This window comes from Pyxidicoccus caerfyrddinensis (assembly GCF_010894405.1).
In the GTDB taxonomy this organism is placed as follows: Bacteria; Myxococcota; Myxococcia; order Myxococcales; family Myxococcaceae; genus Myxococcus; species Myxococcus caerfyrddinensis.
Genome location: NZ_JAAIYA010000035.1, coordinates 1 through 99,802 on the forward strand (window position 1 = coordinate 1; position 99,802 = coordinate 99,802).

Annotated in this window: 80 protein-coding genes and 1 pseudogene; 33 read left to right on the top strand and 48 right to left on the bottom strand. The window is 70.2% G+C overall.

The genetic code is table 11. From position 1 onward, the window contains the following. Positions 1–304 precede the first annotated feature (304 nt). The 7 genes from avs1c to G4D86_RS46895 form a co-directional block, all read right to left on the bottom strand. Entirely contained in the window at positions 305–580 is a 276-nt protein-coding gene (gene avs1c / locus G4D86_RS46865; RefSeq protein WP_164002025.1) for an AVAST type 1 anti-phage system protein Avs1c, read from the bottom strand. Then, on the bottom strand, positions 570–6,449 hold the full coding sequence (locus tag G4D86_RS46870; protein ID WP_164002027.1) for a serine protease family protein: 5,880 nt from the start codon (positions 6,447–6,449) through the stop codon (positions 570–572). The genes avs1c and G4D86_RS46870 overlap by 11 nt, the downstream gene beginning before the upstream one ends. Further along, positions 6,446–7,627: an AVAST type 1 anti-phage system MBL fold metallo-hydrolase Avs1a gene (gene avs1a / locus G4D86_RS46875; protein ID WP_164002030.1), complete on the bottom strand. Its 1,182-nt coding sequence runs from the start codon at positions 7,625–7,627 to the stop codon at positions 6,446–6,448. The genes G4D86_RS46870 and avs1a overlap by 4 nt, the downstream gene beginning before the upstream one ends. Positions 7,628–7,922: 295 nt before the next feature. Next, positions 7,923–8,948, bottom strand: a complete 1,026-nt coding sequence (locus tag G4D86_RS46880) for a GvpL/GvpF family gas vesicle protein (protein ID WP_164002032.1) — start codon at positions 8,946–8,948, stop codon at positions 7,923–7,925. 8 nt (positions 8,949–8,956) lie between these two features. Continuing rightward, positions 8,957–9,367: a response regulator gene (locus G4D86_RS46885; RefSeq protein WP_164002033.1), complete on the bottom strand. Its 411-nt coding sequence runs from the start codon at positions 9,365–9,367 to the stop codon at positions 8,957–8,959. Beyond that, positions 9,364–11,469: a PAS domain-containing sensor histidine kinase gene (locus G4D86_RS46890; RefSeq protein ID WP_240360870.1), complete on the bottom strand. Its 2,106-nt coding sequence runs from the start codon at positions 11,467–11,469 to the stop codon at positions 9,364–9,366. The genes G4D86_RS46885 and G4D86_RS46890 overlap by 4 nt, the downstream gene beginning before the upstream one ends. Before the next feature lie 4 nt (positions 11,470–11,473). Further along, positions 11,474–11,692 (bottom strand): hypothetical protein, encoded by a 219-nt coding sequence (locus G4D86_RS46895; protein WP_164002035.1) that lies wholly within the window; start codon positions 11,690–11,692, stop codon positions 11,474–11,476. Positions 11,693–12,021: 329 nt separating this feature from the next. Here G4D86_RS46895 and G4D86_RS46900 point away from each other — a divergent pair, with 329 nt between their 5' ends. From G4D86_RS46900 to G4D86_RS46915, 4 genes are all read left to right on the top strand, one after another. Further along, positions 12,022–12,510, top strand: coding sequence for a hemerythrin domain-containing protein (locus tag G4D86_RS46900; protein ID WP_164002037.1), 489 nt, complete (start codon positions 12,022–12,024; stop codon positions 12,508–12,510). A 58-nt stretch (positions 12,511–12,568) separates the two neighbouring features. Then, on the top strand, positions 12,569–13,237 hold the full coding sequence (locus G4D86_RS46905; protein ID WP_164002039.1) for a DNA-3-methyladenine glycosylase family protein: 669 nt from the start codon (positions 12,569–12,571) through the stop codon (positions 13,235–13,237). 106 nt (positions 13,238–13,343) lie between these two features. Further along, positions 13,344–14,495 (top strand): zinc-dependent alcohol dehydrogenase, encoded by a 1,152-nt coding sequence (locus G4D86_RS46910; RefSeq protein ID WP_164002041.1) that lies wholly within the window; start codon positions 13,344–13,346, stop codon positions 14,493–14,495. Positions 14,496–14,524: 29 nt separating this feature from the next. After that, on the top strand, positions 14,525–14,917 hold the full coding sequence (locus tag G4D86_RS46915) for a hypothetical protein (protein WP_164002043.1): 393 nt from the start codon (positions 14,525–14,527) through the stop codon (positions 14,915–14,917). A gap of 64 nt (positions 14,918–14,981) precedes the next feature. Here the strand turns inward: G4D86_RS46915 and G4D86_RS46920 are convergent, their stop codons facing one another. The 4 genes from G4D86_RS46920 to G4D86_RS46935 all read right to left on the bottom strand — a co-directional run bounded on the left by G4D86_RS46920 (position 14,982) and on the right by G4D86_RS46935 (position 18,818). Continuing rightward, a complete protein-coding gene (locus G4D86_RS46920) occupies positions 14,982–15,746 on the bottom strand; it encodes a hypothetical protein (RefSeq protein WP_164002045.1) in 765 nt (254 codons plus the stop codon). A gap of 5 nt (positions 15,747–15,751) precedes the next feature. Next, entirely contained in the window at positions 15,752–16,531 is a 780-nt protein-coding gene (locus G4D86_RS46925; RefSeq protein WP_164002048.1) for a hypothetical protein, read from the bottom strand. Between the two features lie 93 nt (positions 16,532–16,624). Further along, positions 16,625–17,410: a hypothetical protein gene (locus G4D86_RS46930; RefSeq protein ID WP_164002050.1), complete on the bottom strand. Its 786-nt coding sequence runs from the start codon at positions 17,408–17,410 to the stop codon at positions 16,625–16,627. A gap of 160 nt (positions 17,411–17,570) precedes the next feature. Then, the gene (locus G4D86_RS46935) at positions 17,571–18,818 is read right to left on the bottom strand and encodes an MFS transporter (protein ID WP_164002052.1); all 1,248 of its coding nucleotides are present in this window, start codon (positions 18,816–18,818) and stop codon (positions 17,571–17,573) included. 202 nt (positions 18,819–19,020) lie between these two features. Between G4D86_RS46935 and G4D86_RS46940 the strand changes: the two genes are divergently transcribed. Further along, positions 19,021–20,454 carry an APC family permease gene (locus G4D86_RS46940; RefSeq protein WP_164002053.1) on the top strand — a complete coding sequence of 478 codons (1,434 nt, stop codon included), beginning with the start codon at positions 19,021–19,023 and terminating at the stop codon, positions 20,452–20,454. Beyond that, a complete protein-coding gene (locus tag G4D86_RS46945; protein ID WP_164002055.1) occupies positions 20,451–21,050 on the top strand; it encodes an SAM-dependent methyltransferase in 600 nt (199 codons plus the stop codon). The genes G4D86_RS46940 and G4D86_RS46945 overlap by 4 nt, the downstream gene beginning before the upstream one ends. A gap of 17 nt (positions 21,051–21,067) precedes the next feature. On the opposite strand, the gene G4D86_RS46950 is transcribed toward G4D86_RS46945, so the two are convergent. Further along, complete coding sequence (locus tag G4D86_RS46950; protein ID WP_164002057.1) at positions 21,068–22,360, bottom strand: pyridoxal phosphate-dependent aminotransferase; 1,293 nt, start codon at positions 22,358–22,360, stop codon at positions 21,068–21,070. A gap of 131 nt (positions 22,361–22,491) precedes the next feature. Here G4D86_RS46950 and G4D86_RS46955 point away from each other — a divergent pair, with 131 nt between their 5' ends. Genes G4D86_RS46955 through G4D86_RS46965 form a run of 3 tightly spaced genes read left to right on the top strand, consistent with a single transcriptional unit; the run spans position 22,492 to position 23,784 of the window. Next, positions 22,492–22,923 carry a VOC family protein gene (locus tag G4D86_RS46955; RefSeq protein WP_164002058.1) on the top strand — a complete coding sequence of 144 codons (432 nt, stop codon included), beginning with the start codon at positions 22,492–22,494 and terminating at the stop codon, positions 22,921–22,923. 13 nt (positions 22,924–22,936) lie between these two features. After that, positions 22,937–23,290 carry an ArsR/SmtB family transcription factor gene (locus G4D86_RS46960; protein WP_164002060.1) on the top strand — a complete coding sequence of 118 codons (354 nt, stop codon included), beginning with the start codon at positions 22,937–22,939 and terminating at the stop codon, positions 23,288–23,290. Further along, positions 23,287–23,784 (top strand): SRPBCC domain-containing protein, encoded by a 498-nt coding sequence (locus tag G4D86_RS46965; RefSeq protein ID WP_205520378.1) that lies wholly within the window; start codon positions 23,287–23,289, stop codon positions 23,782–23,784. Before G4D86_RS46960 ends, G4D86_RS46965 begins: the two co-directional genes overlap by 4 nt. Positions 23,785–23,795: 11 nt before the next feature. On the opposite strand, the gene G4D86_RS46970 is transcribed toward G4D86_RS46965, so the two are convergent. The 4 genes from G4D86_RS46970 to G4D86_RS46985 form a co-directional block, all read right to left on the bottom strand. Beyond that, complete coding sequence (locus G4D86_RS46970; RefSeq protein WP_164002063.1) at positions 23,796–24,602, bottom strand: hypothetical protein; 807 nt, start codon at positions 24,600–24,602, stop codon at positions 23,796–23,798. A gap of 160 nt (positions 24,603–24,762) precedes the next feature. Continuing rightward, a complete protein-coding gene (gene dps / locus G4D86_RS46975) occupies positions 24,763–25,281 on the bottom strand; it encodes a DNA starvation/stationary phase protection protein Dps (protein WP_275899239.1) in 519 nt (172 codons plus the stop codon). An 87-nt stretch (positions 25,282–25,368) separates the two neighbouring features. After that, the gene (locus G4D86_RS46980; RefSeq protein ID WP_164002067.1) at positions 25,369–25,893 is read right to left on the bottom strand and encodes a carboxymuconolactone decarboxylase family protein; all 525 of its coding nucleotides are present in this window, start codon (positions 25,891–25,893) and stop codon (positions 25,369–25,371) included. A gap of 6 nt (positions 25,894–25,899) precedes the next feature. Beyond that, positions 25,900–26,454, bottom strand: a complete 555-nt coding sequence (locus tag G4D86_RS46985) for a peroxiredoxin (protein ID WP_164002070.1) — start codon at positions 26,452–26,454, stop codon at positions 25,900–25,902. 215 nt (positions 26,455–26,669) lie between these two features. On the opposite strand from G4D86_RS46985, the gene G4D86_RS46990 reads away from it, so the two are divergent. Further along, the gene (locus G4D86_RS46990) at positions 26,670–28,280 is read left to right on the top strand and encodes a sigma 54-interacting transcriptional regulator (protein ID WP_164002071.1); all 1,611 of its coding nucleotides are present in this window, start codon (positions 26,670–26,672) and stop codon (positions 28,278–28,280) included. Between the two features lie 6 nt (positions 28,281–28,286). Here the strand turns inward: G4D86_RS46990 and G4D86_RS46995 are convergent, their stop codons facing one another. Both G4D86_RS46995 and G4D86_RS47000 read right to left on the bottom strand, forming a co-directional pair. After that, positions 28,287–29,600 carry a cation:proton antiporter gene (locus tag G4D86_RS46995; protein WP_164002073.1) on the bottom strand — a complete coding sequence of 438 codons (1,314 nt, stop codon included), beginning with the start codon at positions 29,598–29,600 and terminating at the stop codon, positions 28,287–28,289. A 105-nt stretch (positions 29,601–29,705) separates the two neighbouring features. Further along, positions 29,706–31,058 carry a hypothetical protein gene (locus G4D86_RS47000; RefSeq protein ID WP_164002075.1) on the bottom strand — a complete coding sequence of 451 codons (1,353 nt, stop codon included), beginning with the start codon at positions 31,056–31,058 and terminating at the stop codon, positions 29,706–29,708. Positions 31,059–31,170: 112 nt separating this feature from the next. On the opposite strand from G4D86_RS47000, the gene G4D86_RS47005 reads away from it, so the two are divergent. From G4D86_RS47005 to G4D86_RS47015, 3 genes are all read left to right on the top strand, one after another. Continuing rightward, positions 31,171–32,640 (top strand): ABC transporter permease subunit, encoded by a 1,470-nt coding sequence (locus G4D86_RS47005; RefSeq protein WP_164002077.1) that lies wholly within the window; start codon positions 31,171–31,173, stop codon positions 32,638–32,640. Positions 32,641–32,648: 8 nt separating this feature from the next. Then, entirely contained in the window at positions 32,649–33,383 is a 735-nt protein-coding gene (locus G4D86_RS47010; RefSeq protein WP_164002079.1) for an amino acid ABC transporter ATP-binding protein, read from the top strand. Positions 33,384–33,510: 127 nt separating this feature from the next. Beyond that, on the top strand, positions 33,511–34,086 hold the full coding sequence (locus G4D86_RS47015; RefSeq protein ID WP_164002131.1) for a Uma2 family endonuclease: 576 nt from the start codon (positions 33,511–33,513) through the stop codon (positions 34,084–34,086). 3 nt (positions 34,087–34,089) lie between these two features. On the opposite strand, the gene G4D86_RS47020 is transcribed toward G4D86_RS47015, so the two are convergent. The 3 genes from G4D86_RS47020 to G4D86_RS47030 all read right to left on the bottom strand — a co-directional run bounded on the left by G4D86_RS47020 (position 34,090) and on the right by G4D86_RS47030 (position 37,993). Further along, positions 34,090–34,965: a 5-oxoprolinase subunit C family protein gene (locus G4D86_RS47020; protein WP_164002082.1), complete on the bottom strand. Its 876-nt coding sequence runs from the start codon at positions 34,963–34,965 to the stop codon at positions 34,090–34,092. Further along, positions 34,965–36,251 carry a LamB/YcsF family protein gene (locus tag G4D86_RS47025; protein ID WP_164002084.1) on the bottom strand — a complete coding sequence of 429 codons (1,287 nt, stop codon included), beginning with the start codon at positions 36,249–36,251 and terminating at the stop codon, positions 34,965–34,967. Before G4D86_RS47025 ends, G4D86_RS47020 begins: the two co-directional genes overlap by 1 nt. Before the next feature lie 281 nt (positions 36,252–36,532). Then, positions 36,533–37,993, bottom strand: a complete 1,461-nt coding sequence (locus G4D86_RS47030; RefSeq protein WP_164002086.1) for a c-type cytochrome — start codon at positions 37,991–37,993, stop codon at positions 36,533–36,535. 142 nt (positions 37,994–38,135) lie between these two features. On the opposite strand from G4D86_RS47030, the gene G4D86_RS47035 reads away from it, so the two are divergent. Beyond that, positions 38,136–39,272 (top strand): aminotransferase class V-fold PLP-dependent enzyme, encoded by a 1,137-nt coding sequence (locus tag G4D86_RS47035; protein WP_164002087.1) that lies wholly within the window; start codon positions 38,136–38,138, stop codon positions 39,270–39,272. A gap of 4 nt (positions 39,273–39,276) precedes the next feature. On the opposite strand, the gene cysK is transcribed toward G4D86_RS47035, so the two are convergent. From cysK to G4D86_RS47050, 3 genes are all read right to left on the bottom strand, one after another. Then, positions 39,277–40,200 carry a cysteine synthase A gene (gene cysK, locus G4D86_RS47040; RefSeq protein WP_164002088.1) on the bottom strand — a complete coding sequence of 308 codons (924 nt, stop codon included), beginning with the start codon at positions 40,198–40,200 and terminating at the stop codon, positions 39,277–39,279. An 18-nt stretch (positions 40,201–40,218) separates the two neighbouring features. Beyond that, positions 40,219–41,064, bottom strand: coding sequence for a serine O-acetyltransferase EpsC (gene epsC, locus G4D86_RS47045; protein ID WP_164002089.1), 846 nt, complete (start codon positions 41,062–41,064; stop codon positions 40,219–40,221). 209 nt (positions 41,065–41,273) lie between these two features. Further along, the gene (locus G4D86_RS47050) at positions 41,274–41,630 is read right to left on the bottom strand and encodes a hypothetical protein (protein ID WP_164002090.1); all 357 of its coding nucleotides are present in this window, start codon (positions 41,628–41,630) and stop codon (positions 41,274–41,276) included. A 132-nt stretch (positions 41,631–41,762) separates the two neighbouring features. Between G4D86_RS47050 and G4D86_RS47055 the strand changes: the two genes are divergently transcribed. Beyond that, positions 41,763–43,412: an AMP-binding protein gene (locus tag G4D86_RS47055; protein ID WP_164002091.1), complete on the top strand. Its 1,650-nt coding sequence runs from the start codon at positions 41,763–41,765 to the stop codon at positions 43,410–43,412. Here the strand turns inward: G4D86_RS47055 and G4D86_RS47060 are convergent. The 3 genes from G4D86_RS47060 to G4D86_RS47070 are packed head-to-tail and all read right to left on the bottom strand — an operon-like array spanning position 43,399 to position 45,575. Beyond that, on the bottom strand, positions 43,399–43,857 hold the full coding sequence (locus tag G4D86_RS47060; RefSeq protein ID WP_164002092.1) for a TfoX/Sxy family protein: 459 nt from the start codon (positions 43,855–43,857) through the stop codon (positions 43,399–43,401). The genes G4D86_RS47055 and G4D86_RS47060 overlap by 14 nt on opposite strands. A 21-nt stretch (positions 43,858–43,878) precedes the next feature. Continuing rightward, positions 43,879–44,667, bottom strand: coding sequence for an endonuclease/exonuclease/phosphatase family protein (locus G4D86_RS47065; protein WP_164002093.1), 789 nt, complete (start codon positions 44,665–44,667; stop codon positions 43,879–43,881). Further along, a complete protein-coding gene (locus G4D86_RS47070) occupies positions 44,664–45,575 on the bottom strand; it encodes a LysR family transcriptional regulator (RefSeq protein ID WP_164002094.1) in 912 nt (303 codons plus the stop codon). The genes G4D86_RS47065 and G4D86_RS47070 overlap by 4 nt, the downstream gene beginning before the upstream one ends. Before the next feature lie 70 nt (positions 45,576–45,645). Here G4D86_RS47070 and G4D86_RS47075 point away from each other — a divergent pair, with 70 nt between their 5' ends. Beyond that, the gene (locus G4D86_RS47075; RefSeq protein WP_164002095.1) at positions 45,646–47,016 is read left to right on the top strand and encodes an MFS transporter; all 1,371 of its coding nucleotides are present in this window, start codon (positions 45,646–45,648) and stop codon (positions 47,014–47,016) included. Positions 47,017–47,061: 45 nt separating this feature from the next. On the opposite strand, the gene G4D86_RS47080 is transcribed toward G4D86_RS47075, so the two are convergent. Beyond that, positions 47,062–48,750 (bottom strand): hypothetical protein, encoded by a 1,689-nt coding sequence (locus G4D86_RS47080; protein ID WP_164002096.1) that lies wholly within the window; start codon positions 48,748–48,750, stop codon positions 47,062–47,064. 273 nt (positions 48,751–49,023) lie between these two features. Between G4D86_RS47080 and G4D86_RS47085 the strand changes: the two are divergent. Both G4D86_RS47085 and G4D86_RS47090 read left to right on the top strand, forming a co-directional pair. Further along, positions 49,024–49,734, top strand: a pseudogene (locus G4D86_RS47085) (DUF2339 domain-containing protein); the annotation flags it as partial. A gap of 1 nt (position 49,735) precedes the next feature. Then, positions 49,736–50,407 carry a hypothetical protein gene (locus tag G4D86_RS47090; RefSeq protein WP_164002098.1) on the top strand — a complete coding sequence of 224 codons (672 nt, stop codon included), beginning with the start codon at positions 49,736–49,738 and terminating at the stop codon, positions 50,405–50,407. Here G4D86_RS47090 and G4D86_RS47095 read toward each other — a convergent pair. The 3 genes from G4D86_RS47095 to G4D86_RS47105 all read right to left on the bottom strand — a co-directional run bounded on the left by G4D86_RS47095 (position 50,391) and on the right by G4D86_RS47105 (position 53,182). Then, positions 50,391–51,557: a serine/threonine-protein kinase gene (locus tag G4D86_RS47095; protein WP_164002132.1), complete on the bottom strand. Its 1,167-nt coding sequence runs from the start codon at positions 51,555–51,557 to the stop codon at positions 50,391–50,393. The genes G4D86_RS47090 and G4D86_RS47095 overlap by 17 nt on opposite strands. 18 nt (positions 51,558–51,575) lie before the next feature. Next, positions 51,576–52,727 (bottom strand): oxygen-binding di-iron domain-containing protein, encoded by a 1,152-nt coding sequence (locus G4D86_RS47100; protein ID WP_164002099.1) that lies wholly within the window; start codon positions 52,725–52,727, stop codon positions 51,576–51,578. 152 nt (positions 52,728–52,879) lie between these two features. After that, complete coding sequence (locus G4D86_RS47105) at positions 52,880–53,182, bottom strand: hypothetical protein (protein ID WP_164002100.1); 303 nt, start codon at positions 53,180–53,182, stop codon at positions 52,880–52,882. Between the two features lie 169 nt (positions 53,183–53,351). On the opposite strand from G4D86_RS47105, the gene G4D86_RS47110 reads away from it, so the two are divergent. Together G4D86_RS47110 and G4D86_RS47115 are read left to right on the top strand one after the other, a co-directional pair. Then, a complete protein-coding gene (locus G4D86_RS47110; RefSeq protein WP_164002101.1) occupies positions 53,352–53,822 on the top strand; it encodes a YqaA family protein in 471 nt (156 codons plus the stop codon). 189 nt (positions 53,823–54,011) lie between these two features. Next, positions 54,012–55,694 (top strand): lamin tail domain-containing protein, encoded by a 1,683-nt coding sequence (locus G4D86_RS47115; RefSeq protein WP_164002133.1) that lies wholly within the window; start codon positions 54,012–54,014, stop codon positions 55,692–55,694. A gap of 87 nt (positions 55,695–55,781) precedes the next feature. Here G4D86_RS47115 and G4D86_RS47120 read toward each other — a convergent pair whose 3' ends face one another. Beyond that, on the bottom strand, positions 55,782–56,963 hold the full coding sequence (locus G4D86_RS47120) for an AI-2E family transporter (protein WP_164002134.1): 1,182 nt from the start codon (positions 56,961–56,963) through the stop codon (positions 55,782–55,784). A gap of 120 nt (positions 56,964–57,083) precedes the next feature. On the opposite strand from G4D86_RS47120, the gene G4D86_RS47125 reads away from it, so the two are divergent. Next, positions 57,084–57,500, top strand: coding sequence for a DoxX family protein (locus G4D86_RS47125; RefSeq protein ID WP_164002102.1), 417 nt, complete (start codon positions 57,084–57,086; stop codon positions 57,498–57,500). 12 nt (positions 57,501–57,512) lie between these two features. Here the strand turns inward: G4D86_RS47125 and G4D86_RS47130 are convergent, their stop codons facing one another. From G4D86_RS47130 to G4D86_RS47145, 4 genes are all read right to left on the bottom strand, one after another. After that, positions 57,513–58,769, bottom strand: coding sequence for a threonine/serine exporter family protein (locus G4D86_RS47130; RefSeq protein WP_164002103.1), 1,257 nt, complete (start codon positions 58,767–58,769; stop codon positions 57,513–57,515). Positions 58,770–58,862: 93 nt separating this feature from the next. Then, complete coding sequence (locus G4D86_RS47135; RefSeq protein WP_164002104.1) at positions 58,863–60,137, bottom strand: hypothetical protein; 1,275 nt, start codon at positions 60,135–60,137, stop codon at positions 58,863–58,865. Further along, on the bottom strand, positions 60,083–60,559 hold the full coding sequence (locus G4D86_RS47140) for a phage holin family protein (protein WP_164002105.1): 477 nt from the start codon (positions 60,557–60,559) through the stop codon (positions 60,083–60,085). Before G4D86_RS47140 ends, G4D86_RS47135 begins: the two co-directional genes overlap by 55 nt. Positions 60,560–60,573: 14 nt before the next feature. After that, on the bottom strand, positions 60,574–61,011 hold the full coding sequence (locus tag G4D86_RS47145; protein ID WP_164002106.1) for a hypothetical protein: 438 nt from the start codon (positions 61,009–61,011) through the stop codon (positions 60,574–60,576). Positions 61,012–61,201: 190 nt separating this feature from the next. On the opposite strand from G4D86_RS47145, the gene G4D86_RS47150 reads away from it, so the two are divergent. Further along, complete coding sequence (locus G4D86_RS47150) at positions 61,202–62,011, top strand: pseudouridine synthase (RefSeq protein ID WP_164002107.1); 810 nt, start codon at positions 61,202–61,204, stop codon at positions 62,009–62,011. Here G4D86_RS47150 and G4D86_RS47155 read toward each other — a convergent pair. The 6 genes from G4D86_RS47155 to G4D86_RS47180 form a co-directional block, all read right to left on the bottom strand. Next, on the bottom strand, positions 62,008–62,847 hold the full coding sequence (locus G4D86_RS47155; protein ID WP_164002108.1) for an aminotransferase class IV: 840 nt from the start codon (positions 62,845–62,847) through the stop codon (positions 62,008–62,010). The genes G4D86_RS47150 and G4D86_RS47155 overlap by 4 nt on opposite strands. Beyond that, entirely contained in the window at positions 62,848–63,417 is a 570-nt protein-coding gene (locus G4D86_RS47160) for an anthranilate synthase component II (RefSeq protein ID WP_164002109.1), read from the bottom strand. Next, positions 63,414–64,868, bottom strand: coding sequence for an anthranilate synthase component I family protein (locus G4D86_RS47165; protein ID WP_164002110.1), 1,455 nt, complete (start codon positions 64,866–64,868; stop codon positions 63,414–63,416). Before G4D86_RS47165 ends, G4D86_RS47160 begins: the two co-directional genes overlap by 4 nt. A gap of 115 nt (positions 64,869–64,983) precedes the next feature. After that, positions 64,984–68,541, bottom strand: coding sequence for an ATP-binding protein (locus G4D86_RS47170; protein ID WP_164002111.1), 3,558 nt, complete (start codon positions 68,539–68,541; stop codon positions 64,984–64,986). Positions 68,542–68,558: 17 nt separating this feature from the next. Further along, complete coding sequence (locus tag G4D86_RS47175; protein ID WP_164002112.1) at positions 68,559–69,563, bottom strand: hypothetical protein; 1,005 nt, start codon at positions 69,561–69,563, stop codon at positions 68,559–68,561. After that, the gene (locus G4D86_RS47180; protein ID WP_164002113.1) at positions 69,550–70,770 is read right to left on the bottom strand and encodes a DUF559 domain-containing protein; all 1,221 of its coding nucleotides are present in this window, start codon (positions 70,768–70,770) and stop codon (positions 69,550–69,552) included. The genes G4D86_RS47175 and G4D86_RS47180 overlap by 14 nt, the downstream gene beginning before the upstream one ends. 363 nt (positions 70,771–71,133) lie before the next feature. Here G4D86_RS47180 and G4D86_RS47185 point away from each other — a divergent pair, with 363 nt between their 5' ends. Further along, positions 71,134–71,727: an SRPBCC family protein gene (locus G4D86_RS47185; RefSeq protein ID WP_164002114.1), complete on the top strand. Its 594-nt coding sequence runs from the start codon at positions 71,134–71,136 to the stop codon at positions 71,725–71,727. Between the two features lie 19 nt (positions 71,728–71,746). On the opposite strand, the gene mhpA is transcribed toward G4D86_RS47185, so the two are convergent. Continuing rightward, the gene (gene mhpA / locus G4D86_RS47190; protein ID WP_164002115.1) at positions 71,747–73,330 is read right to left on the bottom strand and encodes a bifunctional 3-(3-hydroxy-phenyl)propionate/3-hydroxycinnamic acid hydroxylase MhpA; all 1,584 of its coding nucleotides are present in this window, start codon (positions 73,328–73,330) and stop codon (positions 71,747–71,749) included. 107 nt (positions 73,331–73,437) lie between these two features. Here mhpA and G4D86_RS52405 point away from each other — a divergent pair, with 107 nt between their 5' ends. Next, entirely contained in the window at positions 73,438–74,388 is a 951-nt protein-coding gene (locus tag G4D86_RS52405; RefSeq protein WP_240360875.1) for an HNH endonuclease, read from the top strand. On the opposite strand, the gene G4D86_RS47200 is transcribed toward G4D86_RS52405, so the two are convergent. Next, entirely contained in the window at positions 74,385–75,317 is a 933-nt protein-coding gene (locus tag G4D86_RS47200) for an NAD-dependent epimerase/dehydratase family protein (RefSeq protein ID WP_164002116.1), read from the bottom strand. The genes G4D86_RS52405 and G4D86_RS47200 overlap by 4 nt on opposite strands. Further along, positions 75,314–76,135, bottom strand: a complete 822-nt coding sequence (locus G4D86_RS47205; protein WP_240360872.1) for a lysophospholipid acyltransferase family protein — start codon at positions 76,133–76,135, stop codon at positions 75,314–75,316. The genes G4D86_RS47200 and G4D86_RS47205 overlap by 4 nt, the downstream gene beginning before the upstream one ends. Positions 76,136–76,246: 111 nt before the next feature. Here G4D86_RS47205 and G4D86_RS47210 point away from each other — a divergent pair, with 111 nt between their 5' ends. Genes G4D86_RS47210 through G4D86_RS47225 form a run of 4 tightly spaced genes read left to right on the top strand, consistent with a single transcriptional unit; the run spans position 76,247 to position 80,919 of the window. Further along, on the top strand, positions 76,247–77,191 hold the full coding sequence (locus G4D86_RS47210) for an ABC transporter ATP-binding protein (RefSeq protein ID WP_164002118.1): 945 nt from the start codon (positions 76,247–76,249) through the stop codon (positions 77,189–77,191). Then, on the top strand, positions 77,188–78,216 hold the full coding sequence (locus G4D86_RS47215; RefSeq protein WP_164002119.1) for an ABC transporter permease: 1,029 nt from the start codon (positions 77,188–77,190) through the stop codon (positions 78,214–78,216). Before G4D86_RS47210 ends, G4D86_RS47215 begins: the two co-directional genes overlap by 4 nt. Before the next feature lie 20 nt (positions 78,217–78,236). After that, positions 78,237–79,727, top strand: a complete 1,491-nt coding sequence (locus G4D86_RS47220) for a class I SAM-dependent methyltransferase (protein ID WP_164002120.1) — start codon at positions 78,237–78,239, stop codon at positions 79,725–79,727. Positions 79,728–79,752: 25 nt separating this feature from the next. Next, positions 79,753–80,919, top strand: coding sequence for a pyridoxal phosphate-dependent aminotransferase (locus tag G4D86_RS47225; RefSeq protein WP_164002121.1), 1,167 nt, complete (start codon positions 79,753–79,755; stop codon positions 80,917–80,919). A 3-nt stretch (positions 80,920–80,922) separates the two neighbouring features. Here G4D86_RS47225 and G4D86_RS47230 read toward each other — a convergent pair whose 3' ends face one another. Both G4D86_RS47230 and G4D86_RS47235 read right to left on the bottom strand, forming a co-directional pair. Beyond that, entirely contained in the window at positions 80,923–81,876 is a 954-nt protein-coding gene (locus tag G4D86_RS47230; protein ID WP_164002122.1) for a fatty acid desaturase family protein, read from the bottom strand. 91 nt (positions 81,877–81,967) lie between these two features. Next, entirely contained in the window at positions 81,968–83,488 is a 1,521-nt protein-coding gene (locus tag G4D86_RS47235; protein ID WP_164002123.1) for a class I SAM-dependent methyltransferase, read from the bottom strand. A gap of 93 nt (positions 83,489–83,581) precedes the next feature. On the opposite strand from G4D86_RS47235, the gene G4D86_RS47240 reads away from it, so the two are divergent. From G4D86_RS47240 to G4D86_RS47260, 5 genes are all read left to right on the top strand, one after another. Next, positions 83,582–87,496, top strand: a complete 3,915-nt coding sequence (locus G4D86_RS47240; protein WP_164002124.1) for an SDR family NAD(P)-dependent oxidoreductase — start codon at positions 83,582–83,584, stop codon at positions 87,494–87,496. Positions 87,497–87,616: 120 nt separating this feature from the next. Next, the gene (locus G4D86_RS47245; RefSeq protein WP_240360873.1) at positions 87,617–89,659 is read left to right on the top strand and encodes an FtsX-like permease family protein; all 2,043 of its coding nucleotides are present in this window, start codon (positions 87,617–87,619) and stop codon (positions 89,657–89,659) included. 3 nt (positions 89,660–89,662) lie between these two features. Then, entirely contained in the window at positions 89,663–90,961 is a 1,299-nt protein-coding gene (locus G4D86_RS47250) for an ABC transporter permease (RefSeq protein WP_164002125.1), read from the top strand. Further along, positions 90,958–91,743 carry an outer membrane lipoprotein-sorting protein gene (locus tag G4D86_RS47255; RefSeq protein ID WP_164002126.1) on the top strand — a complete coding sequence of 262 codons (786 nt, stop codon included), beginning with the start codon at positions 90,958–90,960 and terminating at the stop codon, positions 91,741–91,743. Before G4D86_RS47250 ends, G4D86_RS47255 begins: the two co-directional genes overlap by 4 nt. A 32-nt stretch (positions 91,744–91,775) precedes the next feature. Beyond that, positions 91,776–93,053, top strand: a complete 1,278-nt coding sequence (locus G4D86_RS47260) for a diaminobutyrate--2-oxoglutarate transaminase (protein ID WP_164002127.1) — start codon at positions 91,776–91,778, stop codon at positions 93,051–93,053. A 6-nt stretch (positions 93,054–93,059) separates the two neighbouring features. Here G4D86_RS47260 and G4D86_RS47265 read toward each other — a convergent pair whose 3' ends face one another. Continuing rightward, positions 93,060–99,788 (bottom strand): non-ribosomal peptide synthetase, encoded by a 6,729-nt coding sequence (locus G4D86_RS47265; protein ID WP_240360874.1) that lies wholly within the window; start codon positions 99,786–99,788, stop codon positions 93,060–93,062. Positions 99,789–99,802 lie beyond the last annotated feature (14 nt).

A 99,802-nucleotide genomic window follows, 5' to 3' on the forward strand; every position in this document is an offset into this window, starting at 1 on the left:
CAGGGCTCGCTTCTTCTTCTGGTTCTTGCGCACACAAGGCCGAACGGAGCGGGTTCCTGCCGCTTCCCCGCTCGTCCTGCGCCTGCCTGCCCTCCGGGCCGATCGAGAATCACGCCCCGTCGTTTAGGCCTGGGGACTGGAATGGACTTGAGCTGGTCGGCCCTCGTCTGCCGTCAAGATGTCAAAGTGTAGAGCGCTCTTGATTGCCAGCGCGGCAGCGGCGGCCCGCGCGCGCCTCATGCTGTATCCCAATAGTGGAATGAGCGATCTCGTATTTGAAAATCGTAACGCAATTTGTTTGGAGCTATGGGCTCTCTTCGTCTGGCGAGGAGTCTTTCTGCATGAGTGGCATCGAAAAAGACATTTCTGCATGCATGTTGGCATTTAGGCGAGTCATCTCATCAATGCTTAGGAGGTCAATCCGGCCATTGGGGAGCATGCGCACTCTAAGCAGGCCATCCATGGAAATGTCCTGGTGGAAAAAAATCCTCCCTTGCTTCATTGATTCTGAATAAATGAACAGATTTCGCTCAAAGCTCGCCCTGGAGAATGGGCGCGATCTCATCGTTTCAATCTTCATGGGTGCCTCTCTGGTATCGGTAAGAAGTCTTCCTGGTCGGATCTACTATGAATGACAGTGAACGATTGATGAGCACTGCCCAAAACATGTCGAAGCCTGACATGTGAAGCCGTCCGCCCTTGTTCATCAGGAGCGCACATCCTCGTGCTAGAGCTGGCCCAACTCCCCATGGATCCCACAGGCGCCCGTCACGCCAGCAGACTCGTTCAAACGACTCACGTGAAAAGCCCGTCGCGGTGAGTAGCAATTGGCTCGGCTGAGAGGGTGTAATATCCCCGCCAATCATCGGCATTGCAGTGAATCTCACAACAGCGGGCTCGTTTATCGATGCCAAGATTCGTTTTGAGACCTGCACTTCACGCCAGCCGTGAACGGACATGGGCTCTACAACATTGGTGAAGTCGATATGGCCGTTGAAGAATGTTGACGTGGCGAGAAATGCATATGTCTCGAATTCAAACGATCGGCGTTTGCGCTCGTCGACCTTGAGTTCGAGACTGTGCAGCAATATTTTGTCGCCAACTTGAAAGCAGTTGTCGAGGTCTTCGCCACTCTCTAGGCGGGAGAGCAGTTGGTCTCCAATGGGCTGCCAGCTCACATTGAGATCACTGTCAGGCCAAAGAGGGTTCCACATTGCCTCCGAAATCAAGTGCCGCTTCGTGTTGGTGTCGTGCGCGCTGCCAACTGATCGAAAAACAGCCTCTCGCTCCCATGCGGTCGACCAGAAATCCTGGCGACAGCCGAACCCTTCGTGTCTAATCTGCGATAGTTTCGCCAAATCCTCTGGACTCTCTTCGCCGCATACTTCACTCAGCCAGTCTGACGCGAGCGCGCGAATTGGCTCTGTTCCCACTAACCTTAGGATCCTTTCCGTGTCTCCGTGCCAACTCCAACCACGACCGATATTGCGCGGCGGCTTTTGTTGATGTGTATTATCAGGAGGAGAAACATCTATAGGCGCCGTAGGAGAGGAATGTGCGTCTTTCAAAAGCTTGGAGATCGCGTCTGCCGCGTATCGCACGAGAAAGTTCGGATCGGCCTCCATGGTCGTGAGAGTTTTATCTGATAGTGTACCCCGGAGTCGTGCGGGGTTCGAAAGAGCCAAGCTGTGCAGCAGGCCGACAGCTAACTCACGTCCATGCCCACTTACGGTTCCTGCTATGCGCGATACTAGGTGGGAAGTGTCAAACCCATCTGAACTCTGTGCAAGCCAGTTTATCACATCGGCCACGCGAGACCGGAAATATTGGTTTGGATGGTCGAGTAGCGCGACTAGCAGGCCCTCGATCACACGATCCGGTGGAGGATTTGTTTGCCTCTCCATTTTTGTCAAACGGACTTCTTCGCTGATATCGGTCTGACTCGCCTCCGGCGCCAGCAAATACCGCAGATGTGTGACGACTAACTCTAGCACAGTGCGACGCGTCAGGTCTGGTAGTGCCGGAAGTCCAAGCACCATCAAAGTTTGAGCCATCAGCCAGTCTTCTGCATGTTCCTCTTCCAATATGACGGAACGCAGCGAACGCACAGCCTCCGCAACGTTGCCTGTCTTCTGAAAGAGGAAAGAGAGCGCCTCTCGTCCAGGGGCAGACCCATACCAAATTCCCCAGCCCGCGGACTGGGCCGAAGCCAATCCTTCCACGAGGGCTTTCCTCGCGGACACCATATCCTGCTTTGCAGCGCGTTCCTTTGCATGTGCAACGTTTCTGTGAAGTGCATTGAGGCCCGCTTTGCGTCCAAATGTCCCAGGCAAGTAAAGTTCCGAGGAGTCTTCACCCGAATTGTTGCCGGAGTCGGTTGGTTCTTCGATATTTGAGAGATCCGCAGCACGGTTCTCCGCTCGTAAGGTCTCATCGTCGGGCGTCCATGCCGAGAATAGCCTTAGCGCCTCCGCATCCTTCAGCACCTTGTCCGCTTGCCCGTGCGCGTCATGCTTCCGAAGCGCGTCAGCAAAGAGGGCACGTTTCTTAGGTGTAAAATCGGCGCGCAAGACTCGAAGAAGCCGTTTCCCAATTTCGTGGCTGTGGCTTTTGGAACTCAGCAGTTCACAAGTAGTCGATGCAAATTCATTGAAATAGCGCTCGTCCCCAGGAAGAAAAAGCTCGACGATGGACCAACGCTTGAGCGCCGATGCGCCTACCAGGCCTTTCAGTAACTGGAGGGCCCCTGCTTGCTCATCGATTTCTAGGACTCCAAAACGATTTCCAAAGAAGCTGTCAAAACGATCTGTCGAGCACCGTAGCAATCGTGCTTTCTGTGTGCGTACTGTTGGCAAAACATAGTGTAGGTAGAGCGCTAGTGCTTCATTGGTGAGTCCCGTAGATGCAAGATGCCCGACTAGACGTTGTTTCTCGTAGCGCACGAATCGCTGGAACGTAAGTTCACCGGATGCGTGTTCGAGCAACTCAACCGCACTGCCCCAATTGTCCTTTGTCACTGCTGCGTCGCCCACGGATTCGATGGCATCTAGCAGAAGGCTGAATTGATCTTCCTTGTACCAGTTCGGCCCGAGCGACGATTTTATCGCGCAGTCGAATGCTTCGGCGGCTATTTCTTTGCCGCCGAGTTTGGCAGCGTCTGAGGCGCAGTTCAGCAAGCCCGCGATTCGCTCAAGGCGATTGAATACATGTCTCTTGACGTGATTAAGCGTCTGCCGGTACGCATCGAGGCTTGCCTCGCGCAGAGATGGCGAGCGACCAAACTCACTGGCAACCCTCGCTAGTACAGAACGGAAGCCTTCCGTATAGACGCCGAGTTGGTCTTCTGAGGCGAGAGGTAGGATGGCGACAAAAGCCTCGGCCGACTCGGGCTCGAAAGATGAAATCAACTCGGCTGTTCGACCAAGGATTTCTGGGAGTATTGATTCAGGTAAGTGATAGGAGTCATCCCAGTCGGCGCGCGATGAGAGAGAGAATCTGATGAGCGGCAGAAGGTTATTCGTAATTTCGCTCAAAAGATTGCCTGTGGAGGATGTTCCGTCGAACTTCTGACGGAAGCGCCGTCCACTGGTTAGTCCAAGCCACTCGACAGAATTTATGAACCGTTGCTCCCAAGGATGTCGTGTGTTTCTGGAGATGCGTTTGAGCAAGGTTTCGTCGCCAGAAAATCCCGACGCCGATGCCAAGAAATAGAGCTCGTCCAAGCCAGAAAGATTAGGATCAACGCCGTTGTTTGTCCGGATGGATAGTTCATGGTTCTGAAGCCTCCATTTGTGCGCGAGTTGAGCAACCAAGTCCGGTGCGCGCGCGTGTCTAAGCAATGTCTCAGAGACGACTCGCTCGGCTCCTTCAAGAATGCCATGGGTGCGACAGGTGCGTTCAATCTCCGCGACTGCGTCTGCAGTATTGAAGAATTCGACGCCTAGTCCAGGCTCCGTAGGCTTGCTGGCGCGTGGTTTAAGATCACCATGCTGTAGGCGAAGTTGCTCAGTGCGCCTGAGGATAAACGCCAGCCCAGTTGCATAACGCGCTGGGTTCTTGGTGCGTTGAGTTGACGAGCTCGAGAACCAACCAGTGTCCCATAACAAGAGGCATGCAGGAATCGAGCCCATGTCGGTCTTGAACAATTCAGTACTTGAGTCGTCGCCGCTCTTGCTAATGCTTGTTTCAAGTGTTCTGTATAGGTATTTAAGTTCGCTGAAGGCATTTTCACGGTCAAATGGGGCCGTTAGCGTGCACGCATCTATGTGTGCTTCTAAGGTCTCAAAAGTGGCTGTGCCAGCTTCATATGATGCGAAGCACCAACTGCGAAACACCCTGTAAAGCTCCAATGCAGAAGAGTTCTCTCCATGGATGAGGAGCTCCCGCATAAAGTGGACTGCTTCACTGGCTGAGCACAGAAGTTGCTGATCTCTGATGATGAAGCCTAGTGCAGACGTCGCGCTGCGGAGGTGGAGCGCAACAAGACCGAGTTCTGCGGAAAATGCCGCAAACACTGAGTTGTAGCGAAACCGAATCCGAGATCGAAGAAGGAGCAGCCGAACGACATCAATAAAGGAGCCTTCCTGAAGATTTAGATCGAGTAGGGCTTCAATGTCGGCAAGAAGAAAAGCTGGCGCCACGCAAAACGAAGCAGCTCGGTCAAGCCACTCTTGCGTGCTGAGCGCAGTTGCACTCCTGCGAAGTCCTTGTGACGCGTTTAGGTGATGAAATATGAGATTTGCGCATGCGTAGATCGAGTCTTCCGAGCTTAGGCAGTATTGGGCAAAATGGCCATGTATTGAAGCGTCGAGTGTCTTTGTCTGGCGGAGAATGAAATCGCGAAAGGATGCATGGTAGATACGCAGTCCATCGTCGCCCTGTCTTAGCAAATGCTGCACCGCGGAGAAGGCATTTGCAAAGCCTGGGCGCACATGCTCGGGTAGCATCAATACTAGTTCAGAAGAGGCTACCGCGCCGCGAAGACGTGCAATTGAGGATAAGAGCCAGATTGCCACGTCGTTCGTTCCGATTCGAGGCCAGAGATGCTCGTAGTACTGAGTTACGTTGTATCCTGTAGCCGTCCAAATGTCTGGCGCGGAATTCCCCGAATCGAGAGCTGATTTCACTTCCCCGATGAGATACGACAAGACGAGAGGATTTCCATCCGAGGCTTCAGCTATCCTTACGGTGTGCGAATGAGAAATTCGGTGACCAAGGCGACGACTAATGAGCGCTTCGCAATCGTAAAAAGTGAGCGGTAATACAGGAACTTCAGCGGCAAGGTGGAGGTCGGGGAATAGCGCTCGGAATGAGTTGAGGCTCGATGCCGTAAGGACGACTGCGAGTCCTTCCCGAGGAGTGGACGGCAGTGCTCGAAGGAACGATGTTGCCGTAGTGGCCGCGGTTCCTGGTTCTGAAGCGTCGATTATGAGGATGCCAATTCGATTGCGGTTGCGGCAGTATGCTGCAAGACTTTCGAAGTTGTGCGCGATTGTTTCGATGCATTGCTGCAGGGAATGTTCAGGCCGAACTGCGGCAGAGTTCCCAGAGACAAGTGCTGCTTCCTGGGCAAGCCAATTCGCAAAGGTGATCGCCTGCCGATAGTGTTCCGGAGGAAGAGCTGTGCTGTGATCGCTCGTGCTGACGAAGTAGCGCCCAACAACCAGAGCACGTTTGTCGGATGGCTGGAATCCTGCAGCAATCAGTGTTTTTCCTGAGCCTGGATTTCCAGATAAAAATATATATCCACGTTGATTGGCGTGAACTGCGTCCTCGAGAAACTGGAACGTTCTGCTATTGGGTTGCGTTTCCTTGATTTCATTGAGAAGGGCTCTTGGGACGCGGTCAAGGTTGCGGAGGGACTCGTATTCGACTCCCGCAGCATCGAGATATGGTCTTAGTCGGAGAAGTGAAACTGCGCCAAGTGCTCCGTCCAGCTGGCGAAGCATGATGGCTTGAACGTAATTGCCGTTGACGACAGGCGCGCCAGAAAATCCTTTGTAAGTGCTGAATGCCTTGAAGTCGTCACAGCTAACTTCTACATCCCAAGTAGCGTCGCCATCGACAATGGAGCGAGAGATCGCTCCTTGAATTCGTGCACCATTCTGCGCCCTCGAACCTGGGAATCCGAAGCTCTCCCAATGCAACCCACGCGGAAGGTGGGCCGCCCTGAGGGGCAAAACGTAGTCTGTGGCAACTGGTTGAGACAACTGAAGCAGAATAATGTCTTCAGTGATAGGGGGCTGTATTTCGGCGAGCGTGGCGTGAATAGGCCCGAAGCTGTCGCCGAACCGAAGCGTAATTCCGACTGACGGGTCAATAATATGCGACGTGACGGAGTGTCGTGTGGCTATTGCCAGATCTGTTCTAATGAAAAATGCGGAGGCCTGTTCTGTGCCGCATGTGAGTAGGGCAACACAGTGTTCGAGACGCTCTCCGGTGGGATTCATAGCTTACCTTGAAAAGTCAAAACGACTGGCTCGGTTCCGCTTGCGACATGAACGATTTGTCCATATCGTTTTTTTATTTCTGGATCTTGGATAGCCTTCGATTCGGGCGTCTCATGGTTGAATACAAGAGACGATCCTTTAGGTTGGCTTGCAGCAATCCATAACAATGTCTCCATGTCGGGATGATTGTGCTTTTTCCCGTCGGTTGAGATGAGGAACGTTTTCGACTGGAGTCTTGTGAGGAGAGTTGGAGAGGTACTCCTCTTGCTGCCATGGTGAGATATTTTAACTAGGTCGAAGATTGGCGCTGCGGGGCTCGGATGGAGCAACTGCAATTGATCGGCGATGGTTGAGGGAAATGCATCGCCGAGAAATAGTGCGCGAAGTCCAGCGAATTCGAGCAGGAGCGCGATTGAACTCCCATTTGTGATCGAGCGGTCTTCGCGGAATGACGCAGGATCCGGAGGTGTCCGTAGACTGGACGAAGAGATGCTTGTCGGCTCATCTGCATCGTCATCTATTTCTTTGAGAAGAGCAGCTTCAAAGGCAGATTCAAAGTCTGCAGAGTCTACCGCCTCATGCGACACACCCAGCATCAAGAGTTCGCGACGCCAGTGCCGCGCTAAGGATTGAAGATGGCTTTGAAGCGGTGAGAGAATGGTAGCGTGGATGTCTGGACCGAGGCTTACTCGCAGGATTCCTGATTCAGGCGCGAGGATTGCCGAACCACCGAACAGCCTGTTCCAAGAGTACCCATGTCTCCGAAGTAGAGCAGCCAACGTGCTTCCGTGCCGTGCGCTAATGTTCCCATCTGCGCTTCGGGTTGTCACGCTGAGTTGGGAAATGACTCGATTTGTCTCTTCTACTGTGGGCGGACGGCCGGTCAACGGTAGGTGGCGATAGCTGTTATGCCAGACGTCGTCAATTTGAATGATTTGTGGTGCGTGGGCGGCACCGTTCTCAGCAAGAAGAGCTATCGCTCCTTCAATGTGATCGGAGTCGACGTGTGTGACAATCAGTGTTGATAGATGTTGTCCCGAATTTTTTAGGTCCAACAGGCGTGATCTGATGTGTTGGCGATAGGTTTCTGTTGTTCCTGAGTCGATAAGGATGTTGGTGGTCTGGTCGGCGGAAACGCAACGGACTAAGAAAGCGTCTCCATATGAGGCTGGAAACATCTCAACTTGAAGAAACGGGGCGGTAGGGGGCACGGTAGCGATGTTAGCTTGTGGTCTTGAAGAACTCTATTGGCTGTCCAGTCTAGGTGGAGCAATGGAAAGACTGATGCCAAGTGGAGTCTAGTGCGTGTGTGCCCCTGTGACCGTGACGCGTGGGACGGCGCTTTCAGGAGGCACTCGCAGTGTGTGCATGTGTCCTCGAGCCGCACGACACGATGATGGTCGCGAGAGGCAGTTCGTACTTTTCACCGCAGTAGTGTGGCCAGGGGCAGGCGTAAACCTGCGGCGGCCCGCTTCAGGCCGCCGCGTCGGGCTCCGGCTCCAGCCCCAGGCACAGGTCCACGAAGCAGTAGGGCGCCCAGGGCCCGGTGAAGCGGAACGCGTAGGTGTCCCAGCGCGCCGCCAGCGACTTCACCCGGGACTCGAAGGACTCCACCCAGTCGCGCCCCACCAGGAAGGCGGCGTTGAGGAGCATCCGGTCTCCCACCGGGGCCAGGTTGCGCGACGCGAAGGACAGCGGCCGCAGGCCCTCCAGCAGCGCGGCCATGTCGCGTCCGACGCGGTCCTCGATGGCGGCGCTGATGCGCTGCTCGTGCTCGGCCTCGGGTTCGTCCTCGCGGCGGCCCAGCGTGGCGTCTTCCAGCTCCAGCCGCCGCGCCAGGTGCTCACGGTGGTAGATGACCTTGAGCCCCAGCTCGACCTTGTCCTCCATCGCGGTGAGCGTGTCGGACAGCGCGTCGTGCGCGGTGCGCAGCAGCGCCCGCACCTGCGCCTCCGAGCGCAGCACCGTGCCGAAGGCCACCGGCAGCAGCGTGTGCTCGCGCAGCACGGCCTCGGTGACGCGCTGGTGCATGAGCAGGTGCGCCCGCGTGGGGTCCACCACCAGCGCCGGGGAGATGGACACCAGCGCCGCCAGGTCCCCCTCGCGCACCGCGTGCACGTCGGCCGGCGGCGCGCCCAGGCCGATGAGCCCGAAGTTCAGGTCGCCCACCGCGCGCACCACGCCGTAGAGGTAGCGCGGGCCGTCCTCCAGCTCCACCGGGGCCGTGCGGCTCGGGCCTACGTTCACCTCGGGCCGCGTGGCCGCGCGCGGGCCCACGGGCTCCGGGGTGCCACCCTCCGCCCAGGCTTCCGGAGGAAGCGGCGCGCCCTCCGAGGAGGTCGTCACGATGACCGTCGCGGGCTCCGCCTCGGTCTTCACCCGAGCGGGGCGCTTCGCCGCCCGGGCCTTCTTCGGCGCTGGCGCGGAAGTCTTCGCCCCACCCGAGGCACCGGGTGCCTTGGGGCTGGAGCCTTTTCGCGTCCGTGACGTCCGGGGCATCGCGCGTCTCACCCTGGTCGGGCGCCTCCACGCGTGGCCAGCACCCGGCGGACCTCGTCCACCAGCGCATCCGGCAGGCACGGCTTGGTGACGAAGGAGTCGCAGCCCGCGCCCTTCGCCTCGTCCGACTGGCCCGTCATCGCATGGCCGGTGAGGGCCACCACGGGGATGGTGCGCGTGCGGTCATCGTTCTTCAGCCGCCGCGTCGCCTCCCATCCGTCGATGATGGGCAGCGACAGGTCCATCAGGATGATGTCCGGCCGCAGCTCGAAGGCCTTGTCCAACGCCTCCTGCCCGTTCTTCGCCTCGGCCACGCGGAAGCCTGAGAACTCCAGGTACTCGGCGTACATCTCCCTCGCGTCCTGGTAGTCGTCGACGACCAGCACGAGCGGCTTCGTTGTCGGAGAGGGATTGGTCATGCGCGCCTCGCGCGTCGTGGAAAGTGCAGGGTGAACGTCGAGCCCTGGCCCGGGACGCTCTGGAGGGTGACGCGCCCTCCGAGCATGGTGGCCAGTCGACGGCAGATGGACAGCCCCAGGCCCGTGCCTCCATAGGCCCGCGTTGGCGAACTGTCTACCTGCTGGAAGTCCTCGAAGATCTTTTCCTGGTACGCCGGGTCGATGCCAATCCCCGTGTCCTGCACGGAGATGGCGAGCGTCGACGTCGCCGTGACGTACTCGGCCAGCACCGTCACCGAGCCCTCATGGGTGAACTTCAGCGCGTTGGACAGGAGGTTGAGGACGATCTGCTTCACCTTCTGCCTGTCACTGTGGACCGGAGGCAGGCGCGCGCCCAGCTCCGTGCTCACCGCCAGCTTGCTGCGGGCGATGATGGGGTCCAGCTCCGCCACGACTTCCTGGAGCAGCTCCGGAATCCCGAAGTCCGACAGGTGCAGCGGCATCCGCCCCGCCTCGATGCGGGTGATGTCGAGAATCTCGTTGATGACCTCCAGCAGGTGGCGCCCGTTCGAGTCGATGCGCGTGAGGTTGCGCTTCTGCGGCGGTGACAGCTCTCCCGACACGCCCTGCAGCAGCATGTTGGTGTAGCCGAGGATGGCGTTGAGCGGCGTGCGGAACTCGTGCGACATGTTGGCCAGGAACTGCGACTTGGCCGCGCTCGCCTGCTCCAGCTGAATCGCCTGCCGGCGCAGCTTCTCGTTCTGCTCGGCCAGCTCCGCGGTGGCCACCTGCACCCGCGCCTCCAGCTGGCTGGACACTTCCTTCACCCGCTCCAGCAGGCGCGCCTTCTCCAGCGCCTCGGTGCGGTCATGGAACAGCGTGACGATGCCCGTCAGCTCGCCGTGGTCCCCGAGCACCTTGCTCGCCACCGCCTCCACGGGAATGGTGGCGCCGGTGGCCGGGTCCGCCAGGCTGAGCTGACCGCGCCAGCGCGGGGCCGCGCCGCCATCCACCAGGTTGGCGAGGAACGAGGAGAAGGTCGCGACGTTGGAGCGCACGCGGCGCTGCGCGGCCTTGCCCCCGTCCAGGGGCAGGGCGAAGAGCTTCTCCGCCGGGCCGTTCAGCATCACCGTGCCGCCGGACGGGTCCGACAGGATGATGGGGTCCGCCACCGAGTCCAGCACCCGGTCCAACCGGTGGCGCTCGCTGCGCGCCTCGCGCTCGGTGGCCCGCAGGCGGCGGTAGCTCTCGCCCAGCGCCTGCGTGGCGCGGCCCAGGTCCGTCACGTTGCGCAGCACGCTCACCATGACTTCATGGCCGTCGGGCGCGTGCACGGGCGTGCTGATGAGCTCGAAGAGCAGGTCCATGCCCTCCGCCGGGTCCACCAGCGGCACCTCGCGCCGGCGCGTGCCGGAGGCCCCGCCGCTGGCGCCGCTGGCCAGCGCGGTGGAGAACACCCGCCGGTTGAGCTCCACCGCGCGGCGGCGTCCCTCGCTCGCGTCGGTGCCGGCCACCAGCAGCGCCTCCGCGCGCGCGTTGGCGATGCGCGGCCGCCCATCCAAATCGGTCAGCAGCACCGGGTCCGCCACCGCGTCGATGATGCGGCGGAGCAGCCCGTCACCCGCGTCCAGGCGCCGTCCGGCGGGCAGCAGGCGCGTCAGCGTGGGCCCCATGTGCGCGGCCACCCAGGCCACCTCGGGCGGCAGCGCGGTCCCGCTCGCCGGAATCAGCAGCAGCCCCACCGCGGGGACTCCGGCGCGGCCGAGCGGCACCGCGAAGCAATTCCCCAGCGCCGGCAGGGGCGCGCGCGCGGCCGGGAAGTAGCGCGGGGCCGCGTGGGCGAGCACCTCCGCCAGCGGGTGGCCGCCTCCGTCGGGCTCCCACTCCAGCGCGTCGCACTGCGCCTCGGAGAGTCCCCGCGCCGCGAGGCACATCAGCCGGTCCCCGGTCTCCTCGCGCACCAGGCATGCGGCCACGCCTGCCTGGGTGTGGCGCACGAGCCACTCCACCACGGCCTCCGCGCAGGGCCGGGCCGCGTCGCACGCGAGCAGCGACTCCGCCAGGGCGAGGCGCGCCTCGGCGTCGGGCACGTGGGAGGTGGGCAGCGGAACGGGCGAGGGCAACGCGTCAGGCTCCAGGGGAAGGGACCCGGGGAGCCACTCCCCGGGCGGGGGTGTCGTCGATGCGGACATCCATGAATGTCACCACGATGCGCGTGGCGCTCCAGGATGCTTCGGCCCGGCCCGACGCCGCGCGGGCGTTCGCATCCCAGCGCAGACCCCGGTCCAGCATCCGGTCCAGGACGTCGACGAGGCTGGTGCTTCCGGGCGTTCGTTCCACGGGCATCCGTGTGACTCCTGGGCTCGCGGTGCGAGGTGGGCTCTGCCCCACGTCCCTCTTGTAGCGCGGGGGCGCGCGTCACCCCACAAACGCTTCCCGGCCGACGTGACTTGCCAACATCCGAAGGTAGCCACTGTCCGTTCGTGCACACCTCAAAGGCCCTGAAGCTGGGCATGCAGGCAGGCAGGCATTCGAGGCCGATGCGCGGGGTTATCGCACACGCGGCTCATTCCTACCTTGGGCCGAGGAAACGAACGGCGAGGAGCGCTCCCCAACTCGCAGCCGATACGGGCCCCCATGCAGCCTTCAACAACTTGCACCTGGAGCTGGAGACCATGAACGCACTCGACCTTCTGAAGCAGCAGCACGATGAAGTGAAGAAGCTCTTCAAGAAGTACGAGAAGCTGGCCGACCACGCCGACGAGAAGCGGCAGGAGTTGTTCGAAGCCATCGCCGACCGGCTCGGCGCGCACGCCGCCATCGAGGAGCAGTACTTCTATCCGGCGGCCAAGGCCGAGGACACCGAGGACCTGCTGCGCGAGGCCGTCGAGGAGCACCTCTCCGTCAAGCGCATCATCGCGGACCTGCTGGAGATGGAGCCCTCCGACGAGGAGTTCGACGCGAAGATGCAGGTGCTCCAGGAGCAGATTGAACACCACGTGGAGGAGGAGGAGACCGACCTCTTCAAGAAGGTCCGCAAGCTCCTCTCCAAGGAGCAGCTGGAGGACCTGGGCCTGCAGATGCAACAGGAGTTCGAGGAGCTGATGGAGGGCGAGCCCCGCGAGCAGGTGCCCTCCGAGACGGACCAGGCCGCGCAGATTTAGTCCGCCGCCAGCAGGAAACGGGTTGCACGGGGCGGCTGGCGCGGCAGCATGCTTCTTCATGCCGCGTCCCGCTCCCGCCCCGCGCCTTCCTGATGACTACACGCCCGCGGTCCGCCGCGCCCTGGTGCGGGCGGACCCCGTGCTGGGCTCGCTGATGAAGCGGGTGGGCCCCTTCCGCATGGAGCTCAGCCCGCTGCACAGCCCCTTCGTCGCGCTGGCGCGCTCCATCGTCTACCAGCAGCTCCACGGCCGCGCGGCCGCCTCCATCTTCGCGCGGGTGGGTGAGCGCGTGGGCCAGGGCCGGCGCTTCACGCCCCAGGCGCTGATGGACGTGCCCGACGAGGAGCTGCGCGCTGCAGGGCTGTCCGCCAACAAGCTGGCCGCGATGCGAGACCTGGCCCGCAAGTCGCTGGACGGCACGGTGCCGCCGCTGGCGCGGGTGAAGCGCATGGACGACGCGGCGCTCATCGAGCACTTCACCCAGGTGCGCGGCATCGGCCAGTGGACGGTGGAGATGCTGCTCATCTTCCGGCTCGGCCGGCCGGACGTGCTGCCCGTGGACGACTATGGCGTGCGCAAGGGCTTCATGCTCGCGTACGGCCTGCCGGAGATGCCCCGCCCCAAGGAGCTGCTGGCGCACGGTGAGCGCTGGCGCCCGTGGCGCACGGTGGCGAGCTGGTACCTGTGGCGCGCGACGGAGCTGCCGCCGGAGTCCTTCAAGGGCTGACGCGCAACGCGGCCTGCCAGGCGGCCAGGCGGCGGCTGCGGATGCTCCGCGCCTTGCCGCCTGCGGTGCGCATCCTCACCCGTACAGGACGGAGGAGCACCGCTCGATGCGCGCACTGACCTACCAGGGACCCTACCGGGTCAAAGTGGAGAACAAGCCGGACCCCCGCTTGGAGCACCCGCAGGACGTCATCCTGAAGGTGACTCGCGCGGCCATCTGTGGCTCGGACCTGCACCTGTTGCACGGGCTCGTCCCGGACACGCGGGTGGGCTGCACCTTCGGCCACGAATTCACCGGCGAGGTGGTGGAGACGGGCCGCGAGGTGTCGCAGCTCAAGAAGGGCGACCGGGTGGTGGTGCCCTTCAACATCTCCTGTGGCACCTGCTTCTACTGCCAGCGCGGCCTCACCGGGAACTGCGAGAACAGCAACCCGGCCAGCGACGTGGCCAGCGGCGTGTTCGGCTACTCGCACACGACGGGCGGCTTCGACGGCGGGCAGGCCGAGTACGTGCGCGTGCCCTTCGCGGACGTGGGGCCCATGAAGATTCCGGACGACATGGACGACGAGTCCGTGCTGTTCCTCAGCGACATCTTCCCCACCGGCTACCAGGGCGCGGAGATGGGCGAAATCAAGGGCGGCGAGACGGTGGTGGTGTTCGGCGCCGGCCCGGTGGGCCTGTTCGCCATGAAGTCCGCGTGGCTGATGGGCGCGGGCCGCGTGATTGCGGTGGACCACGTGCCGGAGCGCCTGGCCTTCGCCGCGCACTTCGCGAAGGTGGAGACGGTGAACTTCAAGGAGGTGGACGACATCGTCCTCTACCTCAAGGACATGTTCGAGGGCCGAGGCCCGGACGTCTGCATCGACGCGGTAGGCATGGAGGCGGAGGGCTCGAGGACGCACCGCGTGCTGGGCCTGGGACTGAAGATGGAGGCGGGCGCGCCCACGGTGCTCACCTGGTGCATCAACGCCGTGCGCAAGGGCGGCAACGTCTCCATCGTCGGCGTGTACGGCCCGCCGTGGAACTTCATCCCCATTGGCACCGCGATGAACAAGGGCCTCACGCTGCGGATGAACCAGTGCAACGTGCGCCGCTACATGCCGCACCTGCTGGAGCACATCCGCAGCGGCCGCGTGGATGCGAAGGCCATCATCTCCCACCGCTTCTCGCTGGAGCAGGCGCCGGAGGCCTACCACCTGTTCGCGCAGAAGCGCGACGGGTGCATCAAGTGCGTCCTCGCGCCCCACGGACACGCATGACGACGACAACGAAGAGGAGGAGGCGAGCCATGCCCGAGAGACCCATTCCCGGCGCCGCCGCGGACCTGGAGCCGTCCAGCCGCCCCGGCGTCCCCATGGAGACGGCCGTGCAGCCGCTGGCCGGCGCGCGTGTGCCCATTACCCCGCAGCACTCCGCGGTGCCCGTGTACAAGCACGCGGGGCGCAAGCAGATGCCGCCGGTGTACGGCACCGCGCAGCCTCCCAAGGGCCTGAGCGGCGTGATGCGCAAGGCCGCCTACGGCTACCCCGACCATTGGGCGCGACACTGGATGATGCTGCTGCTCGCTGACCGGGTGGACGTCTGGGAGCACCGCTTGCGGAGGTCCCTTCCATGGGGGCTTCCCGCTGTTGCGGCGCTCGTCGTCGGCGGCGTGACGTGGCGCCGGCTGTCGCGGGCCTGAGCCCTTGAAGAGACTCCGGCCGGAAGGCGTGAGGAAGTGCCTTCCGGCCGGCGATGTCACCCGGCTACTCGCCGTAGGTGAGCACTTCCACGAACCGGACGAAGCGCCGGTCGCTGCTCACCGCCGCCACGACGTAGCCCTGCATGTAGCCGCTGTGGTAGCTGCCGGACCACCCGGCGATGTAGAGCCGGCTGCTGTTCCGGTAGATCTGGTAGATGTACGCCAGCGCGCCCTCCACCTCGTCCACGGTGGCCTGGGTGGAGTAGTACGGGTAGCTGAGCGTCGCGACGAGCTCCTGCGTGGTGATGGGCGTGAAGTAGCTCACCGCCTTGTAGCCGCCGGCGTTGGCGTTGAAGGTCTCCACCAGCGTCACCTGATTGGCCACGCCCTGGCCGTTGGGGATGTAGCCCTCGCGGATGACGGAGGCGTAGGCGAGGCTGCCGGTGGCGCCGTACAGCTCGGCGGGCGTCCCTGCCACGGGGTAGCTGCCCAGCGGCGCGGCGACGGTGGCGGTGTCGTTCAGCTCGTACGTGTCGCTGAGGTACTTCTTCGCCGAAGCGTTGACGCCGGTGAGGAAGGTGGTGCTGCCCAGCTTCGCGCCCAGGTGCGCGCGCTCGGCGGCGTCGACCTGGTTGTCGTCATTGATGAGCAGGTCCACCGCGCCCTGCATCTCCACGCGGGTGACGGTGGTGCCGCCCGGACTGGAGGCGCCACGAGCGGTGGCAATCTTCGCGTCGAACGCGGGAATGGTGGTGGCGCTGCCAGCGAGGGCCGCGGGCGAGGCCAGGAGGACGAGGCCGGAGAGGAGCGACTTGAGAGAGCTGTTCATGTGAGTCACTCCGCCCACGAGGTGAGGTTGACCATCCGCACGAAGCGCCGGTCGCTGCTGACCGCCGCCACGATGCGGCCCGCGGACTCGCCGGGGCCACCGCTGCTGCCCCAGCTGTGCCAGTAGGCGACGTAGAGGCGGCTGCTGTTGCGCGAGATGTCGGTGATGAAGGCCAGCGCGCCGTCCACCTCGTCGGCCGTGGGCGTGCCTCCCTCGACGCCCTGCTTGAGCATGAGGGTCAGCTCGCGCAGGGAGATGGGCTCGAAATAGACCGGGTCGTCATACCCGTCGTTGAAGTACGTGTCGTACGTCGCGGTGAGCGTCACCTGGTTGGCCACGCCCTGGCCGCTGGGGATGGCGCCCTCGCGGATGACGGAGGTGCTCGCCAGCGGGCCGCTCGCGCCGTACAGCTGCGCGGCGGGCGTCGTCACGGCGGTGGAGGCCAGCGGCGCCGGGGTGCTGGCGCCGTCCTCCAGCTCGTAGAAGTCCTGCAGGTACTTCTTCGCGGGGCCGGTGATGCCGGTGAGGAAGGTGCTGCTGGACAGCTTCGTGCCCAGGTACTGGTGCTCGGCGGTGTCCACCGTCGAGTCATCGGAGCGGAAGGCCTCGAGCGCGGAAATCATCTCCGCGCGCAGGACGCTGGTGCCGCCCGGGCTGGTGGACGCGCGGGCCGAGGTGATTCGCGCCTCGAAGGTGGGGACCGACGTGCTGGTGCCGGCCAGGGCCGCTGGAGACACCAGTAGCGTGACGCCCGCGAGGAGCGCCTTGAGGGGGGTGTTGCGCATGGATGAGCCTGCCTTGGGTGAAGGCCCGCCCCATGAAAAGGGGCGGACCAGGAACTGCGCTGGATTCTCGTAAAATGCGAACGGAGGTTGCGTCTACTCGACCCAGGTGATGACCTTCACTACGCGTACGAATCGCCGGTCGGTGCTCACCGCGGCGATGACGTAGCCGCCCACGTCGCCCTGGCAGCCGCGGAAGCAGGCCCAGCTGGCCTGGTAGAGGCGGTGGCTGTTGTGGGAAATCTGCGTGATGAAGGCGGCCGCGCCGTTCACCTCGTCCTGAGAGGGCGTCTCGTAGTCGAAGCCGGCCGACCCCGAGAGCGTCGTGATGAGCTCGGACTCGGTGATGGGGTAGAAGCTGCTGTTGGGGGCGCCGTACCCGAACTCCTGGGTGGACTTGAGCGTCTCGAGCAGCGTGAGCTGGTTGGCCACGCCCTGGCCGTAGGGGATGAAGCCCTCCAGGATGGTGGAGGCGTCCGCCAGCGGGCCGCCCGCGCCGTACAGGTCCTCGGGCGAGTCCTGCAGCCAGTACAGGGACAGCGGCGCCGGGGTGGTGGCCGCGTCGTTCAGCTCGTAGAAGTCGGTGAGGAACTTCTTCGCCGTCTCCTCGACGCCGGTGAGGAAGGCGGCGTTGCCCACCTTCGTGCCCAGGTACGTGCGCTCGGCGGCGTCCACCACGCCGTCATCGAAGTCGATGAAGGTGTGGAGCGCGCCGGACATCTCGTCGCGGGTGACGGTGGTGCCGCCCGGGCTGGAGGCGCCACGGGCGGTGGCAATCTTCGCGTCGAAGGCGGGGATGGTGGTGGTGCTGTTGGCGAGGGCCAGGGGCGCGGCCAGCAGGACGGCACCGCTCAGGAGCGACTTCAAGGACGAGGAGGACATGCGGTGGGCCTCGCGTGGGCCGGGGGGCCCACGGGTTGGAGTGTGCAGCGGCCCCTCAGCTAACACGCACGCCTGACATGCCTCACGCGACATTCCTGTATCGCGCATGTTTCAATACTTATTGTAATCGCAAGGCTTCTGTTGCCGGGTTGCCCGTGGCTCAGGTGGGGACGCTGGCCGTGGGGGCCATGCGCCGCTGGCGCCGCATGGGCAGGAGCAGGGCGAGGAAGGCCACGGACAGGACGATGCCGAGCATGAAGACGCGCGGATAGCCCAGGCCCAGCCCCAGCTTCGGGTCCGCGAGCCACGTCGCGAGCGGGCCGGCGGGAGCCTTGCCCCACACCTCCAGGCTGGCCAGCAGCGTGTAGTGCGTGGCGCCGATGCGGCGGTCCACGCGCGACATCATGAAGGCGAACATCACCGTGGTGAGGGCGCCGCCGAAGAACTCCTCCGCCAGGGTGACGCCGATGACGCCGGCATCGCTGACGCCGGCCGTCGCGAGCAGCCACCGGCCCACCAGCGGCACCACGCGCAGCGTGGCGGTGAGGGCCACCGCGCCGAGCAGCGGCATGCGCGAGGCCAGCACCCCTCCCGCCACGGAGCCGAGGATGGAGGCCACGGTGCCCCACGTGCCCACCCACAGGAGGATGCGCGCGGCGGGAATGCCGGCGTCCACGAGGAAGGGCTTGTAGAGCACGTCCGACATGCTCTCGCCCAGCTTGTACGTGCCGACGAAGAGCAGCAGCCAGCCGGTGCCGGGCAGCAGCAGCGCCTGCTTGAGCCGTCCGAAGACCTCGTCCCAATTCACGCGCGTGGCGGCGCCCTCGCGCGGCGCGGGCTCGCGCGCGAAGAGCATCACGACGAAGGCGGCCAGGCACAGCGCCGCCATGGCGAGCAGCAGGCCCGGCCAGCCGATGCGGTTGCCCGTCCAGGCGATGACGCCGCCTCCGGCGAACATCATCCCGAACTTGTAGCCCACCACCTGCGCGGTGTTGCCCAGCCCCAGCTCGTCCGGCCGCAGCGTGTCCACCGCGAAGCCGTCCACCGCGATGTCCTGAGTGGCGGCGAAGAGGTTCATCAGCAGGACGAGCCCGAACAGCAGCGGCATGGCCTCGCGCGAGGCCGCGAAGGCCGCCAGGGCACAGCTCGCCGCCAGCCCCAGCTGCATGGGGAGAATCCAGGAGCGGCGCCGCCCCACGCGCGCCGAGCCATACCGGTCTACCAGGGGCGCCCACAGCGCCTTGAGCGCCCACGGCAGCGACAGCGCGCTGGCGAAGCCGATGGTCGTCAGCGCCACGCCCTGCGTGCGCAGGTAGACGGGCAGCGCGGTCGACTGGAAGCCGAAGGGCATGCCCTGAACCAGGTAGAGCATGCTCAGCAGCATCAGCCGGGATGACGGAAGTCTCATGGCCGGCGCAGCATAGGGCTTCGCGCGGAGACGGGTGCAGGAGTCGGCGCCCGCCCGTCCGCCCGTGGTGCCCCCTCCACGAGGGCGCGGCGGAGCCCCATGGTGCATGGGCGCGGGCCGGGTGACCGGAAGTCGCATGTCTCGCCGGGCCCGGACCCCGGGCGCAGCTTGTTGCGTGCGGCGGACGGTCCGGAGCGACTCCATGCGGGAGCAGCAGGCAGTGGCGAAGAGCCGGCGAGCACCGGCGTCCGGGGAGGGCCCGGCGGCTCCCTCGCCCTCGCTGCGCATCGTCGACACGGTGGCGCTCACCGTCGGCATCGTCCTGGGGGCCGGCATCTTCAAGGCCCCGTCCCTGGTGGCGGCGCAGACGGGCAGCGGCGGGGTCATGCTGATGGCGTGGTTGCTGGGCGGCGCCGCCTCGCTGGTGGGGGCGCTCTGCTACGCGGAGCTCGCCAGCGCCTGGCCGCACGCGGGCGGGGAGTACCACTACCTCCACCGCGCGCTCGGACGCGGGCCCGCCTTCCTCTTCGCGTGGGCGCGGCTGACGGTGATTCCTACAGGCTCCATCGCGCTGCTGGCCTTCGTCTTCGGGGACTATGCCTCGCAGCTCCTCCCGCTGGGGCCGTACTCGTCCGCCGTGTACGCGGCGGCGGTGGTGGTGGGGCTGACGGCGGTGAACATCGCCGGGCTGCGGCAGGGCACGCGCACGCAGAACCTGCTCACCGTCCTGGAGGTGCTGGGCGTGGTGGCCATCATCCTCGCGGGGCTGCTGCTCGCCCCGGCGGCCCCCGCGGCGACGGCGCCCGTGGCACCTCCGGCGACGTCGTGGGGACTGGCCATGGTCTTCGTACTGCTCACGTATGGCGGGTGGAACGAGGTGGCCTACCTGTCCGCGGAGGTGCGGGGCTCGCGGCGCAGCCTCGCGTGGGCACTGCTGGCGAGCCTGGGCCTGGTGACGGCGCTCTACCTGCTGGTCAACGTGGCGTACCTGCGCGGCCTGGGGCACGCGGGGATGGCGGGCTCGGAGGCGGTGGCCGCGGGCCTGATGGCGCGGGCGCTGGGCACCGGGGGCGTGGTCGCCATCAGCGTGCTCATCGCCATCTCCGTGCTCACCTCCGCCAATGCCACGGTGCTCACCGGCGCGCGCACCGACTACGCCTTCGGGCGCGACAGCGTGCTCTTCAACGGGCTGGGGAAGTGGCAGGCGCGGGCCAATACACCCTCGCGCGCGCTGCTCGTGCAGGGGGCCATCACGCTGGCGCTGGTGGGGCTGGGCGCGGTGACGCGGCAGGGCTTCCAGACGATGGTGGAGTACACGGCGCCCGTCTTCTGGCTCTTCTTCCTGCTGACGGGCGTGTCGCTGCTGGTGCTGCGCGTGCGCGAGCCGGACACCCCGCGCCCCTTCCGCGTGCCGCTGTACCCGCTCACGCCGCTCGTCTTCGTCGGCCTGTGTGCGTACGTCCTCTACTCCAGCATCGCGTACACCGGGCCCGGTGCACTGGCGGGGCTCGCCGTACTGGGCACCGGTGGCGTGTTGCTCGCCGTGGAGGTGGCCCGGACTCGCCGCACACCGCGTGGCAGCCCGCGCCGCGCGCGGCTCTTCCCCAGACTGCCCAGACCGAAGGAAATCACATGAAGCGCTCCATCCTCATGCTGTCGCTCGTGGTGGGGGCCACGGCCTTCGCGCAGGACGTTGGCGTCCATCAGTCCGTCCAGGTGCCGGAGCCGTCGGAGACGCCCATGCTGCAGGCCCCGGAGGTGCCCTTCGTCCCCACGCCGGAGCCCGCGGTGGAGGGGATGCTGAAGCTGGCGGGGGTGAAGCCGGGTGACGTCGTCTACGACCTGGGCAGCGGGGACGGGCGCATCGTCATCTCCGCGGTGAAGAACCACGGAGCGACGCGGGCGGTGGGCGTGGACATCAACCCGGAGCGCATCGCCGAGGCGAACGAGAACGCGCGCCGCGCGGGCGTGGAAGACCAGGTGGAGTTCCGCCAGGGCGACTTGTTCGACGCGGACATCGGGGACGCCACCGTGGTGACGCTGTACCTGCTGCCCTCCGTCAACGAGCGCCTCAAGCCGAAGCTCCTGTCCGAGCTGAAGCCGGGGACTCGCATCGTGTCCCACGGCTTCGACATGGGGGACTGGAAGCCGGACAAGGAGGTGCAGGAGGGCGGCCGCACGCTGTACCTGTGGACCATCCCCGAGCGCGGGGGCGGGCGCTCGGCGCGGTGAGGCCGCGCCGGGGTCTGCTAGGGCTTCGGCGGCGCGGAGTGGGGCGCGTGCGTGTAGTGCAGCACCATGGCCTCCAACCGCGTGAGCGCCTTGTCCAGCGTCTCCAGCGAGGGGCCGAAGGACAGGCGCACGTAGTTGCGGAAGCGCGAGGGCCGCCGCGCGCGGCGCTTGCCGGGATTCACGTCGAAGAACTCGCCGGGCACGGTGATGATCTTCTGCTCCAGCGCCGCCCGGAAGAAGCCCATGCCGTCGTTGAGCGGCGGGGGCAGGCCGGACACGTTGCCCCAGACGTAGAACGTCCCATCCGGCGCCCGGTCCGTGCGGATGCCCAGCCGCTCCAGCCGCGAGTGGAACATGTCGCGCTTCTCGCGGAACACCTTGTGGATGGCCAGTGTCTCCGCCACCACCTGGTCCTCCTGGAGCAGCGGAATGGCCGCGCGCTGCAGCGGACGGCTGCCGCCTCCGTCGAGGAAGCTGCCCGCGCTGGACACCGCCTCGATGACCTGCCGCGGCCCCAGCGTCCACGTCATGCGCCAGCCCGGGTAGCGCCAGTTCTTGGTGAAGCCGTCGAAGATGACGATGGGGTCTTTGTTCACGTCCTCGACGTAGCGCGCGGCGCTCTCCACCGGCAGGTGCCCGGGGCGACCCGTCCAGATGTAGTGCGAGTAGAACTCGTCGATGAGCAGAGAGCACTCCTGCTCGCGCGCGACGCCCACCCAGCGCGCCAGCTCGTCACCCTGCACCAGCTTGCCGGTGGGGTTGCACGGGTTGGAGAAGAGCAGGGCGGACAGGCCGCGGCCCTGCACCTCGCGCCGCAAGTCGTCGGAGGTGAAGGCGTAGCCGCGGTCACCCTCGAGGAGGATGGGGATGGCGGTGAACGCCTTGAAGACGTCCAGCAGCTCCTCGTAGGCGGTGTAGTCGGGCAGGAAGTGGCCCAGGTTGACCGAGCCCAGGCTCGCCGCCGCGCGGGTGAGGGCCGCGCGCCCTCCGCCGGACAGACACACGTTCTCCGCGCTGTACTGACTGGGGAGGCCCTTGCGGTAGAGCTTGTTGTAGAGGCTCGCGATGACCTCGCGCACCTCCCACAGCCCCGCGACGGGCGCGTACTCCATGTCCGCCACGTCGATGTTGACGGAGCCCAGCCGGGGCGGAGCGCCGGGCAGTTCCCCCGTCTCCGGCTGACCCTGGCCGAGGTTGCACCACTCGGGGTCGCTGGAACGGTAGCCGCGGCGGCTCGCCTCGGCGGTGACGTAGATGACGCCCGTGCGGGGCACGGAGCGGAAGGCCGGAATCGTGACGTCGTCGCTCACGGCGGCACACCCTAGCGGAAGTCGAGCGCCCGCGCGCTGCCGCCGAATCGTTGGGTTGACAGTGGTTAACATAGTCGTTAACTATTTCCTTGAAGGTTCATCAATCTGCTTTCCCGAACTGGAGTCGTGCCATGAGGAAGACCCCCGAAGGCTGGCCTCGCATCACGCCCGGCGTTTTCTATGCCGACGCTCACGCGGCCATCGACTGGCTGGGCCGTGCGTTCGGCTTCGAGACGCGCCTGAAGGTGGAGGGGGCCGCTGGAGAAGTCGTCCACTCGGAGCTGGTGTTCGGGGACGGGCTCATCACGGTGATTTCCGCCTGCAAGCCGTCACACAAAAGCCCGCGTGCGATGAGTGGGGCCAACACGCAGTACCTCATGGTCTACGTGGACGACGTGGACGCGCACTGCGCCCGGGCCCGCGCGGCCGGGGCCGTCATCTCCCAGGAGCCGGAGACGAAGAACTACGGCGACGACTGGGGCACGGACCGGGGCTACGGCGCCGAGGACCTGGAGGGACATCACTGGTGGTTCACGCAGCGGCTCTCGAGCCCGGCGAAGTAGTCTTCGCGCTCCCATGGTGACTTCTCCTCCGACGAACGTGGACCGCACCCTGGCGGCGCTGGCGGACCCCACGCGCCGAGGCGTGGTGGACCTGCTCCGCAAGCAGCCGCACCGCGCGGGTGAGCTGGCCGCGGCCTTCGACATGAGCCCGCCGGCGATGAGCCGGCACCTGCGCGTGCTACGCAAGTCGGGGCTGGTGGAGGAGGACGGCCTCGAGGAGGACGCGCGCGTCCGCGTCTACCGCCTGCGCCCGGAGCCCTTCGCCGCGCTGCGCGAGTGGCTCGACGAGGTGGAGGCCTACTGGGAGGACCAGCTCGGTGCCTTCAAGGCGCACGCGGAGAAGACGCGGAAGGGGAAGCGCCCGTGAGCGCCGACCGGGCCCGCGTCACCACCTTCGTCGCCGTGTCGCCCCTCGACGCGTTCGAGGTCTTCACGCAGGAGACGGACCTCTGGTGGAAGAAGGGGCCCCGCTTCCGCTTCGGCGGGGCACACAACGGCGTGCTCCGCTTCGAGGGCCGCGCCGGCGGGCGCCTGTTCGAGTCGTTCGATGATGCCGGGGAGAGCGCGTTCGAGGTGGGCCGCGTTCTCGTCTGGGAGCCGGGCGCGCGCCTCGTCTTCGAGTGGCGCGCCCGGGCCTTCGTGCCCGGCGAAATCACCGAGGTGGAGGTCCGCTTCGAGGAGGCCTCGGGCGGCACGCGCGTCACCCTGGAGCACCGGGGCTGGGACGCGCTGTCTCCCACGCATCCGGTGCGTCACGGTCAGGACGGGCCGGCCTTCATCGCCAGCACGGGAATGTGGTGGGGCGAGCTGGCCACGTCCTTCCGGCTGCACGCGACACGGACTCGCGCGCCTCGGGACTGAAGCGCGCGCTTCTAGCGAACGATGGGCACCGTCACCGGCTCCTTGTCGTCGACGGTGACCTCCACCTTGCCCACGCGCCACAGCACCTCCTGGAAGTGGGCCTCCAGCCGGTGGCCGTCCGCCGTCTCCAGCACGGCGGTGCCTTCCTTCGGCAGGTACTGGCCCACGTCGTAGAGCAGCGAGGTGAGGGTGAGGCGGTCCGTGCCGTCCGGACCCGTCAGCGTGCCGGGCCCGTCCAGCACCATCTCCGAGCCGCCGATGACGGGCACGCCGCCGCGCAGGCCCACCCGTCCGTCGATGTGGAAGGTGTGGTCTTCACGTCCGGGCACGCCGCCCTCGACGTCCGCGAACAGGCGCGTCTCGTCGCCGCAGGTGCCGTAGCCGACTTCCGCCTGGAGGTTGTGCCCGTCCACCGACAGGCCGCGCAGGTCCGCGTGCACCTCCATCAGGTCTTCGCCGCCGCGATACAGGAAGGCCACCTGCCCGGTGAAGCGCAGGCCGTGGATGTCGCACCCGCCCTCGTCGAACCTCATCACCACGGCGTCCGTCACCGCGTCGTGGGCCTCTACCGTGGCGGTGGCGCACGCATACCTCGCATGCACTCCTTCCGCCGCGTGGCTCACGAACGAGCGCCGGGGCTCGCCGCAGGTGTACACCGGCAGTACGCCCAGCACCTCCAGCGCGCCGCGCACGTGGTGGGCGGCGGCCACCGCGCGCTCTACCTTCACTCGCGCGGCCTCGACCTCTTCTTTCGTAGGGGCATCGCTGCCACAGGCGGCGGCGAGGAAGGCGAGGGACAGACAGGCGATGCGTCGCATGGGGCGCTCCTGGGGTGGGGGACTCGCACCCTTCCAGAGCAACCGCCATGCCCCGCGCAACCCCGCGAGAAGAGGCGGGTGCGCCACCCCGGGTGCGTGAAGCACACTGCACACTCCGGGCGGGCCTGCCCCGGGTGCGCCGTGCCTCACGCGCGGTGTGTCAGCCTTCCAGCGACGCACGCAGGAACCAGGCGTGCTTCTCGAACTCGGTGATGATGCCGGTGACGAGGTCCACCGAGTCCGTGTCCTGGTTCTCCTCGAACGTCTTGCGGCTCTGTCGCAGGCCGTCCAGGTACACCTCGATGCGCTCGGCCAGGAGCTTCACGTGCTCCATGTCCTTGGAGGTCTCCTGCGGGTAGTCCGGCAGGCGGCTCGTCTTGCCCACGTGGCGGCTGGTGCCGTAGGCCTTCGCGCCCAGCGTCACCGCGCGCTCGGCGATGGAGTCGTTGTGGTTGGCCAGGCTCACCGCGAACGTCTCGAACAGCGGGTGCAGCGCGGCGAACTGCGGGCCCTTGATGTTCCAGTGGGCCACCTTGATTTGCGAGTGCAGGTCCAGGCCGTCGGCCAGGCGGGCGTTGAGCGACTCGGCGATGGTGGAGCGGGCCTTCTCGGGAAGGGGGCTGGGGCTTCGGTACATGGTGTCGTTCCTTTTCTTTCTCGTGCGTGTTTGCCAGTTCAGATGCCCGGCAGCCGGAAAAGGAGCGCCCCCCGGTGTTTCCACCGGAGGGCGCCTTGAATCCTCTGCGATGTCTCGCGACAGGAGGGCTTACGACTCCAGGCCCACCGCCGCGGCGTGAATCACGGCCGCGACACGGACTGCGTCGTGCACCTGGTCCTCGGAGAGGCCGCCCTCGAGGACGACCTTCTCGTGGGACTGCATGCACATCTCGCAGCCGTTGATGGCGCTGACCGCGAGGCAGACCAGCTCGAAGTCCACCTTGTTGGTCAGCACCTGCGCGAGCCGGTTCATCCGCAGTCCGGCGCGCTTGGTCGAGTAGGACTCCTTCCCGATCATGTGCCGGAAGCGGTAGTAGACGTTGTTCATCGCCATCAGGGACGCCGCGGCACGCGCGTCCTCGATGACCGGGTCCGGATTCGCCAGGGCCTTCTTCGCCTCGTTGAGCATCGCCTCCTTCAGCCGCTCGTTACGAACGGCGAAGGCGGAAGCGACGGCCACACCCCAGCGCTGCTCCGGGGTGAGGCTCCCTCCCTCCAATACGGCCTGGAGGTTGAGGCGGGTGTCCTTGTGGGCGTCCGCCAGCTCAGAGCGGACGACTTCGAGCGAGGGCATGGTGCCTTACCCCGCCTTCGCCAGCTTCTGGGTGAGGGTCTCCTCGCCCTTGGTCCAGTTGCAGGGGCACAGCTCGTCCGTCTGGAGCGCGTCCAGCGTGCGCACCGTCTCGGAGACGTTGCGGCCCACGGACAGGTCGTTCACCGTCACGTGGCGGATGATGCCCTCGGGGTCCGCGATGAAGGTCGCGCGCAGCGCCACGCCCTCCTCCTTGTGGAGGATGCCCAGCGCGTTGCACAGCTCGTGCTTCAGGTCCGCCAGCATCGGGAAGGGCAGGCCCTTGAGGTCCGGGTGGTGCGTGCGCCACGCGTGGTGCACGAACTCGCTGTCGGTGCTCAGGCCCAGCACCTGCGCGTCGCGGTCAGCGAAGTCCTTGTTCTTCTTGCCGAACTCCGCGATCTCCGTGGGGCAGATGAAGGTGAAGTCCTTCGGCCAGGCAAACAGCACCAGCCACTTGCCCTTGTACGTCTCGTTCGTGATGTCCTGGAACTCCTTGCCCTTCTCCAGGGACACGGTGGCCTTCACCTTGAAGCTCGGGATCTTGTCGCCAACGGTCAGCATTACGACTCCTTGGGGGTTGGGGGCGCCCTCATGGACGTCCCGGGAACGTGGTTCGTGCCAACTTCTACAGCAGGCCCCGTGCCAGTCTTCGCCTTCAGTGATTCCAGGGGGTTGAAAACTCCCCCCGACGGGTCGGTGCCAGCGGGCCGGTGAATAACGAAATCTCGGTGGGTTTCGCCACTGCAATTTCGGTGGACCGCTATTATTCGTGCAGCATGTCGGACGAAATGTCAGGCCGAATCGAAGGCGCGCAGGATGCTCGGGACCTGGTCGAGCTGGCAACCACGGAAGACTCGGTGGGGGACCTGCTCCGTCGGGGACTGGACTGGCTGACGCGGGTGGTGCGCTTCGACCTGGCGACGGTGTTCCTCCTGAAGGAGGGGCGCCTCGTCTCGGTGGCGGCGCGAGGTCCCCTGGCCAACGCGAAGGTGCGGCAGCACTCGCTCAACCTGGCGGAGTTCCCCTCGCTGCGCCACGCGCTGGAGACGCGGCGCGCGCGGGCCTTCACGGAGGAGGACCACTCGCACGGAGACGGGGACCCGTTCGACGGTGTGCTGGACTTGCCGCCGGGGCACTCGTGCATGGTGGTGCCGCTGTGCGCGGGCGAGCGCTGCTACGGCGTGCTGTCCTTGGACAGGGCCGAGTGCGAGACGTACCCGCAGCCGGTGGTGGACCTGGTGGAGGTGTACGGGCAGATGCTGGCCACGGCGATTCAGGCCGCGGAGCAGCGGGCCACCTTCGAGCGGATGCACCAGCAGGACCACGAGCACGCGAAGCTGCTGGAGGCGCAGCTGGGCGGTGAGTCGGAGGGCATCCTCGAGACGTCGCTGAGCCCCATCATGCGGGACTTGTCGCGGCGGGCGCGGCAGGTGGCGGAGACGGACACGCCGGTGCTGATTACGGGCGAGACGGGTACGGGCAAGGAGCGACTGGCGCGGGCCATCCACCGGTGGAGCGCGCGGGCGGACGAGCCCTTCGTCACCCTCAACTGCGCGGCGATTCCGGCGGGGCTGCTGGAGAGCGAGCTGTTCGGCCACGTGAAGGGTGCCTTCACCGGGGCCACGCGCGACAGGGCGGGCCGCTTCCAGATGGCGCACGGGGGCACGCTGCTGCTGGACGAGATTGGCGAGCTGCCGGTGGAGCTGCAGGCGAAGCTCTTGCGCGCGCTCCAGGAGAAGACCTTCGAGCCGGTGGGCGGCGACAGGACGGTGCGCGCGGACGTGCGCATCCTCGCCGCGACGCACGTGGACCTGCAGCAGGCCATTGCCCAGAAGCGCTTCCGCGAGGACCTCTACTACCGGCTGAGCGTCTTCCCGCTGCGGCTGCCGCCCCTTCGCGAGCGGCGCGAGGATTTGCCGCAGCTGTGCACCTTCCTCCTGGAGGAGCAGACCCTGCGCACGGGCCGGCGGGGCATGCGGGTGACACCGGCCGGGCTGGCGCGGCTGGAGGCGTATGACTGGCCGGGCAACCTGCGCGAGCTGGCCAACGCGCTGGAGCGCGCCACCATCCTCTCGCGGAGCACGGAGCTGGGGCCGGATGCGTTCGACCTGCCGGTGCGCGGCGGCGCCGGAGCCGGGGGCGGTCGTGCCGAGGCCTCCGCGGGGGAGGGCGCATCGGCGGAAGCGCCGCTGAAGCAGGGCGCGGTGCCCACGCTGGCGACGGTGCAGCGCGAACACATCCTTCGGGTGCTGACGCTCACGCGCGGCCGCGTCTACGGGCCGGGTGGGGCGGCGGCGCTGCTGGGGCTCAAGCCGTCCACGCTGCAGAGCCGGATGAAGAAGCTGGGCATCGCCCGGCTGGACCAGTTCGTCGTGGACGAGGTGTGAGCGGGCCTACGCGGTGGCCTCGCGCCGCCGCTGCGCACGTCCCTCATAGCGTTTCATCAGCGGGGTGACGGAGATGCCGTGCACGGCGATGGACGCGGCCACCACCCACAGCACCAGCGACAGCAGCCGGGAGGAGAGCCCGTCTCCCAGTCCGTGGTCGATGGCGTAGAAGAGGTAGTAGAGCGAGCCGATGCCCCGCACGCCGAACCAGGCCATCAGCACCCGCTGGTGCTTGTCGGAGCGTGAGCCCACCAGCGACAGCACGACGGACAGCGGCCGCAGCACGAAGAAGAGCAGCGGGGCCAGCCACAGCACCTCCGGTGGGAAGGGCGTGACGGCCAGCAACAACCCCAGCCCCACCACCACTCCGACTTCCGCGATGCGCTCCAGCGCCTCGTTGAAGCCCAGCACCGCGTTGGCCATGTACGCATGCGCGTGCGCGGGGTTCGTCGCCGCCTCCAGCTTGTCCGCGGAGCGCGCGGCCTCCTCCACCTTCTCCGCCGGGCGCGCGCCGGTGTGCTTCCGCTCGATTCGCCGCAGCGCGAGGCCGGCGGCGAACACCGCGAGGAAACCGTAGCCCTTCACCAGCAGCGCCGCGCCGTACGAGAGCGCGATGAGGCCCAGCGCCAGCAGTTCGTCCAGGCCCACGGCCTCGCGGTGGTGCTTGCGCAGATAGAGCACCAGCCGGCCCACGCGGTCTCCCAACACCACGCCCACCATGAGCCCCGCCGCCGTGGCCCACAGCACGTCCACCACCACCCAGCGCCACAGCCCGGGCCCCAGCTCATGCAGGCCCAGCAGACCCAGCCCGAGCATGACGAAGGGAAAGGCGGTGCCGTCGTTGAGGCCGGCCTCACCGGTGAGGCCGAAGCGCAGCCTGTCCCTGTCCAGCGCGTGGGACACCTGCACGTCCGAGGCGAGCACCGGGTCCGTGGGCGACAGGATGGCGCCCAACAGCAGCGCCGCGCCCAGCGGCAGGCCGAGCGCGCCCATGCCCACCAGCGACACCATGGCCACGGTGAGCACCATGGCCCCGAGCGCCAGGCGCAGGGAGACGCGCCACTCCTTGTCCTTCAAGGGCAGGCGCAGCTTCAGCCCCGCGCTGAAGAGGGAGATGATGACCGCCACCTCGGTGATGCGCTCCAGGAGCGCGGCCTGCTTCAGCGGCTCCAGGTGGCCCAGTCCCAGCCGCCCCAGCGCGAAGCCCACGCCCAGGTAGAGCAGCGAGGTGGACAGCGGCAATCGCTTGAGCACGGAGCCGCCCAGCGCCATTGCCACCAGGAGCAGCCCGATGATGAGGAACCAGGCGATGGACTCCATGCGAGTGACCTACGTTGGCCACTCCGGTGCCTCATCCCAAGGTGCAGGTGCTTCGGAAGCCGCCTGGCCGGCAGCCGGGGGCGCGGCCAGGCGGGCTCGTGAGGTTCAGCGGGGCGCGTTCGGCAGCGGGTAGGTGGTGGCGCGGCCGAAGGGCTGGTCGAACAGGTGCGGGTCCGACTGGCGCGTGCGGAAGAGGTCGATGATGTAGTCCATCCGCTGGCCCAGCTTGCTCCAGTCCTTCGCCGCGGTGCCCTTCAGGCTGTCGGGGCTGTGGTCCAGCTTGCCGAGCAGCGCCTTCAGCTCCGGGTTCTGGATGGTGCGCAGGTGCGGCGGGAAGAGCGTGGACTCCATGCCCTTGGGCGGGGGCAGGTCATTGCCAATCTTGAGCGCACCGCCGGGGACGGCGAGCTTCATCATGTGCTCGGTGGCGAGGCCCCGGAACACGCTCGCCACGCCGTCCACCACGGGGTTGAGCAGCGCGTCCACCGCGCCGGACTTCAGCGCGGCCTTGCCGGCGAGGTTGGCGGGGAAGGGGAGCCCGTTGATGGCACCCTCGACGGACTGCTTGAGGATGTCCCGGAAGATCTCCTTCACCGGCGCGTTGAGCGCCCGCTCGACGTAGGGCGTGAGCTGCGTCTGCTCGTGCAGGCCAATCTTGTTGTTGGCCAGGAGCATCAGCTCGGCCTTCTTGTTCGGGTCCTTCTCGGTCATCGCCTGCGCGTAGTGGCCGAAGGCCTCGCGGAGCAGCGGCTTGTCCTTGGGGAAGCTGTCCAGGTACTTCTGCAGCTTCGCCGGGTCGGGCTTCGTGTCGCCCTTGAAGGTGTCGACGAAGCGGGCGAACTCCTGGCCAATCTCGTTGAAGACGAACTGGTTGCCGCCGGCGATTTCCTCGCTGACCCTGGCGAGCGCCTTCTGGCCGGCCGCGCCGAGGTCACCGAGGGGCAGCGAAGGCAGGCCCAGCTTGCGCAGGAAGTCGTCCACCTTGCCCAGCGGGCCCATGACACCACCGGCGCCCTTGAGCACGTCGGTGAAGATCTTGGGCATGTCCTCGCCGCGGATGCTCACGCCGGCCTGCTTCGAGGCCCACGTGCCGAAGGTGGCCCAGTTGGCGTTGTCGTCGCCGACCAGCTTCCCCATGGCGTCGGACAGGTCGTGGTAGCCCTGGGTAATCGCGTAGTTGCGCGCCACCGGGTCCTTCATGGCGGCGATGGCCTTCACGTCCGCCGCCGTGGGGTAGCTGCCCGGGGCGATGCCGCCCGCGGCGGGCGCGGTGACGGGAGAGGACAGCGCCACGTTCCCCGCGCGGCCCTTGCCCGAGTCGAACTTCGACACGCCCACCGAGTCCGCGCGCGCGGCCTTGGGCTGCGGAGCGGGCTTCACCTCGTTGCGCGGGAGGGCCGGCTTGGGAGTCTCGCTGGGGCGGGGCTGGATGCGGGGTCCGGAGACAGGCGTCTTCATGCCGTCAGTATCGGGCATTGAGGATCTGAAGTTGCGTGCCCGTCACCCGCCGGCCCCGGAGGGTGGAACCCCTTGAGATATCAGCGGAAGGTGCCCATGTGAGCGGGCGCCCATGCGCCGCTTCCACTCCTCGTGCCACCGGGCCTGGACTCCGGGGCTGGCCTTGCTGGGCCTCGTATGGGGGCTGCTCTGGGCCACGGGGTGCAGGGAGCCCGAGCGCCCCTCCGAGCGGGGGGACTGGAAGGGGCGGACGCTGCGCATCGGCACGGATGCCACCTATCCCCCCTTCGAGTCCGTGCGGGACGGGGAGCTGGCGGGCTTCGACATCGAGCTGGGCGCGCTCATCGCCGAGGAGCTGGGCGCGAAGGTGGCGTGGACCAACACCTCCTTCGACGGGGTGTTCCCCGCGCTGATGGCGGGGAAGTTCGACCTGGTGATGTCCGCCGTGACGATGACGCCCGAGCGCCAGCAGCGGCTGGGCTTCTCCGACCCGTACTACACCGCCGGGCAGACGGTGGCCGCGCGGGCCGGGGACGCGCGCATCACCGGGCTGGAGAGCCTGCGCGGGAAGGTCGCGGGCATCCAGCTCAACACCACCGCCGCGCTGGTGCTGAAGCAGTACCCGGACGTCGAGGTGCGGCAGTACCCGAGCATCGACCTGGCGCTGCAGGACCTGCTCAACGGCAACCTCGACGGCGTGGTGGGGGACGCGCCGACGCTGCACTACTTCATCACCCACGGCTTCCAGGGGTTGCGCACCACCGGGGGCCTGCTGACGGAGGAGCACTACGGCATCGTGTCGAAGCCGGAGGACACCGCGCTGCGCGAGGCCGTCAACGGAGCGCTCCGGCGGCTGCGGGAGAGCGGCCGGTTCGCGGCGCTGGAGGAGAAGTACTTCGGCGAGGCGGCGCGGCGGGCCCCGGTGGAGCCCACGGGCGTGCCCTGGGGCCGCGTGGCGCGGCGGCTGGCCCAGGGGCTGGCGCTGACGCTGGGGCTCACCGCGCTGTCGCTGCTGGCGGGGCTGCCGCTGGGCCTGGTGGTGGCGCTGGGGCGGCGGGTGCGCATGCGGCCCCTGGCGTGGCTGTGCGCGGCGTACGTGGAGGCGCTGCGCGGCACGCCACTGCTGGTTCAAATCATCTTCATCTACTACGCGCTGCCGCAATTGCTGGGCGTGGATCTGGCGCCGATGCTGGCGGCGGTGCTGGCGCTGACGCTCAACAGCGCGGCGTACGTGGCGGAAATCTTCCGCGCGGGCATCGCCTCCGTGGACCCGGGTCAGTCGGAGGCCGCGCGGGCGCTGGGCATGAGCCCTGCGCAGGCCATGCGCCACGTCATCCTCCCGCAGGCGGTGCGCAACGTGCTGCCGCCCCTGACGAACGAGGGGATTGCCCTGCTGAAGGACTCATCGCTGGTGTCCATCATCGGCATGGCGGAGCTGACGCGGGCGGGACAGGAGCTGGCGAGCCAGCTCGCCGCGCCGCTCGCCATCTGGCCCGCCGTGGCGGTGTTCTACCTGCTGGCCACGCTGCCGCTGACGCGGCTGGCCTCGGCGCTCGAGCGGCGCCTGCAACGTCAGCGCTGAGGAGGCGCATGTCGCTCGTCGAAGTTCGCAACCTGCACAAGCGCTTCGGGACGTTGGAGGTTCTCCGGGGCGTGGACCTCACGGTGGAGCCTGGAGAGGTGGTGGTCTTCGTGGGCCCGTCCGGGTGTGGCAAGTCCACGCTGCTGCGGTGCCTGTGCGGGTTGGAGATGCCGTCGGAAGGGGAGGTGGTGGTAGGCGGCGTGCCGGTGCGCGACGAGCCGAAGGCGCTCCAGGCGCTGCACCGTCGCGTGGGCATGGTGTTCCAGCGCTTCCTCCTCTTCCCCCACCTGAGCGTGCTGGACAACGTGACGCTGGCGCCCCGCAAGGTGCTGGGGTTGCCGGACGCGGAGGCCGAGGCGCTGGGCCGGCGCATGCTGGAGTTGGTCCACCTGGGCGAGAAGGCCGGGGCCTGGCCGGAGCAGCTGTCCGGCGGGCAGCAGCAGCGCGTGGCCATTGCCCGGGCGCTGGCGATGAAGCCCGAGGTGATGTTGTTCGACGAGCCCACCAGTGCGCTGGACCCGGAGCTGGTGGGCGAGGTGCTGGAGGTCATGCGCGAGCTGGCGCGCGAGGGGATGACCATGTGCGTGGTGACGCACGAGATGGGCTTCGCCGAGGACGTGGCCCACCGCGTGCTGTTCATGGACGCGGGGAAGGTGGTGGAAGAGGGCGCGCCCCAGCAGGTGCTGCGCGAGCCGAAGCACCCCCGCACCCGGGAGTTCCTGGCTCGCCTGCTGCGGCGGTGAGGAGGGAGCCGCTGTCAGACCCGTGGAGTAGGAAGGAGTGGACACACCATCAGGGGTGGGGTTTCACTTCCGGAAGACAGGGCTGATGATGAACGGGTTGGAGGTTGGTGGACCGGGGAGCATCGAGATGGGCAGCGAGACGAAGCGGCGCGCGACCTATGCCGACATAGAGGCGCTGCCCGAGAACATGGTCGGGCAGCTCATCGACGGCGAGCTCATCGCCATGCCGCGGCCCGCGAGCCCGCATGCGGTGGCGCATACCGTGCTCGGAGGCTTGCTGGTGACGACCTTCCAGGTCGGACAGCGGGCGCCGGGTGGCTGGTGGATTCTCGACGAGCCCGAGCTGCACTTCGGCGAGGACGTGCTGGTTCCAGATATCGCCGGATGGCGGCGCGAGCGCATGCCCCAGCTGCGGCGGATGCCCTTCTTCACCCTGGCACCAGACTGGGTCTGTGAGGTGCTCTCACCGTCCACTGCGACGCTGGACCGCAAGCGCAAGCGGGAGATCTACGCGCGCGAGGGTGTGGAGTACGTCTGGCTGGTAGACCCGGCGCTGCGCACGCTGGAGGTGTTCCGGCGGCAGGAGGGGCAGTGGGTCCAGCGGGGCACGTACTCCGGCGAGGCGCGCGTCCGGGCCGAGCCCTTCGAGGCCCTGGACCTGGACCTCGGCTTGCTGTGGCCTCCGGAGCTGGAGGCGCCCTGACCGTCACACGGTGGGCCGGAAGCGCTCCAGGTGTTGGCGCCACGCCTCGCGCGCTCCCCTCATGCTGACAGCGACGAAGCGCACGGGTGTGCCCGGACGGCGCGCGCAGAGCCGGCCCCAGTCCGCGTGGATGACGGTGGCGATGAGCGGATAGCCGCCCGTCGTGGGGTGGTCCGGCCCGAGGACGATGGGCTCTCCCGACAGCGTCACCTGGATGGCCCCGCGCACCATGGGGCGCGACGTGCCGGCCCCTTCGTCGCCGTGTGCCAGCGCCGTCCCGCGCAGCCGCATCCCCACCCTGTCGCTCGCGGGGGACACGGTGAAGGTGTCCGCCAGCAGTGACGCCCGCGTCGCCGCACCGAAGCGCTCCAGGTCCGGACCGAGCATCACCCGGATGGGCGCCGTCACATCCAGCGCATCCCCGAGCTCCAGCGTCTCCGGCGTGCCGCCACCTTCGCCCAGTGGAAGCGCATCTCCCGGACGCAGCAACCGGCCCTGGTGTCCTCCCAGCCGCGCCACCAGCAGCGTGCCGCGTCCACCCAGCATCTCCGGCACCGCGAGCCCACCATCCACCGCGACGTAGCGCACGCTCGCGGACTCCGGGGCGGGCACGGTGAAGACCTCACCGTCCGCCACGCTGAAGGTCCGCCCGTCCACGGACACGCGCGTCCTTCGCCCGCGCCCCCGCAGCTCCAGCTTTCCGAACGTCTCCAGCGCCGCCGCGCCCCACGGGTTGCCCACCGCGCGGTTGGCCAGCGCCAGCAGCTCCGGCACCCACGCTCCGCCCGGAGGCACGCCATGGTGCATCTGCCCCGGCCGTCCGGCGTCCTGCACCGTGGTGGGGGCGCCTACGCCCATGATGTCCAGCCAGCCCGCCATCAATCCACCCGCTCGAAGCGCACCCGGTCACCGAGCCGCAGCACCGCGCCCTGCTCCGGCGTGAAGGCCGTGAAGTCCAGCGCGGTGCCGATGAGGTGCCACCCGCCGGGCGAGGCGAAGGGGTACACCCCCGTGCGCCCTCCCGCGATTCCCACCGCCAGCGCCGGCACCCGCGTTCGCGGCGTGGCCAGCCGGGGCACGACGATGCGCGAGTCCACCTCGCCCAGGTACGCGAAGCCCGGCAGGAAGCCCACGCACCGCACCGTGTACTCGCGCGCCGCGTGGAGCTTCGTCACCTCGTCCTTCGTCAGCCCCGTGCGCGCCGCCACCGCCTCCAGGTCCGGCCCGTCGTAGCGCACGCGCAATGTGGCGGGCGGGCGCGCGTCCGGAGGGGGCGGCACGTGCAGCAGCCGCGCGAGCGCCAGCCGGGGTTCCTCGGGCGGCGCATCCGGGTCGAAGTACACGCAGGCGTGCTCCTCGGTGATGACGGCATCCACCACGCGGGGCAGCGCGCACAGGGCCTCGCGCGCGGACCGGCGCTCCAGGCCCTCCGGCAGCGCCAGCCTCAGCGCGCCATCTCCCAGGGCCTCCGCGCGCAGGGCGAGCGCATCCAGCGTGGCGCGCACCTCGCGGGCCAGCTCCACCGCGCCCGGTGTGTCCCCGTGCACGCAGAGAGTGTCCACCGTGCCGCCGGTGGCCAGCCGCACGGTGTTCTCCCGGGCCCGCGCGACGTCGGTGAGCACCGCCCCGGGCTGCCCGCGCGGAATGAGCGAGCCGTCCGGCCGCGTGCCCCGGTCCGCGAAGCCCTCGCGTGCGTAGGCCAGCCCCGCCGCGCGGGCCGCGTCGCGCAGGGCGCCCGTGCCCGGGCCGATGACGGTGATGCTCCGCCCCAGCGCCTCCACCACGCCCTCCACCACCGCCCGAGCCAGCTCCGCGGAGGCATTGGCCGAGTGATAGAGGGCGCCATGCGGCTTGGCGTACCGCACCGGCACGCCCTGGCTGGCCGCGAGCCGCGCGAGCCGGGCGCACTGGCCGGCCACCTGGCCGCGCATGACTTCGGGAGACACCTCCAGCGCCTTGCGGCCGAAGCCCTCGCGGTCCTCGTAGGAAGGGTGCGCTCCAGCGCGCGTGCCATGGCGGGCGCAAGACTCCAGCGCGCGGCGCATGGACGCGTCATCCCCCGCGTGCCCACCACAGGCGATGTTGGCCACGTGGGCGAGCGTGTAGAGCTGCTCGTCCTCCCCGGGCAGCTCGCCCAGGTCGATGTTGAGGAGGCACTCCGTCATGGGAGGCCCACGCTACGCGAGCCGGACCCCGGGCGCAGCCTTCCCTCCTCGGGGGCACTCGCGGGGCGACAGGCGTGGTGGCTGGAAGTCACACGTGCCACCCCGGGGCAGGGGCCGGTTAGCACCGGAGTGGCACGCGCCTCGAGGGTGTAACCAAGAACCACTCCCGAGGAACTTCCACTCCAGATACGCCGCACCGGCTTTTCTCTGGCAATTCCGCCCTTCATTTTCCGCCCGCCCGGGTGGGAATCCCGGCGGGCTCCATCGAAGGCGGAAGCGGCTCAGCGGGAGGCCGGCAGCGAGGCCGGGCCACCGGCCTTCACCCAGCGCACCAGGGCTCGCGCGGTGCGCTCGTCAATCAGGTCCGCATAGGTGGGCATGGGTGTGCCCGGGAGGAACTGTTCAGGGTTGCGCACCCAGCGCACCAGGTCCGCGTCACTCCGGCCCACGGCCTTCGCGAGCCGGTCGTGGTAGCGGGCGCCGGGGCCATGGCAGCTCGCGCAGCCGAGCTGCACGAAGAGCTTCGCCGCATCCACCTTCGGCTCGGGAGCATGCGGCTTCCGCTGAGGGGCCGGGGCGGCCACCGTGCCGCCGGTCTTCGAGGATGACGCGCTCGGCGTCGCCGCTCCGGCACCGGTGGCCGGAGTGCTCGCCGCCGTCCCGGCGCCCGTGGCGGCCGAAGCGCTCGTGGACGCGGAGTCCTCGTGTCGGCTCAGGGCGGCGGCCTCGGCCACGGAGCTCGCGGTGTCCGCGTCGGCGCCCTCGGACTTCTGCGCGCTCGCCTCCACCCAGTCCGGACGCACGGAGGTGGCGGTGAGGCGCGGCCGGGCCCCCTTCACCTCGTTGTCCTTCTCGGGCACGGAGCGCAGGAAGTCATAGATGGCCTGGGCCTCCACCGCGTCCATGCCCCGGAAGCGCGGCATGGGCGAGCGCAGCGCGGAGCCATCCGGGGCGAGGCCATCTCTCACCGCGCGGGTGAAGTCCTCCAGCGTCCAGTGCGCCAGCCCCGTCTCGTGGAAGGTGATGTTGCTGGAGCGGACCTTGTTCCCCTCCGGGTCCAGGAAGGACATGCCGCCGGAGAAGACGTCGTCGCCCTCCGTCTTGTTCGGGCTGAAGCCGTCGGTGTGGCACGACGCGCAGTCGTACACGTCATGCGCCATGTAGCGGCCGTACTCCAGGGTGGCCGCCTTCGCCGGCACGGGGATGCCCGAGGCGGGGCGCTCCACGGGGTCGTTGCCGGTGACGACGCGGAAGCCCAGCCCGCCAATGAAGCTGAACTCCGAGCGCGGCGCCGGCTGCGCGTCCGGGGCGAACAGCGGGTCCCCCGAGCGCATGAACCCCAGCACCGCCGCCAGGTCCGCGTCGCCCATCGCGTAGCTGGGCATCACCATCAGCCGTCCGTCGCGACTCACCGCGTAGCGGATGGCGCGCGCCAACTCCTCGTCCGTCGCGGAGCCCACACCCGCCGTCGGGTGCGACGTGAGGTTGGCCGCGTAGAAGCTCCCCATGTACGAGGGCAGTTCACGCAGCGGCGCACCGGACACCGTCTCCGCGCCACCGTTCCGGTGGCACGCCTCGCAGCTCGCATGGAAGATGGTGGCGCCCCGCGCCAGCGCCGCCGGGGACGCGTCCGCTCGAATGGGAGGGTAGGGCGCACGCACGGTGCCCGCGCAGCCCGCCAGCAGCAGCGTGAGTCCCGCCAGCAGCGTGTTGCTCACGGCTCCCACAACCTCTCGGCGCATGCGGTGCCCTCGTCTCGTGGCCAGCACCCGACGAATACCGCATCCGCCCGCCGGGCGGGAGGGAGGGGGCCCTGCCACGGGGTGGACACCGCCCTTGCGACAGGCACCCGCAGTGAAGAGGCCTGCGGGTAGAGTCGCGCGCATGACGCGCTCGCTCGAGTCCTACCGCGCCCTCTTCCCCGTCCTCCAGGAGCAGCTCTACCTCAACCACGCCGGAGTGGCCCCCACCAGCCTGCGAGCGGCCGAGGCCGTGCGTGGCTGGATGGACGACCTCGTCTACCACGGCATCAAGCACGAGCGCGGCTGGGAGAAGCACTGCGAGCACGTGCGCGGACTGGCGGCGCGGCTCGTCAACGCCGAGCCCGGCGAGGTGGCCTTCGTGCGCAACACCAGCCACGGCCTGGGTCTCGTCGCGGAGGGGCTGGACTGGAAGCCCGGGGACGAGGTGGCCGTGGCCTCGGCGCTGGAGTACCCCTCCAACGTCTACCCGTGGCAGCACCTGAAGGACCGCGGCGTGGCGGTGCGCGAAATCGAGGCGTCCTCCGGCGGCGTCACCCCGGAAGCGGTGGCCGCGGCCCTCACCCCGCGCACGCGGCTGGTCGCCCTGTCTTCCGTGCAGTTCGCCACCGGCTACCGCGCGGACCTGGATGCGATTGGCGCGCTGTGCGAGCGCGCGGGCGTCCTCTTCTGCGTGGACGGCATCCAGAGCGTGGGCTGCATGCCCGTGGACGTGAAGAAGAGCCGCATCCACTTCCTCAGCGCGGACAGCCACAAGTGGATGCTCGGCATCGCCGGCATCGGCTTCCTCTACGTCGCGAAGGACGTGCTGCCCCGGCTGCGCCCGGTGCTGGTGGGCTGGCGCAGCACCACCGACGCGTGGAACTTCAACCGCAGCCACTTCGAGCTGCGCGCGGATGCCCTCAAGCTGGAGGAGGGCAGCGCCGCGTACACCGGCATCTACGCGCTGGGCGCCGCGCTGGAATTGCTGCACGAGGTGGGCGTGGGCGTCATCGAGACGCGCATCCACGCGCTGCTGGCGCGGGTGGAGGAGGGGCTGCGCGGGCTGGGCTGTGACGTGGGGCCCTCGCCGGAGCACCGCGCGGGCATCCTCACCTTCCTGCCTCCCGGCGGAGACGCGCGGGCGCTGGGCGCCTGGCTCGCCGAGCGCGATGTCGCCCACTCCGTGCGCCGGGGGCGCGTCCGCCTGTCCCCCCACTTCTACAACCTGCCCGAGGAGATGGACCGGTTGGTGGAGCTGGTGCGGACGCGCCTGGGCTGACGGGCTACTGCTGGGCGGGGAAGAGCGTCTCGATGGAGAGGTAGCGCTCGCCGGTGTCGTAGCAGAAGCACAGCACGCGGCTGCCGTCCGGCATCTCGCCCAGCTTGTGACTCACGGCGGCCAGCACGGCGCCGGAGGAGATGCCCACGAAGATGCCCTCCTCGCGCGCGGAGCGGCGGGTGAACTCGTACGCGTCCTCCTCGTTCACCTGCAGCGCGCCGTCGAGCGCCTCCTTGTGCAGGTTCTTCGGGATGAAGCCCGCGCCGATGCCCTGGATGGGGTGCGGGCCCGGTGCTCCGCCGCTGATGACGGGCGACTTGGTGGGCTCCACCGCGAACACCTTCAGCTTCGGCCACACCTTCTTCAATTCCTCGGCGCACGCGGTGATGTGGCCGCCGGTGCCCACGCCGGTGATGAGGTAGTCCAGCCCGTCCGGGAAGTCCTTGAGGATTTCCTGCACGGTGGTGCGGCGGTGCACCTCGATGTTGGCCTCGTTCTCGAACTGCTGCGGCATCCACGCGTTGGGCACCTGGGACACCAGTTCCTGCGCGCGAGCAATCGCGCCCTTCATGCCCTGGGCGCGCGGGGTGAGCTCGAAGGTGGCGCCGTAGGCGGCCATGAGGCGGCGGCGCTCGATGCTCATGGAGTCGGGCATGACGAGCACCAGCTTGTAGCCCTTCACCGCGGCCACCATGGCGAGGCCGATGCCGGTGTTGCCGCTGGTGGGCTCGATGATGATGCTGTCCTTCTTGAGGATGCCGCGCTTCTCCGCGTCCTCAATCATGGACAGGGCGATGCGGTCCTTGATGCTGCCGCCCGGGTTGGCGCGCTCGAGCTTCATGTGCACCGTGACGCGCGAGGGGAACAGTCGGTTGATGCGCACGTGCGGCGTGTTACCGATGGTCTCCAGGATGTTGTTCGCCTTCATGGCTTGGGCCTCGTCGGGTCAGATGTGGAACTCGAGTGCGTCCAGCGTTCCATCCGCACCGCGGGGACGCACCTCGCTGCGGCGGGTGACAACGGACTGCGGGGGGACGCTCTGCGTGAGCCAGGCGTTGCCGGCGATGATGCTGCCCCGGCCCACCACCGTCTCTCCGCCGAGGATGGTGGCGTTGGCGTACACCACCACGTCGTCCTCGATGGTCGGATGGCGCTTCTTGTCCGCCAGTGCCTTCTCCACCATGAGCGCGCCCAGGGTGACGCCCTGGTAGAGCTTCACGTTGTCGCCGATGAGCGTCGTCTCGCCGATGACCACGCCGGTGCCATGGTCGATGACGAAGCGCCGACCAATGGTGGCGCCGGGGTGGATGTCCACGCCGGTGCGCTGGTGGGCGTACTCGGTGAGCAGGCGCGGCAGGAGCGGGAAGCCGAGCGCGTGCAGGGCATTGGCCACGCGGTAGATGGCGATGGCGTAGAAGCCCGGGTAGGTGAGGATGACCTCGTCCACGGTGCGGGCGGCGGGGTCCGCCTCGAAGATGGCCTGGGCGTCCTGGCGGAGCCAGTCATAGAGGCCGGGCAGCCGCTCCATGAAGCGCGCGGGCAGGGACGGGTTGATTTCGGGGTAGAGCGGGGCGAGCGTCTCGCGGATGCGGTGGAGGCTGGCCTCCACGGTGGTGACGTCGCGGCGCACGGCGGCGGCGGTGCACTCCAGGCGCTCCGCGAAGTGCGGGAAGAGCAGGCCGAGCACCTGACCGACGAACTCGGGGGCCGCGCGACGCACGTCTGGAGGGAAGCAGTGGCGCTGCCGGGCTTCGAGCAGGGCCGCGACCAGCCGGGAGTTGGAGTCGTCCATGAGCGCCTCCATTTAACGCGCCGCGTGCGAGCGCCGCACGGCTTGAATGCCGCTTCGGCTTCGAGAAGCGGCTCCAAGGCCCCTGAGATGTAGGACAGGGGACAGGCGGGCGGGGCCGGGAGGGAGGACGCGGGCGGGCCGCTCCGGCCGGGGGCCGGGCAGGCAATGGGGAGGCGGGTGGCGGGGGAAATATCAGGCGAGGGAGGGCACTACCCGCAGTCGTGCTCCAGGTTGACGTGGAAGTTGAACATGACGTTTCGGGTCCTGAGCACCACGTTCACCTGGCCGGTCCCCCCGACTGTCTTACAGGGCGCCAGCCCGCCCACGTAGATTCCGCCCGCGGCCTTGATGTGGTCCGGAACCCAGTTCCGCAGCGCCGGGATATCGGTGTTCGCCATCACGTACCCGGGAATGCCGCAGTCGAACCTGTCATCTCGCAGCTCGATGGTGACCTCCACTTCGTGTCCGCTGAGGGTCAGCTCGAACGAGCGGGTGTCCTGGCTGAGGTAGCTCGCGAAGGCATTGACGACCGCGGTCTCGATATCCGCGAGTGGAAGCGTGACCATGGCTGTTCTCCGTCCAGTTGAGTGCTTCGCCTGGGTGGACGCGCTGGCTTCGCCTGTTGTGATTCTTCATGGGCGCACACCCGCGCCATGGGGCACTTGCCGCATACCAAGCAACGGCGGGACGATGGCCGCATGACCCACGCTCCGGTCCCTTCCTACGTCCACGGCACCAGCCCCACCCCGCTGCTCGGCGAGACGATTGGGCAGAACCTGCGCCGCACCGTCGAGCGGCACGGAGACCGGGAGGCGCTGGTGGTGGCCTCGCAGAACTACCGGGCCACGTACCGGCAGCTCTGGGACACGACGACGCAGGTGGCGCTGGGGCTGTTGGCGCTGGGCGTGGAGAAGGGGGACCGGGTGGGCATCTGGTCCCCGAATCGCTTCGAGTGGGTGGTGGCCCAGTACGCCACCGCTCGCATCGGCGCCATCCTCGTCAACCTGAACCCGGCCTACCGCACGTCGGAGCTGGAGTACGCGCTCATCCAGGCCGGCGTCAGCGTGCTGCTGCTGGCGCGCGGCTTCCGGCAGACGGACTACAAGGCCATGGTGGAGGAGGTCCGTCCCCGCTGCCCCGGCCTGCGCGTGACGATGGTGATGGACGATGACTGGCAGCTGCTGCTCTCCAACGCGAAGCACGTGAGCGAGCAGACGCTGGAGCAGCGCGAGGCGTCGCTCCAGTTCGATGACCCCATCAACATCCAGTACACGTCCGGGACGACGGGTTTCCCGAAGGGCGCCACGCTGTCGCACCACAACGTGCTGAACAACGGGTTCTTCATCGGGGAGGCGCTGCGCTACGGCCCCGAGGACCGCGTCTGCATTCCAGTGCCCTTCTACCACTGCTTCGGCATGGTGATTGGCAACCTGGCCTGCACGTCCCACGGCGCCACCATGGTGATTCCGGGCGAGGCGTTCGACGCGCTGGCCGTGCTCCAGACGGTGCAGGCGGAGCAGTGCACGTCGCTGTACGGCGTGCCCACCATGTTCATCGCGGAGCTGGACCACCCGCGCTTCGGTGAGTTCGATTTGAAGTCGCTGCGCACGGGCGTGATGGCGGGCTCTCCGTGTCCGGTGGAGGTGATGAAGCAGGTGCAGTCGCGGATGAACATGCGCGAGGTGACCATCTGCTATGGGATGACGGAGACGTCGCCGGTGTCCACGCAGAGCGCGCTGGATGACCCGCTGGACAAGCGGGTGTCCACGGTGGGGCGCATCCATCCGCACCTGGAGGTGAAGATTGTGGATGCGGACTCGGGCGCGGTGGTGCCGCGCGGGCAGCCGGGTGAGCTGTGTACGCGCGGGTACAGCGTGATGCTGGGGTACTGGGAGAACCCGACGGCCACGGAGGCGGCGGTGGACAGGGCGGGGTGGATGCACACGGGCGACCTGGCCACCATGGACGCGGACGGCTACGTGAAGATTGTCGGCCGCATCAAGGACATGATCATCCGCGGCGGGGAGAACATCTACCCGCGTGAGGTGGAGGAGTTCCTGCACACGCACCCCGGCGTGAGCGAGGCGCAGGTCATCGGTGTGCCGAGCAAGAAGTATGGCGAGGAGGTGATGGCCTGGGTGAAGGCGAAGCCCGGTGTGACGCTCACGGCGGAGGAGTTGAGGAAGCACTGCACGGGGCGGATTTCCACGTACAAGGTGCCGCGCTACTGGAAGTTCGTGGACGCGTTCCCGATGACGGTGACGGGGAAGGTGCAGAAGTTCCGCATGCGCGAGCTGTCCGTGGGCGAGCTGGGGCTGGAGGACGCGGAGGCCATCAAGACCGCTTGACGCGGGAAGGTGCCTTGCGCGCGGCCTTCTTCACCGCAGCCGCCTTCTTGCGCGCAGGTGCTTTCTTCACCGGCACCGCCTTCTTCGCCACGGCCTTCTTCTTCGGCGCCTTCTTCAACGCCGCCCGCTCTGCCGCGCCCACCGCGCGGCGGGCCCACGGGAGCAGGGCGTACGCGTCATCCGCCGCGTCCGCGGGTGGCGTCCAGTAGCCCATCTCCACGGACTTGCCCGCGCCCTCGTACACGAAGGGCCGGCACCCAGCCGCCTGGAAGTCCGGCTTCGTGACGTCGTCCACCTTCAGGAAGAGCTGCCCCGCGATGATGAGCCCGAACATCCGCCCGCCGAAGTACAGCCCCCACCCGCCGAACATCGACCGCGACTGCACCGGCCCGAGCTTCTCCAGCAACTCCACCGTGTACTCCACGAAGCTGTCCGTCTTCGCCATGGCTCCCTCTCCTCGATTCACTCAGCGGAACGTCGCCACCAGCGGGTTGTGGTCCGACGTGTCCCCCACCTCCAGGACCTCCGCCGACACCAGCCGCTCCGCCATCCGCGGCGACGCGAACACGTAGTCCGTCCGGTAATCAATCGCCACGCCGCCCCGGTTCCTCCGCGCCGTCACCCACTTCGACGATGCCGGCCGCTCCCGCAGCGTGTCCACCCAGCCGTACTCCTCCACGTCGTCGATGACGTCGAAGCGCGGCGGATGCCCGTACTTGTCAGTCCCCGCCTTCCGCAGCCGGTCCTCCAAATCCACCGGGTACGGGTCCTTCCTCGACAGCGAATTCAAATCCCCCGCGAGCACGTACTGCCCTTCGCGGAACGCCGCCGCGTCCAGCAGCGAGCGCAGGTAGCGCGCCTCCACGTACCGCAGCTTCTCGTGGTGCGCGTCGAAGTGCGTCCCGAACAGCGTCACCGGCCCATTCACGTCCAGCTCGCACTGGACGATGCAGTGCCCCAGGAAGTGTCTGTCGTTGTGCACGTTCACCGAGCGCAGCCCGGGGCGGCTCACCACCGCCACGTGATAGCAGCGCCCGCTCGGCCGGGAGCGCGACTGTCCCAGCACCAGGTGCGCATCGTCTTGCGGCACGTCCAGCGCCTCCGCCACCCGGCGCAGCCGCCCGCCGTCGTCCCAGCCCAGGCACTCCTGCAGCACCAGCACGTCCGGGGACTCGCGCGCCAGGAAGGTGAGGATGGCGTCGAACCGCTCCTCTCCTCCTTGCAGCACGTTGAACGTCATCACCTTCAGCGTCATGAAAGGCCTCTCCCCCAAGGCTCGGGCATCGCTCGGATGCTGTCCACGACGAAGGTCTTCAGCGCCCGTGCCGCCGCCGTGAGGTAGCCCTCTCCCCGGTGCACCAGCGCCACCTGCCGCTTCGGCCCGCGCACCAGCGGCACCACGTCGAACCCCTGGGCCTGGTGGTCTCGCGTCATCAGCTCCGGCACCAGTGCGACGCCCAGCCCCCGCTCCACCATGCGGCGGATGGCCTCCGCGTTGTCCGTCTCCAGCGCCAGCTTCGGCGTCACCCCGCGCGCCTCGCACTCCGCCTCCAGCGCGCGCGTGCCGCTCATGCCGGGGATGACCACCCACGACTCGCCCACCACCTCCGCCAGCGCCACCGGCTTGCCCTGCCGCGCCAGCCGGTGCCCGCGCGGCACCACCATCACCAACCGCTCCTCCCACAACTTCTGCGCCACCAGGTCCGCCCGCCGCACCGGCAGGGACAGGATGGCCAGGTCCAGCACCCCCCGCGCCACGCTCTCCTCCAGCGCCTGCGCCGTGCCCTCGCTCAGCCGGGGCCGCACCTCTGGGAAGCGCTGCGCGAAGGCCGGGATGATGTCCGGCATCAGGTACGCGCCCACCGTGTGCAGCGTGCCCAGGGACACCGTGCCCTGGGGTGTGCTCGACAGCCGCTCCAGCTCCGAGGTGCCCTTCGAGAGCGCCTCCAGTGCCCGCTGCGCGTGCGGCAGGAAGCGCTCGCCCGCGTCCGTGAGCACCGCGCCGCCGGGCGTGCGGACGAGCAGCCGCGTGCCCAGCTCGGCCTCCAGCGACTGCAACTGCCGCGACAGTCCCGACTGCGACAGCCCCAGTCTCTTGGCGGCGATGGAGAGGCGGCCCTCCTGCGCCACCTGCAGGAAGGCTCTAAGCTGTTCGGTGGTCATGCGGTTTCCGCAAGAAGTCTATGCGCAAGGTGCGGTTTCCGCATGGCCTTCAGGGGCGTAGAGGTAGAGCATGGATGGAAGCGGCTTGACGGTGGAGCCCCTGGCCAGCACGCGCCCGGGTACGGCGCGGCGGATGGCCACGGGCGCGGTGTTGCTGGCCCTGGTGGTCAGCGCCTTCGAGGGCACGGTGGTGACGAGCGCCATGCCCACCATCACCCGTGAGCTCGGCGGCCAGCAGCTCTACTCGTGGGTGTTCTCCGCCTTCCTCTTCGCCTCCACCGTGGGCGTGCTCATTTCCGGCAAGCTCGCGGACCGGCTGGGACGCCGGCCCGTCTTCTTCGCCGGCATGGGGTTGTTCCTCGTGGGCTCGGCCCTCTGCGGCCTGTCCGAGTCCGTGCCCATGCTCATCGCCTTCCGCGTGATGCAGGGCCTGGGAGCCGGCGCGCTCCAGCCCACCACGCTCACCATCAGCGCGGACCTCTACACGCTGCGCGAGCGCGCCGCCGTGCAGGGCCTCTTCACCGGTGCCTGGGCCGTGGGCAACAGCCTGGGTCCGCTCATCGGCGGCTGGCTGGTGATGCACGCCTCGTGGCGCTGGGTGTTCCTCGTCAACGTGCCGGTGGGGCTGTTCGCCGCAGCGCTCCTGTACCTCTCCTATCGAGACCCTCCGCGCCGCTCGGACGTGAAGCTGGACCGGTGGGGCCCGCTGCTGGCCGGCTCCACGGCGGCGATGCTCCTCTTCTCGCTCGAGCCCGGACATGCGGAGGCGCGGTGGCTGTGCGCGCTGGGCGCCGTGCTCGTGGGCGCGGTGCTGGTGCGCCAGCAGCGCGTGTCCGTGAATCCGCTGCTGCCGGCGGAGCTGCTGAAGGACCGCACCGTGTTGACTGGAGTGGCGGGCAGCATCGCGGGTGGCGCGCTGCTCTACAGCATGGCCGCGTGGGTGCCCTTGTGGATGACGGAGCAGGGCGGGCACACGCCTGTCGGCGCGGGCCTGGCGCTGCTGCCGATGCTGCTGGGCTGGTCCGTGGGCTCCACCTTCGGTGTGAAGCTGCTGGTGCGCGGCGGCATGCGCCTGAGCGCGGGCGTGAGCTTCGCGGTGGCGGCGGTGGGCGCCGGGTTCCTGGCGCTGTCCGCCGCGCTCGGCTGGGGCGTGCCCGCGGCGCTCGTGGGCCTGGGGATTCTGGGCCTGGGCCTGGGGCCGGCCGCGAGCACCTCGCTCATCGGCCCCCAGTCCCGCGCGCCGTGGCACCACCGTGGCATCGTCACGAGCAGCCTCTACGCGATGCGGCTGCTGGGTGGCTCGCTGTCGGTGGCCCTGCTGGCGCTGGCGCGCGGGCACTTCGCCGCGCAGTTCGCCATCGCCGCGGGGCTCACCGCCACCGCGGCCCTGGTGCTGGGCCTGTTCGCCCCTGGCAGGACGGAGCCGGCCGCAGGCGCATGAGGCGCGAGGGCCGGCAGGTGTCACCTCCCGCCGGCCCTGGATGGCTCAGGCCGTGCTCTCGGGGACGCTGAGCAGCCCGCAGAGCGCCGCCGCGCGGCTGACGCTGAAGCGGTCGTTGAGCATCAGCGGCCGCTTCCCCACCGCGTACCCTTCCGAGACGAGGGACTCCACGATGAGGGAGTAGTGGGCGCCCGGCTGCAGGACTCCAGGCGGCAGCCGGACGGAGGTGGCGCCGCCATCCACGTAGAGCTGCAGGGTGGGGATGGGGAACGGGGAGCCCGGGTCCTCCAACTCCAGTCGCTGGAGCCTCAGCAGGTAGACGTCCGGCGCTCCGTCCGAGGGCGGCTGCCACCCGATGACATGCGCCCCGGCCTCCAGCGTGCGCGAGCTGTAGGCCTCCGTTCCGTCGATGGTGAGGTCGCGCGGCGGCCGGGTGCGGGGAAGGAGCGGCCCGTCCGCGAGCCGCGCGGGCCGGTCCTGCACGAAGGTGGAGGCCGTGAGGGTGAAGGTCATTCCGTCAGGCGTCCGCACGGGCACGGCGAAGGTCGTGGCGGCCCGGGCCACCGCGCCCGTATGGGTATGCGAGGGATTGCCATAGACAATCGTGCCCGCGAGGCCATCCGGTCCGTCGTGCGGAACGCCCAGGCTCATCAGCTCGCCCGGGAATCCCATCCAGCCCTCGGTGGAGGACTCAGGCGAAGCCGGCCGCATGGAGAACCGGGACGTCGCGGGGACGGCGTCAGGATGCACGTCGGCCGCGAGGGACGTGAAGGCGGAGAGCCTCCAGTCCAACGGCAGCTCCCGCAGGGGCAGCGGCTGGAGCCGGCCCTCGAGGTCGAGGGTGAGGCTGCCGTCATGGGAGAACGGCGGCAGGTGGAGGGCGCGCACCGCCGTGAGGTAGCGCTGGACGCCGCCGCCGGGCAGGGCGCACAGCTCGCGCGGCGACTGCTGCACCACGCGGGCCCGGTCGCCACGCTCCTTCTCGAACATGGGCACTCGGGCGGGCTGGAGCTCCTCGAACGCCGCGGTCGCTCCCTCGAACATGTCGTAGAGGACCAGGGATGTCCCGAAGCCGAGCTGCTCGGAGACGAGCTGCAGGTCGGAGAAGGGCGGGACCTGCCGGCCCTCCAGGCCGCTGAAGCGGTCATGCCAGGGCTCGAGGTTGCCCAGGCTCACGCGCAGTGACGACTCGAAGTCCAGGTCCACGATGTCGTCCCGGAGCGGCTGGTTGAAGCCCAGGTCCACCTCGCGCGCGGCGGTGACGAGGATGTTGTGGCCGTCCTTCAGGTAGTAGACGCCCGGAGGCACGTACGGGAACACGTACTCGCCTGGTGCCCCGGGCGCTCCGGGTATGGGGACGAAGGAATCTCCCTCCAGGACGAAGAGCTCCAGTGCTCCCGGCGGGAAGTTCCAGGGTTGCTCCTCCTCGTCGTCCGTCGACAGGTCTCGCCGGTAGCTCGTGACGCGGACCGCGTTGGGGTCCGGCGCTTCGCTGTCGGCCGCTCCCTCCGTCTCGAAGGGGTCACCGTCAGGGACGGAGTCGTTCGGCTCCTCTCCGGTGTCGCGGCCCGCGTTGAACGCGTCCGGGTCCGTGTCGCCACCCGGGGCCGATTCGCTCGTGTCTCCTGCCTCCAGGGCCCCGGCGACTCCGGCCGTTGGAAGCTCGGCCGCGGAGCAGCCCGTGCCGGTGAGGCACAGGAACAGCGCCATCAACAGCAAACGCCAGAACGGCATGGTCTCCTCGGTCCAACGTCCCGGCTTCGGCCGCGAGGCCGTCGCGGGGTTTGGCTCCCAGCAGGGGGACTCTACAAACTCCCTTTCGCGCGGGAAGGGCGGGCGAGCGACCCGCCATGGGCCTGTGCGTGCATCCTTCCGCGCGGGAGCGTGCACCGCGCTGCACAGTCGCTGCACGCCCCGCCGTGCAAGTGCGCCTGATGCCTCGCGTCATGCGGTGGCAGGGCGGCTGCATTCAGGGCTCCTCCGTACGCCGAGGCCTGGCGCTGGAGGAACCCGATGCACACGACGACGACGACGAAGTGGGACACGAAGGTACTGGGGGGCGTGGGAGGCGCCCTGCTGCTCCTGGCGGTGATGTTCCTCTGGCGCGACCTGCAGGTTCCGCGCGAGCTGCTGCTCGCGGTGGCCGCCGTGGGGGCGGCGGGGCTGGCGTTCCTCCACGTGCCCAACACGCGCGGGCTCCTGGGCCCCGTCGCCGTGCTCGTCTGCGCCGGGGCTGGAGGTCTCTGGTACGCGGCGACGAAGCAGGAGCTCCTGCTCGTGGGACTGGCCCTGACGCTCGCCGTCGCCGCCGTGACGGTGTGGCGTTCGCACACCCGGGAGGGTGATGAGCCTGACCGCGTCCGGGATGTCTTCACCTGGTACGGCCTCACCGCCGCGGCCGTCGCCGCGTCGTGGGCCTTCTACTTCCACTTCCTCACGCTCGGCATCGCCGAGGACAACGTGGCCCGCCGGCTGGTGCTCACGTTGGGGTGGCTGGTGGTGGGCGTGGCCCTGGTGCTCATGGCCCGCCAGCGTGGCACGCCCGTCATGCGCGACGCGGGCTTCGCCTTCGTGGGCATCGCCGTGGGCAAGGCGCTCCTCTATGACACCGTGAATCTCCACGGCTCGCTGCGCGTGGTGGGCCTGGCCGCCGCGGGCGCGCTGATGGTGGGCGCGGCCTTGTGGTCCTCGCGTGCGTCCGAGTCCCGGAGCGCGTGACATGAGCGCCCTCTTCTCCGTCACCAGCGCGCTGTGGCTGGCCATGGCCCCGGCGGGGACGTGCTGGCTGCCCACCGACCAGACCGCGGGCTGGAAGCGCGTGGAGCTGCCCGAGGAAGCGCCCGCGCTCGCCGCCCCCGAGGACGTGGACCAGTTCCGCGTGGGCGAGCCCGCGCGACTGCTGGAGTCCGACTCGAAGGTATACGTCGGCGCCACCAGTCCGAAGCCCGGGCGCATGGCCTATATGTTCCGCGTCCCGCCCGGCACCACGCGCCTGGAGATGTCCTTCCTGGAGCCGCTGCACGGGGCGAAGGTGGACGCCACCGCGTCCGCCGGGGCCCGCACCTTCCCGCTGCTGAGCGAGCGGCGGCAGGCGGGGGCGTCACTCGTGCTGGACTGGTACGCGGCGGACGTAGACGGCGTGGTGGTGGAGGTCCATCACCACCTGCGCGAGCGGCCCGTGGTGCGCTCGTGGCGCACGGGGCGCAACGTCTGGCCGGAGCGGGAGGTCTCCGTGCCCGCGGCCTTCAAGGCCCCGCGCGCGCTCTACTTCCTCCACCCGGGCGGCGGGCGCTACATCACCCTGTGCCAGTCTCCGGGCCGTACGCTCACGCTGGCGAGCTGGCCCGCTGAAGGCGCGCCCGCGGCCGTGTCACTCACGCGGGCGCCTTGAGTAGCACCCACGGCCACAGCTTCCCCAGCGCGGCGCGCAGCGAGGCCGCGTCGGGGAAGCGGTCTCCGGGCCGCTTCTCCAGGAGCTTCAGCACGATGTGCTCGAAGGGCTCCGGCAGGTCGGGGCTCAGCGTGCGCGGCGGCACCGGGGCCTGCTGTACGTGCAGGAACATCAGCGGCACCGGCTGCTCGTGACGGAAGGGGAGCTGCCCGGTTAGCAGCTCGTAGGCCACCACGCCCAGCGCGTACAGGTCCGTGGCGGGGGACACCGGAGGGCTGCCCATCACCTGCTCGGGCGCCATGTACTCCGGCGTGCCGAGCACCGCGCCCTGCGCCGTGGCGCCCGCGACGTGCGTGCTCTTGGCGAGGCCGAAGTCCATCAGCTTCAGCACGCCGGTGCGGGTGATGAAGAGGTTGGCGGGCTTCACGTCGCGGTGGAGCACACCGCGCCCGTGCGCGTGCTCCAGCGCCACCGTGGCGTGGGTGAGCCAGCGCAGGGCCTCGGCGCGGGTGGCGCGCCGCTCGGCCAGCAGTTGCCGGAGGTCCGAGCCCTCCAGCAACTCCATGGTGAGGTAGTGCCGCTCACCGTCCACGCCGGCATCGAAGACGCGGAGGATGTTGATGTGCTCCAGCGCCCGTACGTGCTCCACCTCCTGGTGGAAGCGCGCCACCAGGGCGTCGTGGGCGTGGGGCACCGCGAGGACCTTCAGCGCCACGCGCAGGTCCTGCCGCAGGTCGGTGGCCTCGTACACCGTGGCGCTGCCTCCGGCGCCCAGCCACCGCTCCACGCGGTAGCGCCCCGCCACCACCTGGCCCGGCATCAGCCCCCGCACCATGGGCGACGGGGGAAGTGGCGTCACCACGCCCTGCAGCAGCGTGCCGTGCGGCGACACCGGCGTCAGCGGACGCAGCGTTTCGCCGAGCGACAACGCGGGAGGGGGCGTCACCGGCCGCAACAGCTCCTCGGGTGGCGTCGCGCCGGGCTTCAGCGCGGAGGCGCGCTCCGGCGGCATCGCGGCGGGCATCCGCGCGCGCGCCGCCACCGCCGGCTCCCCGGGCGCCACCGCGGCGGGCCTCCGCTCCGTCCCCGTCCGCTCCACGGCGCCGCCGAGGTACGCCACGTCGCCGGGCTCGTCATCGTTCGGGTGCACCACGCGGGGCTCCCGGGCTCAGGTGTCGAGCAGCGACACGTGGGACACGGCCCCCGCGCCCTCGAGGTCCAGGTGCGGGGTGGGCAGGTTGTACTCGGCGGCGGCGCTGGTGGCCTCGACGATGATGGGGCCCGCGATTTCCGGCGGCTCGCCATGGCACAGCAGGTCCACCACGTGCTCCAGCGTCCACTTGCCCATCCGGCCCACCACCAGCCGCTTGCCGTCGTACTGCGCCGTGTCCGCCAGCTCCTTGCTCGCCGCCAGCTTCGCGTCCACCGAGCCGCCCAGATAGCCGCGCGCCAGCACCAGCACCCGCTCCACCACCGCGTTCCACGCCTGGAGATGGGTGCGGTCCTGCGCCTCGTCCATGATGTCCAGCCCCACCTGCAGGCGCTCCATCCGCTCCAGGAACTGCTGCACCAGCGGCCCGCGGATGATGCGGCCGTGCTGCGGCGCAATCATCTCCACCGCGGGCGTCAGCTTGCGGATGGCCGCCACCGCGCGCACCAGCGCCGCATTCACCGGCATGTAGATTTGGTGAAAGGCGCGAATGCCAGACCAGTCGGACTCGTCCGCCCACAGGCCCTTCGCGTTGGAGTCGGTGAGTCCGCCGAAGAGGTCGCCGGTGAAGAGCACCCGCGTCTGCAAGTCGTAGAGCATCACCGCGCCCCGGAAGTGGCAGAAGGGCGAGGGCACCGGCAGCAGCTTGTGCCCGGTGGGCACGCTCAGCCCCTGCGCGAACTTCTCCGTGGGGATGAAGCGGTGGCGCGGCAGGTTCTGGTGGACGATGAGCCGCCACGTGTCCTCCGTGCAGAGGATGCCCGCGCGGGGCGCGTAGCGCGCGGAGATGAGGCTCGCCGACGAGCCCACGTCCGGGTCCTGGTGGTTGATGAACATCGCCGACAGCCGGTCCATCCCACCAATCAGCGACGTCACCTTGGTGTGGATGGTGGAGAAGTCGCTGCTGGAGCCCGGGTCGATGAGGAGGTTGAACTCGGTCTGCCGCTGCGTCTTCGTGTCGGCGCCCTTGAAGCGGCGCAGGTACGGGTTGGCGAAGAAGATGGCTCCAGGCTCTCGCTTGCCCACCCAGAACGTCTCGGGGGCAATCTCCACCGGAGCGAGACGGAGGTCGGGCGACGGGCTCGGGACGGGGGCAACGGTGCTGCTCATGGGCTCGGCGTTCCTTCGCGGGGGGAAAGAAGTCACCGGGCCCCTAGCAAGCCGCGCGCCGCCCGTGACGCGCCAGGACGGGACACACTCCGCCCCGGGAGGGCGCAGTTCCTGCGTTCCCCCGCGAAACGGCGCATCCCGTGCGCGGCCCGCTACTGCTCGAGCGGCGGCTGCAGCGTGCCGAAGCGCTCGATGCCCTGGTCCACCGCGGCGCGCACCGCGTGCAGCACGGCGTCATCCGTGAGCTGCCGCACCAGCACCAGGCGCGTGGCGAGGAGCGACGGCGCGTCCGCCAGCTGCCGCTGGAGCGAGTCCAGCGGCACCAGCGTCAGGGTGAAGCCCCGGCCGTCGCGAAGTCGCACCACCACGTCCAGCCCGTCCCGCTGCGACAGCTCCGGGTCGTCCGCGACGAGGATGGAGGCCACCCGGGCATCTCCCGAATCCATGGACCGCATGCACCCTCCACCATGACAGGGGCCTGGTACGGGCCCTCGCGCAGCATGAGCACCGGTGTAGGCAGGCGGGCAACCCGGCGCACGGGCCGGTTGCTCGGGAACGGACGGTGGGATGCCCACCCGCACGTGGCGGGGGCATGGCAGAGTCGGCGCCCTCCGTCCGCCCTCCATGCCCGACCCGTCGACACTCTCCGCCTGGGGGCTTCCGGGCCTCTTCCTCGTCGCCATGCTCGCGGGTTCGGTGGTTCCCGTTCCCTCGGAGGCCGCGCTCGCCGCGCTCATCTACGGCGGCACGCCTCCGGTGATGGCCGTCTGCGTGGCCACTGTCGGCAACGTGCTGGGCGCGCTCTCGCTGTACGCGCTGGGCCGGTGGGTGGCGGCCGGGGGCGGCGGGCCGCTGGGCCGGTGGTATGCGCGGCGGCGCGCGAAGGAAGGCCCGCGCATGGAGCGCATCGAGGCGCGTGTGCGCACCTGGGGCGCGCCCGCGCTGGTCATGTCGTGGATGCCGGTGGTGGGTGACGCGTTCGTCATCGCCGGGGGCATGCTCGGCGTCCGGCCGCTGCCGTTCATCCTCTTCGTCACACTCGGAAAAGGGCTGCGCTACCTCTTCGTCGCGCTCTCCACGGCCGCGGCGATGTAGCAATTGTTTCGATATATTTTTCACCCAGGTTTTACGCGACGCTGTCGGGAATTCCCTCGATAAACGAGACTGGTGCCGCGCGTGCCCTTGCGCGCGTGAAGCACTGTTCAGGTGTCTCCCCCGACTCCCCTTACTCGCTCCTTCCCAGGAGCAGGATTGGACAGCGTGCGAAACAACAAGACTCCCTCGATGCAGTCATGGCGTTGCGCGGTGGTGCTCTCCCTGGTGCTCGCCGCTTGCGGTGGCGTGGAGCCGGAGGGCGCGACTTCTCCTGACGAGGCCGCCGTCGGGGCCCGTGAGGACGGGCTGGCCAGCGTGCGCATCCGGCTGGCGGCGGCCAACATCAGCAGCGGCACGGGCCAGGACTACGACCCGGGCCACGGCATCCGCATCTTCCAGGGCACGGACCCGGACGTGGTGATGATTCAGGAGTTCAACTACAAGACAAACTCCGCGGCGGACCTGCGCTCCTTCGTCGACACCGCCTTCGGCACCGGCTTCCAGTACTTCCGCGAGAGCGGGTCCGGGATTCCGAACGGCATCATCAGCCGCTACCCCATCATCTCCGCGGGCGAGTGGGATGACACGGCCGTCTCCGACCGCGACTTCACGTGGGCGCGCATCGACATCCCGGGCTCCAAGGACCTGTGGGCGGTCAGCGTGCACCTGCTGACGACGAGCAGCAGCACGCGCAACTCCGAGGCCACCAGCCTGGTCAGCCGCATCAAGGCCAACATCCCGACGGGCGACTACCTGGTCCTCGGCGGCGACTTCAACACCGGCAGCCGCTCCGAGGCGTGCCTCACCACCTTCGCCCAGGTGGTGTCGACGGCGAGCCCGTATCCGGCGGACCGCAACGGCAACACCAACACCAACGCGGGCCGCAACTCGCCGTATGACCACGTGCTGGTGGACAGCGACCTGCGCCCGTACCAGACGGCGGTGGTCATCGGCGGCAGCTCCTTCTCCGCCGGCCTGGTGGCCGACACGCGCGTGTACTCGCCCATCTCCGAGATTTCCCCCGCGCTGTCCGGAGACAGCGGCGCGTCCGGCATGCAGCACATGGCGGTCATCAAGGACTTCCTCGTCCCCGGGGACACGACGAGCAGCGGCATCACCGTGACGTCACCCAACGGCGGCGAGAGCTGGGCGGGTGGCAGCGCGCACACCATCACCTGGTCCGCCTCTGGCGTGACGAGCGTGAAGGTGGAGTACAGCCTGAACGGCGGCAGCACCTGGAGCACGCTCACCTCCAGCACCTCGGCCTCTTCGGGGAGCTACGCGTGGACGGTGCCCTCCAGCGCCAGCACCACCGCGCGGGTGCGCGTGAGCGACGCGGCCGACGCCAGCGTCACCGACTCCAGCAACGCGTCCTTCACCATCACCACCTCGGGCGGCGGGACGGCGAGCGTCATCGTCAACGAGGTGATGGTCAACGAGCCGGGCTCGGACGTCACCGGCGAGTTCGTGGAGGTGGTGAATGTGGGCACCGGCTCGGCGGACCTGAGCGGGTGGACGGTGTCGGACGCGGCCAGCGTGCGGCACACCTTCCCGAGCGGCACCACGCTGGCGGCCGGCGGCGTGGTGGTGGTGTTCGGCGGCTCGGCGGGCATCCCCTCGGGGACGCCGGGCGCGGTGGTGGCGTCCACGGGCACGCTGGGCCTGTCCAACAGCGGCGACACCGTGACGCTGAAGAACGCGTCCGGCACGGCGGTGGACACCGCCACGCTGAGCTCGGGCGTCTCCGGCACGGACGGCGTGTCCGCCAACCGGAGCCCGGACGCCAGCGCGAGCGGCACCTTCGTGCTGCACACGAGCCTGTCCAGCCTCACCGCGTCGCCCGGACGGCGCGCCAGCGGCGCGTCGTTCTGAGGTCCTGAAAGCACCGCGGCCCCGCCCCGGTAGGAACCGGAAGGCGGGGCCGCATTCGTTTCCAGTGTCTTGCCGGTGCCGCGAGGCTCAGTGCGACTCGGGCGGCGGCGTGGGGGTGAGGGGCACCTGCTCGCCCGTCTCCGCGCGCACCGTGGGGACGCCCTGGCGGCCCTCGCTGCCCGGGCCCGGCGTGGCCGGGTCTCCGGCGCGCGGGCTGGAGCGGCCGTAGTCGCGCTCCCAGATGCGCACCAGCGAGAGGAAGAAGGCGACGATGAGGGGCCCGAGTAGCAGGCCCACCGTGCCGAACGCGGCGAGGCCGCCGAGCAGGGCGAAGAAGACGATGGCGCCGTGCTGGTGCATGCCGCGCTTGGCCAGCAGCGGCTTCACCACGTTGTCCACCAAGCCCACCACCACCGTGCCCCAGATGGCGAGGAAGAGCGCCGCCCAGGGGTGGCCGTTGAAGAACATCAGCGCCGCCGCGACGAGCACCACGGAGGCGGCGCCCACGGCGGGGATGAGCGCCACGAAGAAGGTCAATCCGCCGAAGAACAGCGGCGCGGGCACCCGGGCGATGAAGTAGCCGATGAGCGCCGCCACCGCCTGCACGCCCGCGGTGGCCACCGAGGACAGCAGCACCGCCCCGGACACGCTGCGGAACTCGCGCATGAGCTCCCGCGTCTGCCCGCGCCGGAGCGGCGACACGCTCTCAATCCACTCCACCAGTCGCTTCCCGTCCGTGAAGAAGAAGAAGAGGGCGATGAGCATCATCACCGTCTGGAAGACGATGGAGCCCGTGGCCGCCACCGCCCCCGTCACCGCCTTGGCGGCGGTGCCGCCTTGGGTGCTCACCTGCTCCTGGAGGGTCTGGTCCAGGTTCTGCTGCTCGACGGGGAGCTTCTCCATCAGGCTCGACACGGTGCCGCGCACGGGCGCGGGCAGCTTGTTCACCAGGCCCTGGACGCCCTCCTGCTGCACCGTCGTGGTGACGAACTCCACCCCTTCGGACACCTCGGTGACGATGAACGCGGTGAGGCCGCCCAGGGGCAGCAGCAGGGCGAGGACGATGGCCGTGCAGAGGATGCCCGCCGACAAGGCGTTCCTGCCGCGCAGCCGCCGCGTCAGCCGCTTGTGCAGCCCGTAGAAGGTCGCGGCCAGCACGGCCGCCAGGAAGAACGCCTCCGCGAAGGGGCGGATGACCAGGGCCAGAAGGAAGATGGACAGCAGGATGAGGCCGGTGAAGACCCGGCGAGCGGTCAGCTCGGATGCCATGAGGGACAAGGTAGGGACGCCAAGGCGGCGGGGCAGGGGAGCGCTGCGGCCATGCCTGCCTGGCTGCCCTCCTGGCGAGAAGACTTGGGCCCGGGCGCCGGGCGGCTAGAGTGGCGCGCCATGCCGGCCTTCGAATCGACCGCGTTCACCCTCTGGCTGCTGCAGGCGCTCTGCACCGCCTTCCTCGCCATCCTCTTCCTCCAGTCCGGCCTGGACAAGGTGTTCGACTGGAAGGGCAACCTGGGCTGGCTCACCGGCCACTTCGCCAAGAGCCCCCTGCGGAGCATGGTGCCGCTGATGCTGGGCACCCTCACCCTGCTGGAGGTGGCGGCCGGCGCCCTGTGCGCGGCGGGGCTGGTGGCCCTCGTCGTCACCGGCAGCGCGGCGCTGGCCTTCTGGGGCGCGCTCCTGTCCGCAGTGTCGCTCATCGCACTCTTCTTCGGCCAGCGCATGGCGAAGGAGTACGCGGGCGCCTCGGTGCTGGTGGCCTACTTCCTGCTGTCGCTGGTGGCGGTGTACGTCACCCGCCTGCACTGACGGGCCGCGCTTTCAGAGCACCTTGCGCGGGGGCACGAGGGCGTTGGCCGACAGCAGGCCCGCCGCCAGCGCCACGGCCACCATCAGCATGTTGAAGGCCGTGTCCACGCCGGCCACCACGTCCCGCTCCAGCAGCGAGGACAGGCTGCGGAAGCCGACGCTGCCGGGCACCAGCAACATCAGGCCGGGCACCACGGTGGTGACAGAGGGCCGGTTGCGCAGCCGCGCCAGCGCGTTGCTGGCGATGCCCAACAGCAGCGCCCCCACGAAGGCGCCGAGCTGCGCCCCCAACAGCAGCGCCCCCAGCCGCGAGCCCACGAAGGCGAAGGTGCACGCCGCGGCAATCCAGCCCCAGTCCCGGGGACGCGCCCGGAAGAGCACGCCCACCGCCACCGGGGAGAGGATCAGCGCCAGCAATTGCGTCCACGCGGGCAGCGCGGGCGGCAGGGGCGCCAGGGTTGGCGGGGGCAGCAGCAGGGCGAGCCGGCTCCCCAGCGCGACGCCGAAGCCGAGCTGGAGGAAGACCAGCGCCGCCGCGGTGAGCCGCGAGGTGCCGGAGATGAGGTGGCGCGTGGCCAGCTCGTTGATGGCCACCGTCAGGGACAGCCCTGGCAGCAGGACGATGAGGCCGGCCACCGTGGCCACCTGCACGGACAGGGGGCCCACCAGGCTTGCGGCCAGCACGGCGAAGGCCGAGGAGAGGATGGCGGCCACCGGCTCCAGCACGAGCGTCGTGCTGGGCCGCCGCCGCGTCAGCTCGCCCAGCGTGCCGATGACCAGGCTGCTCAGCGCGGCGACACCGACTTCGCGCAGGCCGCCCCCGAACAGCCGCCCCGCGGCGCCGCCCGCCAGCGCCCAGCACAGGAGCTGGAGCCCGGGGCCGTAGCGCGCGGGGAGCGCGAGGATGTCCTCCACCTTCCGCGCGCCCTCGGTGGGGGACAGCCGGCCCTGGATGACGTCGTCCGCGAGCACGTCCAACAACGTCAGCCGCTCCAGGTCCAGGTCGCCGGGCTCCACGCGGATGAGGCTGGTGCGCAGCGCCTCCGGCGGGCCGAAGGACGCGAAGAGGGAGGTGGGGGTGGAGAAGAAGCGTCCCTCCAGTCCCAGCCGCTCGGACACGCGCCGCATCAGCCCCTCCAGGCGGTGGGAGGGCGTGCCGTAGCGGTGCAGCGCCTCGGCCAGCCGGAGCGTGAAGGCCACGGCGGCGCCCGGCGGAGGAGGGGACAGGGAGGCGAGGAACTCGGAGGGGACGGCCACGGCGGCGCACATGGCAGACGCGCCGGGCCCAAGTCAAACGGAAGGGGAGCAACGGCCCCGTCGGCCGCTGCTCCCCCGTCACTTCGTCACGCTTGCGTGGCTGCTTCAGTGCACCTTCGTCACGTCATCCAGCGGCGGCAGCGGGGGGATGCGCGACGAGCCCGAGGGCGATGACGCCAGCGCGTCCGTGCTGTCCTCCGTGCCCGACACGATGACACCCGAGGTGCTCGGGGTGGTGGCGCCTGGCCCGGAGCTGCTGCTGGGGCTGCTGATGCTGCTCGCCCCGAAGCCCGTGCTGGTGGCGGGCGTGGTCAGGTCCGAGGTGGAGGAGACGCTCGAGGCGGAGTAGCCCTGGCGGCTCTCGTAGCTGGACGACGGCTCCTCGCGGGCCTGGAGCTTCTGGTTGAGCTGGTCGCCCAGGTGCGAGATTTCCTCCCCGGCGCGGCGCTTGGCCGGCTCCATCAGGCGGCGCTCCTGGTTGGACACGGGGATGAGCGTGGAGGCCAGCATGCCCAGCGCGATTCCGCCCAGCGCCAGGAAGATGGGCTGTTCGTCCAACGTGCGGTTGAACCAGTCCGTGGTGCGGCCCTGCACCACGTCGCGCGAGGGGATGCGCTCGCGCAGGTGCGAGGCCCGCTCCCTCAGGTGGTCCACCCTGTCCGCCGCACGGTCCTTCATGTCGACGGCGCGGTCCCTCACGGTGTGGGCCGCTTCGGAGGCGCGCTCCTTCACGTGGGACGCGGTCTCCGTGGCCTTCGCCTTCAGGCCGCCGCTGCCGTCGCCGGTGTCGAGGTCACGGCTGAAGTCGCGGCTGGAGGACATGTCGTAGTTGGGAGGCACGCCCTGGTAGCCGGTGGACGCCGCGCCCTGGTAGCCGACGTCGGTGCGCTCGGCGGTGGCATAGCGGTCCTCGTAGCGCACGTCCGCGCGCCCCGAGCGCATGCCGTCGTAGCGCCACCGGTCCTCGTCCCGCCACCGGTTGTCCCGGTACTCGTCGTACCGGTGCTCCTCGCGCCGGGTAAAGGCCTTGCGCATCAGGGCCGAGCCCACACCGGCGCCGATGAGGGCTCCCAGCAGGCTCCACCCCTTGGGCGTGTCAGCACGTTCCTTCAGCTCCGTCGTCCTCTGCATCACGGTCTCCTTGGCGTGTGTCTTGAGTTCCGTGGCTTTTTCCACGGCGGCATCCTTTGCGTGCTGCTTGAGCTCGGCCGTCTTCTCGACGGCGAACTCCTTGGCCTTCACCTTCAGCTCCTCGGCCTTTTCATGGGCCATGGCCTTCAGGCGGTCGGGCTCGGCCTTGCGGGCCAGCTCGTCGGCCAGCTCGCTCAGGCGTGCCCGTGCATCTGCGATTTCATGGAGTGCGCGGTCCTGCTCGCCCATTGGCCATCCTCCTTCAGGGTTTGAATCGTCCGTTGAGGTCCGTGGATACGCTTCAGTCTTCCGAGGCCCGCCCAGGCGACCGCGCCACCTACCGCCAGCAGCAGCACCGCCACGATGAGGGCCGAGGCCCACACGGGCATCACCACGGCCAGCGCCGCCACCAGGAACGCGACGAACGTCATCGCTCCCAGGAACAGCACCACACCGCCGCCGGCCAGCAGACCCGCGCCGGCCGACGCCTTCTTCGCTTCCGCTTTCAGCTCCGCGCGCGCCAGTGCCACCTCGGCGCGCACCAGCCTGCGTCCCTGCTCCATGAACTCGGAGAACAGCTCCCCGAAGCCGCGGCCCCCGAAAGCACTCTCGGAGTTGAAGTCCCGCGTCTCGAAGCCGTCTCCGTCATGGCGTGGAATCGTTGGTTCCATCCGCATGCCCCCCGTCAGACCTTGATGAACCGGCCGAGGGCGAAGCCCACGGCCACACAGCCCGCGATGAACAGACCGGGCCGCTGACGCACCTGCGCCTGGGCATCCGCGAGCAGCTCCTCGGTGGTGCCGTTCTCCAGCCGGTCCGACGTCTTGCGCAGCAGCCCCACCGCGCTGGTGAGGAGCGGGCGCGCCATGGCGGCCTCGTCGTTGCGCGCCGCCGACTCCAGCGTGGACACCAGTCCCTGGATGCCCTTGACCAGCTCACCCTTGCGGCTCTCCACCTGCGAGTAGACGCGGTCCTTGGCGACACCGCCCAGCTGCTTCACCTGCTCCTTGCTGGCCTGGGCGATTCCGCCCGCGGAGTGCTCGCCATCGGAGAGGCCCGAGCCCACCGGGCGCTGTGGGTAGTTGCTGCCCTGAACGTTCGACCCTTCAAGTACGCTGCCCATGCGGTCTCCTCCAGTGCGTTTGATGTCCTGTCGAGAGGGGGCTGCCCGGCGCCTTCGTGCCCGCGCCCCGTTGTTCCTGAAGGTAGGCACGCTCCGTTCGCCGCTCGACGGATCGGCAGCCTTGAAGGGAGGGCAGGCGGGTGAGGGTGCGTTGGTTGCCGGTGGGAATGACGCGGCGAGGAGGCAGGCAATGGCACGCAGGCAACGAACCCCGAAGTGGCTGGAGGCGGCACGGCGCCGAGGGCCCGGGGACGTGCCTCCCGAGGGGCGCGCGGACTGGCTGGCCCGGGCCCTGGGAAGAGCAGGCGTGCTGCCGCGCGCGGAGGCGGAGGGCGCCATTCGCGAGGGACGCGTGGAGGTGGACGGGCGCGTGGAGCGCGAGCCCTTCGCGCCGGTGCGGCCCGGCATGGAGGTGCGGGTGGATGGCCGGGTGCGCGAGCTGGGGGCGCCGCTGCTGGCCCTGATGTTCCACAAGCCCGCGGGGCCGGTGGTGCACGGCTCGGACCCGGAGGGCGTGGGCACCGTGTTCGAGCGCCTGCGCGCCGTGCTGCCCGAGGCGATGCGGGGCTACGAGTGGCTCGCGGTGGGACGGTTGGACCGGGACACCACCGGGCTGCTGCTCTTCACCAACGACGAGCGCCTGGTGCGGCACGGGACGTCACCCGAGACACACGTGTCCAAGCGGTACGTGGCGCGGGTGGCGGGGCGGCCCTCGGAGGACGTGCTGCTGCGCCTGCGCGAGGGGCTGGTGCTGGAGGATGGGCCCACGCGGCCCGCGGGCGCGCGGCTGCGGGAGCCGGACGTGGTGGAGCTCACGCTCACGGAGGGACGGCACCACCAGGTGAAGCGGATGCTGGCCGCCGTGGGACACCCGGTGCTCGCGCTGCACCGCGAGGCCGTGGGCGGCGTGGTGCTGGACGTGGCGGAGGGCGCGTGGCGGCTGCTGCGGGACGAGGAGGTCGCGGAGGGGCTCGGGTTCCGGCTGGAGGAGGAACACTAGCCGTTCGAGTCGGAGGCCTCGCGCCGCGCCACCGCTTCGATGATGGCGCGGGCCCGCTCGGCCAGGGCAAGGCTTGCGGGCAGCTCGCGCCCGAGCAGGCGCGGCACGCCCATGGCCAGCACGGCGGAGTTGGTGAAGAAGCAGGCGCTCGCGTCCGCGAGGCGCGCGAGGGGCACCGGCCGCTCCACCACGGGGAGCCCGTCCACGTGGCCTGACTCCAGCAGCACCGCGCGGACGATGCCCGGCAGACAGGGCGCGTCCAGCGGCGGCGTGACGAGCGCGCCGTCCAGGTGGAAGAAGAGGTTGGCGGTGGGCAATTCGCAGACCTCGGCGGCCTCGTTGCCCAGCAGGGGCAGGCGCTCCATCAAGGCGAACTGGCGGAAGTAGGAGAGGCCCTTGTGGTTCAGCGTGCGCTCTGCGTGCCGGTAGGCTCCGGGCTCCACCGTGTCCAATGCGCGGCCCTCGCGGCGGAGGCGCTCCGCGTCGGGGGTCGCCGGGCGAAGGGTGAGCAGCACGTGCCCGTCGCTCACGGACAGCTTGCCCACGCCGGTGAAGGCCGGCCCGAGCGCCGCATCCGCATGGAGGCAGCTGCGGAGCGTGTCGCGCACCGAGGCCTCGGAGAGGTGCTCGGGTGAAGGCGTGCGGACGGCGCTGGGGAAGGCAGCGAGGCTGGCGCGGAGCCGCGCGAGGTGACGGGCGAGAAAGAGCGGGGTGCCCGAGTCGACGCGGAAGGTGGTGAAGAAACCCGCGCCGAAGAAGAACCCCTGCGCGAAGTCGTGCAGGCGCAGGTCCTCCCAGCGCCGCACCTCTCCGTCCACCGCCACCGTCGAGAACATTCAGCGCTCCGGCGCCAGGAAGTTGGCGAGCAGTCTCGGCCCGTGGGGCGTGAGGAAGGACTCGGGATGGAACTGCACGCCCTCCAGCCGTGGCAGCTCGCGGTGGCGCATGCCCATGATGAGCCCGTCGTGCGAGGCCGTCACCTCCAGGCATCCGGGCAGCTCCTCCCGCTCGACGACGAGGGAGTGGTAGCGCGCGGCGGTGAAGGGCGCGGGCAGGCCCCGGAACACACCCTGGCCCGTGTGCTCCACCTCCGCCGTCTTCCCATGCACCGGCACCGGCGCCCGCACCACCTTCGCGCCGAAGACCTGGCCCAGGCACTGGTGCCCCAGGCACACCCCGAGCAATGGCACCCGCCCACCGAAGGCGCGGATGACGTCCAGGGACACGCCCGCCTCCGCCGGAGTGCAGGGACCGGGAGAGATGACGATGTGGTCCGGCCGGAGTGCTTCGATTTCTCCCACGGTGATGCGGTCATTGCGCACCACCTTCAGCTCCGCCCCCAACGTGCCGAGCGCCTGCACGAGGTTGAAGGTGAAGGAGTCGAAGTTGTCGATGAGGAGGATCATTCAGTCCTCCCGCATACGGAGAGGGCGAGGAGCTGCGAGCGTGCCTTGTTGAGCGTCTCCTTGTATTCCTGGCGCGGCTGCGAGTCGTGGACGATGCCTCCGCCCACCTGCGCGTACGCTCGGCCGTCCTTCACCACCAGGGTGCGGATGACGATGTTCAGGTCCAGGTCTCCCGCGAAGGAGAGGTAGCCCAGCGAGCCCGTGTAGAGGCCGCGTGCGTGAGGCTCCAGCTCGGTGATGAGCTGCATGGTGCGAATCTTCGGCACGCCCGTAATCGTGCCCCCGGGGAAGAGGGCGCCCACCACGTCGAGCGGCTCCACGCCCGGCGCGAGCCGTCCCGTTACCTCCGACTCGATGTGGAGGACGTGGGCGTACTCGACGATTTCCATCAGCTTCGCCACCTCCACCGTGCCGTAGGCACAGACGCGGCCCAGGTCGTTGCGCTCCAGGTCCACGAGCATCGCGTGCTCGGCGCGCTCCTTCTCGCTGGTGCGCAATTCCTGGACGAAGCGGGCTTCCTCCTCGGGAGTGCCGCGTCTCCGGGTACCGGCGATGGGCCGGGTGAGGGCCCGGCCGTCCTCCACGCGCACCAGCCGCTCCGGCGAGGCGCTCACCACGTGGAAGCCGTCGCCTTCGAGGTAGCTGGCGAAGTGGACGGGGTTGGTGGCGGAGAGCGTCTCGTACAGCGCGAGCGGCTCGCCCGGGAAGTCCACCTCCAGCCGCTGCGAGAGGTTGACCTGGTAGGTGTCTCCGGCGCGGATGTACTCGCGCACGCGCTCCACCGCGTCCAGGTAGGCCGGCTGCGAGAAGTTGGAGCGGTACTCCACCGTGGGCGCTGGCAGGGACGGAGGCGCGGGCGGTGAGGTGGGGACGGCCTGCTTCACTGACGACTCCAGCGCGTCCAGGCGCCGTGCGCAGTCGCCCCAGTCCGCGCCGGTGGCCACCGCGAGCAACTGGCCTTGCTGGTGGTCCACGGCGAGGAAGGTGTCCACGAAGGACAGGGCGATGTCGGGGAGCTTCAGGTCGTCGTGGGGATGCTGGGGCAGGGACTCGAAGTAGTGGTTCGCCTCGTAGGAGAAGAAGCCCACCGCGCCGCCGCAGTAGAGGGGCAGGCCCGGCAGGCGGATGCCCCGCCAGCGCCGCAACAGGCCCCGCAGCACGTCCAGGGGCGCTCCGGGTTGGAGCTCGCCGTCGAGGAAGCACTGTTGGCCCTTCGCGGTGAAGCGGAGGAAGGGGCGGGTGCCCAGCAGGGAGTAGCGCCCCTCGGCGCTGACGCGGGTGCTCTCCAGCAGGAAGCGGTGGCCGGAGGGCAGGGCGCGCAGGAGGTCCGTCGGGCGAAGCGTCCCCAGCGGCAGCCGCCGCACCACGGGCACCTGGTTGTAGCCCCGGGCCACGAGCGCATCGAAGTGCGCGCGGTCGAAGGTTGAGGGGAGCTGAGACGGAAGGTCCATGCCGGAGGCGCTTCCTACCAGGAACCTCCACTGAAGGCCGGGCCTTCATCGGGCCCGGGCAGGCGAGCAGGCACGGCTGGCGGCCCGGTGAGGGGCCGGGGCATGGCGTGAGTCGTCAGCGGGCGCCGCCGGCCTTGGAGGTGCCGACGGCCGTGCTCCTGCTCTTCTCCAGGGTCTGACGCGCGAGCTTGAGGATTTCATCCTCGGCCAGCTGCTCGGTGCGCATGACGGAGCGGTCCGCCTTGAGCTGCTGCACCTGTCCGTCGCGCAGCACGTGGAACTGGCCCTGCTTCTGGGAGGGGAGCTTCGCGTCCGCGTCCACGCGGGCCTCGGTGAACATGGGCCGGAGCTTCCGGATGGCGTTGTCCTCCTTCACCTTGCCCACGAACCAGGTGCGCACATTCTCGCGGCACTTGTAGTCGAGGTCCCCGGGGCTCTGGGTGGCGAGCATCACCCCCACACCGGCGGAGCGGGCCCGCTTGAGCAGGTCCTCCATGGGCTGCTTCGTGGCGGGCTTCATCGTCGCGGGCAGGTACATGTCCGCCTCATCGAAGAGGAGCACCGCCTGGAGCTGGGACGCCGGGTGCTGGCTCGTCCAGCGGTTCGTCTCCAGCAACAGCTGCGACACCCAGAAGAGGATGCGGTTGTTGTCCCCGAGGAACTTGGTGCTGATGATGCTCAGCCTCGTCTTGCCCGGCGTGCCCGAGGCGCCACGCCCGAGCAGCTCCTCCAGGTCCAGCCGCTCGCCGCCGGAGGCCAGCAGGGGGCGGAGGTTGAGGCGGAGGACTTCGAGGTCCTGGGCGAGCTTGGCGAAGGTCCTCGGCGGGAGTCCCCCGGTCTCCTGGAGCAGGGCTTCGTCCTGGTCGGCGACGAATTGCTGCACGACTTCGAGGGTGAGGTCCCGGCCGAGTGGGCGCTGCACCAGCAGGCGGAGCGCCTGGGCGAGCAGCGCGCGGGCCGCCCTGTCATTGGGGCTGCTCTTGTATTCGAGCATCCCCGCGATGGCGTCCGCGGCTTGCTGGACGCCCTGCTCGCGCTCCTCCAACGGGAGCGCGTCGAGGCCCCGTGGCACGACGGGGATGGCCAGGGGCCGCCCGTCCGAGCGGCCCGGCGTGTAGACCGCCACGTCGACTCGCTCGCGCAGCAGGCGACGGCGCTCGTGGAGCGAGGCATCCTCCAGCTTCTCCTGCCAGGAGAGCTCGCGCGCGTACGTAGCCAGGTCCCCCTTGCGGTCGATGAGGATGGCGGGCACGCCCCGGAGCAGGAGCTGCTCCAGCACGTTGAGCGCCAGCGTCGTCTTGCCGCTGCCCGTGCCTCCGAGGAAGGCGCTGTGTCGCGTCAGCTCGGCGGGTTCGAGCGAGACGGTCTGCGTGAAGAACCCTTCCGAGGCGCCCAGCTTCACCGGCCCCGTGAGCACCTCGCGCGGCACCGCGGGGACGGGCGTGGGCGTGACGGGGCGTTTACGGACTTGGAGCCCCACGGGCACGGGCGTGCCCGTCGGGGGCGTCACCGTGCGCGAGGACGACGTGAGTATGTCCCCGGCGACGGTGAGCTCCAGCGGAGGCGCGTCGTTGTGCGCCACGGCAGGCGGAGCCACATTTTCCCGTCGCGGGCTCGTGGACCGTGACGAGGTGCCTGCTCCGGCGGCCCCGGTTTCAACCCGGGATGGAGCCACGTGCCCCGCCTCGTTGCGTGGTGCGGTGCCTGAGGACACGGTGGCCGTGCCTTCAAAGAGGTTGGACTGACGTGGAACCGCGGCGCCACGTGGCTCGACACGGGCTGCTGTGTCGTGGGTGCTCGCGCCCATGCTTCGTGACGTGGGCTCCGACGGCTTCTTCGAGGTCGGTGGTGGGCTGGAGGGTGGAGGCGTGGCGCCCAGGCGCTCCAACCCGAGGATGTCTCCCACGGACTTGAGTCGGGTGATGGGACGGGCCGCGCGGCTCCACTCCATGAGCGCGGTCTGCCCGGCGTGCTTCTCGCGGAACGCGCGCAGCGTCACGAGCTCACGCAATTCTCCATCCCCCACCACCACGCGCCGACCCCCATTGCGGATGAGCAGGCCGATGTTCTCCGCCACCGCACCGCCAGTTCTCGCGGGGAACTCGGAGGTCCTGACAAGGACGGGTGTGCTCCCGGCGGCGGACTTGAGCGCCTCCGCCATTTGTCGCGAGAGACCGCCACCTCGTGGGTCTTTTTCGCACAGCGAGACGAAGAGCTTGCTGCCTTGTGGCTGCACGCTGACATCCATCGCCTCTTCGTCCCGGGTGTTGACGGCGAAGCGCGGCGTGCCTCCCAGCTCATCGCTTCCCACCTCAATCGCCCAGGCGAGCAGCGTGGCGATGTCCGGGGCGTGCTCGGGCGGCTTCGGCTTGTACGTGGCCTTGAAGTCGGTCCACGCCTGGTCGAGGTCCACCTTCTGGGGGAGGTTGTTCCCAGTGGATGCTGGTGTCCGATCACCCCGGCGATGAAGGGGGAACATGTCCGGCAGTCGCTGGTCCTGCTGCGCGCGCTCGCGGTAGCGGCGGCACTCGTCCAGCACGTCGCGCGCTCGCTGTCCTCCCAGCAACTCGAAGCCCGCGGCCGGGATGGGCCACGTCGGGTTCGCCGGGTCGATGGCCACGCCTCGTTGCTCGTACAGCGCGCACAGTCTTCTTGCCGCGATGTCGCGGGCCGTGCTGGGTGTCACCGTGGGTTCGAGCTCCACGGGTTCCGGGTCGTTCTCGATGCGGTCCAGCTGGGGGCGCGGCAGGTGGGGCCGCATCTTCGTCCAGTAGTCGGAGAGGCAGCACACCACCACCACGGCCCGGGGGACCCTGGCGGCAAGGGCCGTCAGGCTGCTCATCGCCCGCCGGAAGGAACTCTCCATCTGCGGACGCTCCTCGAAGTCGTGGAAGTCCTCCACCTGGTCCACGCACAGCACCAGCGCATGCCCCAGTGCACCCATGAGCCGCCCGAGGTGCTCCACCATCCGCGCCGGAGCGTCGTCCGCCGTGCGGGGAACGAGCTCCCCGATGACCTTCCGGTCCGCCTCGGACAGCTCTTCGCAGCGCAACCAGTGGAAGATGCGGCGGTTGATGCGCGGGTCCTTGCGCTGCAGGTAGATGAGCGCGCGCAGCAGGTCCACCTCCACACTCCGGAAGCGCGCGTCCTCCAGCAGCTCGTCGGCCACGGCGCGGATGGTCCCGTGCAGCTCGTCCTCCTCCAGCACCGTCTCGTCCGGGATGAGGGGCGCGAAGGCGCTCTTGCAGTGCACCATCAGCGCGTCCGATAGCCGCATCAGCCCGCTGTCATCTCCCCCGGACACGTCATACGGGCGGTCCAGCGAGTCGATGAGGTTGGAGAGGATGTACCCGTCATAGCGGGCGGCATCGACCGTCATCGGCATGTAGCCGACGAAGCCCTGGCGCCGGCCGTGCGCGAGATTGCGGAACGCCCGCACCAGGTGCGTCTTGCCGCTGCCGGACTCTCCGAGCAGGAGCAGCAGCTTGCCCGCGTCGGGAGGCGAGTCGGCCGCTGCTCGCTCCAGCAGCCGCTTGAAGGCGCGGCGTGCCGGCGCGTTGAGGGCCTCCACGTCGAACGGGTCCGCCTGCCAGAGCTGCTGGCCCTGCTGGACGCTGCTGAAGACCTCACGGCCGTCCGCGAGGAAGGCCTCGAGTCGAGGGTCGATGGGCACGGGCGCTCCAGGGAAAGCTAGATGACGACGAAGTGGAAGCTGGCGCCGTAGGAGCGCACCTCGGACTCGGCCACGTCGTGGGGGTCCATGGCGGCTACGAGGTCCGCTCGCGTCAGGGACAGGTGCCGCGTGCGGTTCGCCTCGAGCAGCGCCACGTCGAACGCCTCGCGGCTGCCCCACTCGGGTTGGAGGGCCTTCCACACGTGGGAGATGAACACCTTGTTCTGCCCGAAGCGGCCCGTAGGCAGGGCGCGGGCCACGGTGAGCACGTGCTCGGCGAAGCTCGCCACGGAGTCCTCGGGGCTGCTGTCCTGCTCCGTCGGCGGGGTGGGCGCTTCAGCGGGCGCATGTGTCTCCGAGTCCGGCAGGGCCCAGCGGCGCAGGACGGCGAGGCGCACGGCCTCGGCATCCACGCGTGTGGCCCCGGCCGAGCGCGCTGCGAGCTGCTCCACCGCCTTGCGCGGGTCCTTCGTCTCGGTGTCCAGCACCTTCCCGAGGAGATGGGCCTGCACGGCGCTCAGCGAGAAGGGGCGTTCCGTCTCCACTCCGAGCTGCCGCCACAGCAGCCGATCTCTCACCTGTGCCAGGGAGAGGCTGTCGGCGTCCGACATGCCGTGCTGCTGTTTCAGGAGCGTGGCGCGCACACCGTCGGCGCTCGACAACCGGGCCAGCACGGACTTCGTGGGCGGCAGGTCCAGGGTGCGCGCCAGGAGGTAGGTGGCCTTCAGCTTCTTCCAGGTGAGCCCTCGAGGGGCCTGCTCCAGGTTGAGGAAGCGCAGCGCCCCGGCGCGTCCGTCCGCCGACAACTCGAGGCCGCCGCGCCCCCGCTCCGTGACGAGTGCGTCGCCGAGCAGCCGTGTCACCAGGGTGTCGAAGCGGGCCTTCGACTCGGCGCTGCTGAGGCGGTGCTCCACGAAGGGACGCAGCGCCGCCTCCAGTTCCCTGCGGGTGCCGGGCTTCTTGCCACGGGTGATGAGCCAGCAGAGTGCAATCCCGGCCAGCCGGGGGTCAGCGGGGTTCATGCGGTGTCTCCTGCTCGGAGGACTCCTGCCTCCGGGCGGCAATCATCGTGTCGAGGGTTTCGAGGATGTCTTCCAGCCGCGGGACGACGTCGTCGGCGAGGAAGCGGACGACCCAGTAGCCCGCGCGCTGGAGGGCCAGGTCCTTGCGCCTGTCGCGGCGGAACCGCTCGTCGTCGCGGAAGTGGAAGTGGCCGTCGAGCTCCACCGCCAGCTTCAGCTCGCGGCACAGGAGGTCCACCTCCAGCGGGCGGTTGCCGTGGCCCACGTCGACGCGGGCGTTGAGGTCGAAGAGTCCCCGGGTGGAAGGCAGGTGCTCGAGCAGGTCGAAGAGGAAGCGCTCCTGCTCGCTGCGAGCGCGGTCCTCGACCTCGCGGCGTGCGCGGGTGATGGCCTGGGCCGCCTCGGCATACCGGGCGAGGACGGGCTCCGGGAGGCCCTCCTCCTGGAGCCGGGCGAGGGCGGGCGTCACCTCTTTCAGGTGCGCCGGGGCTGGTGGTGCGGGAGGGGGTTCCGGCAGGTCCAGTCGCCCCTCGCGCAGCATCGCCTGGACGCGGGACTCCCTCCGGCGCAGGTGCTCGGCGAGGGACTCGGGCGTGAGCACGCACACCAGGGCGAGCGCGGGGGCAGCGGCACAGAGTGACACGGCGGTGCGGAGCGCGCGGAAGTCGGAAGGGTCTGCCCGGATACGCAGCACGGGCGCGCTGCCGTAGGGCACGAGCGCCAGCAGCGACTGGAGCGCGGAGTGCGGATTCTGGTGGATGGCGCCCCTCACCGCGGGGGGCAGGTCTCCCTGCGTGGGCAGGGCGGGGGACTCCAACAGGCAACGGCACAGCTCCCAGGTGGCGGACTCGGAGCGTGGGGGTGTCAGGCCGTCGAGCAGGACGCGGCGCTCGTGGAGCGTCTTGCCCCGGAAGAGCAGCTCCCGTCGTGGGCCCGAGGCCTGGGAGAGGACGACGAACGCCTCCGCGTCCGAGGTGAGGTCCCGCTCACGAGCGAGCGCCGTGGCCCACGCGGAGACCATCCCCCGCGCGTCGTCACCACTCGCGAGGACGACGCTCAGGCCCCGGCGGTGAGTCCATTCGGTCAGCGATGCGAGTCCCTGCTCGGGTGGGCCCACGAGGGTGCTCAGCGTGGCAATGCCTTCCGCGCGCCGCCGGGCGTGCCTGTCCATCGCGTCGAGCAGCGCGGTATGCACCGGCGGCAGCAAGCAGAATCCCCCGCTCCGCGCGCAGCTCCAATCCGTCACGCGGAGTCGGAAGCCTGCGCCTCCTGTCGCCTCCGTGGCAAGTCGGGGGGGAGGTATTGACAAGGCATTGCATCCAATTCCTTGCACCGGGTCCTCGTGTACATCCGCGAGTCGTCGGGGCCCCATCCGGCGCGGCGGGGCTCGCGGAGCCATGGAGGATTCTCGGTGTCCCCGTGGAGGACGGCGGGGGAAATGCCCCGCGATTCCAGCGGCTTGGCCACCCGCGAAGAAAAGACGCCGGGGGTTGTCGATCTCCCGGGGTCCCGGTCGACGCCATGGTGAAGGCCGGGCCCGACCTCACCTGCCCGGCGAGGAGTCGTTCACATGCTCATGCTGATTGGAATCATCGTCGTCGTCCTCATCGTCGCGCTGGTGGCTTTCATTCGTACCCGTCCAGACCGCTTCCGCGTCGAGCGGAGCGCCTTGATTCACGCGCCCGCGGACGTCGTCTTCTCGATGATCAATGACTTCCACCAGTGGGGCCGGTGGTCGCCCTACGAGAAGCTCGACCCGAACATGACGAAGCGCTTCGAAGGCCCTCCGTCGGGCCCGGGTGCCGTCTACGCGTGGAGCGGGAACAGCAAGGCCGGAGAGGGACGGATGACCATCCTGGAGAGCAGGCCCGGCGAGCACGTCTCGCTGCGGCTCGAGTTCTTCAAGCCCTTCGCCGCCACGAACCAGGCGACCTTCACGCTCGTGGCGTCCGAAAAGGAGACCCAGGTCACCTGGAGCATGGAGGGGGAGAACTCCGTGATGGGCAAGGCCATGTCCGCCTTCCTGGACATGGATGCGCTGCTGGGGAAGGAGTTCGAGGCGGGCCTCGCCAACCTCGACACGGCCGTGCAGGCCGAGAGCGCGAAGCCCGAGTTGGAGGCGCGGGCTCCGTCCCTCCAGGTCGTGCCCGCCGTGGCTCACTGAGAGTCCGCATCACCGGGGCTCAGGTGCGGTCCACGCCCAGGGCGGTGCGCAGCTCCGGCAGCCGCGCCAGCGGCACCGCGCCGAAGACGAAGCGGTCCGGGCGCACCACGGCGAGGTCCACGCCGTGGCGGGTGAACCACTCCGCCAGCCTGCCAGTGTGGTCCTCCACGGTGAGCGAGTCCGTGCTGCTCAAGCCCGCGGGGCCCACGGTGACGGCCGTACCGCCAAGCGCCTCCGCGAGCGCGTGGGCCGCCTCAGTCGCCGGGCCGTTCTTCCTGCTCAGCACGGCGAACCCGGGGCCCAGCGTGTCGTCGAGCAGTCGCTCTTCGCCGGAGGAGAGCCGCACCCTGGGTTGGGGAAAGTAGCTGCCCTCTGGCGCCGCGCGTCCGGAGCGGCGGCCTCCGAGCAACCAGCCCTCTTCGATGGACGGCGGTGGCTTGAAACGGAAGCCCTCCACGAAGTGACGCACGCTGGGGATGCGCTGGAGGCCTCGCAGCACCAAGTCTCGGACCAGGGCGGTGGGCGTGTTTCGCGCCTGGAACACGTAGCCCAGACGCACGGTGGCATCGAGCATGGTCCTCACGTGTGGGCGGCGCTCCTGGTCGTAGGTGTCCAGGAGGGCTTCGGGGGCGCGCCCGCGAATCACGCGCGCCAGCTTCCACGCGAGGTTGGCGGCGTCGCGCAGGCCGGAGACGAGGCCCTGGCCCATGAAGGGCGGCATCATGTGGGCCGCGTCTCCCGCGAGGAAGGTGCGGCCCTCTCGCCAGCGGGGCGCAACGAGGCAGCGGAAGGTGTAGAGCTGGGCGCGCTCGACCTTCACCTTCTCCGGGTCGACGTAGGGGGAAATCAATCGGCGGACGGAGTTGGGCTGGACCATCTCCTCTCCGGTCTCACCGGGGCGGAGCCGGAACTCCCAGCGGAACTGGCCGACGGGGCCACGGCCCACGAAGCCGGGGCGCTCCGGGTCGCAGACGATGCTGCACTCGGGCGGAGCGGCGTCTTCTGGCACGGTGCCGGAGATGGCAATCCACGGCTCCTCGTAGCTGCGCCCTTCCATGGCGATGCCCAGCAGCCCGCGCACGGTGCTCCGGCCTCCGTCGCAGCCCACGAGGTAGCGGGCGCGCACGGCGCCGCGTTCACCGCTGGCCAGGTCGCGGGTGCGGACCGTGACTCCGGCAGGGTCCTGTTCGAGCGTTTCCACCTCCGTGCCGAGACGCAGCTTCGCGTGCTCGAAGCGGGTGAGCCCCTCGCGCAGCGCCTTCTCCAGGAGCGGTTGGTAGAAGAACCAGATGGGCGTGTAGCCGAAGCCGAAGTCCACCTCGCTCAGGTGGAGCTCCGCGATGGGCTTGTTTCCGACGCTCGTGTACGTCACGCGCCGGCTCTGCCGCAGGTCTGGCTTCAGCGCGTCGATGAGGCCCGCGGATTGGTAGATGCGCAGGGCCTCGTCATCGCAGGAGAAGGCGCGGGGCTGGCCGTGCGGTGTGGACTCGCGCTCCAGGACGAGGACCCGCACCCCGTGCAGGCCGAGCAGGTTGGCGGTGAGCACGCCGACCGGACCGCCTCCCGCGATGACTACGTCCACTTCGTCGGTGTTCGCCGCCATGTCTCCTCCCCCCGGGGTAGCACTTACGCCATCCTATTCCACACATCCTTCTTTGCCTGTCGCCCCAGCATTCCACTGCCGGGATGGAATCACGAAGTGCGTGGTTGGTGCTCTCCCTGGGCGACGAGCGAGAGTACGCAGGCAATGCCGGCTATGCGGATGAGCTTGACGCCGTCTATCGCTACGACAGCTTCGTGGCGAATCACAAGCAGGTGGCTAAAGGGGACCTGATGGTCCTCCGCAACAAGGCGCGGGTTCTCGGCATCGCGAACATCGTCCGGCTCGAGTCATCCCAGGGAACCAAGACACTGAGTCGGTGTCCGAAGTGTGAGATTGCGACCATCAAGGAGCGCAAGCAGAAGCGTCCTCGCTATCGGTGCAAGGAGAAGCACACGTTCGACAAGCCCAAGGTGACCGAGGAGGAGTGCACCCACTACGCAGCCTGGTTCGATGGGACCTTCAAGCCGTTGAAGGATGACCTCCCTGTCGCGGCGGTGCGTACTGCATGCCCTCGGTTCAACGGGCAGCTCGCCATGCAGCGCGTGGAGTTCGCTCGCCTGGAGGGGGCCGCCAGGAGCCTGCGCCGCCTCTCTATGAAGGTCGTAGACGTGAATCCAGGCGGCTTCCCTGTGGCCGCAGATGCTCCAGACGTGCCCTATGCCCCCAACGCGAATGACGAACGGGCGCGCATCACCCAGGAAATCCATGCCCGCAGGGGACAGACGGAGTTCCGTCAGGCTCTTCGGAAGCGATTCAAGGACACGTGCGTGGTCACCCGGTGCCGGTTGCCCGACCTGCTCGAAGCAGCCCACATCGCGCCCTATCGAGGTGCGAAGGACCATCACCCCTCGAATGGGCTGTTGCTGCGTGCAGACATCCACACGCTCTTCGACCTGGACCTGCTGGGAATCGATCCGGCGACGCTCGAGGTTCACCTCCACCCGAAGGTGAAGGGCATGGGCTACGACGAATGGGCAGGCGCCTCACTGGCCTGTAACGCGAAGCTGCTGAGCCGGGAGGCGCTGGCGTCCCGCTGGACGAAGTTCCGCGCCCGTTAGCCGCGCGGTACCGGCGCCGACTCGCGGTACAGGCGCAGGATGTCCGCGACGCTGTACTGGTACTCGAACCCCGTGGCCTCCAAAAACCGCCGGTTGTCCACGACGATGGGGAAGCGCAGGTGGTCCAGCGCTCCCACGGACAGCTTCGGGAATCCTCCGCGCCCCAGCAGCATCCGCAGCACCGGCGCCGGCAGCGGCACCCCCATGCGCCCCGTCTCCCGGACAATCACGGACAGCGGAATCGGCGGCGGGCCCGCGACATTGAAGATGCCCCGCAGCTCCTTCTGCAGCGCCAGCATCAGCGCCGCCACCACGTCCTCCTCTTGCAGGACGTGGAACAGCGGGTCGTACCCCAGCACCAGCGGCACCCGCCGTCCCTTCAGGAAGGACGCCAGCGTCCCCGTGCCCGGCTGTCCCAGCGTGTACGGCAGCCGCAATATCGCTGTCGTCACCTTGGGCAGCCGCCACAGCGCCGTCGCCGCGTACAGGTCCGCGGCCACCAGGTCCGCCAGCTCTGGAATGGACTCCAGCGCCCGCGGCGGCTCGTCATCCGAGTGGTACAGCGGCGAGTCCGGTGCCGCCCCGTAGAACGTGTGCCGCCCCACGAAGAGCACGTGCTTCACCCCGTGCGCCGCGCAGTGGTCGAACACCGCCTTCGTGCCGTCCAGGTTGATGCGGCCCCGCTCCGCCCCCGGCACCGTGAACGCCGTCACGGTGGCCATGTGCACCACCGCCTCCGGACGCCAGCGCCGGAACACGTCCTCCGCCGCCCGCTTGCGCACGTCGCCGCGGAACACCTCGATGCCCAGCTCGCGCGCCTCTTCCCACGGGCGGATGTCCACCCCCGCCACCTGGTGCCCCGCCTCGTGCAGCCGCAGCGCCAGCTTGCGCGCGATGCCTCCCGCGATGCCCGGAATCAGCACCCTCATGGCAGCAACCTCCTTCCCGACCGCCGGTCGTGACGCTCCGCCCGGCCCCGCTCGATGAGTCCCGCGATGCGCGCCTTCACCTTCGCCACATACCCCTCGATGACGTGGTCCTCTTCATCCCCCGTGCCCTGGAAGACGAGCGGCTCGCCGTAGTGGATTTCGAGCTGCACCGGCAGGGGCAGCGGCAACAGGTACGGCGTGATGGGCACGTACGGCACCCCCAGCAGCTTCCCCAGTGCACGCGCGTTGAAGACGGTGGGGATGGCCGCGCCACCCCCCAGGAAGGCGAAGGGGATGATGGGCGAGCGCGTCTGCAGCGCCAGCCGGATGAAGCCCGTGCCGAAGTCCACCAGCGAGTAGCGCTGGGGGTACAGCTTGGCCGTCCCGCGCGCGCCCTCCGGGAAGATCATCAGCAGCCGGTCGTCTTCCAGCAGCCGCTTCGCATGCTCGGGCAGCCCGGTGAACTGGCCGGTGCGGCTGGCCCACAGCGAGCTGACGGGGAAGTTGTGGAGGAAGCGCTCCACCATGCCCTGCGCCAGCCGCGGCGGGTCCATCTCCAGCATGGTGGAGGTCAGCACCATGGCGCCGTCCACCGCTACACCGCCGGAGTGGTTGCCCACCAGCATCCCGCGGCCTCGCGCGGGGATGTGCTCGATGCCGAAGCACCGCACCCGGAAGTAGTACCGATACAGGAGGGCGAACATCTGGAGCGCCTGTCGGACGTGGCGCTTCGAGATGCCGTAGGGGTCCACCCCGAACTCGTTGAACGGCAACTCCAGCCGTTCCACCCGCGCTTCCAGTGACTCGCTCTGGGACACGGGGAGGGACCGTAGCACCCCCCGTGCGGGAGCGCCGCATTCCGCCAGCCCGTGTGGTGGGCACCGGCCAGCCGTTGGGCCATACTGCCCATCCACCCCCACCCCCTCTCAATGACACCCAAGGACGAACTGGCCATCGAGGTGAAGGGCCTGGTCAAGCGCTTCGGCGACGCCGTGGCCCTGGACGGCATCGACCTCGATGTCCGCCGGGGCGAGTGCCTGGGGCTGCTCGGCCCCAACGGCGCCGGCAAGACGACGACGGTGGAAATCCTCCAGGGCCTCCAGGCGCCCACCGCCGGTGAGGTGCGGGTGCTGGGCATGCGCTGGGAGACGCACGCCGCCGCGCTGAGGGCGCGCCTGGGCGTGGCACTCCAGGAGACGCGGCTGGTGGACGCGCTGACGGTGGAGGAGATGGTGGCGCTGTTCGCGTCCTTCTACCCGCGGCCGCTCGCCGTGGAGCAGGCCATCTCCCTGGTGCGGCTGGAGGACAAGCGCCAGGCCCGGACGCTCACCCTGTCCGGGGGACAGAAGCAGCGGCTGGCGCTCGCGCTGGCCCTGGTGGGAGACCCGGACATCCTCTTCCTCGACGAGCCCACCACGGGGCTGGACCCGCAGTCGCGCCGGGACTTGTGGGACGTGGTGGCGGGCCTCAAGGCGCGGGGCCGCACGGTGCTGCTGACGACGCACTACATGGAAGAGGCCGAGGTGCTCTGCGAGCGGCTCGTCTTCATCGACCGGGGGCGTGTCATCGCCCGCGGCACGCCGGCGGAGATGATTGCCTCGCTGGGCGCCGGCCACGTCATCGAGCTGGAGGCGCACCCGGCCTCGGTGCTGGAGCGGCTCGCGCGGCTGGAGGCGCTGGTGGGGCTGAACCAGGAGGGTGCGCGCGCCACGCTGCGCGTCGAGCACCTGCACCGGGCGCTGCCCGAGGTGTTGCGGGAAATCGCGGAGGCCGGCGGCGAGGTGCTGCACCTGTCCACGCGCCGCCCCACCCTGGACGACGTCTTCCTGGGCCTCACCGGGCACTCGCTGCGCGGGGAAGGGAGGGCGGCATGAGACACCCGCTCGTCCAACTGCTGCTCATGCGGCTGCGGATGCTGTGGCGCATGCCGGCGGTGCTCTTCTGGTCCTTCGGCTTCCCGCTCATCGCCTCACTGGTGCTGGCGGCGGCCTTCCAGGACCGGGCGCTGGCGCCGGTGCGCGTGGCCGTGGCCGACGGGACGGGCGCGGAGGCGCTGGTGGCGCGGCTGGAGGGCACCCCCGAGCTCCAGGTGCAGCGCGCGCCCCCCGAGGAGGCGCGGCGCCGGCTCACCCAGGGGCGGGTGCACCTGGTGCTGCTGCCCGGCGCGGAGCCGGAGCTGCTCGTGGACCCGGGGCAGCCGGAGGGCCGCTCGGCGCGGCTCCTGGTGCGCGAGGTGCTGGCGCGCGCGCCCGGGGCCCCGTCGCCCGCGCAGCTCCGCGTCACGCCGGTGTCCGAGCCCGGCAACCGCTACATCGACTTCCTGCTGCCGGGCCTGCTGGGCATGGTGCTGATGTCCACCAGCATCTGGGCCATGGCCAGCTCCGTGGTGGCGATGCGCGGGGGCAAGCTCCTCAAGCGGCTGGCGGCCACGCCCATGGCGCGCGGCCACTTCGTGGGTGCCTTCCTGCTGGCTCGCGGGCTGTTCGCCGTGGTGGAGATGACCTTCTTCTGCGCGCTGGCGCGGCTCGTCTTCGGCGTGCCCATGTCCGGCAGCTATGCCGCCGTCGGCGCGGTGGGCCTCCTGGGGGCCATGAGCTTCAGCGGGCTGGGGCTGCTGCTGGCCAGCCGTGTGGAGACGGAGGACTCCGCCACCGGCCTGTTCAACCTCAGCACCATGCCCATGCTGTTCCTGTCCGGCGTCTTCTTCCCAGCCCAGAACTTCCCCGGGTGGATGCAGCCCGTCATCCACGCGCTGCCGCTGACGGCCCTCAACGGCTCGCTGCGCGCCGTCATGCTGGAGGGCGCGGACCTGCTGTCGTTGGGTGCCCCGCTGGCGGTGCTCGCCGCGTGGGCCGCGGGGTGCATGGTGGTGGCCCTGCGCGTGTTCCGCTGGACGTGATTCCCCGTGAGAGGAGCGCCGTGTCCGCACCTGACGCCGAAGCCCCCCAGGCCGCCTTCGTCCAGCAGCTCAACTTCTGGGCGCGCGATGCGAGCAACGAGTCGGCGGCGCTGCTGGCGGCGCCCGCGCTCGGCCTCTTCGAGGCGCTGCCGGATGAGGGCGGCACCCCGGTGCCCCTCGACGCGCTGGCGGAGCGCACCGGCGGAAGCGTGCGCGGCGTCCGCTCGGTGGTGGAGCCACTGGTGGGCCTGGGCTTCGTGCGCTTCGAGCCGGGCCTGGGCTACAGCCTGCCTGCGCCCAGTGCCTTCCTGCGCCGGGCGGATGTCCTGGCCCGGCTGCACGAGGCGCGGCGCTGGTGGCATGCCGTGGGGCTGCTGCCCCGGGCCGTGCGCACCGGCGGCCCGGTGGAGTGGGGCGGCGAGCCGCGCGACGTGCTGGGCTGGCTGCGCGCCGCCTTCGCCCCCGGTGCGCCCGCGCCGGGCCCGGAGGGCGCGTACCTGGACCGGGCCGTGCGCAACGCCCTGAGGACGCAGGCGCTGGTGACGGCCGCGGAGCTGGGCCTGTTGGAGCGGCTGGTGGTGGGGCCCGCGCCGCTGGAGGCGCTGGCGGCGGCCACCGGCGCCGTCCCGGAGGCGCTGGCGCTGCTCCTGTCCGTGCTGGAGTCCATGGGGCTCGCGCGGAGCGAGGCGGGGCGATACGGCCTCAGCGCTCCCGCGGCGCGCGCGCTGGACTCCACCAGCCTGCCGTACTTCCAGCGGGCGCTGCCGGCCACCATGGCCTATTGGGAGGCCTTCGGGCACGTGGACGAGGCGGTGCGCGAGCAGAAGTTCCGGTTGGACCTGCGCGAGCCGGAGACGGCTCGCCGCATCTACCAGGAGAACGCCTCGCGCATCTCCGGCATCTTCGCCTCGCACCTGCGGCTGAGCCGGCAGGCGGCGAAGCTGGTGCTGGCCATGCGCCCCCTCGCGGGCGCCGAGGTGCTGGACGTGGGCACCGGCTCGGGCGTGTGGGGCGCGGCCTTCGGGCTGGCGGACCCGTCGTGCCGCGTCACCTACCTGGACTCGGAGCACGTGCTGGAGCAGGTGAAGCCCAACCTGGCGCGGCTGAAGCTGGAGGAGCGCTCGCGGCTGTGGGCCGGCAACTGCCTGGAGGTGGACCCGGGCGAGGCCCGCTACGACGTCATCCTCCTGCCGCAAATCATCCCCGCCCTGCCTCCGCCGGAGCTGCCGGGCTTCTTCCGGAAGCTGGCGCGCGCGCTGAAGCCCCGGGGGCTGCTGCTCATCTCCGGGTACCTGCTGACGGAGCGGCGCGACGGCCCGCTGGACGCGCTCTACTTCGCGCTGCGCCGCTACGTCTCCAACGAGGGGGACGTGCTGTCCCTCCCGGAATACCGCGCCTTGCTGGAGCCCGCGGGGCTCACCGCCTCGCGCGGCTTCGAGCTGCCCATCCAGCAGGTCGTCGTCGCCCACCGCGGCGACGTGCCCTGGTCGGATGCCGCCTCCACCCCTTGAGTTGTTGAGCCCCTCGGAGAGCCAGATGGACCCCCTGCGCCCGTTCTTCATGGAGGACTACCTGGAAGGCTCGCGCTTCACCGCGCGCTTCAACCTGGGTGAGTCCGGTGGCCGCCCCATCACCGTGGGAGAGCTGCTCGAGGGCTGCGGCGTCGCCCCGGCGCGGGCCGCGGACACCTTCCTGTCCATGCTGCTGCGCGACAGCCCCAACTGGGGGCGGGCGGACCTGCGCGACGCCGTGGCGGCGCTGCACCCGGGCGCCACCCGCGACAACGTCCTCATCACCACCGGCACCAGTGAGGCGCTGCTGCTGCTCTTCCGCCAGCTGCGCCCGCGCCGCGTGGCCCTGGCGTGGCCCGCCTTCCAGCTCCTCTACGAGCTGCCCCTGCGCCAGGGGGCCCAGGTGGTGCGCCTGCCGGTGCGCTGGGACGCGCGCGGCGTGCCGTCCGTGGACGCCGCCGAGTGGCTGGAGGTGCTGGAGCGCGAGCAGCCGGACCTCGTCGTCATCAACAACCCCCACAACCCCAGCGGGCTGGTGCTGGAGCCGGCGCTGCTGGCGCGGGTGGCGGGTTGGGCGGACGCGGCGGGCGCGGTGGTGGTGGGCGACGAGCACTACCGCTTCCTCTCCCGCGAGGACGCGGTGCTGGGAGACACCGTCTACCGCCCGGGCGCGCGCACCTTCGTCACCGGCTCCTTCATCAAGTGCCTGGGCTGCCCGGGCCTGCGCATCGGCTGGTGCGTGGGAGACACGGACGTGCTGGCGCGCGTGCAGAACGAGAAGAACTACACCACGCACACGGTGAACCCGGTGGCGGAGTGGCTCGCGTACGAGGTGCTCCGGGACGTGCACGGCGCCGCGCTGGGCCGCGCCCGTGAGGAGTGGCGGCAGAACCGCCGCACGCTGTCCGGCTTCCTGGAGCGCTCGCGCGGCGTGTACGGCGTGGCGCCCCAGGGCGGGCTCGTCACGTGCCTCGGCGTGCGGGACGTTGCCTCCGAGCGGGACTTCGAGGCGCGGCTGGCGGCGCTGACGGCGCAAGGCGTCTTCGTGCTGCCACTGAGCGCCATGGAGGCGGGCTCGCCCGAGGGCACCCACCCGCTGGCGCGCGGGCACGGCTTCCGGCTGGGCCTGGGCATCTCCCCCGCGCGCTTCCCCGAGGCGCTGGAGGCCATCGAGCGCGCCACCACGCGGTGAGCTTCAGCGCAGCAGGGCGGTGAGGGCGTGCTCGCGCGCGGCGTAGTCCGGGTCCTCCAGCAGCAGCGCGTGGACGCGCCCCTGGGCCCGGGTGGGCACGGCGGGAAAGAGGTGGTGCGTCAGGTGGTAGCCGTCGTGCCTCGGGAAGAGGACGGCGCCCAGCGGGGCCCAGGGCACGAGGTGGTTGCGCGTGCGGTGGAACTCGTCCGCGGCGCCGATGATGCCCGCGTGGTCCACCGCGTCGGACCAGTAGCGGATGACCTGGTAGGGCACGAGGTAGGGCAGCGCGTAGAAGAGCAGGAAGGCCTTCCAGCCGATGCCCAGCTGCGCCAGCGCCACCAGCCCCCCGAGGAAGGCGAAGCGGCAGGCGGACACCCACGCCGGGTCCTCGCGGTGGAAGAAGACGGGCCGCAGGAAGGCGGGCAGGTGGACCAGGCGCAGCGGCCGCAGCAGGTGGGCGCGGACGAAGGGCAGCGTGGGGTCCGCGAAGCCGAAGCGGCGGCGGGGCACGAAGTCCAAATCCCGCTCCGCGTCCCCCAGGTGGACGTGGTGGGTGAAGTGCTCGCGCGTGTAGGGCTCCAGCGCGGTGAGGTCGATGATGGCCAGCAGGTGCCCCAGGGCGCGGTTGCGGCGCTTGCCCTGCACGAGGATGCCGTGACAGGCCTCGTGGAGCATGTTGCCCACCGCCCGGAAGCGGGTGGCGATGAAGAAGGCCGCCAGCGGGTAGAGCGCCCAGCCGGCCAGCGTGGACGCCTGCATCAGCCGGTGCGTGCCCAGCGCCGCGCCCGCGGCGAGCCCCACATGGAGGACCAGGTGGACCAGCGCGGACGGCAGCGGCTGTGCCTGGAAGCCCAATGAGGCCACCTGCCGCGCGTACCCGGCCCTCAGCCGCGTGGCGATGGAGCCGGGGCGCGGAGCGGGCGCGGCGGGGCTGTCCACCATCCGAGCGGGGCGCATCGGGGGACCTTCCGGGCAGAGGGACGCAGGAGGAAGGGACGCTAGCTGGCGCGCGGTGCCCCCGGCAAGTTGACGGCTCGGGCGCGCCGCGTCAGGCCGCGGCGGGTGTGGGGCGCGCGGGCGGCGCCAGCTCCGAGGGCAGCGCCACGCCGGGCCTCGCGGCGAGGACCAGCTCCTGCGTGGGTAGCGGCAGACACACGCTGGAGGTGAGGCCCACGCCGGAGAGCAGCCGCGCGTACTCGGAGAAGGAGAGCAGGTCTCCCTCGTTCGTCATGAAGCGCCGCAGCCCGAAGTACAGGTGCTCCAGCGGGCCGTCGCGGCGCTCGTTGAGGACGTACTCGGCGACGAGCAGCACGCCTCCGGGCTTCAGCGCGCGCGCCACCCGGGCGAAGAGGCCGGGCACGTCCTCCGGCCGCAGCACGTTGAGCACCTGGGGGAGGATGATGACGTCGAAGGCGGCGGTGCCGAAGTCCTGGGTGAAGAGGTCCCCCGGCCAGAAGCGCGCCCGGTCCTCCACCTTCAGCTGCGCGACGTTGCGGCGCACCTGCTCCAGCACCACCGCCTGGTCGAAGTAGGTGACGTGCGTGGTGGGCGTTGCCCGCGCGAAGGCCGCGCCCCACACGCCCGAGCCCGTGCCGATGTCCAGCACCGCGGCGCCCTCCAGCGGGTGCGTCCGGGAGACGGTGGTGGCGGCGCGCACGCTGAGCTGGAAGTGGGAGGCGAACACCGCCGTGAGCTGCTGCGAGTTGTCCGCGTAGAAGCGGCGGCTCACCTCCGCGTCCTTCAGGTCCAGGATGTAGCGCTCGTGGCGCACCGTCTCGTCCAGCCGGCCCAGCGCCTCCCAGTAGCGCGCCGACACCGACAGCGAGCGCACGAGGTACGCCAGCGCCTTGCCCTCCAGCACCTTGCGCGCCTCGTCGGTGAGTCCCCACGCGGCGCCGTCCGCCCGTGCGATTCCCAGCCGCGCCAGCAGCTCCACCAGCAGGCGCAGGCCGTCCGTGCTCAGGTACGTGGCCGCGCCCAGCTCGGGGAGGGTGTGGGGCCGCCTGGCGAGCAGCTCCAGCACTCCCAGCCGGGCCGCGGTGACGAGCACCTGCATGCGCGGAGCGCCTCGGGCGAAGCAGTCGAAGAAGGCCTCTGCCTCGGGGCTCGCGGCGGGGGGCGGCTCCAGGAAGAGCGCGCGGTAGTGGCCGGGCACGTCCCAGCGGCGGCCCTCGAAGTCCACCGGCCCGCCGTGCTTCACCGCCTCGTCCAGGAGCCCGTCGGGGCCCCACCACGGCAACTCCGCGTCCAGGCGCGCGCGCAGCGCCGTGTCGCGCAGCAGCGCCGCCGTCCCGGAGGCCAGCGCGTAGCCGTGGGCGTCGTCCTGGCGCGCCAGTCCCAGACACGCGAGCAGCTCCACGAGGGCCCGCACGCCCCGCTCCGAGGCGGCCAGGCGCCGGGCCAGGCCGGACACCGGCAGCGGCTCGCCCGCGCCTTCCTCGGGAAGCGCGTCGAAGAGGCCCAGGCGCAGGCTGGCGCGCAGCAGGGCCGACTCGTTGGAGGCGTTGCGCGCCCAGAAGTGGAGCGACTGCGCCAGCGCAGCGGGCGCGGCGGGAGGGGAGGCCGGCATGAAGTCCTCGAAAGGGGGGCGGACGTGCGAGAGCTTCGTCCGTCCCCCCAGCCCGTGCAACCCACCCGGGGTGCGCTGGTAGGCTCGCGGAACATGCGCCCCCCTCCGCCCGCCTCCGATGCCGTCGAGCATGTCCTCCTGTCCGACTCCCGAGTCCAGGACGCCCGGGTCACTGGAGACGGCGGCCGGGCGGTGGCATGGGTGGTGCCGAAGCGGGCCGCGACGGGCGACGCACTGAGCCAACTCCTGAGGGAGCGGCTGGGAGAAGGTGCTCCGCCCGCCGTCCTCGTGTCCGCCCTGCCCGGGCATGGACACGAGGCGCTCGCGCCGCCCACTCCGGAGCGTCTGCGGGAGCTGGAGGCGAGGCTCGCGCGCGAGGGCTTCGATGTCGTGGCGCTCGCCGGTCCCCGGCAGGTCGAGGAGGTCTTCGCGCCGCTCGACGCGCTGCTGCCCGAGTCCCTGCGTCCGGGCGAGGGTGGAGCGCTTCAGGCCGCCGCCGCGCCCGTCGCCACGGAGCAGGCGCGAGGGAGTGGAGGACGCCCGTCGCTGCTCGACGGAGGGCCCCGGCCCGCCGCGCCGGGACTGCCCACGACGCTCGCCGGCCTGCTGCGGCACGCGGCGGAGCAGCACGGCTCACGGACCCTCACCTTCATCGACACGGAGGGCCGGCGCGAGACGCTCACCTTCGCGGGCCTGTGGACGGAGGCGCTCCAGTGGCTCGGTGGCCTGCGCGCGCGCGGCGTGCGCGAGGGCGAGCGGGTGGTGCTGCTGCTGGAGCGGCCCGGGGACTTCGTGCGGGGCTTCTGGGCCTGCACGCTGGGCGGCGTGGTGCCGGTGCCGCTGGCCTTTCCTCCCTCCTTCGAACGCTCTCACCCCGGCGTCGCGCGGTTGCTCTCCGTGAGTGAGCGGCTGGGCGGCCCGTGGGTGCTCACGCCGGAGCGGGCCCTGGCGCCACTGGAGGCGCTGGGCCTGCGGGCCTTCTCGCCGGGGGCGCTGGGCGGCGCGGGCCCGGGGACGGTGGTGGAGGGGACGCCCGAGGTCGCGGCCATCGTGTCCTTCACCTCCGGCAGCACCGGCAAGCCCAAGGGCGTGGTGCTGTCCCAGTCGCGGCTGCTGGCCATGGTGGACGCGATGCGGGCCGGGGACTGGTACACCCCGGAGGACACCGGCCTGAGCTGGATGCCGCTGGACCATGTCGCCGGGACGGCGTACCCGCACCTCACCAGCCTGCGCATGGGCACCTCGCACGTCCTGGTGGCGCGTGACTACGTGCTGGCGGACGTGACGCGCTGGCTCGACTTGCTGACGGAGTTCGGCGCGACGATGAGCTGGGCGCCCAACTTCGCCTATGGTCTCGTCGCGGACCGGCTGGCACGCGGGGAGCGCCGCGCCTGGGCGCTGTCGCGCGTGCGCGTGCTGAGCTGCGCGGGCGAGCCCGTCCTCGCGGACACGATGCGGCGCTTCGTCGAGCCGCTCACCGCGTACGGGCTGCGCGGGGACGCCATCTGCCCGATGTGGGGCATGGCGGAGACGACCTCCTTCTTCACCGCCACGCGCGGCGTGCGCACCCACCCGGGTGAGAGCGCCGTGGAGCTGGGCCCGCCTCCCGCGGGCTCCTCGCTGCGGGTGGTGGACGACCAGGACGCGGTGGTGGAGGAGGGCACGGTGGGGCACCTCCAGGTGCGCGGCGCCCAGGTGCTGGAGGGCTACCTGGACGACGGGGACGTCAACGCCCGCTCCTTCACGGCGGACGGGTGGTTCCGCACCGGGGACCTGGCGGTGGTGCGCGACGGGCAGATGGCCATCTCCGGGCGGCAGAAGGAGGTGCTCATCCTCAACGGCAACAACGTGTACCCGCAGGAGATTGAAGAGGCCGTGGAGCGGGTGGCGGGCGTGCTGGCGTCGTACACGGTGGCCTGCCCCACGCGCGCGCCGGGCTCGCAGACGGATGACGTCGTCGTCTTCTTCGTGCCCGCGCCGGACGCGCCCCCGCTGCCCGGGCTGCTGCGCGCCATCCGCGAGCACGTGGGCCGGACGCTGGGCTTCTTCGTGGCGCACCTCGTCCCCCTCGCGAAGCACCAGGTGCCCCGCACCGAGCTGGGCAAGCGCGGGCGCACCGAGCTGCGCCGCCGCTTCGAGGCCGGCGAGCTCACGAAGGAGCGGCACGAGGCCCTGCGGGTGCTGGGCGGGCCCGCCACGCTGCCGCCGTGCCTCGCCGTGCCCGTCTGGAGGCCGCGCGCCACGGGGCCGGAAGCCTCCCCCACGCGGCAGGGCCCGCTCGCGGTGATGGCCGAGGCGCCCCTCGTCGAAGCGCTGCGCGCGCACGTCTCCGGCCGTGAGGTGGTGGCCATGGCGCCGGAGGACACGGCGGCCCTGGAGCGGGCGCTGGCGGCGGGCGCCGAGGATGTGGTGTTCGCCGGCGCCGTCCCCACGGGCGCGGACCGGGAGGCGCTGGTGGAGGGCGTCTCGCCGCTGCTGCGCGTGCTCCAGTCCCTGGCCGTGCGCGCGACGGCCACGCCCCTGCGCCTGTGGGCCGTGGCTCGCGGCCCCGGCGAGTCCCTGGCGCGGCAGCCGGGCGGCGCCGCGCACCCGGCCTCGCTGCTGTGGCCCGGACTGCTGGCGTCCGCCGCCGCGGAGGCCTCCGGGCTGGAGGCGCGCATCCTCTGGGCGCCCTCGGACGCGGCGGAGGCCGCGCGCTTCGTGGCCGGGCAGCTGCGCGAGCCTCGCTTCCCGCGCGAGGTGGCCTGGCGCGGTGCTGACGGGTATTGGGAGCGGGGCTTCGCGAGCTGGACGCCCGCGCCCGTGGACGCGCCCCGGCGGCTGCGTCCCGGTGGGCTGTACCTCGTCACCGGCGCGCACGGCGGACTGGGGCAGGCGTGGGCCCGCCACCTGCGGCGCGGCCTGGGCGCTCGCCTGCTGCTGGTGGGGCGGCGCGAGCGGGACGCGGCGGCGGAGGCGCTGGAGCGCGAGCTCGGTGATTCGCTGTACGTCGCGGCGGACGTCACCGACGCGGCCGCGCTTGCCCGCGCCGTGCAGGGCGCCGAGGTGCGCTTCGGCCGCCCGTGCGACGGGGCCTTCCACTTCGCGGGCACGCGGGAGCAGGGCCCCCTGGGCGAGCAGACGCCCGAGTCACTGGTGCGCGGTGCCGGGGCACACGCCCTGGGCGCGGTGGCGGTGGCCGAGGCGCTGCGGGAGCGGCCCGGCGCGCTGCTCGTTTTCACCTCCTCGCTGATGGGCACACTGGGCGCGGGGCTGAGCGCGAGCTACTGCGCCGCGTCCGGCTTCGTGGAGCGCTTCGCCCGGAAGCTCGCGGACGCGGGGCGCGGCGCGGTGGTGGTGTCGTTCAGCGCGGTGCGGGACACGGGCATGGCGGTGGGGATGACGGCCTCGCTCCCGGGCTACCGCATGCTGGAGCCCGCCCAGGCGCTGGCCGCGCTCGCGCTCGCCGTGGAGTCGCCCGGCGTCACGCACCTGCTGGCCGGCGTGGCCCCGGAGGCGCTGCCGTGGCGCGTGCCCGGCATGGACACGGGCGCGCCGCTGGAGTCCGTCCACTTCTTCCACTCGCGCGAGCAGGGCCCGCTGCCCGCCTGGTGCGCGGAGGCGGGAGTGCTCCACCCGGTGTCCGCGCTGCCCCGGACGCAGGACGGCGCGGTGGACCGGGAGGCACTCTGTGCCCAGGCCTTCGGCGCGGCGGCGGACGCAGCGCCAGAGCCCTTCGAGGACGTGGTGGTGGAGGCGTTCCGCGAGGTGCTGGGCGGAGGCCAGGTGGGGGCGGGCAGCGACTTCTTCTCGCTCGGGGGCAGCTCGCTGCAGGCCTTCCGCGTGGTGGCCCGCCTCAACGCGCGCACCGGCCTGCGCCTGCGCGAGGTGGCCCTCTTCGAGTACCCCTCCGTGCGCGAGCTGGCGGCGCACTTGAGACAGTCCGTGGACCTGTCGCGACTCGACGTGTCAGGCCTCACCGACGAGCAGGTGGGCCTGCTGCTGCGCGTGCTGCGCCCCGAGGCGTGAATCACCGGGGGTTGCTTGCCTCGGTGGCGGCCCTTCTCTAACCTTGCGGCGCTCGTGGGCTCCGCCCGTCTCGCGGGGCGGGGCCTTTCGGAGCAATCTTCTCGCAACCGGGAGTCTTTGTTGACGCTGGGATTGCTCGCGCTGCAGAGCATCAGGTCCCGTCCGCGGAGCTGGATTGTCGGCCTGCTCGCGGCGGGCGCGGCGGCCGTGCTGACGGTGGGCGTGGCGCTGGTGGCCAGCATCCATGACGGCACGCGGCGCACCCTCATCGAGAGCGGCGCCGGGCACCTCCAGGTGTACGACGCGCGCTCGCCCGAGTCGCCGCTGCTCGTCTTCGGCCCCAACGGCCCGCCCACGCTGGAGCCCTTCGCGGACTACCCGGCCGTGGAGGCGCTGGTGCGCGGCGTGGAGGGCGTGCGCGAGGTGGTGCCGCTGGAGGTGAATCGGGCCACGGTGTTCCGCGGCAACTACCTGGACGAGATGCTGGCCGCGCTGCGCGCCGTGGTGCGCGAGCCGCCCTCGCCGGAGCGCGACGCGAGGCTGGCGCGGCGGGCGGAGGACCTGGAGGCGACGCTGCGCCGCGTCGCCCGCGAGGCCGCCCGCCACGCGGACGCCTTCACCGTGGGCGCGGAGCACGAGGAGGACCGGCGCGCGCTGGAGTCCGTCCTCGCGCCCGGCTTCCAGCAGCGCTTCCTGGCGGAGCCGCTGCCCACGCTGGAGCTGCTGGAGAACCGGGTGGCCCGGCAGCTGGGCGAGGGTGAGGCGGTGGAGCTGGATCTGATGGGCACGGAGCTGCCCCGCTTCGCCCGCGCCTTTCCTCGCGTGGAGGTCGTCACCGGGCAGCTTCCGCCGGAGGGCAGCCGGGGGCTGATGCTGGGCCACGGCGCGTGGGAGCAGAACTTCAAGCTGCCCATCGCCTGGCGCCTGGACGAGGTGTCCCGGGGCCTGGCCCGGGGCGCCACCCTGGCCGGAGACGAGGGGCTGCGCACGCTGGTGGAGCGCAACCGCGAGGACGTGCCGGAGCTGGTGTCGCGGCTGGAGCAGGAGCAGGCCACCGCGCTGCGCGCCGCGCTGGAGCGCGTGCAGGGCCACCCGGGGGCGCTGGAGGCGCTGCTGGAGGACTTCCTCACCCTGGACGACGCCACCTTCGCGCCGCGCTACGCGGCCTTCTACCAGGAGCTGGCCCCGCACCTGCCGCTGTACCGCGTGAAGCCCGGCGACACGCTGGTGCTCAAGGGCAGCGTGGAGCCCAGCCCCGGCGTGCCGGTGCGCGTCTGGGGCACCTATCGCTTCAAGGGGTTGGGCGGGGACTTCAGCCGCGTCAACATCACCAGCCTGGTGGACCTCGTCACGCTGCGCCACCTCACCGGGCGGCCCACGCGAGCGGAGCGGGAGGAGACGCGGCGGCTCGTCGCGTCGCTGGGGCTGGCGGGCGCCTCCGTGGACGCCTCGCCGGAGTCGCTCGTGCTGCCCACCATCGAGGACGCCCCGGCGGCGCCCGCGCGGCAGGACACGGCCCTCACGCGGGCCGAGGGTCCGCCGCCCACCTTCACCGATGAGGAGGTGCGCTCGGGCAGCATCCTCCACGCCGCGGTGGTGCTGGCGCCGGACGCCCCCGCGGACGCGGTGGCCGCGCGCATCCAGGAGCTCGCCACGGCGAAGGGCCTGTCGCTGAAGACGGTGGGCTGGGAGGAGGCGGGAGGCTTCGTGGGCGGCGTGGTGGGCATGGCGCAGGTGCTGCTGCTGGCCATCGCCGCGCTCATCTCCTTCTTCGTGCTGCTGGTGGCCACGGGCACGCTGCTGCTGCTGGCGCGCGAGCGCGTGGCGGAGGTGGGTACGCTGCGCGCGGTGGGCATGCACCGGCGTGAGGTGTTCGTCGTGCTGCTGGCGGAGGGGCTCGTGCTGGGGTTCGTGGGCGGAGCGGTGGGCGCCGGGCTGGGCGCGGCGCTGATTCTGGGCGGCGCGGGCGGCGGCATTCCGGTGGAGGACGCGGCGCTGCAGCTCTTCCTGGGCGGGCCCGTGCTGGTGCCGAGGCTGGAGTGGGCGCACGCGGTGGCGGTGGTGGTGGGCGTGGTGGGCGTGGTGGCCGGCGCGGCGCTGCTACCGGCGTGGCGCGGCAGCCGGGTGGCCCCGCTGGTGGCCATGCGGCAGGGAGGGGAGTGAGCGATGAGGGCCCTGCTGCGAATCGCCCTGCGCAACCTGCTGGCCCACCGGGAGAACGGGCTGCTGCTCATCCTGATGCTGGCCGGCGCCAGCGCGGTGCTGGTGGGGCTGCGCGCCCTGCACGTGGGCGTGGCGTCCTCCCAGCGCGAGGCGGTGACGGCGCTGCTGGCCGGTGACGTCAACGTGGGTGGCTACTTCAAGGCGCATCCAGACGCGCTGGCGCCCGTCATCGGAGATTCGGGGCCGGTGCGGGCCGCGGTGGAGCCGCTGAGGCCCGCCGGGTGCCTCTGGCGCGAGCGCGGGCGCGGCCACGCCACGGTGGGCGCGGGCCGGCAGCGCACGCGCTCGTACGTGGTGGGCGTGGACATCACCCGCGAGCCGGACCTCCAGTCGCTGAAGGTGACGGACGGCGCGCTGGAGTCGCTGGCGCGGCCGCGCACGGTGGCGCTGTCCTCGGTGCTGGCCGAGCGCCTGAAGGTGCGCGTGGGCGACATGGCCACGCTCTACGGGCGGCTGCCGGACGGGCGGCGCAACGCCCTGGACGTGGAGGTGGCCGCGATTACAGGGCGCGTGGGCCTGCTGGGCGAGGCCGCGGGCATCCTCGTCTCCAACGCCACGCTGCGCGAGCTGGGTGGCTACCGCCCCGAGGCGGCCGGCGTGCTCCAGTGGGTGTGTGACGGGCAGGTGGACACCGACGAGGTGGCGGACCGGTTGCGCCAGGCGCTGCGCGACGCGCGCTTCGAGGTGCTGCCCGCCACGCACGAGTCCTATGGCGACAAGCTGGCCCCGCTGCTGCGTGAGCCGTGGACGGGCCAGCGGCTGGACGTGACGAGCTGGGAGGACGAGTCCTCCTTCCTGTCCTTCGTCACCGCGGGGCTCGCGGCGCTGACGGTGCTGGTGGCGCTCGGCCTCATGTCCGTGGTCATCACCGGCCTGTTCGTCGCGCTCAGCGTGGCGGTGCGCGAGCGGACGCGGGAAATCGGCACCCTGCGGGCCATGGGCATGCACCGGCGCTCCGTGGTGGCGCTCTTCGTGCTGGAGGGACTGCTGCTGGGCCTGCTCGCGTCCGCCGCGGGCGCGGCCCTGTCCGCCGGCCTGTGCGCGCTGCTGGGCGGCTCGGTGCCGCTGCCCGAGCCCGTCTCCAACCTCTTCTTCAGCGCCACGCTGCCGCTCCAGCCCCGGCTCGCGGACGCGCTGCTCGCCGTGTTCCTCGTCACCACCGCCGCGGGCCTGGCCTCCATCGTCCCGGCCTTCCGCGCCGCCGCCCTGCAACCCCGCTCCGCCATGGAGTCCCTCACATGAGTCCGAAGTCCATGCTCTCCGCCTGTCTCGCCGCGCTGCTGCTGTCCCTGCCCGCGTCCGCCGCGGAGACGCAGAAGGCCCCCGACCCCGGCGCGCAGGAGGTGCTGCGGCTCATCGACAAGCGGCTCTCCTTCGCCAGCGACTACAAGGGCGTGGTGCGCATGCGCGAGATTCGCAAGGACGGCGTGGAGATGGCCATCGAACTCCAGGTGTACCGGCGCGACTCGCACCAGGACCTCATCTTCCTCATCACCCAGCCGAAGCACATGGCGGGCGGCGGCTTCCTGCGCATCGGCAAGAATCTCTGGGAGTACAACCCCGTCATCGGCCAGTGGGAACGGACGACGCGGCGCGGCAACATCGTGGGCACCATCGCCTGCGAGGCGGACTTCGACCGCTCGCGGCTGGCGGAGGACTACGACGCGACGGACGAGGCGCCGGAGACGGTGAATGGGACGGTGTTCCGCAAGCTGCTGCTGAAGGCGAAGCCGGGGTCGGAGGTGGCCTTCCCGGTGATGCGGCTGTGGGTGGACGCGGACCACAACATCGTCAAGCGCGTGGGCCACGCGCCCTCCGGCAAGGTGCTGCGCACCGACCTCATCCGCGGCTACCAGCGGGTGAAGGACCCCGTTTCGGGCAACCTCGTCTACCACTACAAGGAGGTGCTGGAGATGGAGTCGGAGGAGGGGACGCGGCTGGTGGTACGCTACGAGGACGTCGAGCTGGCGCCGCTGAGCGCCAACATCTTCACCAAGGCCTGGATTGAAGGGCGCACGCGCTAGCCCCGGCGCGAGCAAGCAGGAGGAGTCCCCCCATGGCAGCGTCCGGCGTGCGTGTCTTCGAGGAGTACGAGTCCAACGTCCGCAGCTACTCGCGGGTGTTTCCCACGGTGTTCGCGCGCGCGCGCAACGCCACCATCTGGGACGAGGCGGGGAAGGCCTATACCGACTTCTTCTCCGGCGCGGGGACGCTCAACTACGGGCACAACCCGCCGGAGATTCGCGCGCAGCTGGTGGCGTACCTGGAGTCCGAGGGAATCATCCACGCGTTGGACGCGTACACGGTGGAGAAGCGGCGCTTCCTCGACACCTTCGTCGAGGGCGTGCTGCGGCCGCGGAAGCTGGACTTCAAGGTGCAGTTCTGCGGCCCCACGGGGGCCAACGGGGTGGAGGCCGCGCTGAAGCTGGCGCGGCGGGTGACGGGGCGCACCGGCGTCATCGCCTTCGGCGGCAGCTACCACGGCATGAGCATGGGCAGCGGCTCAGTGACGGGCAGCACCTCGGTGAGGCGCAACCTGGGCGTGCCCACGGTGGGCGTGTCCTTCGTGCCGTACGAGTCCGGACCGCAGGGCCCCTTCGACTCCGTGGGCTACCTGGAGCGGGTGCTGGCGGATTCGTCCTCCGGCGTGGACGCGCCGGCGGCCATCATCGTGGAGCCGGTGCAGCTCGACGGCGGCATCTACGTGGGCTCGCCGGCCTTCATGCAGGGGCTGCGCGCGGTGTGTGACAGGTACGGCGCGCTGCTCATCTGCGACGAAATCCAGGCGGGCGTGGGCCGCGCCGGCCACTTCTTCAGCTTCGAGGCGTCCGGCGTGGTGCCGGACCTGGTGACGGTGTCCAAGTCCATTGGCGGGTACGGCCTGCCCATGTCGCTGGTGCTGATGCGGCGCGAGCATGACCACTGGAAGCCGGGCGAGCACACCGGCACCTTCCGGGGCAACCAGCTGGCCTTCGTCGCGGCCACCGCGGCGCTGGAGTACTGGACGCGCCCGGCCTTCACCGGCGGCCTGGCCGACGGCACGCGCTACCTGCGGGACGTCTTCGCGCCCGCCGCCCGGGCCCTGCACCCGGACATCGAGGTGCGCGGCGTGGGCATGGTGGCGGGCGTGGACCTCACCCGCGTGGGCGGTAACGAGGCGGCCCGGCGCGCCGCCTCCCGCTGCTTCGAGAAGGGGCTCATCATCGAGTGCTGCGGCCGGGACGACTCCGTCATGAAGGTCATGCCGCCGCTCACCACGCCCCCCGAGCAGCTCGCGGAGGGCTGCCGGATTCTCCTCGACGCCATCCGCGCGGGGCTGCCCGGCCAGGGCTGACGCCCGCTACGCGTCGTCCTCACCGAAGGCGCGGGCCAGCAGCCGCGCCGCCACGGCGTCCACCAGCGGCGGCTGGAGGGCGCCGAAGTGGCCTCCCGGCACGGGCACCACGTCCAGCCGGGCCGAGGGCAGCAAGTCGCGCCAGCCCAGCGTCTCATCCCGCTCCGCGCGTGCCTCGTCGCTGCAGAAGAGCGTCACCTTCGCGCGCGGCGAGGCCACCGGCCAGGCGCGCACCTGCGGCACCAGCACCTCGCCCAGCACGTGCCACACGCGGGCCAGCTCCTTGCCGGTGAAGTGGTTGGCCGCGGTGCCGCGCTCGCGGGCGCGCTGAGCCACGCGCTCCCACTTCTCGTCGCGCGACAGCGGGGCCAGCTCGCGCTCCAGGGCCTCGTCCCACACGCCGAACTCGTCGGCGATGGCGAGCGCGGGCTCCACCGGGCCGCGCGAGCGCGCGTCCACGGACTGGAAGGTGAGGGCGTCGAAGAAGGCCAGCAGGGCCACCTCCTCGCCCGCGGCCTCCAGCGCCGCGGCGACGCCCAGGGCCGGGTAGCCGCCGAAGGAGTAGCCCGCGAGCCGGTAGGGCCCGTGGGGCTGCACGGCGCGCACGTCCTCCACATACGCGGCGAGGCGGGCCTCGAAGGTGTCGAAGCCGCGCGAGGACACCGTCTCCGGCGCCTGGAGGCCGAAGCAGCGCAGGCGCGGCTCCAGGCGGGGCGCGAGGTGGCGGTAGTGGTGCAGCTCGCCGTCGCCCGGGTGGAAGAGGAAGAGGGGCGGCGCGTCCGCGGGCGCGCCCCCGCCGGCCAGCCGCACCACGCTGGTGCGGGGCGGGCCCTCCTTCAGCAAGTCATGCACCGCGTCCGCCGCCTCGCGCAGCGTGGGGCTCTGGAAGACGACGGCCAGCGGCACCGGCAGGCCGAGCTCCTCCTCGAGGCGGCCCAGCAGGCGCATGGCGAGGATGGAGTCGCCGCCCAGCGCGAAGAAGTCGTCCTCCGGCGTGACGCCCGGGCGGCCCAGCACCTCGCGCCACAGGCGCTCCAGCGTCATCTCCACCGTCGTGCGGAAGGGCGTCTGCAGCCGCGCGGCTTCCGGCGCGGGCGCGGGCGCGGCGGCCTCCGGGTCCTTCAGCGCGTGGCGGTCCACCTTGCCGTTGTTGTTGAGGGGCAGCCGCTCCAGCACGGTGAAGGCGGCGGGCACCATGTACGCGGGGAGCCGCGCCGCCACGTGCGCGCGCAGCAAGTCCGCGCCCACGGAGGCCGGGGCCTGCGCGTACGCGAGCAGCCGCAGCGGGCCCGCGGGCGACGGCCGCGCGAGCACCACGGCCTCCTCCACGCCCGGCACGCTCCGCAGGCACAGCTCCACCTCCGACAGCTCCACGCGGAAGCCGCGAATCTTCACCTGGTGGTCCACGCGGCCCAGGAAGCGCAGGCGCCCGTCCGGCAGCAGCCGGGCCAAATCCCCCGTGTGGTACATGCGCGCGCCAGGCACGCCGCTGAAGGGGTCCGGCACGAAGCGCTCGGCCGTGGCGTGCGGCGCGCCCAGGTAGCCGCGCGCCAGCGCCACGCCGCCGATGTACACGCGCCCCGGCAGGCCGGGCAGCACCGGCTCCAGGTGCTCGTCCAGCAGGTAGAAGCGCACGCGGGGGATGGGGCGGCCGATGGGGAAGGTGGGCGCGGTGTCCACGCCCCCGGCGCCGGGGATGGCGCAGGTGGCGGAAGTGATTGTGCACTCGGTGGGGCCGTACACGTTGAGCCAGGGCGCGTGCGCGCCGCCCACGCGCACCCAGGCCTCGTACAGCTCGCGCTTGAGGACGTCACCGCCGGGGGCCAGCAGGCGCAGGCGCGCGGGCACGCTGCGGCCCTGCTTCTCCAGCTCGCGCACCCACTCCTCGATGTACGTGGGCGGCAGGCTGATGACGGTGATGCCCGTTTCCTCCAGGTACTGCGTGACGGTGTGCGCGGGCAGCAGGCCGTCGTTCATCACCACCGTGGCGCCCGCGGACAGCGGCGGATACAGGTCCTCCGCGGCCGCGTCGAAGCTCAGCGGCGCGAAGTTGAGCATCCTGTCACCGGGCGCGAGGCCGAAGCGCTCCGCCATGGCCACGGCGTGGTTGGCCACCGAGCCGTGCTGCACCATGACGCCCTTGGGCTCGCCCGTGGAGCCGGACGTGAAGATGAGGTACGCGAGCTGCGTCTCGGACACGGCGCGGGGGCCGGGCTCCAGGTCGTCCGCCACGTGGGCGGGCTCGGGTGGCACCTCCACGAGAGGCGCCAGCGCGTAGAGCTCCTCCATCCTCACCGCGTCCACCCACAGGCGCCGGGCGCCGGCGCGCTCCAGCACGGACTGCTTGCGCGGCTCGGGCCAGCCGGGGTCCAGCGGGACGTAGGCGCCGCCGGCCTTGAGGATGCCCAGCAGCACGGCCAGGGCCTGCGCGGAGGGCGCCATCACCACGCCCACCGCCTCCTCGGGCTTCAGGCCCTGCGCGACCAGGTGCGCGGCCAGCAGGTTGGCGCGGGCGTTGAGCTCCGCGTAGCTCCAGGTGATGGCGCCGTGGGCCACGGCCGCCGCGTGGGGCGTGCGGCGCACCTGGGCCTCGAAGAGGGTGTGGACGCAGGCCCCGGCTGGCACCGCCTGGGGGCCGCCGTCCAGCGCGGCGAGCACCCCGGCGCGCTGCTCCGGGCTCATCAGCGGCAGGCGGGACAGGGGCGCGTCCGGCGCGCGGACGGCCTCGGCGCACAGCTGCTCCAGTGCCCGCGCCATGCGCGCGGCCGTCTCCGGGGTGAAGAGGGCGCTGTCGGTGGCGACGACGCCGGACAGCGTGCCGTCGGGCTGCTCGGCCAGGCTGAGCACCACGTCGTACGCGGGGATGACGCCCGCGCCCTCCAGCACGGAGGCCTCCAGGTCCGCGAAGGCCGGCGGGGAGAAGGCGTCCATCAGCAGCAGCGCCTGGGCCAGCGGGGGCGCGGTGCGGTCCGCGTCCGGGCGCACGGCGTCGGCGATGCGCTTGAATGGCACTTCCTGGTGCGCGGTGGCGTGCGTCACCACCGCGTGCGCGCGCCGCAGCAGCGCGCGGAAGGATGCGCCCTCCACCTCGGTGCACAGCGGCACCACGTTGGTGAAGTGGCCCACCAGCGCCTCCGTGCCCGGCAGCGTGCGGCCGGAGAAGGGCGAGGCCACCACCACGTGCGACTGGGCGCTCAGCCGGTGCAGCCACGCCTGCATCAGCGACAGCAGCGCGGTGAAGGTGGACACGCCCTCGCTCCGGGCCAGCGCGCGCAGCGCCGTCACGGCCGGGGCGCTCCAGCCCAGCCGCACCTCGCGCATGTTGGCGTTGAGCGCGGGGGCGCGGCGGGGGAAGTCCAGCGGCAAGTCCAACACCGGCGGAGCGAGGGCCAGCGCCTGCTTCCAGGACTCCAGGCTCGACTCCAGCCGGCGCTGCTGCTCGGGCTGGCGCTGCCACAGCGCGAAGTCCGCGTACTGCAGCGGCGGGGGCGGAGGCGGAGTCCGGCCCGCGAGCCGCGCCTGGTACGCCGCCGCCACGTCATCCAGCAGCGCCTGCTGGCTGAGGCCGTCCACCACCAGGTGGCTGGCGGCGGTGATGAGCACGTGCTTCGTGCCGGTGGCCTCCAGGCGGGCCAGCTCGAAGCGGTAGAGCGGCCCGTGGCGCAGGTCGAAGTGCTGGTGGTCGTGCCAGGTGACGCGCGCACGCGCCGCCTCCAGCGCCTCGCTCGGGGGCTGGTGGGACAGGTCCAGTCGTGCCAGCACGGGGCCGCGCACGGGGCCCGTCCGGATGAGGACGGTGTTGGACTCCTGGACGAAGGTGCCGCGCAGCGTTTCGTGGCGCTCCACCACGGATGTCAGGGCCGCTTCGAGGCACGCCACGTCCAGCGGGCCGTCCAGCACCAGCGCCAGGACGCTGACGTAGGGCGGGGCCTCGGGGAGCTGGAGGGCGTACCAGAGGCGCTCCTGCACCAGCGACGCGGGGATGTGCGCGGGGCGCGGCGCGGCCTTGAGCGCGGAGCTCCGAGGCGCCGCGGAGAGCCGCTCCGCCAGGCCGGCGACGGTGGGCGCGGTGAAGACGTCCGCCAGCGGCAGTTGCACGCCGAAGGCCTGACGCAGCCGAGCCACCAGCCGGGCCGCGGCCAGCGAGTGCCCTCCCAGCTGGAAGAAGTCCGCGTCGCGTCCCACGTGCTCCACGCCCAGCAGGCGCTGGAAGAGCTCCGCGACCCAGGTCTCCACGGGCCCGCGCGGGGGCTCACCCTTCTGGGGCTGCACGTCGCCGTCCACCGGCAGCGCGGCCAGTGCCTTGCGGTCCACCTTGCCGTTGGGACGCAGGGGGAGTTGCTCCAGGAAGGCGAAGCGCGAGGGCACCAGCGCGTCCGGCAGTACCGCCGCCAGCGCCGCGCGCAGCCTCCGCGCCGCGTGGGCCTCGTCGTGCTCCAGGACGACGAAGGCCTCCAGGTGCGAGTCCGCCGGCCCGGAGCGGGCGAGCACGGCGGCCTGACGCACGCCGGGCACGCGCAGCAGGGTGGCCTCCACCTCCTCCAGCTCCACGCGCACGCCGCGCACCTTCACCTGGAAGTCGGTGCGGCCCATGAAGCCCAGGGTGCCGTCGGCGAACCAGCGCACGCGGTCGCCGGTGCGGTACAGCCTGTCTCCGGGGACGCCGGAGAATGGGTCCGGGACGAAGTGCTCGGCCGTCAGCGCGGGGTGGCCGCGGTAGCCCCGGCCGAGGCCGGCGCCGCCGATGTACAGCTCTCCGGGCACACCGGGGGGCACGGGCTCGCCGCGCGCGTCCAGCACGTGGAAGCGCACGCGCTCCAGGGGACCTCCGAGCCGCGAGGGCGCTCCCGCCCGCAGCGGGTGGAGCGCGGCCACGCACGTCGTCTCGCTGGGGCCATAGCCGTTGAGGAGCCGCACCGGGCCGCCCGTGAGCCTGCGCACCAGGGACTCCGAGGGCGCCTCGCCGCCGAGGTGCAGCACGGCGAGGTTGCGCAGCGCCTCGTCCGCGCCGGGAGCTTCCAGCGCGGCGGACACCACGGAAGGCGTGGCCAGCAGGTGGGTGGCGTCATGCCGGCGCACGTCCTCGGCCAGCTCCACCGGGCCCGTGGCACGCAGCACGACGCGGGCACCGCGCGACAGCGGCAGCAGCAGCTCCACCACGTGCATGTCGAAGGCGACGGACATCGCCGCGAGCACCGTGTCACCCGGGCCCACGGGAGCGGCGGTGTCCAGCGCCTCGAAGAGGTGGGCGAGGTTGCGGTGGGTGAGCTCCACGGCCTTCGGCTCGCCCGTGGTGCCCGAGGTGAAGACGACGAGCGCCAGGTGCTCCAGCGCGGGCGGCGTCAGGGTGACGGCGGGCCCCCGGGCATCCGGCTCCACGGTGCCGATGTCGGGCAGCGGCTCGGGGAAGGACTCGGGGGCTGCCACCACCAGACGGGCTCCGGCGCTGCGAAGCAGGGACAGCCGCCGGGCGGGCGGGTGCCCCGGCTCCAGCGCGAGCCAGGCCGCTCCTGCCTTGTGCACGGCCAGCAGCGCGACGAGCAGCGAGGTGCCGCGCTCCAGGCACACTCCGACGACGGACTCGGGGCCCACGCCTCGGGCCACCAGGCCCCGCGCGAGCGCGGTGGCCTGTGCGTCGAGTTCTCCGTAGCTCAGGGCCCCATCGGGCGCGACGAGGGCGGGGGAGGCGGGGGCGTGGGCCGCGTGCTGCTCGAAGCGGGAGATGGCCGGCAGCTCGGAGGCGAGCGGGCGCGCGGTGGCGTTGAAGTCCCGCACGACGCGCTGTCGCTCGGCGTCGGAGAGCAGGGGCAGGGCCTGGAGTTGCGTGTCGGGAGCGTCGAGCGCGGAGGCGAGGAGCCGGACGTAGTGGCCCAGCATGCGCTCCACCGTGGCCGCGTCGAACAACTCCGAGCGGTACTCCGCTTCCACTTCCAGCGCGTCGCCGCGCTCATTCACCACGAGGGCCAGGTCGAACTTGCTGGCACTGGCGCCCACGGGCAGCGGCCGGGCCCGCAGGTCCGTCAGTGCCTCGGCGAGCGAGCCGCCCACCGGGTTCCAGGCGAAGCCCACCTGGAAGAGGGGAGAGAGGCTGGGACTGCGAGGCAGGTCGAGCGAGTGGACGAGGCGCTCGAAGGGGACGTCCTGGTGGGCGAAGGCGTCGAGTGCGGTGGAGCGCACGGCGGCCAGCAGGGAGGAGAAGGGGAGGGAAGGGGAGAGGTGGGTGCGGAGGACGACGGTGTTGACGAAGAGGCCGACGACGGAGTCGGTGGCGGGGTGTGGGCGAGAGGCGACGGGAGTGCCGACGCAGAGTTGGAGCTGGCCGCAGTAGCGGTGGAGGAGGGCGGCGAAGGCGGCGTAGAGCGCCATGAAGGGAGTGACGTGGTGCTGGCGGCACACCTCGCGAAGGCGCAGGGAGACGGAAGGGGGCAGGCGCAGGGGAGAGGAGAAGCCACCGGCGTCGGAGAGGACGGCGGGGCGGGGCCTGTCGGTGGGAAGCTGCAACAACGAGGGGGCGTCGTGCAGGTGCTGGCGCCACCACCGCAGTTGGGCCTCCTCGCGCGCCAGCACGGCGGGGGACTGCTGCCAGGCGGCGACGTCGGCGTAGCCCAGGCGCAGCGGAGGAAGGGAAGGAGACTGGCCGCGGGAGAGGGCCGTCCAGGCTTCCCCCAGCTCGCGCATGAGGACGTCGAGGGAGAGGCCGTCCACCAGCAGGTGATGGAAGACGAGCAGCAGCACGTGGTGCTGGGCAG

Excerpts from the sequence above, each read along its gene's own strand:
- G4D86_RS47005 (WP_164002077.1), top strand. The coding sequence starts at position 31,171 with ATGCGCCGCTTCCACTCCTCGTGCCACCGGGCCTGGACTCCGGGGCTG.
- avs1a (WP_164002030.1), bottom strand. The coding sequence starts at position 7,627 with ATGTTTCCAGCCTCATATGGAGACGCTTTCTTAGTCCGTTGCGTTTCC.
- G4D86_RS47015 (WP_164002131.1), top strand. The coding sequence starts at position 33,511 with ATGGGCAGCGAGACGAAGCGGCGCGCGACCTATGCCGACATAGAGGCG.
- G4D86_RS46970 (WP_164002063.1), bottom strand. The coding sequence starts at position 24,602 with ATGCGACGCATCGCCTGTCTGTCCCTCGCCTTCCTCGCCGCCGCCTGT.
- G4D86_RS47260 (WP_164002127.1), top strand. The coding sequence starts at position 91,776 with ATGGCAGCGTCCGGCGTGCGTGTCTTCGAGGAGTACGAGTCCAACGTC.
- G4D86_RS46915 (WP_164002043.1), top strand. The coding sequence starts at position 14,525 with ATGCCCGAGAGACCCATTCCCGGCGCCGCCGCGGACCTGGAGCCGTCC.
- G4D86_RS47020 (WP_164002082.1), bottom strand. The coding sequence starts at position 34,965 with ATGGCGGGCTGGCTGGACATCATGGGCGTAGGCGCCCCCACCACGGTG.
- G4D86_RS47150 (WP_164002107.1), top strand. The coding sequence starts at position 61,202 with ATGGCACGCAGGCAACGAACCCCGAAGTGGCTGGAGGCGGCACGGCGC.
- G4D86_RS46870 (WP_164002027.1), bottom strand. The coding sequence starts at position 6,449 with ATGAATCCCACCGGAGAGCGTCTCGAACACTGTGTTGCCCTACTCACA.
- G4D86_RS47165 (WP_164002110.1), bottom strand. The coding sequence starts at position 64,868 with ATGGACCTTCCGTCTCAGCTCCCCTCAACCTTCGACCGCGCGCACTTC.
- G4D86_RS46935 (WP_164002052.1), bottom strand. The coding sequence starts at position 18,818 with ATGAGACTTCCGTCATCCCGGCTGATGCTGCTGAGCATGCTCTACCTG.
- G4D86_RS46990 (WP_164002071.1), top strand. The coding sequence starts at position 26,670 with ATGTCGGACGAAATGTCAGGCCGAATCGAAGGCGCGCAGGATGCTCGG.
- G4D86_RS46980 (WP_164002067.1), bottom strand. The coding sequence starts at position 25,893 with ATGCCCTCGCTCGAAGTCGTCCGCTCTGAGCTGGCGGACGCCCACAAG.
- G4D86_RS47010 (WP_164002079.1), top strand. The coding sequence starts at position 32,649 with ATGTCGCTCGTCGAAGTTCGCAACCTGCACAAGCGCTTCGGGACGTTG.
- G4D86_RS47055 (WP_164002091.1), top strand. The coding sequence starts at position 41,763 with ATGACCCACGCTCCGGTCCCTTCCTACGTCCACGGCACCAGCCCCACC.
- G4D86_RS46885 (WP_164002033.1), bottom strand. The coding sequence starts at position 9,367 with ATGACCAATCCCTCTCCGACAACGAAGCCGCTCGTGCTGGTCGTCGAC.
- G4D86_RS47075 (WP_164002095.1), top strand. The coding sequence starts at position 45,646 with ATGGATGGAAGCGGCTTGACGGTGGAGCCCCTGGCCAGCACGCGCCCG.
- G4D86_RS47140 (WP_164002105.1), bottom strand. The coding sequence starts at position 60,559 with ATGGAACCAACGATTCCACGCCATGACGGAGACGGCTTCGAGACGCGG.
- G4D86_RS47210 (WP_164002118.1), top strand. The coding sequence starts at position 76,247 with ATGACACCCAAGGACGAACTGGCCATCGAGGTGAAGGGCCTGGTCAAG.
- G4D86_RS47200 (WP_164002116.1), bottom strand. The coding sequence starts at position 75,317 with ATGAGGGTGCTGATTCCGGGCATCGCGGGAGGCATCGCGCGCAAGCTG.
- G4D86_RS46940 (WP_164002053.1), top strand. The coding sequence starts at position 19,021 with ATGCGGGAGCAGCAGGCAGTGGCGAAGAGCCGGCGAGCACCGGCGTCC.
- G4D86_RS47235 (WP_164002123.1), bottom strand. The coding sequence starts at position 83,488 with ATGCCGGCCTCCCCTCCCGCCGCGCCCGCTGCGCTGGCGCAGTCGCTC.
- G4D86_RS46905 (WP_164002039.1), top strand. The coding sequence starts at position 12,569 with ATGCCGCGTCCCGCTCCCGCCCCGCGCCTTCCTGATGACTACACGCCC.
- G4D86_RS47000 (WP_164002075.1), bottom strand. The coding sequence starts at position 31,058 with ATGAAGACGCCTGTCTCCGGACCCCGCATCCAGCCCCGCCCCAGCGAG.
- G4D86_RS47130 (WP_164002103.1), bottom strand. The coding sequence starts at position 58,769 with ATGTGCGCCGCCGTGGCCGTCCCCTCCGAGTTCCTCGCCTCCCTGTCC.
- G4D86_RS46920 (WP_164002045.1), bottom strand. The coding sequence starts at position 15,746 with ATGAACAGCTCTCTCAAGTCGCTCCTCTCCGGCCTCGTCCTCCTGGCC.
- G4D86_RS46925 (WP_164002048.1), bottom strand. The coding sequence starts at position 16,531 with ATGCGCAACACCCCCCTCAAGGCGCTCCTCGCGGGCGTCACGCTACTG.
- G4D86_RS47065 (WP_164002093.1), bottom strand. The coding sequence starts at position 44,667 with ATGACGCTGAAGGTGATGACGTTCAACGTGCTGCAAGGAGGAGAGGAG.
- G4D86_RS47215 (WP_164002119.1), top strand. The coding sequence starts at position 77,188 with ATGAGACACCCGCTCGTCCAACTGCTGCTCATGCGGCTGCGGATGCTG.
- mhpA (WP_164002115.1), bottom strand. The coding sequence starts at position 73,330 with ATGGCGGCGAACACCGACGAAGTGGACGTAGTCATCGCGGGAGGCGGT.
- G4D86_RS47080 (WP_164002096.1), bottom strand. The coding sequence starts at position 48,750 with ATGCCGTTCTGGCGTTTGCTGTTGATGGCGCTGTTCCTGTGCCTCACC.
- G4D86_RS46895 (WP_164002035.1), bottom strand. The coding sequence starts at position 11,692 with ATGCCCGTGGAACGAACGCCCGGAAGCACCAGCCTCGTCGACGTCCTG.
- G4D86_RS47070 (WP_164002094.1), bottom strand. The coding sequence starts at position 45,575 with ATGACCACCGAACAGCTTAGAGCCTTCCTGCAGGTGGCGCAGGAGGGC.
- G4D86_RS47175 (WP_164002112.1), bottom strand. The coding sequence starts at position 69,563 with ATGAACCCCGCTGACCCCCGGCTGGCCGGGATTGCACTCTGCTGGCTC.
- G4D86_RS46910 (WP_164002041.1), top strand. The coding sequence starts at position 13,344 with ATGCGCGCACTGACCTACCAGGGACCCTACCGGGTCAAAGTGGAGAAC.
- G4D86_RS47025 (WP_164002084.1), bottom strand. The coding sequence starts at position 36,251 with ATGACGGAGTGCCTCCTCAACATCGACCTGGGCGAGCTGCCCGGGGAG.
- G4D86_RS46995 (WP_164002073.1), bottom strand. The coding sequence starts at position 29,600 with ATGGAGTCCATCGCCTGGTTCCTCATCATCGGGCTGCTCCTGGTGGCA.
- G4D86_RS46960 (WP_164002060.1), top strand. The coding sequence starts at position 22,937 with ATGGTGACTTCTCCTCCGACGAACGTGGACCGCACCCTGGCGGCGCTG.
- G4D86_RS47105 (WP_164002100.1), bottom strand. The coding sequence starts at position 53,182 with ATGCGGTCCATGGATTCGGGAGATGCCCGGGTGGCCTCCATCCTCGTC.
- G4D86_RS47155 (WP_164002108.1), bottom strand. The coding sequence starts at position 62,847 with ATGTTCTCGACGGTGGCGGTGGACGGAGAGGTGCGGCGCTGGGAGGAC.
- G4D86_RS47100 (WP_164002099.1), bottom strand. The coding sequence starts at position 52,727 with ATGAGCAGCACCGTTGCCCCCGTCCCGAGCCCGTCGCCCGACCTCCGT.
- G4D86_RS47125 (WP_164002102.1), top strand. The coding sequence starts at position 57,084 with ATGCCGGCCTTCGAATCGACCGCGTTCACCCTCTGGCTGCTGCAGGCG.
- G4D86_RS46945 (WP_164002055.1), top strand. The coding sequence starts at position 20,451 with ATGAAGCGCTCCATCCTCATGCTGTCGCTCGTGGTGGGGGCCACGGCC.
- G4D86_RS47115 (WP_164002133.1), top strand. The coding sequence starts at position 54,012 with ATGCAGTCATGGCGTTGCGCGGTGGTGCTCTCCCTGGTGCTCGCCGCT.
- G4D86_RS47120 (WP_164002134.1), bottom strand. The coding sequence starts at position 56,963 with ATGGCATCCGAGCTGACCGCTCGCCGGGTCTTCACCGGCCTCATCCTG.
- G4D86_RS47230 (WP_164002122.1), bottom strand. The coding sequence starts at position 81,876 with ATGCGCCCCGCTCGGATGGTGGACAGCCCCGCCGCGCCCGCTCCGCGC.
- G4D86_RS46900 (WP_164002037.1), top strand. The coding sequence starts at position 12,022 with ATGAACGCACTCGACCTTCTGAAGCAGCAGCACGATGAAGTGAAGAAG.
- G4D86_RS47050 (WP_164002090.1), bottom strand. The coding sequence starts at position 41,630 with ATGGTCACGCTTCCACTCGCGGATATCGAGACCGCGGTCGTCAATGCC.
- G4D86_RS46985 (WP_164002070.1), bottom strand. The coding sequence starts at position 26,454 with ATGCTGACCGTTGGCGACAAGATCCCGAGCTTCAAGGTGAAGGCCACC.
- G4D86_RS47145 (WP_164002106.1), bottom strand. The coding sequence starts at position 61,011 with ATGGGCAGCGTACTTGAAGGGTCGAACGTTCAGGGCAGCAACTACCCA.
- G4D86_RS47090 (WP_164002098.1), top strand. The coding sequence starts at position 49,736 with ATGAGCGCCCTCTTCTCCGTCACCAGCGCGCTGTGGCTGGCCATGGCC.
- G4D86_RS47240 (WP_164002124.1), top strand. The coding sequence starts at position 83,582 with ATGCGCCCCCCTCCGCCCGCCTCCGATGCCGTCGAGCATGTCCTCCTG.
- G4D86_RS46880 (WP_164002032.1), bottom strand. The coding sequence starts at position 8,948 with ATGCCCCGGACGTCACGGACGCGAAAAGGCTCCAGCCCCAAGGCACCC.
- G4D86_RS47030 (WP_164002086.1), bottom strand. The coding sequence starts at position 37,993 with ATGCGCCGAGAGGTTGTGGGAGCCGTGAGCAACACGCTGCTGGCGGGA.
- G4D86_RS47185 (WP_164002114.1), top strand. The coding sequence starts at position 71,134 with ATGCTCATGCTGATTGGAATCATCGTCGTCGTCCTCATCGTCGCGCTG.
- avs1c (WP_164002025.1), bottom strand. The coding sequence starts at position 580 with ATGAAGATTGAAACGATGAGATCGCGCCCATTCTCCAGGGCGAGCTTT.
- G4D86_RS47035 (WP_164002087.1), top strand. The coding sequence starts at position 38,136 with ATGACGCGCTCGCTCGAGTCCTACCGCGCCCTCTTCCCCGTCCTCCAG.
- G4D86_RS47135 (WP_164002104.1), bottom strand. The coding sequence starts at position 60,137 with ATGGGCGAGCAGGACCGCGCACTCCATGAAATCGCAGATGCACGGGCA.
- G4D86_RS47160 (WP_164002109.1), bottom strand. The coding sequence starts at position 63,417 with ATGATCCTCCTCATCGACAACTTCGACTCCTTCACCTTCAACCTCGTG.
- G4D86_RS46955 (WP_164002058.1), top strand. The coding sequence starts at position 22,492 with ATGAGGAAGACCCCCGAAGGCTGGCCTCGCATCACGCCCGGCGTTTTC.
- epsC (WP_164002089.1), bottom strand. The coding sequence starts at position 41,064 with ATGGACGACTCCAACTCCCGGCTGGTCGCGGCCCTGCTCGAAGCCCGG.
- G4D86_RS47060 (WP_164002092.1), bottom strand. The coding sequence starts at position 43,857 with ATGGCGAAGACGGACAGCTTCGTGGAGTACACGGTGGAGTTGCTGGAG.
- G4D86_RS47225 (WP_164002121.1), top strand. The coding sequence starts at position 79,753 with ATGGACCCCCTGCGCCCGTTCTTCATGGAGGACTACCTGGAAGGCTCG.
- cysK (WP_164002088.1), bottom strand. The coding sequence starts at position 40,200 with ATGAAGGCGAACAACATCCTGGAGACCATCGGTAACACGCCGCACGTG.
- G4D86_RS47110 (WP_164002101.1), top strand. The coding sequence starts at position 53,352 with ATGCCCGACCCGTCGACACTCTCCGCCTGGGGGCTTCCGGGCCTCTTC.
- G4D86_RS47250 (WP_164002125.1), top strand. The coding sequence starts at position 89,663 with ATGAGGGCCCTGCTGCGAATCGCCCTGCGCAACCTGCTGGCCCACCGG.
- G4D86_RS46930 (WP_164002050.1), bottom strand. The coding sequence starts at position 17,410 with ATGTCCTCCTCGTCCTTGAAGTCGCTCCTGAGCGGTGCCGTCCTGCTG.
- G4D86_RS47255 (WP_164002126.1), top strand. The coding sequence starts at position 90,958 with ATGAGTCCGAAGTCCATGCTCTCCGCCTGTCTCGCCGCGCTGCTGCTG.